This window comes from Paraglaciecola aestuariivivens, assembly GCF_052983255.1.
Map to the genome: position 1 here is coordinate 288,358 of NZ_JBRKBA010000004.1, position 98,815 is coordinate 387,172.

Annotated in this window: 89 protein-coding genes and 1 tRNA gene (1 of these 90 cut by a window edge); 61 read left to right on the forward strand and 29 right to left on the reverse strand. The window is 40.5% G+C overall.

The window, feature by feature from the left end:
• Nucleotides 1–684 carry the end of a phosphohexomutase domain-containing protein gene (locus ACVCDT_RS08215; RefSeq protein ID WP_447132282.1) on the forward strand. The gene continues 762 nt to the left of window position 1, outside the view, so the window shows 684 of its 1,446 coding nt (coding positions 763–1,446); its start codon lies beyond the left edge, outside the window; the stop codon is at nucleotides 682–684.
• A 70-nt stretch (nucleotides 685–754) separates the two neighbouring features.
• Here the strand turns inward: ACVCDT_RS08215 and lipA are convergent, their stop codons facing one another.
• The 14 genes from lipA to leuS all read right to left on the reverse strand — a co-directional run bounded on the left by lipA (nucleotide 755) and on the right by leuS (nucleotide 14,645).
• Nucleotides 755–1,717 carry a lipoyl synthase gene (gene lipA / locus ACVCDT_RS08220; RefSeq protein WP_447132283.1) on the reverse strand — a complete coding sequence of 321 codons (963 nt, stop codon included), beginning with the start codon at nucleotides 1,715–1,717 and terminating at the stop codon, nucleotides 755–757.
• A complete protein-coding gene (lipB, locus tag ACVCDT_RS08225; protein WP_447132284.1) occupies nucleotides 1,710–2,372 on the reverse strand; it encodes a lipoyl(octanoyl) transferase LipB in 663 nt (220 codons plus the stop codon). The genes lipA and lipB overlap by 8 nt, the downstream gene beginning before the upstream one ends.
• Nucleotides 2,373–2,375: 3 nt before the next feature.
• A complete protein-coding gene (gene ybeD / locus ACVCDT_RS08230; protein ID WP_447132285.1) occupies nucleotides 2,376–2,639 on the reverse strand; it encodes a DUF493 family protein YbeD in 264 nt (87 codons plus the stop codon).
• 25 nt (nucleotides 2,640–2,664) lie between these two features.
• The gene (locus ACVCDT_RS08235) at nucleotides 2,665–3,795 is read right to left on the reverse strand and encodes a serine hydrolase (protein WP_447132373.1); all 1,131 of its coding nucleotides are present in this window, start codon (nucleotides 3,793–3,795) and stop codon (nucleotides 2,665–2,667) included.
• A 229-nt stretch (nucleotides 3,796–4,024) separates the two neighbouring features.
• Nucleotides 4,025–4,831, reverse strand: coding sequence for a septal ring lytic transglycosylase RlpA family protein (locus ACVCDT_RS08240; RefSeq protein ID WP_447132286.1), 807 nt, complete (start codon nucleotides 4,829–4,831; stop codon nucleotides 4,025–4,027).
• 6 nt (nucleotides 4,832–4,837) lie between these two features.
• Entirely contained in the window at nucleotides 4,838–5,830 is a 993-nt protein-coding gene (gene mltB / locus ACVCDT_RS08245; RefSeq protein ID WP_447132287.1) for a lytic murein transglycosylase B, read from the reverse strand.
• A 36-nt stretch (nucleotides 5,831–5,866) separates the two neighbouring features.
• Nucleotides 5,867–6,985 (reverse strand): rod shape-determining protein RodA, encoded by a 1,119-nt coding sequence (rodA, locus tag ACVCDT_RS08250; RefSeq protein ID WP_447132288.1) that lies wholly within the window; start codon nucleotides 6,983–6,985, stop codon nucleotides 5,867–5,869.
• Entirely contained in the window at nucleotides 6,985–8,916 is a 1,932-nt protein-coding gene (gene mrdA, locus ACVCDT_RS08255) for a penicillin-binding protein 2 (RefSeq protein WP_447132289.1), read from the reverse strand. The genes rodA and mrdA overlap by 1 nt, the downstream gene beginning before the upstream one ends.
• A 2-nt stretch (nucleotides 8,917–8,918) precedes the next feature.
• Nucleotides 8,919–9,389, reverse strand: a complete 471-nt coding sequence (gene rlmH, locus ACVCDT_RS08260) for a 23S rRNA (pseudouridine(1915)-N(3))-methyltransferase RlmH (protein WP_447132290.1) — start codon at nucleotides 9,387–9,389, stop codon at nucleotides 8,919–8,921.
• A 31-nt stretch (nucleotides 9,390–9,420) separates the two neighbouring features.
• On the reverse strand, nucleotides 9,421–9,738 hold the full coding sequence (gene rsfS / locus ACVCDT_RS08265; protein WP_447132291.1) for a ribosome silencing factor: 318 nt from the start codon (nucleotides 9,736–9,738) through the stop codon (nucleotides 9,421–9,423).
• 61 nt (nucleotides 9,739–9,799) lie between these two features.
• Complete coding sequence (gene nadD, locus ACVCDT_RS08270; RefSeq protein ID WP_447132292.1) at nucleotides 9,800–10,477, reverse strand: nicotinate-nucleotide adenylyltransferase; 678 nt, start codon at nucleotides 10,475–10,477, stop codon at nucleotides 9,800–9,802.
• Nucleotides 10,470–11,507: a DNA polymerase III subunit delta gene (holA, locus tag ACVCDT_RS08275; RefSeq protein WP_447132293.1), complete on the reverse strand. Its 1,038-nt coding sequence runs from the start codon at nucleotides 11,505–11,507 to the stop codon at nucleotides 10,470–10,472. Before holA ends, nadD begins: the two co-directional genes overlap by 8 nt.
• Nucleotides 11,507–12,046 (reverse strand): LPS-assembly lipoprotein LptE, encoded by a 540-nt coding sequence (locus tag ACVCDT_RS08280; RefSeq protein WP_447132294.1) that lies wholly within the window; start codon nucleotides 12,044–12,046, stop codon nucleotides 11,507–11,509. Before ACVCDT_RS08280 ends, holA begins: the two co-directional genes overlap by 1 nt.
• A 1-nt stretch (nucleotide 12,047) precedes the next feature.
• Nucleotides 12,048–14,645 carry a leucine--tRNA ligase gene (gene leuS / locus ACVCDT_RS08285; RefSeq protein WP_447132295.1) on the reverse strand — a complete coding sequence of 866 codons (2,598 nt, stop codon included), beginning with the start codon at nucleotides 14,643–14,645 and terminating at the stop codon, nucleotides 12,048–12,050.
• A 271-nt stretch (nucleotides 14,646–14,916) separates the two neighbouring features.
• Here leuS and ACVCDT_RS08290 point away from each other — a divergent pair, with 271 nt between their 5' ends.
• Together ACVCDT_RS08290 and ACVCDT_RS08295 are read left to right on the forward strand one after the other, a co-directional pair.
• Nucleotides 14,917–17,304, forward strand: coding sequence for a Lon protease family protein (locus tag ACVCDT_RS08290; protein WP_447132296.1), 2,388 nt, complete (start codon nucleotides 14,917–14,919; stop codon nucleotides 17,302–17,304).
• Nucleotides 17,305–17,401: 97 nt separating this feature from the next.
• Nucleotides 17,402–17,893: an FKBP-type peptidyl-prolyl cis-trans isomerase gene (locus tag ACVCDT_RS08295; protein WP_447132297.1), complete on the forward strand. Its 492-nt coding sequence runs from the start codon at nucleotides 17,402–17,404 to the stop codon at nucleotides 17,891–17,893.
• Nucleotides 17,894–17,980: 87 nt separating this feature from the next.
• Here ACVCDT_RS08295 and yhbY read toward each other — a convergent pair whose 3' ends face one another.
• On the reverse strand, nucleotides 17,981–18,277 hold the full coding sequence (gene yhbY / locus ACVCDT_RS08300) for a ribosome assembly RNA-binding protein YhbY (protein ID WP_447132298.1): 297 nt from the start codon (nucleotides 18,275–18,277) through the stop codon (nucleotides 17,981–17,983).
• Nucleotides 18,278–18,675: 398 nt separating this feature from the next.
• Here yhbY and ftsH point away from each other — a divergent pair, with 398 nt between their 5' ends.
• The 17 genes from ftsH to ACVCDT_RS08385 all read left to right on the forward strand — a co-directional run bounded on the left by ftsH (nucleotide 18,676) and on the right by ACVCDT_RS08385 (nucleotide 32,023).
• The gene (gene ftsH, locus ACVCDT_RS08305; RefSeq protein ID WP_447132299.1) at nucleotides 18,676–20,613 is read left to right on the forward strand and encodes an ATP-dependent zinc metalloprotease FtsH; all 1,938 of its coding nucleotides are present in this window, start codon (nucleotides 18,676–18,678) and stop codon (nucleotides 20,611–20,613) included.
• Nucleotides 20,614–20,698: 85 nt separating this feature from the next.
• A complete protein-coding gene (folP, locus tag ACVCDT_RS08310; RefSeq protein WP_447132300.1) occupies nucleotides 20,699–21,535 on the forward strand; it encodes a dihydropteroate synthase in 837 nt (278 codons plus the stop codon).
• Nucleotides 21,532–22,872 (forward strand): phosphoglucosamine mutase, encoded by a 1,341-nt coding sequence (glmM, locus tag ACVCDT_RS08315; protein ID WP_447132301.1) that lies wholly within the window; start codon nucleotides 21,532–21,534, stop codon nucleotides 22,870–22,872. The genes folP and glmM overlap by 4 nt, the downstream gene beginning before the upstream one ends.
• Before the next feature lie 99 nt (nucleotides 22,873–22,971).
• The gene (tpiA, locus tag ACVCDT_RS08320; protein ID WP_447132302.1) at nucleotides 22,972–23,718 is read left to right on the forward strand and encodes a triose-phosphate isomerase; all 747 of its coding nucleotides are present in this window, start codon (nucleotides 22,972–22,974) and stop codon (nucleotides 23,716–23,718) included.
• Nucleotides 23,719–23,727: 9 nt separating this feature from the next.
• Nucleotides 23,728–24,108 (forward strand): preprotein translocase subunit SecG, encoded by a 381-nt coding sequence (gene secG / locus ACVCDT_RS08325; RefSeq protein ID WP_447132303.1) that lies wholly within the window; start codon nucleotides 23,728–23,730, stop codon nucleotides 24,106–24,108.
• A 13-nt stretch (nucleotides 24,109–24,121) separates the two neighbouring features.
• Nucleotides 24,122–24,206 (forward strand) — tRNA-Leu (locus tag ACVCDT_RS08330).
• 108 nt (nucleotides 24,207–24,314) lie between these two features.
• Nucleotides 24,315–25,394 (forward strand): metalloprotease, encoded by a 1,080-nt coding sequence (locus tag ACVCDT_RS08335; protein ID WP_447132304.1) that lies wholly within the window; start codon nucleotides 24,315–24,317, stop codon nucleotides 25,392–25,394.
• A gap of 88 nt (nucleotides 25,395–25,482) precedes the next feature.
• The gene (locus ACVCDT_RS08340; RefSeq protein ID WP_447132305.1) at nucleotides 25,483–25,866 is read left to right on the forward strand and encodes a hypothetical protein; all 384 of its coding nucleotides are present in this window, start codon (nucleotides 25,483–25,485) and stop codon (nucleotides 25,864–25,866) included.
• 187 nt (nucleotides 25,867–26,053) lie between these two features.
• The gene (gene rpsP, locus ACVCDT_RS08345) at nucleotides 26,054–26,305 is read left to right on the forward strand and encodes a 30S ribosomal protein S16 (protein WP_447132306.1); all 252 of its coding nucleotides are present in this window, start codon (nucleotides 26,054–26,056) and stop codon (nucleotides 26,303–26,305) included.
• Nucleotides 26,306–26,339: 34 nt separating this feature from the next.
• The gene (rimM, locus tag ACVCDT_RS08350; protein ID WP_447132307.1) at nucleotides 26,340–26,870 is read left to right on the forward strand and encodes a ribosome maturation factor RimM; all 531 of its coding nucleotides are present in this window, start codon (nucleotides 26,340–26,342) and stop codon (nucleotides 26,868–26,870) included.
• Complete coding sequence (gene trmD, locus ACVCDT_RS08355) at nucleotides 26,870–27,661, forward strand: tRNA (guanosine(37)-N1)-methyltransferase TrmD (RefSeq protein WP_447132308.1); 792 nt, start codon at nucleotides 26,870–26,872, stop codon at nucleotides 27,659–27,661. The genes rimM and trmD overlap by 1 nt, the downstream gene beginning before the upstream one ends.
• Nucleotides 27,662–27,680: 19 nt before the next feature.
• The gene (gene rplS, locus ACVCDT_RS08360) at nucleotides 27,681–28,040 is read left to right on the forward strand and encodes a 50S ribosomal protein L19 (protein ID WP_235310684.1); all 360 of its coding nucleotides are present in this window, start codon (nucleotides 27,681–27,683) and stop codon (nucleotides 28,038–28,040) included.
• 226 nt (nucleotides 28,041–28,266) lie between these two features.
• Complete coding sequence (gene apbC / locus ACVCDT_RS08365) at nucleotides 28,267–29,328, forward strand: iron-sulfur cluster carrier protein ApbC (RefSeq protein WP_447132309.1); 1,062 nt, start codon at nucleotides 28,267–28,269, stop codon at nucleotides 29,326–29,328.
• A 178-nt stretch (nucleotides 29,329–29,506) separates the two neighbouring features.
• On the forward strand, nucleotides 29,507–30,082 hold the full coding sequence (locus ACVCDT_RS08370; protein ID WP_447132310.1) for a hypothetical protein: 576 nt from the start codon (nucleotides 29,507–29,509) through the stop codon (nucleotides 30,080–30,082).
• A 1-nt stretch (nucleotide 30,083) separates the two neighbouring features.
• A complete protein-coding gene (locus ACVCDT_RS08375) occupies nucleotides 30,084–30,425 on the forward strand; it encodes a hypothetical protein (RefSeq protein WP_447132311.1) in 342 nt (113 codons plus the stop codon).
• Between the two features lie 116 nt (nucleotides 30,426–30,541).
• Nucleotides 30,542–31,252 (forward strand): metallophosphoesterase, encoded by a 711-nt coding sequence (locus ACVCDT_RS08380; protein ID WP_447132312.1) that lies wholly within the window; start codon nucleotides 30,542–30,544, stop codon nucleotides 31,250–31,252.
• A gap of 33 nt (nucleotides 31,253–31,285) precedes the next feature.
• A complete protein-coding gene (locus ACVCDT_RS08385) occupies nucleotides 31,286–32,023 on the forward strand; it encodes a hypothetical protein (RefSeq protein WP_447132313.1) in 738 nt (245 codons plus the stop codon).
• A 27-nt stretch (nucleotides 32,024–32,050) separates the two neighbouring features.
• Here the strand turns inward: ACVCDT_RS08385 and ACVCDT_RS08390 are convergent, their stop codons facing one another.
• Nucleotides 32,051–32,491, reverse strand: coding sequence for a hypothetical protein (locus tag ACVCDT_RS08390; RefSeq protein ID WP_447132314.1), 441 nt, complete (start codon nucleotides 32,489–32,491; stop codon nucleotides 32,051–32,053).
• A 536-nt stretch (nucleotides 32,492–33,027) separates the two neighbouring features.
• Here ACVCDT_RS08390 and ACVCDT_RS08395 point away from each other — a divergent pair.
• Complete coding sequence (locus ACVCDT_RS08395; protein ID WP_447132315.1) at nucleotides 33,028–33,927, forward strand: GumC domain-containing protein; 900 nt, start codon at nucleotides 33,028–33,030, stop codon at nucleotides 33,925–33,927.
• Nucleotides 33,928–34,135: 208 nt separating this feature from the next.
• Here the strand turns inward: ACVCDT_RS08395 and ACVCDT_RS08400 are convergent, their stop codons facing one another.
• Entirely contained in the window at nucleotides 34,136–35,650 is a 1,515-nt protein-coding gene (locus ACVCDT_RS08400; RefSeq protein ID WP_447132316.1) for a leucine-rich repeat domain-containing protein, read from the reverse strand.
• A gap of 256 nt (nucleotides 35,651–35,906) precedes the next feature.
• Entirely contained in the window at nucleotides 35,907–36,230 is a 324-nt protein-coding gene (fdxA, locus tag ACVCDT_RS08405; RefSeq protein ID WP_447132317.1) for a ferredoxin FdxA, read from the reverse strand.
• Nucleotides 36,231–36,403: 173 nt separating this feature from the next.
• On the opposite strand from fdxA, the gene ACVCDT_RS08410 reads away from it, so the two are divergent.
• The 5 genes from ACVCDT_RS08410 to tyrA all read left to right on the forward strand — a co-directional run bounded on the left by ACVCDT_RS08410 (nucleotide 36,404) and on the right by tyrA (nucleotide 41,987).
• The gene (locus ACVCDT_RS08410; protein ID WP_447132318.1) at nucleotides 36,404–38,014 is read left to right on the forward strand and encodes an NAD(P)/FAD-dependent oxidoreductase; all 1,611 of its coding nucleotides are present in this window, start codon (nucleotides 36,404–36,406) and stop codon (nucleotides 38,012–38,014) included.
• A 9-nt stretch (nucleotides 38,015–38,023) separates the two neighbouring features.
• Complete coding sequence (gene rlmF, locus ACVCDT_RS08415; RefSeq protein ID WP_447132319.1) at nucleotides 38,024–38,947, forward strand: 23S rRNA (adenine(1618)-N(6))-methyltransferase RlmF; 924 nt, start codon at nucleotides 38,024–38,026, stop codon at nucleotides 38,945–38,947.
• 2 nt (nucleotides 38,948–38,949) lie between these two features.
• Nucleotides 38,950–39,513, forward strand: coding sequence for a sugar O-acetyltransferase (locus tag ACVCDT_RS08420; RefSeq protein WP_447132320.1), 564 nt, complete (start codon nucleotides 38,950–38,952; stop codon nucleotides 39,511–39,513).
• Between the two features lie 237 nt (nucleotides 39,514–39,750).
• A complete protein-coding gene (locus tag ACVCDT_RS08425; protein WP_447132321.1) occupies nucleotides 39,751–40,845 on the forward strand; it encodes a 3-deoxy-7-phosphoheptulonate synthase in 1,095 nt (364 codons plus the stop codon).
• An 8-nt stretch (nucleotides 40,846–40,853) separates the two neighbouring features.
• A complete protein-coding gene (tyrA, locus tag ACVCDT_RS08430) occupies nucleotides 40,854–41,987 on the forward strand; it encodes a bifunctional chorismate mutase/prephenate dehydrogenase (protein WP_447132322.1) in 1,134 nt (377 codons plus the stop codon).
• 33 nt (nucleotides 41,988–42,020) lie between these two features.
• Here the strand turns inward: tyrA and pheA are convergent, their stop codons facing one another.
• From pheA to yciH, 3 genes are all read right to left on the reverse strand, one after another.
• A complete protein-coding gene (pheA, locus tag ACVCDT_RS08435) occupies nucleotides 42,021–43,202 on the reverse strand; it encodes a prephenate dehydratase (RefSeq protein WP_447132323.1) in 1,182 nt (393 codons plus the stop codon).
• A gap of 133 nt (nucleotides 43,203–43,335) precedes the next feature.
• Nucleotides 43,336–44,136 (reverse strand): response regulator, encoded by an 801-nt coding sequence (locus ACVCDT_RS08440; RefSeq protein ID WP_447132324.1) that lies wholly within the window; start codon nucleotides 44,134–44,136, stop codon nucleotides 43,336–43,338.
• A gap of 32 nt (nucleotides 44,137–44,168) precedes the next feature.
• Nucleotides 44,169–44,489, reverse strand: coding sequence for a stress response translation initiation inhibitor YciH (gene yciH, locus ACVCDT_RS08445; protein WP_447132325.1), 321 nt, complete (start codon nucleotides 44,487–44,489; stop codon nucleotides 44,169–44,171).
• A 149-nt stretch (nucleotides 44,490–44,638) separates the two neighbouring features.
• On the opposite strand from yciH, the gene ACVCDT_RS08450 reads away from it, so the two are divergent.
• From ACVCDT_RS08450 to purF, 17 genes are all read left to right on the forward strand, one after another.
• Entirely contained in the window at nucleotides 44,639–44,944 is a 306-nt protein-coding gene (locus ACVCDT_RS08450; RefSeq protein WP_447132326.1) for an STAS domain-containing protein, read from the forward strand.
• Nucleotides 44,945–44,959: 15 nt separating this feature from the next.
• Entirely contained in the window at nucleotides 44,960–46,624 is a 1,665-nt protein-coding gene (locus ACVCDT_RS08455) for an ATP-binding SpoIIE family protein phosphatase (RefSeq protein ID WP_447132327.1), read from the forward strand.
• An 11-nt stretch (nucleotides 46,625–46,635) separates the two neighbouring features.
• A complete protein-coding gene (locus tag ACVCDT_RS08460) occupies nucleotides 46,636–47,079 on the forward strand; it encodes a GNAT family N-acetyltransferase (protein WP_447132374.1) in 444 nt (147 codons plus the stop codon).
• 71 nt (nucleotides 47,080–47,150) lie between these two features.
• Nucleotides 47,151–48,161, forward strand: coding sequence for an extracellular solute-binding protein (locus tag ACVCDT_RS08465; RefSeq protein ID WP_447132328.1), 1,011 nt, complete (start codon nucleotides 47,151–47,153; stop codon nucleotides 48,159–48,161).
• 37 nt (nucleotides 48,162–48,198) lie between these two features.
• Nucleotides 48,199–49,836, forward strand: a complete 1,638-nt coding sequence (locus ACVCDT_RS08470; protein WP_447132329.1) for an ABC transporter permease — start codon at nucleotides 48,199–48,201, stop codon at nucleotides 49,834–49,836.
• 8 nt (nucleotides 49,837–49,844) lie between these two features.
• Entirely contained in the window at nucleotides 49,845–50,891 is a 1,047-nt protein-coding gene (locus ACVCDT_RS08475) for an ABC transporter ATP-binding protein (RefSeq protein ID WP_447132330.1), read from the forward strand.
• Between the two features lie 2 nt (nucleotides 50,892–50,893).
• Nucleotides 50,894–51,910, forward strand: a complete 1,017-nt coding sequence (locus ACVCDT_RS08480; RefSeq protein ID WP_447132331.1) for an NAD(P)/FAD-dependent oxidoreductase — start codon at nucleotides 50,894–50,896, stop codon at nucleotides 51,908–51,910.
• Between the two features lie 3 nt (nucleotides 51,911–51,913).
• Nucleotides 51,914–52,357 (forward strand): tellurite resistance TerB family protein, encoded by a 444-nt coding sequence (locus tag ACVCDT_RS08485; RefSeq protein WP_447132332.1) that lies wholly within the window; start codon nucleotides 51,914–51,916, stop codon nucleotides 52,355–52,357.
• A gap of 604 nt (nucleotides 52,358–52,961) precedes the next feature.
• Nucleotides 52,962–54,353, forward strand: a complete 1,392-nt coding sequence (locus tag ACVCDT_RS08490) for a sensor histidine kinase (protein ID WP_447132333.1) — start codon at nucleotides 52,962–52,964, stop codon at nucleotides 54,351–54,353.
• Nucleotides 54,350–54,910 (forward strand): hypothetical protein, encoded by a 561-nt coding sequence (locus ACVCDT_RS08495; protein WP_447132334.1) that lies wholly within the window; start codon nucleotides 54,350–54,352, stop codon nucleotides 54,908–54,910. The genes ACVCDT_RS08490 and ACVCDT_RS08495 overlap by 4 nt, the downstream gene beginning before the upstream one ends.
• Nucleotides 54,910–56,256 (forward strand): sigma 54-interacting transcriptional regulator, encoded by a 1,347-nt coding sequence (locus ACVCDT_RS08500; protein WP_447132335.1) that lies wholly within the window; start codon nucleotides 54,910–54,912, stop codon nucleotides 56,254–56,256. The genes ACVCDT_RS08495 and ACVCDT_RS08500 overlap by 1 nt, the downstream gene beginning before the upstream one ends.
• A 100-nt stretch (nucleotides 56,257–56,356) precedes the next feature.
• Entirely contained in the window at nucleotides 56,357–57,142 is a 786-nt protein-coding gene (gene truA / locus ACVCDT_RS08505; RefSeq protein WP_447132336.1) for a tRNA pseudouridine(38-40) synthase TruA, read from the forward strand.
• Between the two features lie 150 nt (nucleotides 57,143–57,292).
• A complete protein-coding gene (gene accD / locus ACVCDT_RS08510; protein WP_447132337.1) occupies nucleotides 57,293–58,141 on the forward strand; it encodes an acetyl-CoA carboxylase, carboxyltransferase subunit beta in 849 nt (282 codons plus the stop codon).
• 3 nt (nucleotides 58,142–58,144) lie between these two features.
• A complete protein-coding gene (gene folC / locus ACVCDT_RS08515; protein ID WP_447132338.1) occupies nucleotides 58,145–59,419 on the forward strand; it encodes a bifunctional tetrahydrofolate synthase/dihydrofolate synthase in 1,275 nt (424 codons plus the stop codon).
• Between the two features lie 16 nt (nucleotides 59,420–59,435).
• Nucleotides 59,436–60,092, forward strand: coding sequence for an SPOR domain-containing protein (locus tag ACVCDT_RS08520; protein ID WP_447132339.1), 657 nt, complete (start codon nucleotides 59,436–59,438; stop codon nucleotides 60,090–60,092).
• A 155-nt stretch (nucleotides 60,093–60,247) separates the two neighbouring features.
• Nucleotides 60,248–60,736, forward strand: a complete 489-nt coding sequence (locus tag ACVCDT_RS08525; protein ID WP_447132340.1) for a CvpA family protein — start codon at nucleotides 60,248–60,250, stop codon at nucleotides 60,734–60,736.
• 13 nt (nucleotides 60,737–60,749) lie between these two features.
• On the forward strand, nucleotides 60,750–62,267 hold the full coding sequence (purF, locus tag ACVCDT_RS08530) for an amidophosphoribosyltransferase (RefSeq protein WP_447132341.1): 1,518 nt from the start codon (nucleotides 60,750–60,752) through the stop codon (nucleotides 62,265–62,267).
• 59 nt (nucleotides 62,268–62,326) lie between these two features.
• On the opposite strand, the gene ACVCDT_RS08535 is transcribed toward purF, so the two are convergent.
• Nucleotides 62,327–62,926 carry a Yip1 family protein gene (locus ACVCDT_RS08535; RefSeq protein WP_447132342.1) on the reverse strand — a complete coding sequence of 200 codons (600 nt, stop codon included), beginning with the start codon at nucleotides 62,924–62,926 and terminating at the stop codon, nucleotides 62,327–62,329.
• A 304-nt stretch (nucleotides 62,927–63,230) separates the two neighbouring features.
• Nucleotides 63,231–65,705 carry a CehA/McbA family metallohydrolase gene (locus ACVCDT_RS08540; protein ID WP_447132343.1) on the reverse strand — a complete coding sequence of 825 codons (2,475 nt, stop codon included), beginning with the start codon at nucleotides 65,703–65,705 and terminating at the stop codon, nucleotides 63,231–63,233.
• 277 nt (nucleotides 65,706–65,982) lie between these two features.
• Between ACVCDT_RS08540 and ACVCDT_RS08545 the strand changes: the two genes are divergently transcribed.
• The 5 genes from ACVCDT_RS08545 (at nucleotide 65,983) to miaE (ending at nucleotide 73,714) form a co-directional block, all read left to right on the forward strand.
• Nucleotides 65,983–66,483 carry a GAF domain-containing protein gene (locus ACVCDT_RS08545; RefSeq protein WP_447132344.1) on the forward strand — a complete coding sequence of 167 codons (501 nt, stop codon included), beginning with the start codon at nucleotides 65,983–65,985 and terminating at the stop codon, nucleotides 66,481–66,483.
• 360 nt (nucleotides 66,484–66,843) lie between these two features.
• Nucleotides 66,844–68,973 (forward strand): family 16 glycosylhydrolase, encoded by a 2,130-nt coding sequence (locus ACVCDT_RS08550; protein ID WP_447132345.1) that lies wholly within the window; start codon nucleotides 66,844–66,846, stop codon nucleotides 68,971–68,973.
• A gap of 540 nt (nucleotides 68,974–69,513) precedes the next feature.
• Nucleotides 69,514–70,077, forward strand: coding sequence for a netrin-like domain-containing protein (locus ACVCDT_RS08555; protein ID WP_447132346.1), 564 nt, complete (start codon nucleotides 69,514–69,516; stop codon nucleotides 70,075–70,077).
• 10 nt (nucleotides 70,078–70,087) lie between these two features.
• Nucleotides 70,088–72,691 (forward strand): NIDO-like domain-containing protein, encoded by a 2,604-nt coding sequence (locus ACVCDT_RS08560; RefSeq protein ID WP_447132347.1) that lies wholly within the window; start codon nucleotides 70,088–70,090, stop codon nucleotides 72,689–72,691.
• A 273-nt stretch (nucleotides 72,692–72,964) separates the two neighbouring features.
• Nucleotides 72,965–73,714 (forward strand): tRNA isopentenyl-2-thiomethyl-A-37 hydroxylase MiaE, encoded by a 750-nt coding sequence (gene miaE / locus ACVCDT_RS08565; RefSeq protein WP_447132348.1) that lies wholly within the window; start codon nucleotides 72,965–72,967, stop codon nucleotides 73,712–73,714.
• A gap of 15 nt (nucleotides 73,715–73,729) precedes the next feature.
• On the opposite strand, the gene ACVCDT_RS08570 is transcribed toward miaE, so the two are convergent.
• Nucleotides 73,730–74,794: a LysM peptidoglycan-binding domain-containing protein gene (locus tag ACVCDT_RS08570; protein WP_447132349.1), complete on the reverse strand. Its 1,065-nt coding sequence runs from the start codon at nucleotides 74,792–74,794 to the stop codon at nucleotides 73,730–73,732.
• A gap of 299 nt (nucleotides 74,795–75,093) precedes the next feature.
• Between ACVCDT_RS08570 and ACVCDT_RS08575 the strand changes: the two genes are divergently transcribed.
• The 7 genes from ACVCDT_RS08575 to ACVCDT_RS08605 all read left to right on the forward strand — a co-directional run bounded on the left by ACVCDT_RS08575 (nucleotide 75,094) and on the right by ACVCDT_RS08605 (nucleotide 83,695).
• On the forward strand, nucleotides 75,094–75,657 hold the full coding sequence (locus ACVCDT_RS08575) for a FlgO family outer membrane protein (RefSeq protein WP_447132350.1): 564 nt from the start codon (nucleotides 75,094–75,096) through the stop codon (nucleotides 75,655–75,657).
• Nucleotides 75,658–76,052: 395 nt separating this feature from the next.
• On the forward strand, nucleotides 76,053–76,679 hold the full coding sequence (locus ACVCDT_RS08580) for a hypothetical protein (RefSeq protein ID WP_447132351.1): 627 nt from the start codon (nucleotides 76,053–76,055) through the stop codon (nucleotides 76,677–76,679).
• Between the two features lie 43 nt (nucleotides 76,680–76,722).
• Entirely contained in the window at nucleotides 76,723–77,361 is a 639-nt protein-coding gene (locus tag ACVCDT_RS08585) for a hypothetical protein (RefSeq protein ID WP_447132352.1), read from the forward strand.
• A 116-nt stretch (nucleotides 77,362–77,477) separates the two neighbouring features.
• Nucleotides 77,478–78,257 carry a fimbrial biogenesis chaperone gene (locus tag ACVCDT_RS08590; RefSeq protein ID WP_447132353.1) on the forward strand — a complete coding sequence of 260 codons (780 nt, stop codon included), beginning with the start codon at nucleotides 77,478–77,480 and terminating at the stop codon, nucleotides 78,255–78,257.
• A gap of 73 nt (nucleotides 78,258–78,330) precedes the next feature.
• Nucleotides 78,331–81,894 carry an SdrD B-like domain-containing protein gene (locus ACVCDT_RS08595; protein ID WP_447132354.1) on the forward strand — a complete coding sequence of 1,188 codons (3,564 nt, stop codon included), beginning with the start codon at nucleotides 78,331–78,333 and terminating at the stop codon, nucleotides 81,892–81,894.
• A 41-nt stretch (nucleotides 81,895–81,935) separates the two neighbouring features.
• Nucleotides 81,936–82,442, forward strand: coding sequence for a hypothetical protein (locus ACVCDT_RS08600; RefSeq protein WP_447132355.1), 507 nt, complete (start codon nucleotides 81,936–81,938; stop codon nucleotides 82,440–82,442).
• Nucleotides 82,442–83,695 (forward strand): hypothetical protein, encoded by a 1,254-nt coding sequence (locus ACVCDT_RS08605; RefSeq protein WP_447132356.1) that lies wholly within the window; start codon nucleotides 82,442–82,444, stop codon nucleotides 83,693–83,695. Before ACVCDT_RS08600 ends, ACVCDT_RS08605 begins: the two co-directional genes overlap by 1 nt.
• Before the next feature lie 79 nt (nucleotides 83,696–83,774).
• On the opposite strand, the gene ACVCDT_RS08610 is transcribed toward ACVCDT_RS08605, so the two are convergent.
• Both ACVCDT_RS08610 and ACVCDT_RS08615 read right to left on the reverse strand, forming a co-directional pair.
• Nucleotides 83,775–84,584 carry a FlgO family outer membrane protein gene (locus ACVCDT_RS08610; protein ID WP_447132357.1) on the reverse strand — a complete coding sequence of 270 codons (810 nt, stop codon included), beginning with the start codon at nucleotides 84,582–84,584 and terminating at the stop codon, nucleotides 83,775–83,777.
• Nucleotides 84,585–84,593: 9 nt separating this feature from the next.
• A complete protein-coding gene (locus ACVCDT_RS08615) occupies nucleotides 84,594–85,214 on the reverse strand; it encodes a FlgO family outer membrane protein (RefSeq protein WP_447132358.1) in 621 nt (206 codons plus the stop codon).
• 236 nt (nucleotides 85,215–85,450) lie between these two features.
• Between ACVCDT_RS08615 and ACVCDT_RS08620 the strand changes: the two genes are divergently transcribed.
• Together ACVCDT_RS08620 and ACVCDT_RS08625 are read left to right on the forward strand one after the other, a co-directional pair.
• Complete coding sequence (locus tag ACVCDT_RS08620; RefSeq protein WP_447132359.1) at nucleotides 85,451–86,074, forward strand: HvfX family Cu-binding RiPP maturation protein; 624 nt, start codon at nucleotides 85,451–85,453, stop codon at nucleotides 86,072–86,074.
• Nucleotides 86,075–86,133: 59 nt separating this feature from the next.
• Nucleotides 86,134–86,685: an NAD(P)H nitroreductase gene (locus ACVCDT_RS08625; RefSeq protein ID WP_447132360.1), complete on the forward strand. Its 552-nt coding sequence runs from the start codon at nucleotides 86,134–86,136 to the stop codon at nucleotides 86,683–86,685.
• Nucleotides 86,686–86,750: 65 nt separating this feature from the next.
• Here ACVCDT_RS08625 and ACVCDT_RS08630 read toward each other — a convergent pair whose 3' ends face one another.
• The gene (locus ACVCDT_RS08630) at nucleotides 86,751–88,124 is read right to left on the reverse strand and encodes a dicarboxylate/amino acid:cation symporter (protein WP_447132361.1); all 1,374 of its coding nucleotides are present in this window, start codon (nucleotides 88,122–88,124) and stop codon (nucleotides 86,751–86,753) included.
• 162 nt (nucleotides 88,125–88,286) lie between these two features.
• Here ACVCDT_RS08630 and ACVCDT_RS08635 point away from each other — a divergent pair, with 162 nt between their 5' ends.
• Nucleotides 88,287–90,575 (forward strand): Ig-like domain-containing protein, encoded by a 2,289-nt coding sequence (locus tag ACVCDT_RS08635; RefSeq protein WP_447132362.1) that lies wholly within the window; start codon nucleotides 88,287–88,289, stop codon nucleotides 90,573–90,575.
• Between the two features lie 52 nt (nucleotides 90,576–90,627).
• On the opposite strand, the gene astB is transcribed toward ACVCDT_RS08635, so the two are convergent.
• On the reverse strand, nucleotides 90,628–91,968 hold the full coding sequence (astB, locus tag ACVCDT_RS08640; protein ID WP_447132363.1) for an N-succinylarginine dihydrolase: 1,341 nt from the start codon (nucleotides 91,966–91,968) through the stop codon (nucleotides 90,628–90,630).
• A gap of 319 nt (nucleotides 91,969–92,287) precedes the next feature.
• Between astB and topA the strand changes: the two genes are divergently transcribed.
• Nucleotides 92,288–94,933 (forward strand): type I DNA topoisomerase, encoded by a 2,646-nt coding sequence (gene topA, locus ACVCDT_RS08645; protein ID WP_447132364.1) that lies wholly within the window; start codon nucleotides 92,288–92,290, stop codon nucleotides 94,931–94,933.
• 78 nt (nucleotides 94,934–95,011) lie between these two features.
• Nucleotides 95,012–95,581, forward strand: a complete 570-nt coding sequence (locus ACVCDT_RS08650) for a DUF2058 domain-containing protein (RefSeq protein WP_447132365.1) — start codon at nucleotides 95,012–95,014, stop codon at nucleotides 95,579–95,581.
• A 112-nt stretch (nucleotides 95,582–95,693) separates the two neighbouring features.
• On the opposite strand, the gene ACVCDT_RS08655 is transcribed toward ACVCDT_RS08650, so the two are convergent.
• On the reverse strand, nucleotides 95,694–96,185 hold the full coding sequence (locus ACVCDT_RS08655; RefSeq protein WP_447132366.1) for a hypothetical protein: 492 nt from the start codon (nucleotides 96,183–96,185) through the stop codon (nucleotides 95,694–95,696).
• Between the two features lie 260 nt (nucleotides 96,186–96,445).
• Here ACVCDT_RS08655 and ACVCDT_RS08660 point away from each other — a divergent pair, with 260 nt between their 5' ends.
• Complete coding sequence (locus ACVCDT_RS08660; RefSeq protein WP_447132367.1) at nucleotides 96,446–98,608, forward strand: exonuclease domain-containing protein; 2,163 nt, start codon at nucleotides 96,446–96,448, stop codon at nucleotides 98,606–98,608.
• The last annotated feature ends 207 nt before the right edge of the window (nucleotides 98,609–98,815 follow it).

A 98,815-nucleotide genomic window follows, 5' to 3' on the forward strand; every position in this document is an offset into this window, starting at 1 on the left:
ACCGCCAATGCTGTGATTAAGCATAAGGCCGATATGGGCATTGCTTGGGATGGGGATTTTGACCGCTGCTTTTTATTTGATGAAAACGGCGACTTTGTCGAAGGCTATTATATAGTGGGTTTACTAGCCAAAGCCTTTTTAGATAAAAAACCAGGCTCAAAGATCATTTACGACCCAAGAGTGTATTGGAATACCGAAGACATAGTAAACGAAGCGGGCGGGGTACCCATAAAAAGTAAAACCGGTCATGCGTTTATAAAAGAGCGGATGCGAGCCGACGACGCCATTTATGGGGGCGAAATGAGCGCTCATCATTACTTCCGCGATTTTGCTTATTGTGACTCAGGTATGATCCCTTGGTTATTGGTTGCTGAACTTTTATGTACAAGTCAAAAACCACTTTCTCAATTGGTCAAAGAGCGTATTGCTGCTTTCCCATCATCCGGTGAAATTAATCGTAAACTGGCCGATCCAGATGCCGCTATCAAGTCTATCTTAGCTAAATATCAAGAAAACGCGCTAAACATTGACTACACAGATGGCATAGGGGTGGAGTTTTCAGATTGGCGTTTTAATTTACGTAAGTCCAATACCGAACCTGTTATTAGGCTGAATGTAGAATCTCGCGCCAACATTGATTTAATGCAACAAAAAACCCAGGAATTGTTAGCTTTATTGAGCTAATACTCAGGCGCTAAGGTATAAAAAAACCAGTCTTTTTGACTGGTTTTTTTGTTTAGCTAATGGCTTATGTTTACTTAATTTCTTCACCAGCGGCTTGTTTATCAGCATGGTAGCTTGAACGAACCATAGGCCCACAAGCAGCATGGCTAAAGCCTAGCTGTTTGGCTATTTCACCCAGCTCGTCAAATTCACTCGGGTGTACATAACGTTTTAAAGGGAAGTGATGCTTACTAGGCTGAAGATATTGCCCTAGTGTTAACATCTCTACGTCATGGGCTCTAAGATCTTTTAATACTTCTGCAATCTCAAGTTTATCTTCGCCCATGCCCATCATTAACCCTGATTTAGTCGGAATATCTGGGTGTTGTTGTTTAAATTTTTTCAATAAGTCTAAGGACCATTGATAATTGGCACCTGGACGACACTCGCGGTACAAACGAGGGATAGTTTCAAGGTTGTGGTTAAACACGTCTGGTGGGCCTTTTTTGAGGATCTCAAGGGCTCTGTCCATGCGTCCTCTAAAGTCTGGCACTAGTACTTCAATCTTAGTGTTAGGGCTATGCTCACGAATGGCGTTGATGCAGTCCACAAAATGTTGGGCACCGCCATCACGTAAATCATCACGATCTACTGAAGTGATAACCACGTATTTTAGTTTCATTTCAGCAATGGTTTTTGCGAGTTTAATTGGCTCTTCAGCATTTGGTGGTAAGGGTTTACCATGGGCAACGTCACAAAATGGGCAGCGTCTGGTACAGATGTCGCCTAAAATCATAAAAGTCGCGGTGCCATGATTGAAGCATTCGGCAAGGTTAGGGCAACTGGCTTCTTCACAAACCGAATGTAAATTGTTTTTACGCAAAGTTTTTTTAATGTGATCAATTTTGTCGGTACTACGAGGCAACTTAATTTTGATCCATTCTGGCTTGCGCAACATTTCGGCCTTTTCTGTGGGCACAATAGTGATGGGAATATGTTTTAACTTTTCATCATCGCGGAGTTTTACTCCCGCTTGTTGGCGTGCGTTAGTCATTAAAGCCTTCTTTACTTTCTATATTATTGATACCCAAAAGGGTAGTTAAATGAGTTACCAGTGCATCACTAGCTTGCTGTAGCGTACTTGGACCTTTTAATTGTGCGCAATCTACCATTTCTAAACCAGCATAACCACAAGGGTTAATACGTTGAAACGGAGATAAATCCATATTTACATTTAAGGCTAGTCCATGAAATGAGCAGCCTTTTCTGATCCTTAAGCCAATAGAGCAGATTTTTTTCTGTTCTACATAAACACCAGGCGCATCAGCTTTAGGGTAGGCGGCAATAGCATAATCTTTTAACGTATTGACCACAGATTCTTCTAATGCTGTAACTAACTGGCGAACACCTAATTGATTGCGTTTTAAATTTAATAGCACATAGAGCATGAGTTGACCTGGGCCATGATAGGTAACTTGTCCGCCTCTATCTACTTTTACCACAGGTATATCCCCAGGCATTAACAAGTGTTCTTCTTTGCCCGCTTGGCCTTGTGTAAATACCGCTTGATGCTCAACTAACCAAATTTCGTCTGGGCTTTGCTCAGTGCGATTATCGGTAAAGTTTTGCATAGCTTGCCAAACCGGCAAATAAGGTTGTGAGCCTAATTGCCTAACGATCAGCTTATTGGGGTTAACGTCTTGGGTCACCCTTTACAATACCACTCTAACTAATTCTAATTTAGATAACTCTGTATACAGGGTTTCCATATGGGTTTTGCTGGTCACAGTGACACTTAAAGATAATGAATGATAGTTACCCTTAGAGCTGGGTTTAACTTTAGGCACATAATCACCAGGTGCATGTTCTTGTAAACAAGCTATCACATCTTGTGGCAGTCGCTCGTGAGCTAGGCCCATTATTTTAAAAGTTTGCTGGCATGGAAAGTCCAGCAATTGATCAAACTTAGTATCCATATAAATCTCTGAATTTGGTTTAAAACTAGCTATCAAAGCCAAGTTTTAGTTTTACGAAGTCGAGCATACGGTCAAACATACCGCCTTGCTTAACTTCTTGTAAGGCTACCAATGGGTAAACTGCAATGTCTTCGCCGTCAATTTGTAAGAATAATTTACCTACTACTTCGCCTTTAGCTAGCGGGGCTTCGAGTTTTTTGTCTAACTCAAAGTTTGCCTTTAGGTTTTTGCTTTGACCGCGCGGAATGTTAATGGGGGTATCTTGTAAAATACCAAGATCGACAGTTTCTTTGTCGCCCATAAATATGCGGTGCGATACAAAACTGTCACCTGCTTTGTATGGGGTAATGGTTTCATAAAAACGAAATCCATACTTAAGTAGTTTTTTGTTTTCGACTTTACGTGCTCTTTCACTATCTGTGCCCATAACCACAGAAATTAAACGCATGTCGCCTTGCGAGGCTGAGGTTATTAAGCTGTATCCGGCATCAGATGTATGGCCAGTTTTGATACCGTCTACATTTAAGCTTTTATCCCACAATAGGCCATTGCGGTTGTATTGTTTAATATCGTTAAAGGTAAACTCTTTTTCAGCGTAAATTGCATATTCTTCTGGCACATCACGAATTAACGCAGCAGATAGAATGGCCATGTCTCTAGGCGTTGTATAGTGGTCACCATCATGCAAGCCGTGGCTATTTACAAAATGGGTAGAGGTCATGCCAAGTCTTTGTGCATGCATATTCATCATACTCGCAAAGGCGTCTTCACTACCGGCGATGTGTTCGGCCATGGCCACACAAGCATCGTTACCCGATTGAATAATAATGCCGCGGTTTAGGTCTGCAACTGAGATTTTTTTGCCCACCTCAATAAACATTTTTGAAGAATCGGGAAAGTTTTTCGCCCAGGCATTTTCTGAAATAGTGACTAAATCGGTTTCTTTAATATTGCCGTTTTTGAGTTCCATTCCAATTACATAGCTGGTCATCATTTTGGTTAAACTAGCTGGAGGTAATTGAATATCCGCATTTTGTTCTGCAATCACATTTCCGGTTTGGAAATCCATCAAAATAAACCCTTTAGCGGATACGCTAGGCGCCGGAGGAATAACCACAGCAGCACTGACAGAAAAAACACTAAGACATAAAGCCATACTGGCTAACAAGGTTTTCAATAAAGATAAAGGTTTAAGCATTAAACTACCGTTTTATAAAAATGTGAAAATTGAAACTTTTAAAAAACTGAGCTTTCAAAAGTCGCGTCAAAATTTGCGCGTTAATATAGCACTTTGCGCGTTTGATTTCTGCAATGCAGTGGATTAAATCGCATTTAAAATCATGATTTTTCGAAGTTAAGACCTAATTAGGTGCTAAAAGTTTAACCTAAGTTGCATCAACATAAACTTTATAGGCATGCGGGTAGCCATTAGTGTGTAATTCTTCTAGTAAGTTTTTGGCTTGGGTTTCATTAGCTATTGGCCCTAGTTGTAATTTGTATAGATTATTTTGCCATTTAGTTTGAAAAGGTAACTCATACAAAATTTGCAATGCTTGTCCTAACTGGTTGATTTTATTTTTATTTTTTAATGCAGCAACTTGAACAAACAATTGTTTGTCAGCAGCTTTTTTAATTATTGGTTGATTGCCAACGGTTAAGTTTCCATTTTTATCTATATGCAGTACATCGACTTTTACCTCAGCCAGACCGGTTTTTAACATATCTAACTTAAGCGCAGCCGCATAAGATAAATCAATTAGGCGGCCTGCATGAAACGGCCCTCTATCATTAATTCTTACTACTACTTGTTTGCCATTGGCTAAGTTAGTTACCCGTGCAAATGAGGGGAGAGGCAAGGTTTTATGGGCGGCAGACATTTGATACATATCATAAATTTCGCCATTTGAGGTTTTATGCCCATGAAATTTTTGTCCATACCAACTGGCATAGCCTTGTTTACTGTACCCTTTGCCTGTATTCAGTGGGTGATACTTTACGCCTCTTATGGTGTAGGGGCGCATATTGGCTTTGGCATAAGGTAAATAAGTCACTACCGCATCTTCTGTGGTGACCTGGTTAGGAATAACATGGGGCGCAGAATCTTGCGCTTGATAATAGCGACCTGTGGGGGCACAAGCAGCTAAAGCCAAAAGCACAATAAGATAACTTAGGTTAAGATGTAACGCTTTCATCAGGGCTTAGCTATCTTGATTTTGTAAAGGCTTGAACTGTGCTTGCAGTTGTTGACTGAATTGATACACAGCCATAGCATAAAGAGGACTGTGATTATACCGAGTTATCACATAAAAATTATGTAAGCCCACCCAGTATTCTTGGTTGTTAGCTTGCTCAAATGCCAGTAATTTGACTTTGCTGCTCGGCTCAAGTGTGGCATCTATCAATTTAACTCCAGCTTGTTGTAAAGCTTGCCATTCGGTTTTTGGTTTGAGGGATTTTGACAACCACTTTTGCTGTTGATTGCCCGCTACTTGGGCTTTAAATGCAACTTGAGCATGCCTTTTCCAACCATTCTGTTTAAAATAATTGGCCACACTGCCAATGACATCAATGGGATTATTAAATAAGTCGCGTACGCCATCTTGATCATAATCTATGGCATAGTGCCTATAACTTGAAGGTATAAACTGCCCCCAACCCATAGCCCCGGCATAAGAGCCCTGTATAGCTGTGATATCAAACTGTTCTTGTTGGGCTAATAAAAATAGTTGAGTTAATTCACTTTTAAAAAAGCGTGAACGTTTAGGGTAGTGAAAACCTAAAGTAAATAACGCGTCTAACACTGAATATTTGCCTAGGTAGGTCCCGTAAAAGCTTTCTACCCCAATAATGGCCACAATTATCTGGGCTGGTACCCCAGTTTCTTGTTCAACCTTAGATAGGGTGTGTTGATGGGTTTGCCAAAACTCTAGTCCCTTAGATAAGCGTTTATCAGTGAGAAATATTGGATAGTATTGATGCCAGGGTTTGGCTTCCCATGGTTTAGAAATGGCCTTAAGTATGTCGGGATTTTTATTCGCCAGTGCTAAAGTTTGCTCGATATACTGAGCTTCAAAGCCATGTTGATTAACCATAAGTTCAATAAAGTCTTGTTTGGCATTAGCAGCTAATAGCTGACTTGAAAGACTGAAAAAGAGTAAAAAGGTAAGCAGCTTAGGTTGAACAAAGGTCATTTTTATTCCAAAAAATCAAGTCACAAGTCGACAGAGTTATTCACGAGACATAATACGTTTTTGGGTGCTTATAGCCATTAATATACCAAAGCCCGCTAACAAGGTAACCATAGAGGTACCTCCATAACTAACCAAAGGTAATGGCACACCAACCACAGGCAAAATGCCAGAAACCATGCCCATATTTACAAAAACATAAACAAAAAACGTCAGAGTGATACTACCGGCTAAAATTTTGCTGAAAGCGTCTTGCGCTTTTACTGCGATTAACATGCCGCGTATGACGATAAAACTGTAAATAGCTAATAAGCCTACCACGCCCCAAAACCCAAATTCTTCACTAAACACCGCAAAAATAAAGTCTGTGTGTCGTTCAGGTAAAAACTCTAATTGTGATTGGGTGCCTTGCAGCCAGCCTTTTCCTTCTGCGCCACCAGAGCCTATGGCTATTTTTGACTGAATAATGTGATAACCCGATCCTAAAGGGTCACTTTCAGGGTTTAGAAAGGTAAGTACCCTTTGTTTTTGATAATCCTGCATTAGGAATATCCACATAATAGGGGTAAATGCCGAAGCCGCTACTGCCACAAATGAGATAAAGCGCCAACTCATACCAGCTAAAAATAAGGCAAAAATTCCTGAACTGGCAATAAGTAAAGATGTGCCTAAATCAGGCTGGCGAGCAATCAGTAAAGTTGGCACAGCCACTAGGGCAAAACCGCATAAAATTTGCCAGGTTTTGGGTGGAAGATTAAAGCGACTAATGTACCAAGCCACCATCATAGGGACCGCAAGTTTCATTATTTCAGAAGGCTGAAAGCGCACTACACCAAGGTCTAGCCATCTTTGTGCGCCTTTGCTTGATACTCCCACAATTAGTACCGCCACTAACATGGCGATCCCTACAATGTAAAAGTAAACCGATAACTTGTGATAGGCCATAGGTGGAATTTGCGCAACGATAAACATTACCCCTATAGCTAAACCTAAACGGGTGAGTTGCCGGGTGATTAAATCTAGATCTTGGCCACCTGCAGAATAGATTGTGACTAAACCAACAGCCATTAAAACTAATAAACCTAAAAGCAATAAGCCATCGCAGTGCACTTTGTTTAACCAGGAACGTTGGTCGGCAATGAGTTTTGTTCTAAGCATTAAGGCCTACTCTCTATTTGGGCGAACTCTGCACTATTGCCTTCAAAAGTTAAGGCTTCTATTAACTGGTGTTCAGGAAAACTTTGATCTTTTAGGTAGTTATCCATCATTTTTCGTGCGATAGGGGCGGCTTGTGCGCCCCCATGTCCGGCATTTTCTAAAACCACAGTTACCGCAATTTGGGGTTTATCATAAGGCGCATAACCCACGTACATGGCATTATCGCGGTTTTTCTTAGACAGCTTTTCTGCGTCATATTTTTCATCTTGAGCAATACTGACAAGTTGTGCGGTGCCGGTTTTCCCGCCAGACACATAATGTGCTCCTTTAAAGGCTTTACGTGCAGTGCCATGCTCTCTGTTGACTGTTCCATACATAGCATCTAGCACAATATCCCAGTTTTGTTCATTCGTGATAGAGATAGGTCGGCGCTCGCGTACGTCTTGCTGTTGAAGTTGTTGATTGACCATATTCCCACGAATAATTTGTGGTATCACGCGTTTGCCTTTATTCACTAAAGTGGTAATTGACTGAGTTAACTGTACTGGAGTGGCAGTCCAATAACTTTGCCCTATACCAATATTGATGGTGTCACCTATATACCAAGGACGATTGTACAAGGCTTTAACTATACCGCGACTAGGCATAATACCATCGGCTTCTTCGTGTAAATCTATGCCAGTATATTCACCAAATCCAAACTCACTCATATGTTGACTAATTCTATCTATACCTAGCTTGTAAGCCATATCATAAAAAAAGATGTCGCAGCTAACTTCAATAGATTTAGTGACATTTACCCAGCCATGCCCATAAGGGTTATGATCGCGCCATATACGCTCAACATTCTTTAACTGATATTTGCCAATATCGTAAACCCGCGAATCATGGGTTATAACCTGTTCTTCTAGCCCAGCTAAGGCTAAATGAGGTTTAACAGTAGAAGCTGGAGGGTATTGTCCTTGAGTTGCTCGATTGAATAACGGCCTATCTGATGTGAGTAACTTTTTATAATTTTTACTACTAATGCCGTGCACAAATAAATTTGGGTCATAGCTTGGGCTGCTGTATAAAGCTAAAATTCCGCCATCTTCTGGATCCATGGCTACCACTGAGCCGCGCTCACCAGCAAAGGCTTTTTCGGCTTCGAGTTGTAAGTTTAAATCAATATTAAGAACAATATCTTGCCCAGGAATAGGGGGATTAAAGTCTAAGGTGCGAATGATGCGGCCTTGATTATTGACTTCTACCTCTTGGTAACCAACCTGACCATGTAATAATTCTTCATGATATTTCTCTACCCCTCGCTTACCAATATCATAGGTCGCCGCATAATTGGCCTCTAACCCCGCTTCGCTAAGTTTTTGTAGATCTTTTTTATTAATTTTAGCCACATAACCTAAAACATGGGTGAGGGCACTACCATAGGGATAAAAACGAGCTAAACGTGCTTCAATAGATACCCCGGCAAACTTATGTTGATTGGCCGAAAACAGCGCGACTTGTTTTTCTGATAATCGATTAATAAGAGTGACAGGTTTAAAGCGCCTATTGCCTTTTAATTCTTGATAAAAATCTTTTACATCTTCTGGATCAATGGTTAATAGTTTGGCCAGTTGATTAATGCTGGTTTCTAAGTCGGCTGATTCTTCTGGTACCACTTGTAAACTAAATACCGGCCGATTTTCTGCCAATAACACCCCGTTTCTGTCGTAAATTAACCCGCGGTTAGGGGCAACGGGTAAAACTTTAATTCGATTGCCGTTAGAGCGTGTTTGATAATCTTCAAAGCGACTAATTTGTAGATAGTATAAATTGGTGAGTAACATGCCTATCATTACAAATACCACTAACAAACCAATAAAGGTACGCCTAGCAAATAAATTTGCTTCAGCGGTGTGGTCTTTGATCATAATGCGAGGTCTAGGCAAAGTTACTCTCTATGATAAGGATGATTATTATTAATAGACCAAGCGCGATATAGGCTTTCGGCAACTATCACCCGTACTAAAGGGTGGGGTAAGGTTAGACTCGACAAGGACCATTTTTGTTCCGCTATCTTGATACAGTCTGGGGCCAGCCCTTCGGGTCCGCCAATCAACAAACTGACATCGCGTCCGTCCATTTGCCATTGTTGCATGGTTTTTGCCAGTTTGGGGGTATCCCATGGTGCTCCATTTACTTCTAAGGTAACCACTCTATTGCCTTTAGGAATAGCAGCTAAGGTGAGTTCCCCTTCTTTTTGTAAAATTCGCTTGATGTCGGCATTTTTACCGCGCTTTCCAGCCGCAATTTCGGTTAATTGCAAAGGCATATCTGCAGGAAAACGCCGACTATATTCTTTAAAGCCTTGTTCTACCCAAGCAGGCATTTTTATGCCTACTGCTATCATTTGTATACGCATTAAAAGTGACTGTATTTGAAAACTCTGTGCCTTAAGCCCAAAGTTTTTCCAGTTGATAAAACTCTCTGGCTTCGTCTTGCATAACGTGTAGCACTACATCCCCAAGATCAACCAATACCCAGTCGCCAGTTTCGCGGCCTTCGATACTAAGAGGTTGAGTTCCAGCTTGTTTGGCTTCTACTACTACATGTTCGGCAATTGATATTACGTGGCGTTTAGAGTTGCCCGTGCAAATAACCATGGTTTCTGTAATAGAGGATTTTTCTGAGACGTCTAATTCCACTATGTCTCTTGCTTTTAAGTCTTCAATTTTATCCGTAACAAAGGCTTTTAATTGTAGGTGATCCAAAGATTTTCCTTTTGATTGATTTTTAAACCAGTATTAATTGACTAGTTTATCAGAAATATGCCTATGGCTGATAGAGCTTATGTTGTTGAATGTAAGTTAAAACCTCACTTGGCAACAAGTTGGCCTCTAGCGAGTGGGTACCTAATTGCTGACGAATAGCGCTAGATGAAAGCGTTAAGGGTTGAGTATCGGCTAGATATATATGTCCATTAAGACGGGTGTGCAGATCTTGTGGATCTAGAGTTTGTTTATCTTTTAACAGTTTTTGTAGCTGTGTTTGCCGCTGCGGGTCTTGGCTTAAAGCATCTACCGCCTGACCTTTGCGGTGGCAAACGATAAAGTGGCAATAATCAAATAACGCCTCCCATTGGTACCAAGAGGTAAGAGTATAGAGAGAGTCTGTGCCAATAAAAAAACATAATGGGCTACGCGGGTGTTCAGCCCTTAACTCTTTGAGTGAATCAATGCTAACTGTAGGAATATTACGTTTAATGTCTCTTGGATCAGGGTAAAAAATTGGATGGTGTTGGCAGACTAACTCAAGCATTTTAAATCTGTGTTGGCTAGAGGCACTGGCAGCTGATTTATGACTTGGTATAAAACATGGCAACAAGGCAATTTTTTTTATGTGGGTAAGGGTAGCGGCTTCGAGAATAGGTTGTATATGCCCAAAGTGAATAGGATCAAAGGTGCCACCAAAAATGCCTAAAGCAGGAGCCAGTTGCATAGTTTTAGTCAAACAGGGCGTAATCTAAGGGTAAATTGTCCATGTTAAATGGCATAAACAATAAACATAAATGACACAACTCAATATAAGGCCTCACAATTTGTGATTGTTTAATTGCATGATCAAATTCGGCTAACTTGTGTTGTATTTGGGTTAAGTGTTGAGGGCTTAATCTGTGTAAGGCTTTTTGATAAAAAGCTTGACGATTTTTCCAGATCCTATGTTGGTTCCAGTTGATACTTTTTCCAAGTTGCTTGTCTTCAAGCAATGCGTTTAAGGTTTGCCACTCCCGGGTAAGTGCCCAAGCAATAATAGTAGGCTCAACTCCTTCAGACTCAAGTCGATACAACATTTTCACTGCTTTTTGCCCATCACCCGCTAATAATACGTCTATTAGATGAAAGACTGTAAATCTAGATTGGTCCACCACAGCTTGTTCAACTTCTTGCAAACTTGGATTGCCTTGAGGATAGAGTAACAATAATTTTTCAATTTCTTGTTTGGCAGCAAGTAAATTGCCTTCGCAATAATCAACTAAAAGTTGGGCAATTTGTGGATTGGCTTGCATGCCTGCCGTTTGCATTTGCTGGTTAATCCACTGATGCAAGGCATTGCCTTCAAGGGGATAACAAGGAACGTAAACCCCTTGCTTATCTAAAGCTTTAAACCATTTGGTATTTTGCACATCTTTGCCAATTTTACCGCCATGTAAAACTAACAATAAATCGGGGTTATCTTGTTGCGCTAACATAGCCAAAATCTTGCTGCCTTGCGCCCCTGGTTTACCCGTGGGTAACTCTAGCTCTATGTATTGTTTGCTAGAAAATAACGATAGACTTTGGGTGGCTTCAATCAGTAAATCCCAATTAAACTGGGCATCGGCGACTAAGGTTTGGCGCTCATCAAAGCCTTGAGCTAAAGCACAAGTGCGTAAGTTTTCTATGCAGGTTAGTTTTTGCTGTGGTTCGTCACCAAAAATGAGATAAAAACCTTTAAGCTGACTCTTATTATCCAAATTAAAACGATTGGGATATAGCTGCATTAGTTAGCCGTTGTCTGTTGCCAATTAACATAAGAGCTCGCCAATTGGCGAATAATTCGATTAGCGGCTTCCATACGCATTTCACTGTGAATTAAATCTAATTCCCGTGACTTAGCTAGCACCGCATTAGGATCGTCTTGATATTCACGGGTCACATCAAAAGACATAATTTGCGGTTCTTGTTCGGGAAATTGCATTTGATAATTCACCGTATACACCAATTCATACTCGGCCACCTGACCATTAGAAAACAGCGACAAAAGTCGCCTTTCTAATTTTTCAGATTGCAAATATATACTGGCATCGGGTTGTTTATCTAGGTTTGCTTGAAGGGCACTGTTTTCCCACAATTGAATATCAAAGCCTTGCAAGGCTTTAGTCAAAATGCGATGCAAGGGCGAGTTATTATGTGCCGCTTTTAGTTGCAAATATTCAATGCCACTGGGCAAACCATAGTCGCCGCGCAATTTAAATCCGCAGCCAAGCAAAGTGACACACACTAGGCTTAGTAACAGAGATGATTTGCCCCAAAGTCGCATATTAATTCGCTACTATGTTTAACAACTTACCAGGCACGTAAATTACCTTACGTATGGTTTTGCCTTGAGTATGTTGTTGTACATTATGTTCGTTTAATCCTAACTGCTCGATTTGTTCTTTTGAAATATCAGCAGCAACAGTGATTTTGGCGCGTACTTTACCATTCACTTGTACTATTACTAATTTTTCATCTTCCACTAGGGCAGCGGCATCAACTTGTGGCCAAGGGGCGGTTTCTACTCCACCTTGATGCCCTAAGTCTTGATACATAACATGACAAATATGCGGGGCAATAGGTGCTAACAATAGCACTAAAGTGTTAACCCCTTCGCGCATAATGGCAAGGTCTTGCGGAGTGTCAGTAGGGGCCTTTTGTAAATGATTTAACAATTCCATGGTGGCTGCAATAGCAGTGTTAAAGGTTTGACGGCGGCCAATATCATCACTGACTTTTTCAATGGTTTTGTGGATTACGCGTCTAAGATCTTTTTGTTTACTGCTCAGTGCACTTTTGTCTAAAGCTGGTACTTCACCTGCTTCAATATGCTCTTGCACTAAAGTCCATAGACGTTTAACAAAACGGTGTGCGCCTTCTACACCTGAGTCTATCCACTCTAAGGTTTGCTCTGGTGGCGCAGCAAACATAGTGAATACACGGATAGTGTCAGCCCCATACAAATCAATCACTTGCTGTGGATCTATGCCATTATTTTTAGACTTAGACATTTTAGTCATGCCGCCGTGAAAGACTTCTTGGCCATCACTGTTTAAAATTGCTTTAGTGATCCTACCTTTTTCATCTTTTTCACAGCTTACATCAGCAGGTGAGTACCAAGTTTGTTTGCCTTTTGCATCTTCTCGATAAAAAGAGTCGGCTAATACCATGCCTTGGCATAATAAACGCTTATAGGGCTCGTCTGATTCAACTAAACCTTCATCACGCAATAACTTATGGAAAAAGCGTGAGTACAACAAATGTAAAATTGCATGTTCAATGCCACCAACATATTGGTCTACAGGCAACCAATAATTGGCTTGGCTAGGGTCAAGCATTGCTTGATCGTTTTGGGCGCTACAATATCGAGCGTAATACCAAGACGACTCCATAAAAGTGTCAAAGGTATCAGTTTCACGCAGAGCCGGCTGGCCTTGGTATTCTGTTTTGGCCCACTCAGGGTCGGCTTTAATTGGCGACACCACACCGTTCATGACTACGTCTTCTGGTAACTCAACGGGTAGTTGATCACTAGGCACAGGCACTGATTCGCCATTTTCAAGATTTAACATAGGGATAGGGCTGCCCCAATATCGCTGTCTGGAGACTCCCCAATCACGCAATCGATAATTGACGGTTTTTTTGCCTTTTCCCAGTTCAACAAGTTTTTCGGCAATTTTTTCAAACGCCTCTTCAGAAGATAAACCATCAAATTCATTAGAATTAATTAGTTGACCTTTTTCAGTGAAAGCCCCTTGGCTTAAATCACACTCAGCTTCGTCTACTGGGCGAATCACTTGTTGTATATCTAGGCCATATTTAGTGGCAAATTCCCAATCTCTTTGATCGTGACCTGGAACCGACATGACCGCACCTGAGCCATATCCCATAAGTACAAAGTTAGCCACCCAAATTGGCACTTTGTTGCCAGTTAATGGATGAATGGCATATAAGCCTGTGGCACAGCCTTTCTTTTCCATGGTAGCCATGTCTGCCTCGGCTACCTTAGTGTTTTTGCACTCTTCGATAAACTGGGTTAAATCTGGATTGTTTTTGGCTGCGTCTAATGCGATAGGGTGTTGTGCTGCTACTGCCACATAAGTCACCCCTAGGAGTGTGTCTGGGCGAGTAGTGTAAACATCAAAGTTATTCAGCTCGGCAACGGGTTGCTCAAGATCAAAACAGATTTCTACCCCTTCAGAACGTCCTATCCAGTTTTTTTGCATGGCACGAACTTGATCGGGCCATTCTTCAAGTTGCTCTAAATCTTTTACTAATTCTTCAGCGTAATCAGTAATTTTAATAAACCATTGAGGAATTTCTTTTTGCTCAACCAAAGCCCCTGAACGCCAACCTCTGCCGTCTATTACTTGTTCATTGGCTAAAACCGTATGATCCACCGGATCCCAATTCACTGTGGCATTCTTTTTATACACTAAGCCTTTTTCGTACAAGCGTGTGAAGAACCATTGTTCCCAGCGGTAATAGTCTTTTTTGCAGGTGGCAACTTCTCTATCCCAATCGTAACCAAAGCCTAACGACTTTAATTGGGTTTTCATGTACTCAATGTTGGAATAGGTCCACTTAGCCGGGGCGGTATTATTATTAATTGCCGCATTTTCTGCAGGTAAACCAAATGCGTCCCAACCCATAGGTTGTAAGACGTTTTTACCTAACATTCTTTGGTAACGACTAATTACATCACCAATAGTGTAATTACGTACGTGCCCCATGTGTAAACGGCCACTAGGATAAGGGAACATAGAAAGACAATAGAATTTTTCTTTATCTTCTTGCTCGGTGGCTTTAAAGGTCTGTTGGGTTTCCCAATAGGCTTGAACCTCTTTTTCTATTGCTTGAGGTTGATATTGTTTTTCGGCCATTAACAAAGATTTCCGTGACTATGGGATAGGATCAGTAGGATCCTAAACATTGATATAAAAATTAGCTAGTTAGAATACCTTAGCGTATCCCTTGCAAACAATAGCTAAGTGCCGATTTATGCCGCTTTATTATGAGTTTTTGATTTGCAAGGCTAAATTGTATGTAAAGTAGTCAGTTGTTTATAATCTTTCGCTATCTGTTTGACACCTTTGTCATTACAGGTTTCACTAAATAACGATTTCCTTAACCTGTGACTAACGAAGCTACACTATGCAAAGCAAATATGCATTAGAACTACAGCAGCTTACTGCTAAACCTAGCAGGCGCTTAATTAACCAAGCTCTTAAAGATGATCTTGCTTTAACTTCAACCTTTATTGGGCAAGATAGGGCGCGTGATGCTTTATCTTTTGGCTTGGGTATTAAAGCTCGAGGTTACAATTTATATGTTATGGGCGAGCAAGCCACAGGGCGTTTTACTTTAGTTCATGAGTTCATCAACAAATATGTAAGTAAAACGGTTACACCAGACGATTGGTGTTACATCAACAATTTTGAAGACGAACGCGAACCTTTTGCTTTGCGCTTACCTGCCGGAGAAAGTAAAAAGTTAGTCAAAGACATGCAAAGTTTAGTGGACGAATTATTAGACACTTTTCCAGCTGCGTTTGACAACCCAGGTTATCAACGAAAAAAAGCCGCCATTACGCGCGAATTTGATCAAGGTTACGACCAAGCTATTGCGGCTGTAGAACAATTGGCTTTTAAGCAAGGAGTGGCCTTATTCGAAGAGAATGGCAGTATTTCTTTTTCGCCGTTAATTAAGGGTAAACCCATTGAAGATGCTGAGTTTGCCAAAGAGTCTGAAGAAACTAGGCAGCATTATTATCAGGTTATTAATCAATTAGAAGATAAGCTTAGCGAAGCCTTAATTGAACTGCCTAATTGGAAGCGCAATACCGCTGAAAAACTGCGTGAATTAAAAAAACATACAGCCGAGCTAGGCATTCGACCTTTGCTAAAAGATTTAGAACATAAATATGCTGCCGATTTAGCCATTTTAAAATTTTTACGTCAGTTAAAGCCGCATTTAGTGGAAACCGTTGTTGAGGTATTAGCTGATGATAAAAAAGACGATAAACACGATGAATATGACAAGCGTTCTATTTTAGAAGAACAGTATTTGCCCAATGTTTTAGTGGCTCATCAAATTAATAGCGGTTCGCCAGTTATATATGAGCCTAACCCCACCCATCAAAATTTATTTGGGCGAGTGGAGTACACCAATATTCAGGGCTCTGTATTTACTAATTATCGAATGATCCGCCCCGGTGCTGTGCATAAAGCTAATGGCGGCTACTTATTGTTAGATATGGATAAATTGGTGGATCAACCCTATGTGTGGGAAACCTTAAAATTGGTGTTGAAATTTGGTTCGTTAAAAATGGACTTACCCCAAGCAGATGTAGGCATGGTAAATTCTATTACCTTAAATCCACAACAAATCCCAATCGATCTAAAGGTGATTTTACTTGGCTCTCGCGACTTGTATTACACCTTACAAGACTACGATGATGAGTTTTATGAACTGTTTAGAGTGTTGGTAGATTTTGATCACGAAATAGCCCTAGATAAAAAGACCTTATTTGATTTTGTTGGCAGAGTGCGAGTGCAGGTTCAGGCGCTAGGATTGCAAGGTATTTCGGCTAAGGCCATGTATCGATTAGTTGAGTACAGCTTACGTTTGGCCGAACATCAGCAACGTTTGTCAGCACGCTTTTCAGATGTGATTGAATTATTGCATGAAGCCGAATATTTTTGCCAACAACAACTGAGCAGAGAATTAGATGTCACCCATATAGAGCTAGCACTGGCCGCCAAAACGCATCGCACAGGCAGGGTCAGTGAAGCCGTACTTGACGATATCAAACAAGGTCAAATTTTAATTGCTACCCAAGGCTTAGATGTTGGTAAAGTGAATGGCTTAACCGTATTGGAGGTAGGTGACAGTATGTTTGGTACGCCAGCGCGTATCACTTCCACTGTGTATGCTGGTGCCAATGGGGTAGTGGATATAGAGCGCGAAGTGGAGCTGGGTCAACCTATTCACTCTAAAGGTGTCATGCTGCTAACAGGTTATTTAGGTTATAAGTATGCCCAACTATTTCCGTTAACCTTAAGTGCCAATATTGCCATTGAGCAATCTTACGGACATATTGATGGCGATAGCGCTTCGTTAGCCGAGTTAGTGGCACTCATTTCGGCCCTAACAAAAATGCCAGTACGTCAAGATTTAGCTATCACGGGCTCGATTAACCAGTATGGTCAAGTTCAGTCTGTCGGTGGAGTAAACGAAAAAATCGAAGGTTTTTTTAAATTATGCCAGCATAGAGGCTTAACAGGTCAGCAAGGTGTAGTTATCCCCCGCTCAAATCAGGTCAACTTAGTGTTAGATAAAGACGTATTAGCGGCAGTCAAAGCTAATACCTTTCATATTTGTGTAGTGGATACAGTGGATCAAGCGCTAGAATTATTAATGGACAAAGAAGTTGGGGTACTAAATAGCAAAGGGCGATACCCCAAAGGTTCGATTAATTATATGGCAGTAACTAGCCTGCTAAATATTGCCAATATAGTGGCAGGTGCCGACGACGAATAATTAGATAGGTTCCACAAAGCTAGCCAGACGTAACACCTGCGGGCTTATTCTGCTATGCTTTGCGGCTATTTTTAACTAAATAAAAGAAGTATTTAACATGCAAATCTCTAAAGGCACAGTAGTGCAATTTCACTATAAAATAAAAGACTTAGACGGCAAAGTGTTGGAGTCTAACTTTGGTCAACAAGCCGTGGCCTATTTACACGGTTACAACAATATGATGCCAGGGGTAGAAAAATCTTTGGAGTCTATGAAAAAAAGCGACCTAATTGAAGTTGAACTAGAGGCCAAGGAAACCTATGGTGAAATTCAAGCAGATAGCGAACAACGGATTTCAGTAAAACACCTTCACAGTGCTGAGAAAAAGCCTAAATGGAAAGCAGGCATGACAGCAGTGGTAAACACTGAACAAGGTCAAAGAGAAGTGACAATAGTAAAAGTAGGTAAGTTTATGGTGACTATAGACACCAACCACCCATTAGCGGGTAAAACGCTGCAATTTGAATTACAAGTAGAAGATGTACGTGCAGCTACTGATGAAGAAATTGAGCATGGCCATGCCCATGGTGTAGGCGGTCATCAGCACTAAGGCTTAACATGCCATGACTATTATTTTAGTCATGGCATATTTATATTTAGCCTTGCCTATTTAATGCGGGCAAAACTTTTAAATATATTACTTTCTTGGGATCTCGATTTTTTTCTCGTCACTTTGTTTAAACATTACTAAAGTGTGGCCGATGGTTTGTAATTTTTCAGCACCGGTTTCGCGAATGATCGCATCCATGATCAATTTTTTTTCTTCTTTATCATCAGTCGGGACTTTTACTTTGATGAGTTCGTGATGATTTAGCGCATTGTCTATTTCCGCTAACACGCCTTCTGTTAAGCCGTTATTGCCCAATTGCACAACAGGTTTTAACGAATGGGCTAAGCCCTTGAGGTGCTGTTTTTGTTTGTTTGATAAAGTCATTAGTTAGGATTTCTTACAAATTTATTAAAGATGAATGGTTGAAAAGCGCTATTCTAACGCCATCTTTGAGTTATTCCTAATTTGAATGTCTTTTTTTAATCAAATCTAAATCTAAAAATTACGATTAAACGTACCAATAGGGTGAGGTAAATGCACATTTTGCGAGTAAATTTGTGCAGATAAGGAAATTGTATGGTCGAAGTAGAGGTCTGGGTTTAGATATAGCATCTAAAGCAAATAAATTACCTCAACCAAAATCAATAAATTCAAGTATTTTAGCGGTTTATCTGGTGGCGACGAGATACAAATTATAGTAGTCTGCAGCTTACTTATTTTTAAGGCGCAAGACGCAAATCATAGAGTCGATAAGATTCTAGTAACAACAGAGGTTTAACAACTTGAGCGACATGGCAAAAAATTTAATCTTATGGCTGGTTATCGCTGTCGTATTGATGTCGGTTTTCCAAAATTTTTCGGGTAACGAATCAAAAGCAACCAATACTGATTACACTATGTTTTTACGTGATGTCAGTAATGGCGTAGTTAGCAGTGCCACCATCGACAGAAATACTGGGCAAATTAAGGGTGTTAAGCGTAACGGTGAATCATTCACCACTATCATCCCTTACACTGACCTAGCCTTGATGGATGAGTTAATTGAAAACAATGTAGCGGTGTTTGGTAAAGAGCCAGAAGAGCCGTCTATTTTAACCTCTATATTTATTTCTTGGTTCCCTATGTTGTTGCTTATTGGGGTGTGGATTTTCTTCATGCGTCAAATGCAAGGCGGTGGCGGCAAAGGAGCCATGTCTTTTGGTAAGAGCAAGGCGCGTTTGTTGGGCGAAGATCAAATCAAAACCACTTTTGCCGATGTTGCGGGTTGTGATGAAGCCAAAGAAGACGTATCTGAACTAGTTGACTTTTTACGTGACCCTAGCAAGTTCCAAAAGCTAGGAGGCAAAATTCCTAAAGGCGTATTAATGGTGGGTCCTCCTGGTACAGGTAAAACCCTATTAGCCAAAGCCATAGCGGGTGAAGCTAAAGTACCCTTCTTTACCATTTCGGGTTCAGACTTTGTAGAAATGTTTGTTGGTGTAGGTGCATCACGTGTGCGTGACATGTTTGACCAAGCTAAAAAGTCGGCACCTTGCATAATCTTCATTGATGAAATCGATGCTGTAGGTCGTCAGCGTGGCGCTGGATTAGGCGGCGGACATGATGAAAGAGAGCAAACCTTAAACCAAATGTTGGTTGAAATGGACGGCTTTGAAGGTCATGAAGGCATCATAGTTATAGCCGCGACTAACCGTCCTGACGTACTAGATCCTGCATTACTTCGTCCTGGTCGCTTTGACCGTCAAGTGACAGTAGGTCTACCTGATATTCGTGGGCGTGAACAAATTCTTAAAGTTCATATGCGTAAGGTACCCCTTGGCGAAAATGTTGAAGCCAGCTTAATTGCTAGAGGTACGCCAGGATTCTCTGGTGCTGATTTAGCTAACTTAGTTAACGAGGCTGCGTTATTTGCTGCTCGCTCAGGTAAAAAAGTGGTGTCGATGGAAGAATTCGACAAGGCTAAAGATAAGATCATGATGGGCTCAGAGCGTAAGACCATGGTGATGTCTGAAGAAGAAAAAACCAACACAGCTTATCACGAAGCCGGTCATGCCATAGTGGGTCGTTTAGTACCAGAGCACGATCCTGTGTATAAAGTTTCTATTATTCCTCGTGGTCGAGCATTGGGGGTAACTATGTACCTTCCGGAGCAAGATAGGTATAGCCACAGCAAACAACATTTAGAGAGCATGATTTCAAGTTTGTTTGGTGGACGTATTGCTGAAGCCATGACCTTAGGAGAAGACGGTGTCACCACTGGGGCTTCAAACGATATTGAGCGTGCCACTGATATTGCGCGTAAAATGGTTACCCAATGGGGCTTGTCATCAAAAATGGGCCCAATGTTATATGCTGAAGAAGAAGGCGAAGTCTTTTTAGGGCGCAGCATGTCTAAAGCGAAAAACATGTCAGATGATACCGCTCGTGCTATAGATGCTGAAATTAAGTCTATTATCGACCGTAATTACGAACGTGCAGAAAAAATCCTCACAGAAAACCGTGATATTTTAGAAGCCATGAAAGACTGCTTAATGAAGTACGAAACCATTGACGCAAAACAAATTGACGATTTGATGGCACGTAAAGAGCCTAGACCTCCAGCAGATTGGGAGCGTGATAACAAAGGCGACAATGACAAACCAACAGGTGGGGCTAAAGTGACAGATTCAGAAAAGCCCAACCAAAGCAATGTAGGAAAGCCGGGTGACGCAACCAGCTAACTAAGGCGCAATCCATAAAACGCTTTGTTGTAAAAACAGCAAAGCGTTTTTTTTCGACTTAATTTTATTTACAGGTGTACAGGGTATGCAGTTTGGTCAGGTTAATTTAGATTTAAACACCCCCAAGATAATGGGCATTTTAAATGTTACTCCAGATTCTTTTTCAGATGGTGGTACCTTTAACCAATTAAACCAAGCACTGGATCACGCCAACTTAATGTTATCTGAAGGGGCCAACATTATAGACGTAGGGGGAGAGTCAACTCGCCCTGGGGCAAAAGAAGTGCCAGTGCAGCAAGAACTAGACAGGGTGATCCCGATAATTGAAGGGATCAGTGAGCGTTTTGATACCATTGTCTCAATAGATACCAGCAAAGCCATAGTGATGAAAGAGGCGGTTGCAGCAGGTGCAAGATTAATCAATGACGTGCGCGCGTTACAAGAGCCTGGAGCCTTAGCCCAAGCAGTACAATGCCAAGTGCCAGTGTGTATTATGCACATGCAAGGTCAGCCTAGAGTGATGCAACACAATCCAGTTTATGCCAATGTGGTGCAAGAGGTGTTTGAGTTTTTGCAACAACGCATAAAAGAATGTACCCAAGCTGGAATTAATAAAGATCAGATTATTGTTGATCCTGGCTTTGGCTTTGGTAAATCTTTAGAACATAATTACGCATTATTAGCTGAGTTAGACAAATTTCATGCTCTACAAGTCCCCATTTTGGCCGGCATGTCTCGAAAGTCTATGTTGGGTAAACTGTTAAACAGAGAAGTAGATCAACGTTTAGCTGGTAATATTGCGGTGGCCACAATTGCAGCGCAAAAGGGTGCACAAATAATTCGTGTACATGATGTGAAAGAGAGCTTAGATGCTGTTAAAGTAGTGAATAAAGTTAAAGCTTGCAGGAATAATAATAAATGAGCGAAAGAAAGTATTTTGGAACCGATGGTATTCGCGGAAAAGTGGGTGAAAACTTAATTAACCCAGAGTTTGTGATGAAGTTAGGCTGGGCAGCTGGAAAAGTCTTGGCTGGTCAAGGCACCAATAAAGTGTTGATAGGTAAAGACACCCGAATTTCTGGCTATATGTTGGAATCCGCACTTGAAGCCGGCCTATCAGCAGCGGGGATCAATATTGGTTTACTAGGCCCAATGCCAACTCCAGCCATTGCCTATTTAACAAAAACCTTTCGTTCAGAAGCCGGCATAGTGATCAGTGCTTCACATAACCCTTATTACGACAATGGTATTAAGTTCTTTTCTGCTGATGGCATGAAGTTAGATGATGACATCGAAACAGCCATTGAAGCTCAACTAGACAAACCTATGGAATGTGTAGCCTCAGATAAATTGGGTAAAGCGGTACGCATTGGTGATGCTGCTGGGCGTTATATAGAATTTTGTAAAGGCAATTTTCCGTCTTCTCTATCTTTAACTGGCTTAAAGATAGTTGTTGATTGTGCCCATGGAGCTACATACCACATTGCGCCAAATGTTTTGAGCGAGTTAGGTGCAGAAGTGATTGAAATTGGAACTGAGCCTAACGGTTTAAATATCAATCAAAAAGTTGGCGCAACATCAATGAAAGCCGTAACTGAAAGTGTGCTTGCCAATAAAGCAGATCTTGGTTTTGCCTTAGACGGTGATGGCGACCGAATCATGCTAGTTGACCACAAAGGCAATGTGATTGATGGTGACCAAATTGTGTATATTATTGCCAGAGATGCGCTTAAAAATGGTGTGTTAAAAGGTGGAGTAGTAGGCACAGTGATGAGTAATCTTGGCTTAGAAGTGGCACTAGGTACCTTAGGTGTGCCTTTTGTTCGCAGTAAAGTTGGAGACCGTTATGTGATGGAATTGCTTAAGAAAAAAGGCTGGTCTATTGGTGGAGAGGGGTCTGGCCATGTGCTTAATCTTAATGCCGCATCTACTGGAGATGGCATAGTTGCCGGCCTACAAGTATTAGCGGCTATGTTAAATGCTGACTTAACCTTAAATGAGTTAAGTCGAGGCATGATCAAATACCCGCAAACCTTAATTAATGTGCGTTTTACCTCTGGTACTGCGCTATTAGAAAATCCAGCAGTAAAAAAAGCGGTAATTGAAGCTGAGACTGCTCTCGAAGATAGAGGCCGGGTATTGTTACGTAAGAGTGGCACCGAACCATTAATTCGTGTCATGGTTGAGGCCAATGAAGAGCAAGAATCAAAAAACTGGGCTGAGCATATAGCTGAAGCTGTGCGTAAAGTGACCAAATAATTAATCTTACCACTAATATTCCCTACCACTACTTGTATAATGTGGTGGGGTTGGTTAATATCTCGCGCGCTTTTTTATTGGCGCTACATGGAGCAAATTGTGCAAATAAATAAACGTAGGAAGCTAGTCGCAGGGAATTGGAAAATGAACGGCGATCTTAATCTGGTTAAGCACATGCAAACTCAGATTAAACAAGCAGAGTTAAACAATATGGATGTGGTCATTTGTCCACCTTTTCCGTACTTAGCTTTGTTTGATAAGGATATGTGTTTAGGTGCGCAAAATGTTAGTCAGTTTGATGCAGGCGCACATACAGGTGAAGTGTCTGTAGCCATGCTAGCCGAATTAAATTGCCAATATGTGATTGTGGGGCATTCTGAAAGAAGAACCGACAATGACGAATCTAACCAAGTAGTGGCGAGTAAAGTAGCACAGGTTTTAAACGCGGGTTTAACCCCAATATTATGTGTGGGTGAGCCAGAAGAAGTACGTGATAATGGTAACTTGTTTAGTTTTTTAGCTGAACAGTTAGATGCAGTACTTACAGCAGTAGGCATTACCAACTTTGCCAAATTAGTCTTGGCTTACGAGCCTATATGGGCTATTGGTACAGGCAAAACCGCAAGCCCAGAGCAAGCGCAAGAGGTACATGCATTTATTCGTGCTCACCTCGCAAAACAAGATCCCAATATTGCTGCCAATGTAAGTATTTTGTATGGCGGTAGTGTTAAAGCAAATAACGCCGAGGAATTGTTTTCTCAGGCAGACGTAGATGGTGGATTAATTGGCGGTGCCAGTTTAAATTCGGACGATTTTTTAAGCATTTGCCAAGCGGCAAATCAGTAGAGGCTACACATGTTTTACGAAGTATTAATAGTTGTTTATTTAATTGTTGCGGTAATGTTGATTGGTTTTGTACTTATTCAACAGGGTAAAGGTGCCGATATGGGCGCATCTTTTGGTAGTGGTGGATCTAATACAGTATTTGGTTCAACCGGCTCTGGCAACTTTTTAACCAGAACTACCGCCATTCTAGCGACTTTGTTTTTTGTCATTAGCTTGATTTTAGGTAATCAAACTGCCGACAAAGAAAAAGCGGTTGATGAGTGGCAAAACCTAGAAGTACCAGTAGTTGAAGCGGTAGACTCAGATGTGCCAGTTTCTCAACAAGCAGTGCAAGCTGAATCAGACGTACCTGCAGTAGACGAGCCAAAAGCAGAAGACGTACCTAACTAAAACTTCCTCTTTAGCGGATGTGGTGGAATTGGTAGACACGCAGCCTTGAGGGGGCTGTGGCTTAGGCCGTGAGAGTTCGAGTCTCTCCATCCGCACCAAATTATTAAAAAGGTCTTAGTTTATTCTAAGACCTTTTTTTGTAGGTTAGGTTTAACCTAAGTTTCTATTTGAATTATCCCCTAGGTTTTATTTACAGAGAGTATTAAGTGCAATTATTAGCAATAGCCTGTTTAGGCAAAACACTGAGATTAGAAGGCTCTATGGCTGGTTGGCAACAGCTGTTTTGGGGGGGTGACTGCGTTTCGCAAATAAATGCTAGTGCGGATACTGAACATTTTTCCCATCAATTTAATATTCAGAGCGAGCAGGGAGAATTGCGGGTAGAGCTTAAGGGGAGGCTACAATGGCAACCTTTTCAGCTGCAGTATGAGTTATTCATAAATGATGAAGTGCTAGAACAAAATACCCTAGTGGAAAAAGATATTGAACAAAGGCAAGTGATCCTGGGGCCTAAACAAGGGTTAAAATTTAGTTTCATTGGTATGGCAGGATTAGGCTTAAAACTGTTTAAAAGTGCCAAAGTGATTAAAGTGTTATTTGCCGCAGGAAGCTTAGCGGCTTATAGCTGGTTGTTTTCTATTGAGTTTGCCATTGCCCTAATACTTTGCCTGGTCTTCCATGAATATGGTCACATTAAAGCGATGAAGTACTTTGGCTTAAAAACTAAAGGTATTTACCTTATCCCCTTTGTAGGCGGCTTAGCGCTTAGCGACGATAAAATTAATACTCGTTGGCAAGATGTTGTGATTTCAATTATGGGGCCATTTTTTGGCTTGATATTGTCTGTAGTGTGTTTAGTGGGCTATTGGCTTACCGATATTGAAATTCTCGCTGGTTTAGCCGTTTTTAACGCTTTGCTGAATTTATTTAATATGTTGCCAGTGTTGCCTTTAGATGGTGGTCATATATTAAAAAGTATCGCTTTTTCAATAAATTCTAAAGTGGGTCTGGTTGCTTGTATATTAGGCGCAGCCTTAGGGGTTTATGTGAGTTATCACTTTGGTTTAGCTTTGTTAGGATTTTTACTGGCTATTGGTAGTGTTGAAATATTTTTTGAATACAAACGCCGCCACCTAAGTGAATTACTGCCGTTAAATCGTTATGCGCAATGGGTGTCCATTTTATGGTATGTGCTTACCTTAGGTGGTTTGAGTGCCATTATTTGGCTGTTAGGGCAATCTGATAATGGTGCCTTGTCTTTACCGTTAAAAATATTAAGTAGTTAATTAAAGTTTTAAGTACTTATCTAGCCTGTCAGTTTAAGAGGTACTGTGCTAAAACTTTAAAAACAAATAAAAAAGGTCGGTTTGCATAATGAGCTATAAGGTAGCTGTGGAAGAAGATCATGTCTATGTAAAGTATCTAGGGCTCATAGATGGTTTAGACATTATCAGAATGGCTGCAGATAATGATTTTGTAAATCAGGTTAGGCGTTTGCAAACTGTTGTTCATGATTTTTCTTTTTGTGATGATGTGCAATTAAAGTTTGAAGACTTACATGAGGTGACAGTGCTGGCCAATGTTGAGTCGAATTTTGCCGAAAAGCTGTTTGCCATTATTATCCCAAAAACCGCAGAGGGTTATGATCGGGTCGCCACTTTAACTCAAGGGATAAAATCACCCGATTGGACAGTGATGGTTGCACAAAATTACCCCCAAGCCTTAATTAAAATCCAAACAAGCAAAGAAGTTAAATAACACACCCCTCACTCCACTCTTATGCCAGATTTCAAAATAAAAATGAATTAACTTGACTGTATAGTTAATTAAACTTGCATAAGTGTGTCAAATCCGTACAATACCGCGGCCTTTTATCTAGCTAATTCTTGTTAGATTTAGAGGTACATTAAGTTAACGTTAACGCTACAACGAGTTTGAGGCATATATGGTTACTATTCGTTTACAGCGTGGTGGCGCTAAAAAGCGTCCATTTTATCAAGTAGTGGTTGCAGACAGTCGTCGTTCACGCGATGGCCGTTTTATTGAAAACATTGGTTTTTTCAATCCAACTGCACAAGGTCAAGAAGAGCGTTTACGCTTAGATCTAGACCGTGTTGAGCATTGGGTTGGGGTAGGCGCAGGCTTATCTGACCGTGTTGCACGCTTGGTAAAAGATGCACAAAAAGCAGCTGCTTAATTGCAGATGTTAAAAAGTATAAAGGTATAAAACAATGAGTCTGACGTCTGACACATTAGTGATTGGCAAAATCGGCGCACCTTATGGTGTTAAAGGTTGGGTCAAAATCACCTCTTATACCCATGATTTAAACGGCGTGTTTGCCTACACTCCTTGGCTTTTGGGTCAAGTGCAAGAAGGCAATGAGTATGTCGTAGACCAATGGCGAACCCACAATAAAGGTTTGGTTGCCAAGTTAGTTGGGGTAGAAACTAGAGACGATGCAGAGCGCATTAAAAATCTCGAAATTTCTATAAAAGCAGAATTGCTACCTGAACTAGCAGACAACGATGTTTATTGGCGTGAGTTAGTCGGCATGCAAGTGATAACTGATAAAGGTTACAACTTGGGTGTCATAAAAGAGTTATTTGAAACCGGCGCTAATGACGTAATGTTAGTCAAAGCCAACCTCAATGACGCTTTTGGTCAAAAAGAACGCATGGTTCCTTATTTGCTTGACCAAGTAGTGAAGCAAATAGACCGGCAGGCAAAAACGATCACAGTGGATTGGGATCCTGCATTTTAATGCAAGAACCTAAACAGGGTAAAAATCGTTGGTTTGGTGTTGTGAGTCTGTTTCCAGAAATGTTTCAGACCTTCACCCAACAGGGCGTAGTAGGACGAGCCGTTAAAAATGGCTTATTGCAAGTTGAGTGTTTTAATCCACGAGACTTTACGCACGACAAACATCGTACAGTCGATGACCGACCTTACGGTGGTGGCCCTGGTATGCTGATGATGGTTCAGCCATTAACAGACGCTATTCTGGCAGCTAAACAAGCTGCCGGAAGAAAAACAAAAGTGATTTACCTTTCTCCCCAAGGGAAAAAGCTAGATCAAGCAGGGGTGAAGCAGCTTTCTGAAAATGAAAGTTTGATCCTAGTTGCTGGTCGTTACGAGGGTATCGACGAACGGGTAATACAAACACAGGTTGACGAGGAATGGTCGATTGGTGATTACGTGTTAAGTGGTGGCGAACTTCCTGCGATGATCTTAATGGATGCAGTGTCAAGATTTGTACCCGGTGTGTTAGGGCATACACAATCTGCTGAGCAAGACTCTTTTAGTCATGGCTTGTTAGATTGTCCGCACTATACACGCCCAGAAAACTTGGACGGCGAGCTGGTTCCTAAGGTGTTGTTAAGTGGTGATCACGAAAAAATCAGGCAGTGGCGGTTACAACAGTCGTTAGGTAGAACCTGGCAACGACGCCCTGAATTATTAAACGATCTAGCTCTGACTGAGGAGCAGCAAAACTTGTTAGATGAATATCAGCAAAGTTTGTTGCAGCATGAGAATACTCAAAAAGACAGTTAATCTAGAATGAGAGGATATGATGAGAAAAGTCAATCAAGATATCATCAAGAAAATTGAAGAAGCGCAGCTAAAAACTGACGTTCCAGCATTCGGTGCTGGTGACACAGTTGTTGTGCAAGTACGCGTTAAAGAAGGCGAAAAAGAACGTCTTCAGGCCTACGAAGGCGTAGTAATCGCTAAACGTAACCGTGGCCTACACTCTGCTTTTACAGTTCGTAAGATTTCTAACGGCGAAGGTGTTGAGCGTATATTCCAAACACATAGCCCGGCAATCAGTTCTATTGAAGTGAAACGTCGTGGTGCTGTTCGTCGTGCTAAACTTTACTACTTGCGTGAACGCTCTGGTCGTTCTGCACGTATTAAAGAGAAGCTAGGTTAATTTAATTTTTTGCGTTACCGTTAACTTATAAAAAACCCGCCTTATGGCGGGTTTTTACTTTTTAGCTCTGCTAAAGCTAAATTAATTGAATCATTAAAAATGTTTATTTACCTTGCTTAGTGTAGATATCAGAAAACAGGCTAATTTATTCTGGGTTAAAAACAAAATAGACCACGAATTGAGGTAAGATCAACATAGGTTTTTGGTCTTGCAAGTAAGAGTTAAGATGACAGATATTCAAGCAAAATTAAGTGCTTTATTACGCAGTATACTTCCCAGCTTTTTTCAGAATGTTCAGCAAAGTGCAAAATATATTCAGGTCGAAAACAATCAGCTTCACCTTAGTTTACCTTTTGTTTGTAATAGTTTGTTAGGTGAGCAGGGCAAGTTTAGACAGCAATTAGAAGATTTTGCAAAAGAGCAGCAACTCGAGTTCAATTTGAGTTATGCCTTACCATCAATAAAAGGCCAAGATCCTAAAAAAGTGAAAAATGTGATAGCTGTGGCATCGGGTAAAGGCGGAGTAGGTAAGTCAACAACCGCACTTAATTTAGCCGAAGCATTACAGTTAGAAGGTGCCAAAGTAGGCATTCTTGATGCAGATATTTATGGCCCGTCTTTACCTACATTATTGGGCACTAAAAACGCACAACCACAATCCCCAGACAATAAAAATATGAACCCCATAGTGGTCAATGAAATACAAAGCATGTCTATTGGATACTTGGTGGATGCAGATGCGGCAACTATATGGCGAGGGCCTATGGCCAGTCGCGCATTTCAACAATTGTACAATGAGACCCTTTGGCAAGAATTAGATTACTTGATAGTGGATATGCCTCCAGGCACTGGCGACATTCAATTAACCTTAGCGCAAAACCTGCCAGTGACAGCGGCTTTAATAGTCACTACTCCACAAGATTTAGCCCTTGTCGATGCCATCAAAGGCATAGCTATGTTTAACAAAGTGGAAATTGAGGTGCTAGGCATAGTGGAAAATATGAGTTACCACACTTGCACCAAGTGCGGCCATAAAGAACATATTTTTGGTGATGATGGTGGCAAGCGCATTGCAAGTAAATATCAAACCGAAATGTTAGCGCAACTACCTTTGGATATACAAATAAGGGAAATAGGCGATAGCGGTGGACATTTAATGTTTCATCAAAAGGCCAAGCGCGATATTCAAAAAATTTATTCAGATTTAGCCTGCAAGGTATCTTTTAAGTTAAGTCAGCAAAAAACAGATCCACAACAGATTTCAATAGAAACCATAAGTAGAGGGTAATGTGGGCACCGGTAAAGAATTTCGTGATATTTTCAAAAATACCTTAACCCAAGCTCTCTCCCCACTGAAAAATTGAATATCACATAAGCTATTGATTATATTTATGAAGTATTTTAATTTATCGATTAGTTAAAATCAGAGTAGGGAACAATAAGTGTTTAATGCAATAAAGAGCTTCATGAATACAGTGACGCTTATTATCTTTGGTTTGGGTTTTATCATTGTTGTTATTTATATTCCAATTCAAGCTTGGTACAACTATGGGCAACTCAAAGACGCATTACCCCAAAGCATATATACCGAAGACAACTGGAAAACGTTTGATTTATCTAAAACAAATACTTACAACTATTATCCAATAGAAGAATGCATAGCTGACTCTAATGATTATTTTGGCATGTGTGACGGTTATTTAGATTTTGTGCCAAAAGATTTTGATTTTAATAAATATGATGAGACCTTTAATTGGAATGGTGACGAGATAACCGTTGAACTATCAAAGTCCTTCATTGAATTAGATAAAATAATTCCGGTTGAGATGACTTTTGAATTTACAAAAAACCAATGTGATGACAATGAGTCAGACTCCCAAATTGATCTTATCTTAACAAAGCAGTTTCAACGAGATGAGCTTTCAATATCTTTTTCTGATCAAAGAATTAAAAATTATCAATGTGTTTACCGCTCTGCAAGAGCCATTAAAAGAGAAGTTAACCCTAATGATTTTTATCGTTTTAGAGTAAAGGACAATTGATATGGGAACTTTTTATGCATGGATAATTATTGGTATTGCTGCTGTTGCATTGGTGTTATCTAATTCTGAATACGACTTTGAGTATTATGACGGCACTGTTTTTGTTTATGAAGGAGAAACAAAGCGCGATGTTAGGTTACATACATTAGGCGAAAAAGCCGATCCTTTTGATAAGCAGTATATTTGGTGCAATGTAAGCCAATATCAGATGTCGCAATTTAGCAAGTCACCTGGTAAATATTCAGTTAGTTACACCTACACTCGAGAGTTATTGGGCGAAAAAGCAGAGAGTTATACCTGTCGGGTAAACGAAATTTTAGACTTTAAACCTCATAATAATTAGCCTTAATACGCACTAGCAAAATAAAAAGGGCCACAGACAATGAAATTTCTACTGAAAAAGCAAAGTGTATATTCGTCTGTGCGTCCATTGCTTTTTCTAGTACTAAGAAAACGCTCATGAATTTTCAATCATTTAGTCAAAATAGCAAAGGGCGCGATTTTGTTTGTGCTGATATTCATGGGCACTTTAGCCTGCTTGAGCGTCAACTTAGTGAGGTTAATTTTGAGCCGAGTGAAGATAGACTTTTTAGCTTAGGCGACTTGATTGACCGAGGTGATGGTTCTGCTCAAGTACTAAAATGGTTAGCTTACCCTTGGTTTAATGCCATTCAAGGTAACCACGAGCGAATGCTGATATACGCCGCTGAGTCGGGCAGTGAAGAAGATCGTCTTAACTGGCATTATGCAGGTGGCCAATGGGCGCAGCATCTTACGCAACAACAATTGGTTAGTTACTATGAAGCTGTTGTTGCTTTACCTGTTGCTATTGAAGTGGAAATGTCAGATGGCCAATACTTTGGCTTAGTTCACGCTGACTTGCCTGAACAATGTGATTGGCAGAAAATTAAACAGAGGCTGCTTAACGCACCTAAAGACTTAGAAAGTGATCCGGTCATCAGCGATATGTTTTGGCAACGCCAACAAGCATATTCGTCTGGTGAGCGTGAAAAAAGCATACAGGCTGTCAAGAATATCCATCATGTGTTTCATGGCCACTCAATTATTGAAGAATATCGCACTATAACCAATCGAAGTTTTCTTGATCTCGGTAGTTATCGTACCGGTCGCATAGGGTTAATTGAGCCTGCATTATTTATCGGTAATTAAGGGTATACATCTATCCATGGCAAAGTATTTTAAATGAGTGATGATGTAAAGTTTGGCTGGCACAGTTGGCATGAGGCTGAAGTGGATGCAGAGCAACCACATTTGAAACTCACATATTGTGCTAACGACCAATCTAAGCAAATTGAGGCCGCCATTGTGGGTGAATGGGATACAGGTAAACAGTGTTTTCCTTTTCAACTCACCACAGATGATCCTGAAGCCATAGCACATGCAGTAGAATCTACTAATACTGCGTTTAATCAATACTTAAATTTTGATACCCAAAAGCAGCCGGCTAAAGCATGGGCATATTTTTGCTTTAAGTCACAACAAGATTTTTTTATTGGAAATGTGCAATGGCAATTCATTATCCCAAAGGCGCAAAGTTTTTCTTACCAACTTAACGAAGTGATCCAAGACGACGGTCAAAATTTTGGTTACATCAATTGGTGTGAAGTAAATGAACTAGATACACATAGAGAGCATTTTAAATTGTTTTATGCTGTTGACGGTTCACAATATCAACATGTCGCCACTCTAGGTTACTGGGACTGGAAACTAGAGACATTTCCTGTTCTATTTTTAAGTTCACAACATTGTGTGGTTGCCAAGGTCAAGGAAAACCTAGATTACTACTTAAATACTTTGCCAAGCGAGCGAAACGAAAAGGCCGATACAGACTTTGCTAAAATTTGGATGGAGCTAAAAAAACACAGTGGCTCAACGGCAATTTGGTACCAACAAATATTATGGCGACATTATAAAAAGTAGGCCAAGCATAGCCCCCCTTAATACAGTCTAAGGTGACTGACTGAGCAGCCCCAACGCATTTTTAATGGCTTGCTGATATTGCACCCGGCTAAAGGTTAAGGCTGGAAAGTCTTTGTAACTCCAATACAGACCTTGTTCTTTTTGACTACGATCGTTTCGATATGGGTTACACCAATTCCCCCAACATACATAATCATCAACCAACATCACCTGCCCGGTAACATACCAGCACTCCCATTCACCGCAAGGGCACGCCAGAGGAATAAAATAATTGCCGTTAGCGGTTAAATTTTTCTCAATTGACTTTACATTTAATGCAGGTATGTACGCACCGTTGATACTAGATGAGAATTGCTTCTCGTATTCTACAAACCAATCCAGCAATGGCTTTTGGTCGATTTTCACATCAAAAATTTCACCAAGGGTTGCATGAGGTGTGGTTAATTCTAAAGTTAAAGTGTTTAACATATTATCATTCTAATTATTGTTGAGAGGCTAACTTGGTCAGAGTTTGGCATATTCCTGATGGCGAATAAAAATGCCGCACAAATACCAAACTTAATCAATTAACCAGTTTTCATTGATTAACAAACCTCTAATGTATCCAAATTCAGCCACAACTTAATGTTTTAGCATCGCTAATATTCCAAAATATCTTATTCAAAGGGGCTTTAGCAAGACTTAAAGCAGATGAGAAACATACCAGCTTAAAATTCCATATCGAGAGGGTGTTGCACAGATTTTATTCTGTTTCATGGCTCAGTTCGGCAAGCTCGCCACCACTAGAGATATGCAAAAGTTATTATCACACCTAGGTAAACAGGCATCATCTACATTCCTACAAGATCCTTACCACTTAATTTCAGCGCAGCTTGGTGCGCATTGATTACAACGGGGTTAGCGTTTATTCTGCATAAATTTAATTCAAATAACAGACAACTATTAATCTCGGTATTTAATGTTATTAGTCAATGTATTTACTGATTTGAAAAAGTGTTGGCAAAGTGAATGCAGGGAAAAGTGCAGAGATGTCGGGAGCAACTGAAGTGGCTAATAAAGATGGTTTATTTATAAATATACGTTGGCGCAAATACAAAATAGGCGCAATAGCATACTTAATCATTATGATCCTAATTATGCTGAGCGCGTCCTTTTTTCCCCAGCGATATATATCTAGCACTAGCATTGATGTCAGGGATAATCATACGCTCAAGGCACTAATAGGGTCGCCTATGCTAGATAAATCAACAGAGAGCACTCTAATCATGTTGCAAAGTGCTATTTTGTCTCCCTATATTTTGCGTAAAGTGTTGTTCAACAACGAGTTGTTGTCTGAGGACAGTATGACCCATGAAGTTGATACTATGCTGGCAAAAGTAAAAGAACGAGTCCGTGTTACTGTGGTTGAGGAAAACTTATATCAGCTTGAATATAGTGACTCGCTGCCTAATCGAGCGCAATCTATCTTATCTGACATGACTCATCAGCTTATTAACATTATCAACAAGGATCGAATCAAGGAAGCTAAAGTTGCAGTTGATTCTATTGAAAAAATGATACGAGAAGAACAAGTAATCGCTGATAATCAAAAACAAGCACCTAGTTCACTTAGTGAGGAAAAAGCCACGGCAATCGAGATAGCTAATGAACGTGGCCACCAAATACGCTTGGCTAGAGACAATCTTTTGCTAAATAGCCATAAGGAAGCCTTAATTGCGTTAGTCAAAGCACAGGATCCTGAGCAAGCAATTTTGCGTTTGAACAAGCCCGCAAACTTACCTCAAAAACCGACAGGATTAAGTCATAAGAAAATCTATTTTGCGGCGCCATTGATATCAGCCTTTTTGGTATTAATCGCTTGGGTAAGCTTGAGAATAGTCAGAAGAAATAAACCCCGAGATTAAAGCTTAGTCGCCCATGTTATTCGATTTTTTATGGTCAATAACAATTAGACCTGAGTGTTGTTTAGCAATGAATTAAGTAAAAAAAAGCTCGGTGTTTCAGTCAGTTTGTGCAAAATAAACACGCTAAAACTGGGGCGAAAACCTCAATTCAAAAATTTGTTAATGAGCCCAAAGGATAAAACTTAGGTAACACCAAGTGATGATAGGACTAATTTAAATCGTGTCTCGTCCCGTTACCTGGCACTACCTCATCCTCATCCATTTCACGTAACAAGAGCTGTATACGGAAAACACTATCGAAATATTGTGGAGGAATATCGAGAATGGGGTTGTTTCGACAGTCCAACTCACGTAAATCGTCTAGGTTTTTGATGGGAGCTAGCGTAGACACTTGGTTATGGGCACAATTGAGTATTTCTAAGTAAGGTAAATGCGCAATAGCCTCGAGTGAATCTATTGCGTTATAGGCACAATTGAGTACTTCCAAAAAACTCAAATCGGCTATTGATTTTAGTGATGTGACTTGATTGTGCGCGCAATCCAATGCATGTAGTTTAGTCAGGTAATGAACACCATCTAAAGAGGTGAGAAGATTATTTGCGCAATACAAGTCCGATAGTTGAGATAAATTTTCAATACCTTGGAGCGTGGTTAATTGATTGGCAGAACAAAACAATACTTCAAGATTGGTCAGTTTTTCGATGCCTTGCAGTGTGGTTAGCTGATTATCCGTACAATACAAACCTCGCAAGAGGGATAAGCCTTGAATACCTTGCAATGTGGTCAATTGGTTTTGACTGCAATCTAAATTGCGAAGCTCATGAAAGTTTTCAATACCGTCCAGAGTGAACAATTTGTTGTTGGCACAAGAAAGATAATTAAGTTGCTTGAGTGTCTCTGTGCCGGCCAATGAGGTTAATTGGTTGTGATTGCACTCTAAAAACACCAGTGCGGTTAAATCGTGCAGGCCTTCAAGCTTAGATAGAGGGTTATTCGAACAATTAAGTGTCCTTAATTGAGTGAGCCCAGCAATGCCAATAAGGGAAGTCAGTTGATTGTTCGAGCAATTCAACCTCAGCAACTCACTAAGGCTTTGCAAATCTTGCAAGCTGGTTAATTCGTTACCAGAACAATTGAGCTCAGTAAGATTAATGAGGTTTGTAATGCCCTTTAATGTCGCTAAGCGGTTGCTTGAGCAGTCAAGGTTTTTCAACATCAATAAATCGCCAATAACTGATAATGATTCCAGCTGGATATTGGCGCAATTTAGACGTAAAAGTTCGTTGAGTGAAACAAGGCTGTCAATATTGACTATTTTATTCTCTGCGCAGTTAAGCACGCGCATTTGATTGCAGTTTTCGATGCCATCAAGAGACTCAATTTGGTTATGAGAACAATCCAAAATCATAAGCTGGGGTAAATTTTGGATGCCGTCTAGTGTTGTGAGTTGGTTTTTAGAACAATCTAATGCCCCTAGTTTGACCTGTTTTTTCAACTCACTGAGAGAAGTCAATTGATTGCCAGAACAATTTAAATTAGTCAACTTAGTCAGGTTTTCGATACCTTTAAGAGACTTCAACTGATTGTCCGAACAGTTCAGTAGCCACAGTTGAGACAGCTGATTTATTTCCTCTGGTAGCTTAGAAAGACCTAACCCCTCTAGATCGAGCTCGCTGTCACCATCTCGTTTACAGATGGCAATCCTACTGATGGCTTCTTCCATGTGCATACTGGAATTCCTAGGTATTAATTTTTTGGATTATCATAGCGTCAGGTGATCGCAAATTCTAGTAAAAGCCGATGCCACCTGTTTTGCAATTAGGCTTTTTTACAAACAAAAGCGCTCAAGGTAATGGTCTAGTATAGTCGGTACGATATATCTTCCTTTCAGTGAAAGGCTCTTTACTATCAAAGCTAAGACAATGAATGGCCCAAAGTGGTTTTTGCTCTTTAACCTAGAGAATCCCAGAGTTTCTATTTTATTTAATGAGTAAAGGTAATTTGTTCTCAACCCCCAGCCATTCATCAGCATCGGTTGGGGCGGGTTTTAACTCAGTAATATTGGGCCAAACTTCGGCTAATTCAGCGTTAATTTGTAAATAGTGCTGCTGATTTTTGGGCAGTTGAGTGTCTTGATAGATAGCTTCAGCGGGGCATTCTGGAACACACAAGCCACAATCGATGCAAATATCAGGATGGATGACTAAAAAGTTTTCTCCTTCGTAAAAGGCATCGACTGGGCACACAGGTACGCAGTCGGTAAATTTACATTTGATGCAATTATCGCCAACAACAAAGGTCATAGCTTAAGAGCCTATTTAAAAGAATGATTGAAGGCAGGATCATAATCTAGCAGCACAAAAAAACAAGCCAAATCCCCTGACTTATTTACCTATGCTAATGGAGCCAACTAACATAAAATACGCAGCTCAGCCTATTATTGGTGCTTTAAATTGGTTCGATCTTTGGAAACTATATGTTGCGTATAAACGAAATTAAATTGCCGCTTAATCACGAAGAGCAAGCGTTATCTCAGGCTATTTTACAAAAGCTACAAATACCTGCCTCACAATTGCAGTCTTTTAAGGTATTTAAACGCGCTTATGACGCTCGCAACAAAGCCGATATTTTGTTGATTTATACCCTAGATGTTGAGGTGCTCGAGCCTGAATTATTATTAACTAAGTTTGCCAAAGATCCCCATGTGCGTAAAACCCCCGACATGACCTATAAATTTGTGGCGAAGGCACCAGACAATCTCACGCAGCGCCCTGTGGTAGTTGGGCTCGGGCCTTGTGGTTTATTTGCTGCATTAATATTGGCACAAATGGGTTTCAAACCTATAGTGCTTGAGCGCGGTAAAGCTGTGCGTGAACGCACCAAAGACGTATTTGGATTTTGGCGTAAACAACCATTAAATACCGAATCTAACGTGCAATTTGGTGAAGGGGGAGCCGGCACCTTTTCTGACGGTAAACTCTATAGTCAAATCAAAGATCGTAAACATTATGGGCGTAAGGTATTGCAAGAATTTGTAGATGCGGGCGCCCCAGAAGAAATTTTATACGTTAGTAAACCTCATATTGGTACCTTTAAACTGGTGAATATGGTGGAAAAAATGCGTGCGCAAATTATCCAGCTTGGGGGCGAAATACGTTTTAGTACTAAAGTTGAAAATTTGGCCATTGAAGAAGGGCAACTTCAAGGTTTGCATTTGAACGATGGGCAATTTCTTCCCTGTCAGCATGCTATTTTAGCTGTCGGGCACAGTGCCAGAGATACCTTTGAAATGCTGTATGAACAAGGCGTTTATGTAGAAGCCAAACCATTCTCCATAGGGTTTAGAATAGAGCACGAACAATCCATGATAGATGCCTGTCGATTTGGCGAAAACGCCGGTCACCCCATATTAGGGGCCGCCGACTATAAACTGGTTCATCACTGTAAAAACGGGCGCTCTGTGTATAGTTTTTGTATGTGCCCAGGTGGCACAGTGGTAGCCGCAGCGTCTGAAAGTGGGAGAGTGGTAACTAATGGTATGAGTCAATACTCTAGGCACGAGCGTAATGCCAATAGTGCCATAGTGGTAGGCATCACCCCTGAACAAGATTATCCAGAGCATCCTTTAGCAGGTATCGCCTTACAGCGTCAACTTGAAGAGCTGGCGTTTAAAATAGGTGGCGAAAACTACCATGCACCAGCTCAATTAATTGGTGATTTTTTACAAGGTAAGTCAAGTGAAGAGCTTGGTGAAGTTAAACCCTCTTATACGCCAGGCGTGACCCTGACAGATTTAGCCAAAGTGGTGCCAGATTATGTTACTCAAGCTATTCGTGAAGCCATTCCAGCTTTTGATAGACAAATAAAAGGCTTTGCCAAAAAAGACGGATTATTAACTGGGGTCGAAACTCGTACCTCGTCGCCTGTTTGTATTAAACGCGGAAAAGACTTCAACAGTATTAATACCAGAGGTTTATATCCTGCCGGAGAAGGTGCCGGATATGCAGGGGGAATATGGTCGGCAGGCATTGACGGTATTAAAGTCGCCGAGGCATTGGCCTTAGACATGCTTGCAAGCACTCAGTAGGGTGGGATTTTGAATTTAAAACATCCTAGAAACTTACATCAGCAGCGTTACCCGATAAATGAGTTAATAAAGAGTTATGCGCCTTTACGGCCTTTTGTGGTGGTTAAGCCTGATGGTGAAGCCACTATTAACTTTGCCGAGCCACAAGCAGTTAAAGCCTTAAATGCAGCTTTGTTAGCGCATTATTACCAAATAAAGATGTGGGATATTCCCCCAGGCTATCTTTGCCCTCCAGTGCCAGGTAGAGCGGATTATGTGCATCACTTAGCAGATTTATTGGCATCTGAGCATCAAGGGCAAATTCCAACAGGCAAAAGCATAAAAGGATTAGATATTGGGGTAGGGGCCAATATGATTTACCCCATCATTGCCAACCGCAGTTATGGTTGGAGAATGATAGGCACTGACATTGATCCTATTGCAGTTAATACTGCTAAGCAGATCATTAAAAGAAATGCGGTATTAGATGGGCAGATTAATATTAGGCTGCAAAGCAATAAGTCGGATATATTTACCGGAGTAATACAAGACAACGAACAATTCGATTTTTGTATGTGTAATCCACCTTTTCATCAATCGGCTCAAGATGCTCAACAAGGAACCGCTCGAAAACATCACAACCTAAAGCGTAATAAAATAAAAAGAGGCGCACATAGCCCTAACCACAAACAAGATACAGGGTTAAATTTTGCTGGAAAAAATAATGAGTTGTGGTGTGATGGCGGCGAGCTTAAATTTATTCAAACTATGATCCAGCAAAGCGCTCAGTATGCTAAGCAAGTAGGTTGGTTTACTAGCTTAGTCTCTAAAAAAGCCCACTTAGCGCAAATCTATCTAGCATTAAAGCAGCAACCTGTTACCCAAGTAAAAACCATAGACATGGGTCAAGGCCAAAAAATTAGCCGATTTGTGGCATGGCGATATGAAAGATAAAAATGAACAATTTAACTGAAAAACAAAAAATGTTAGCTGGCCAAGCGTTTTTTCCTAGTGACAAAACCTTGCAGCAAGAACGGGCGCATGCCAAACGTTTATGTCAAGCCTTTAACCGAACAGATATTGACGATCGAAAAGCCGCACGAAAAATTATCAAGGCCTTGTTTGGGCGATGTGCTGGAGCATGGATAGAGCCAGATTTTTATTGTGATTATGGTTACAACATTCAAGTCGGTAAAAACTTCTATGCTAATCACGGAGTGGTTATATTAGATGCAGCGCCAGTAATATTTGGGCAAAACGTGATGTTAGCGCCAGGGGTACTTATCTCTACCTCCAGTCATCCTTTAGATTCCTTACTCAGGCAAAAAGGCTTAGAAACAGCCAAGCCTATCACTGTGGGTGACAACGTATGGATTGGTATGGGAGCAAAAGTGTTAGACGGAGTCGTTATAGGCAATAACGCTGTGATAGCCGCAGGTGCAGTGGTCAATAAAGACGTTCCTGCCAATACTGTTGTGGCTGGGGTGCCAGCTAAAGTAATTAAACACCTAGATGTGTGAGGCCATTTACAAAAGCAACTGTTGTTTGAAAAACCACCAAGTGGCTGAATATTGAAAATTAACACTTGTTGTTAATTTTGAATGCTGTTAAAAAGTCAAGCTTGCTTCTAGTGTTAGGCTTAGTGCTGGTGTAATAAATTCGTTACATTATGTTGGGGTTAATGGGAGAACGACAAGTTAGGGATCAAGTGAAATTCAGATTCGAGGCTATTTTAAATTAAAACTAAGAGTTAAATCATGTTACGCGACAGTATCAACAACATTAATATTTCTTCAGAAAAAGTATTAGTTACCCCACAGGCGTTAAAAGAAGAGTTACCCGTAAGTGAATCAGCATTAAAAATCATTCAGACTTCTCGGCAGGTTATCAGTGATATTTTACAGCGCAAAGATCACAGGTTTTTAGTGATATGTGGGCCTTGTTCTATTCATGATATAGACGCAGCTAAAGAATATGCGTTAAAACTTAAAGAGTTACATGAAAGCTGCAAAGACACCCTTTACATTGTGATGCGAGTTTATTTCGAAAAACCACGTACCACAGTAGGCTGGAAAGGCTTAATTAACGATCCTCATCTAAACGATACCTTTGATATAGAAACAGGCTTGCGCAAAGCGCGCGAGCTGCTTATTTGGTTAGCTGAGCTGGAAATACCGGTAGCAACCGAAGCCTTAGATCCTATTAGCCCGCAGTATCTAGCCGAATTATTTAGTTGGTCTGCAATTGGTGCGCGTACCTCAGAATCACAAACCCATCGTGAGATGGCGAGTGGTTTGTCTATGCCTGTTGGTTTTAAAAATGGCACAGATGGCAGTTTAGATATTGCCATAAATGCTTTGCAATCGGCAGCTTCTGGGCATAGTTTTATGGGAATAAACAGCGATGGTCAGGTGAGCGTGATCACCACTCAAGGCAACCCAGATGGGCATATTATTTTACGTGGTGGCAAACAACCAAACTACGACTCGGTGTGTGTATCCGATTGTGAGACTGAATTACAAAATGCAGGCTTAACGCCAAATTTAGTGATTGATTGTAGCCATGCTAATTCTAGTAAAGACTTTCGTCGTCAACCTCTGGTGGCGCAAAATGTGGTCAATCAAATTCTAGAAGGCAATCAATCTATTATTGGCATAATGTTAGAAAGCCATTTAAAAGACGGCAATCAATCTAACAAAGGTAAAACCCCAGCTGAGTTGCAATATGGGGTATCAATTACAGATGGCTGTATAGATTGGAAAACCACAGATGACCTAATTAATCATATGCGGGACAAACTAATCACTGTGCTTCCCATGCGTTTAAATAAAAGAAATGATCCAGAAAATTAGGACAGCTCATGGCTTTAAGAACTGAACAACTGGCGCAGCTAAGGACGCAAATTGACGATATTGATAGTCAGTTGGTAACTTTGTTAGCAAAACGCGCAGAAGTTACTGCGAAAGTTGGCCAGTATAAAAGTCAGGTAGGTATGCCTATTTATGTGCCAGAAAGAGAAGCGGAATTGATCGCTAAAAAGCGATCTGAAGCAGAAGCCCAAAAGGTTTCTCCCGCTTTAATTGAGGACTTGTTGCGGCGTATTATGCGTGAGTCTTATCATACCCAAAATGTTAAATACCTATGTACCAACCCACAAATTAAAAAAGTGGTTGTAGTAGGGGGCGCGGGGGCCTTAGGTCGAGTATTTGTAGATATGTTTAGCCGCAGTGGTTATCAAGTGGCCATACTAGAACAAAACGATTGGCCTCAAGCTCAAGCTATATTGGCGGATGCAGGCTTAGTTTTAGTGGCGGTTCCTATAGCTTTAACAGAGCAGATCATTGCGCAGTTAAACCAATTGCCAGAAGATTGTATCTTAGCTGATATTACTAGTACTAAACAAAAGCCATTAGCTTCTATGCTGGCGGTACATTCAGGTGCAGTGGTTGGATTACACCCCATGTTTGGTCCAGATGTGCCAAGTTTAGTTAAGCAAGTTGTTGTTGTATGTCATGGTAGGCAAGCTGAAAAGTATCAATGGTTGCTTGAGCAAATGCGAATTTGGGGGGCAGTGCTAGAGCAGTCTGACGCCAAAGAACATGATGATGCCATGGTATTTATTCAAGTCATGCGGCATTTTTGTAGTTTTGTATTTGGTGCCCATTTAGCCAATGAAAACCCAGATTTAAGCCAACTTATTTCGTTAAGTTCGCCTATCTATCGCTTAGAGCTGGCTATGGTAGGTAGGTTGTTTGCTCAAGATCCTAAACTTTACGCAGACATAATTTTCGACAATAAAGACAGTTTGGCTATGTTAAAGGCGTTTCAACTCAATTTTAATCAAGCACTTAAGATGCTTGAACAAAATAATAAAACTGAATTTATTCAGGCGTTTAATAATATTGCGGCTTGGTTTGGTGACTATGCTCAAGAATCTTTGTTAAGCAGTAAACAATTATTATTAAAAGCTGATGATGATCGTATTTTGCGTTAAATAAATTGGGGATAAGTTAGTATCCCCAATATTCTATTCTGTTAAGGCACTTACAGCGGCAACTTTGGTTGGATTAATATCTTCACTCGGGTAACAACCTAACACTTTAAAATATTTGGTCATAGCGCGTAATGTGTCTAGGGTATTTTGCATTGGTCCATCTTGCACATTGCCTTCAACATCTAAATAAAACATCTCTTCCCAAGGATTACCATTAATAGGTCGAGACTCCAGCTTAGTCATATTTATATTGTTGTCTCTAAGCACCATTAAAGCTTCAACTAAGGCTCCAGGTTTTTGAACAGTAGACATCACTAAAGTGGTTTTAGCTGGCACTTGTAAAGGCACCCGTGCGCTATCCCGAGCTACCACTAAAAAGCGGCTGTGGTTTTCTTTTTGATTAGCTAGATTAGATTGGATGGCGTGTAAACCATAAAGTTTACCTCCACTTTCACTACCCATAGCCGCCACACTATCTGATTTTAATTCAGCCACTTTTAACATTGCCGCAGACGTACTATCGCAGGGTTTAACCTCAACATTGCCTAGTTCCGCCAAAAAGTGGCTGCACTGGGCAAATACTTGGGGGTGGGCGTACAAGGTTTTTATTTTGCGTAATTCGGTTTCGGCAGCCACCAAAAGTGCATGTTTAATAGGGTGGGTCAGTTCACCTACTATAGATAAATGGGTATGCTGTAATTGGTCATATACTTCGTTAATACTACCAGATGAGGTGTTCTCTATTGGTAGCACAGCGTAATCGGCTTCGTTGGTTTCGACTTTTTTAATGATTTCAGCAAAACTCTGACAACCAATTTCAAACACTTCGCCTGGCCTACGAGAAAAGTATTTTTGTGTGGCTAAGTAGCTGTAAGAGCCTTTATCCCCTAAAAAGGCCACTCGATTTAATGGCAAGTTACTATCAGGGTTGGCTCTGGCAGCCAGTAAAGCTTGCTGATTTAACACTGAATCTTCAATGATAACGTGAAAAAGCTGAGTAACATAATGTGGATCTAATCCAAGCTTTTGCCCTTCTTTAATTAAACGAATTAACAGTTGTTCTTCACGTTTTTGGTCGCGTACGGGAATTTTATTTTTAATTTTAGTTTCAGCTACCTGATTGGTAAAACTTTGTCTTTGCGCTAATAAAGCCAACAACTGAGTATCTAACTCAGTTATTTTGACTCTCAACTCGGATAATTCTGGTACTGACATTATGCCTCACTTTTGCTGGTTCAAATGGCTAGCTCCATAGCGCTAGTAGCCTAACTTTAGTCGGCAACTTTGAAACTGTGAAATAATCTTTCTGACTTTTATTGAGCAATATCGCCTAATAAAGGTTTTTGGCTTATTCACCTAACAAGGAGACTAATAATTTTCGTACTTCTTTGACTTCAAAGGGTTTATCACAAAGCGCATTGACACCTGTTTGATGTATATTGGCCATGTGCAAACTTGAAGAAGATTCACTGGTTACCATAATTATAGGAATATGGGCTGTTTCAGGATTAAAACGAATAAACTCGGATAATTCTCTGCCGTCCATCTCTGGCATATTGTAATCTGTGACCACCAGATCAAAAGTATTATCTTTTAAAAGTGTAAGGGCTTGAGCGCCGTTTTCAGCCTCAAGAATTTTTTGTAAGCCTAAGCCTTTTAATACTCGACCTATGTGATTACGAGCCAAAGTGCTGTCGTCCACTAATAGAACTCTTACCTCTTCAATATCAAATAACTCTAACTCCACTTCATCGTTATTAATTAGATCAAGTGTGGCTTTTAACGCGCTAGATAAACTGTCTGGAGTAAAGGGCTTAGGCAAAATGGCGGCTACCCCTGATTGTTTAAACTCTTCTAGTTTGCATATACGGTTTTCACTAGATACCAACATAAATGGAATGGCAGCCAAGGCAGCCTGATGTTTCATTTTTTTGATCAGGTCTAGCCCGGTTCCATCCTCAAAATACATAGCGCTGACAACTAAGTCAGGGGTGTTTTTGGCTATAGCGACTAATGCCTGTTCCACATTACCTACTGCTTCAACTTGTTTGATGTCTGCAGCTTCCAGTTGCTTGGTAATGATTTTACGTTGAGTATCTGAAGGTTCGACTAATATAATACTTACTTCAGATAGTGTGATGTGCTGCATGCTTGTTCCTCGGTAAAATTGGCTACAGGCTGTTAACCGCCCGCCAATTTCACATTATGGCCTAGTTGTTCAAGAGTTGCTTTGATTTTATCTCTGTTATCACCTTGGATTTCAATAATGCCGTCTTTTACTGCACCACCTGTTCCACACATCTTTTTTAGTTTGCTGCATAGTGCTTTTAGCTCTTGATCTGCTAACTCTAACCCGCTTATGGTCGTCATACCTTTGCCTTTTCTGCCTTTAGTCTCTCGACGAATTCGGACTATTCCATCTGATTTAGTTAGAGTTTTAGGGGCAGGTTCCGGACGAATTCGCCCCAAATCTGTGCTGTACACTAGTTTATCGTTGCTCATATATTTACTATTCTTAATGCTAACTCGATAGAACTGGTATTCTATTAAAAAAAAAACATTGTGAGTAGGCAAAAACACTAAACTGTTATTTAATATCGATATGTGTCAACAAAGTGCTAGACTAGCTACTTGTTAATAGGGAGAAACCCGTGAGTTTAGAAAGACAGTTTTCTGAAGATGGTTCACAATTAACCATTTACCTCGAAGAAAAATTCGACTTTGGCAAAGTTCAAGACTTTAGACTTGCATATACAGAAGGCACAGATAGTGTCACCTCTATAATTATTGACCTACGTAAAACCGAATACATGGATAGTTCTGCACTAGGTATGTTACTTAACATGCATAAAAGCATGAGTGATAAAGTGACTAAATTTACAATTAGTCATTGCCGCCCGCAAGTGCTTAAGATTTTACAGATTGCGCGTTTTGGCAAAAAATTCGACATTGAATAACTAGTCGTACTCATCATGCGAATTCTGGTAGTTGATGACGATACCCTCAATCGCTTTTTGCTTATTCATATGCTCGAACAACAGGGCTACCTGGATACCTTTGAGGCAGAAAATGGCGCAGAAGCAATAGAGTTAGTTAAGCGAATTAAACCTGATTTGATTTTGCTCGATATTGTTATGCCAGAAGTCAATGGTTTTGAAGTGGCCAGTGCAGTGAAAAAAATAGCAGGTAGCATTTATTTACCTATTATTTTTATGACTGCATTTGAAGAAGAAGAAACCCTGGCAAGGTGTTTAGAGGTAGGGGGCGACGACTTTGTTGCTAAGCCTTTTGATAAAGTCATTTTAGCCGCAAAAATTCGAGCGCACGCAAGAACCCGTTTATTAAGTAAAAAAGCCCACGAACAAAACAAACAATTATCTTTTTATCGTAATTCTATTGAGCGCGAGCATAAAATTGTTGAGCACATTTTTGCTAACGCCCTTTCTATTAATCAATCTTATACCCAATACCTAGATTATTGCCTCAACCCCGCCAGTGATTTTAACGGCGATTTGTTTTTGGCTAATGCTAGCCCCACTGGCGGACTGTATTTTTTAATAGGTGACTTTACTGGTCATGGTTTAGCTTCTGCCATAGGCGCATTGCCAGTTTCGCAAACCTTTTTAACTATGTCTAAAAAAGGCCTTTCTTTGATGGAAATGGCCGAAACCATTAATCAAACATTACTGATGCTACTGCCAGACGATATGTTTTTTGCTGCAGCTTTAGTGGAAATTAATTCCGCGGGAAACAAAATTGATGTGTGGAATGGGGGGATGCCAAACCTATTAATTCAAAATCAACAAGGCCAAATTGTTAAACGTTTTATTTCGCGGCATATGTCTCTAGGTATTTTAGAAAAACATGAGTTTGAAGCTGAAGTTGAACGTTACGAAATGCGCAAAGGCGAACGTTTAATAGCCTTTAGCGACGGTTTAGTAGAAATTGAAAATCCCGAAAATCAGATGTTAGGCGAGCATGGGGTAGAGCAATGGTTAAATCAACAACCTGAAATCAACGTTGAAGGGGTCATTAAAAAAACTGAAGAGTTTTTGGCGGGCCGAGAGCGTAAAGATGATGTGACTATGGTGATCTTCAATAGTCAGGAATTAGGCACTATAGCTAATACTAATACCATTTCAAAAGTGCCTTTTAAAATAGTATTAGATTTAGATGCCGAACAAATTAAGTCTTCTGACCCTATAGTAGAGCTAGTTAAACTTATTACTAATCATTTAGGTATATATGGTAGTCATTCAGAGCTGTTTACTGTTTTGGGTGAGTTATACAATAATGCATTGGAACATGGGGTGTTAAAATTAGATTCTGAGCTTAAACAATCTGATGAAGGCTTTTTTGCCTACTTTACTCAAAGAGAAAAAAGGCTAGCAGAATTAGAAGATGCACAAATAGTGATTAGCACAGAATTTAGTCCTAATAGTCCAATGTTAAAAATTCAAGTGAAAGATTCAGGTGCTGGATTTAAACAATTACAAGTGGATAAACTCGAAAATAATATTGAAAAGTGTTACGGCCGAGGGATTTCACTGGTTCAGGAGTTATGTCAGTCAGTGCAGTACAGTCACAATGGCAATACAGTTGATGTAGAATTTGATATTCAGTCTAGGAGTAAGTAGTAACAATGAATATTGCAATTAGAGTGGCACAAGAACAAGATTTGGCGTCTTTGGTGTCTTTTAACCAATTAATGGCGCAAGAAACCGAAAATAAAAGCTTAGATGAGAGCATTCTGTCACAAGGGGTGGCCAGTTTAATTAAAGACAAAAGCAAAGGCTATTATTTAGTCGCCGAAGTCAATGGCCAGGTAGTAGGCAGTTTAATGGTCACCACAGAGTGGAGTGATTGGCGAAATGCGGTTTTTTGGTGGATCCAAAGCGTTTATGTGGTACCTGAGTATCGAAGGAAAGGCGTATACGCCAAACTTTATACTCAAGTTAAGGCCTTGGCTGAGCAACAAAAAGACGTGTGCGGCTTTCGCTTGTACGTAGAAAAAGACAACCTAATCGCACAAAAAACTTATCATTCTCTTGGTATGCACGAAAGTCACTATTTAATGTTTGAAGAAGAATAATTGCTATTGAGAATAATTCTCAATTAGATTAAGATTCTTTCCTTATTAATTTCTTTCTTTAGGAAGGCCACGTGAAAAATATCATGTATTGCTTGATTGTAGTGGGCACTTTGTTGTCTTCTACAGTAAGTGCTGAGCAAGTTAATTTATATTCTGCTCGCAAAGAAGTGTTAATCAAACCTCTGCTTGATAAGTTTACTCAGCAAACCGGCATAAGCGTAAACTTAGTAACAGGCAAAGCTGACAATTTAATTACTCGCCTTAAGAGTGAGGGTAAATTTAGTCCAGCTGATTTATTGCTAACCACAGATGTTGGGCGTTTATATCGTGCTAAAACCTTAGGATTAACTCAAGCCGTTGAGTTAACTTCAAGCATTCAAACTGTGCCAAGCAATTATAGAGATGAGCAAGGGCATTGGGTAGGGCTGTCATTAAGAGCTAGACCTCTAATGGTCAATGCAAGCAATCCAGCCGCGCTTGCTATTACAGATTTAGAGCAATTAACCCAGCCACAATGGCAAGGAAAAATCTGCATTCGTAGCTCGAGTAATATATACAATCAATCATTGGTGGCATCTTTAATTGCGCAAGTAGGTGAAGCACAAACCCAAGCTTGGTTAAATGGCTTAGTGGCTAATTTTGCCCGCTCTCCTCAAGGAGGCGATCGCGATCAAATAAAAGCGGTAGCGGCAGGTCAATGTGAAATCGCCATTGCCAATACCTATTATTTAGCTGGTATGTTAACCGCTGACGAAACCAGTCAAAAACAAGCGCAAAAAGTTAAAGTCATTTGGCCAAATCAAGCCGACCGTGGCAGCCATGTCAACGTATCTGGCGTTGCACTGGCAAAAAATGCACCTAATAAAGACGCAGCTATTAAGTTAATAAACTTTTTATTAAGCCAAGAATCTCAACAGTGGTATGCCAAAACAAACCATGAATATCCTGTGATTGATGGGGTAGCTTGGAGTGAGTTGTTGCAATCTTTTGGTCAGTTTAAAGCAGAGCAAGTGGCCCTAAGCCAATTGGGTGAGTTAAACGCCAAAGCTGTGCAATTGATGGATTTAGCAGGTTGGAAATAACCCTTAAAAAATATCCTCACAAGGAAGTGGATTATTTATGAGTCGCCATGATTGGTTTAATCCATGGTTTGCCATAATAGTGTTAGCTTGTTTGATATTAGTCACACCTATGGGGCTAGTGTTTTCAAGCTTAGCTTTTCCACAAATTGAAGTTTGGCAACACTTATACAACACGGTGTTGTCAGATTATGTTTTAAATTCTCTCGGCCTAGCATTTGGTGTTGGCTTTTTAGTCATATTGATAGGCACGCCTTTAGCTTGGTGTATTGCCAAGTATGAATTTTTTGCCAGAAAACAATTGCAATGGTTAGTGTTGTTACCTATGGCTATGCCAGCCTACATAATTGCTTACACCTATACTGGCTTATTAGATTTTGCCGGCCCCATTCAGAGTCAACTAAGAGTCATCTTCGGCTGGCAATATGGAGATTATTATTTCCCCGAAATTCGTTCACTTGCTGGAGCAATTATTATGCTGGCTCTGGTACTGTATCCCTATGTGTATATGTTGGCACGCACCGCATTTCGCGAACAACCTGCCAGTCTTGAAGAAGTCTCCCGTAGTTTAGGCGTGTCAAACCGTACCTATCTTTTGAAAGTTTTATTACCTTTAGCTCGACCCGCCATTTTGATGGGGGCAGCCTTAGCTATGATGGAAGCTTTTGCAGACTACGGTACAGTGCAATATTTTGGTTTAAGTACCTTTACTACTGGAATTTTTAGAACTTGGTTTGGCCTTGGCAATGGCATGGCCGCGGCGCAGTTAGCGGCGCTATTAACTAGTTTTGTGATAATTTTGCTGCTTATTGAATTTATCTCTAGACGAAAAATTCGATACTATTATCAAGGTCAGCAAAAGCGCCAGCCTGAACGAATCAAGCTGGTAGGAGCCAAGGCCATTTGGGTACCGGTTGTGTGTTTTATTCCGGTATTGTTAGGCTTTATTTTGCCGGTAGCCCAACTAGCGGTTTGGGCTAGCCAAACCTTAACCGAGCATCTGAATCTCGACTTTGCTTTGTTATTATGGAACAGTTTTTATTTGGCCATTTTGGCGTCGTTAACGGCAGTGTGTTTAGCCTTATTTTTTGCCTATAGTAAACGATTGCTAAATATGCAATCGGTTCGCGTATTAGTAGGGGCGGTAAGTTTAGGTTATGCCATTCCTGGTACTGTCATGGCAATAGGGGCGCTAATATCCCTTAGTTGGTTTGATTTGTGGGTCAATTCCATTACAGATAAATGGTTCAATTTCACCCCTGGTTTAATTTTTTCAGGTACTTTGTTTGCCTTAGTTTTGGTCTATGCCTGTCGCTTTTTAGCGGTTGCCTTACATAATATTGATACAGGATTAGCTAGGATCAAACCTAGTATGGATGATGCAGCGCGCTCACTTGGATTAAGACCAAGGCAAATCCTAAGCAAAATTCATATTCCATTGATGAAAACCAGTGTGCTTAGTGCCATTTTATTAGTATTTGTTGATGTATTAAAAGAATTGCCTGCCACCCTTATTTTACGCCCATTTAATTTTAATACTTTGGCGGTTAGAACCTTTGAGTTAGCCTCAGATGAAAGGTTAATGGATGCGGCATTGCCAGCTTTGGCCATAGTTGGGGTAGGGCTCATACCAGTGGTCCTGCTGACCAAACTCATTGATAATCAAGCACAGCACTAAGGAGCTTAATGTTAAGTATCAAGCAGTTATCTGTTGCCTATCAAAAAAAGGTAGTAGTGAAAAATGTTAGCTTTGAGCTAAAAGCAGGGCAAATAGGTTGTTTGCTAGGCCCCTCTGGGTGTGGCAAAACGTCTTTGTTGCGGGCAATTGCTGGTTTCGAAAAAAGTGCAAAAGGTGAAATTTGTTTAAGAGGGGAAACCGTTAGCAGTGATAGCAAACATTTAGCTGCCGAAAAACGCCATGTCGCTGTGGTATTTCAAGATTACGCCTTGTTTCCACATATGACAGTAGCTGAAAATATCGCGTTTGGCCTACACAAAAAATCGGCTTCACAAAAGCGCGATCGGGTAACCGAGCTATTGGCCCTAATTGGACTGATTGGTTATGAAAATCGTTACCCTCATGCCTTGTCGGGAGGTGAACAGCAGCGGGTATCGTTGGCGCGTGCTATGGCCAACAAGCCAGATTTGTTGTTATTAGATGAGCCTTTTTCAAGTTTAGATGCAGAATTGAGGTATGGTTTAGCTAAGGATTTAAGAGCCATTTTAAAGCACGAAAATACTACCGCATTAATGGTTACCCACGATCAAGACGAGGCCTTTGCTATGGCTGATGTGATAGGGGTGATGTTTAAAGGTCAGCTACTTCAATGGTCTAGCGCCTATGAGCTTTATCATCGACCTAACGACCGTTTTGTTGCAAGTTTTGTTGGTGATGGGGTGTTTTTACCAGGCACAGTAGACAACGGAAAAATTATCAGTGGCTTAGGCAATTTCCCTTTAGATCCTAAAAGCCCCTTCAAACATGGAGACAAGGTGGTCTTTTTAGTTCGTCCCGATGATATTGTACATGATGATTCTAGTCCGACCTTTGCCAAAGTTATCGATCGCTCATTTCAAGGATCACACATTTTATATGATTTGCAATTGCAGCAAATTGGCCAAGACCGAGTGTTATGTTTAGCCTTAAGTCATCACGACCATGCAGTGAGCGAGCTAATTGGTATTCGTCTCGATCTTGAACATTTAATCGTTTTTGCAGATCAGAGTCGTTAATCATGAAGATTGCAGTGATTGGTGCTGGGATCACAGGCAGTCTATTCGCTTATTTACTCAAGGAAAGCGGCCATAGCATCACTGTTTTCGAAAAGGCACGGGGATGTGGAGGCCGTGTTAGTACCAAGCGTGGAGACTGGGGGCAAGCCGACATTGGTGCTACTATAGTGCCTTGCAAAAGCCAAGAATTCAGAGGTTTTATGCAATCTCAATGCGACAATGCTTTAGCCATCAACTGGCCCCAAAAAATCGCTCGATATTCACAGCTCACGCAAGAAATGCAAACTACAGACTCTGCCGATAGTTTTTTTGTTTTTCAGGATAAAATGAATTCGGCCTGCCATACCTGGCTTGCCCACGCTGATTGTCAATTTAATAGTGCAGTAACCAAATTAGCCTTTAGTTCGCAATTAGGTTGGCAACTCAAAGTTGCAGATAAGTGGCTAGAAAATACCTTTGATAAATTGGTAGTTACCGCTCCCTGGCCGCAAGTGCAAAAACTGATCAGCAACTCTAGTTTGCCTTTTAGTCTCGCCAATTTGCAACAAAACTGGAGCAGTTGTTGGTCGGTAGTGTTGAAAGTAGATACTCAACTAGAGCAAGATTTAGACTTAGTGTATTTAAAACACCACCAGTTACAAACTTTAGTCTGTGATAGCGCTAAGCCAAATCGACCATTGTCTGAAAAGGGGGAAGGGCAGATATGGGTCGCGCAATTGGCTCATGAACTATCTGAGCAACTAACAGACCAAGGAAAAGAAGCGGCTATGCAAGCGGCGAGTCGAGGCTTTAGCCAGATCTTTAATCATGCCAAGCCTAAAGTAAGGGCAGTTTACGCACACTATTGGCGTTTTGCTAGGCCTGAATTTGGCCAACCCGCTTTAGGCATTGTGGCCCCTAGTCATTTAGGATTCTATGCAGGGGGGGATTGGAGTCATGGTGCATCTGTTGAAGCAGCCTTTCAAACGGCAAAGGCGTTAGCCGGAAGGATTTTAGCTAACGCGGTTAATGAGGAGTAAGTAATGTTATCAAGTATTCAAGATTGGTTTGCTCGTCAATTTGAGCAAACAGAAGTATCAACACAGCACAGCATTGAATTAGCAACGGCTGTACTTTTGTACGAAGTCATGCGCTCAGACCATAAACTTGAAGAAACCGAGCATCAAAGTTATTTACAACAATTAACTCAACATTTTCAGTTAACTCAACAAGAGCTTAACGAGTTAACCGAGCTCACTCAAAATCAATCAGACACTGCTGCCGATTACCAACAATTTACCCGGGTAATTAATGAGTTGTACGGGCCTGCAGAAAAACGAGCCGTGCTTGATTCGCTTTGGGCTGTGGCTTATGCCGATCATACACTTAGCCCAGAAGAAGAATATACAATTCGTAAAATTGCTGACTTATTGTACATACCTCATAGCCAATTTATTCAAAGCAAACTGTCGGTTAAGCCAGACTAAAATCTAGATGTCTCTAATTTGCGACTTCTTAACCTACTGATTTAAAGATAAATTATCTAACCAAATGATTAGGTGTCGCTTTTTGCAGACATTTATGGGTGATTTTCAAACTTTAAAAGTTCAATCTAGCTTCATGCATCAGTTAACTCATTGATATACCTATAAATAATTTTATTGGCATAGTCTTTGTAATAACTTGATATTAGGTGTTTTATGACTGGTCTAGGGTTTTAAAACATTATCTATTATGTCGTTAGTGGCAGGGATGCCACTTTTTTTATTGAGAGTTATTGAAAACTGCAGCCCAATTTTAAAGGATGAATTCATGAAAAGGTCTAAATACTTACTCCCATTGTTGCTGGTACTGGCTATAGTTTATACTTTTATTTCCTTGGTCACTCAGGCCAACACCTTCTCGGTTGCTCAACTTGATGATACTTGCCAAGATAGGATTCTGATAATCTCTGCCAAGGGTTGCAAGGGTGAATAGTAAGGTGTAGCACAGAATTTTAACGGCATAGAATAGGGGGACTGACCTATTCATTACATGGAATAAACAAAATATTTGAAACCTCTACCGCGCTTTAATATACAACTGGCTTCTTTGCGACAACTCACTTTAGTGAGTTTTGTAGTAGTGTTGGTGCCTTTGATGTTATTGGTGGGTTATAGTCAAATTAAGCTGGAGGACATTGCTCAAATTGCCCGAAGTGAAGCGCAAAATGCTGTCACTATAGTGCGCCAAGTCAGTAAGTTAGAAAGCCTAGCTGTAGACATAGAGAGACAGGTTCGACAGTATCAAGTGATCCAAAATGAGGCCTTAAAACAACTAATAGTTAAATCTACCCAAGGGTTCAAAGGCTATCAATTTCAAGTATGTGAACAATTACCTAATCAACAGCATTGTGGTAGTTTGCAGGAACGAGTTGAATGGATAGAAAACTTCACTGGTAAAGAAGATGATATGCTGATGGAAGCTCAATTAGCAGACTTTCAACAAAACCTAAAGGATGTATCGGAGCAAATCTCTGCTCGACTAGATAGCCGTATTCAGGCCCAACAAATTTATGTCATGTCTGTGCAGCAAACTCAGTTTTGGTTGACCGCCATGCTGCTCGGCATGTGTTTTGTATTGTTAGTTGTTGGCTCTAAAGCCATTTTAAAACCCGTTTCTAAGTTAGAGCAGGTTATTCGTGCCATTTCCAGACAAGATAAGAGCCTGCCTACAATTTCTAAGCAAGGACCTAAAGAGTTAATTGAACTCGAACACAAATTGCACCGTTTAGCAGCGCGCCTGATGCAGCTTGAAAGTATGCGACATGCGCTGCTTAGGCATGCTTCTCATGAATTAAAAACGCCTTTAGCTAGTATTAAAGAAGGCTGTTCTTTGTTAACTGAGCAGGTTTTAGGGTCAATGAATGAAGACCAGCAAGAAGTGTTAACTTTGCTTAATTCTAGTACCGACAGACTAAATTTATTGATTATGCAGTTATTGGATTACAACCTATTGTTACAACAAGCTAAACCCGTGTTTTCAAATATTGATAGCCAGCCGCTATTTGAACAATTTATCACTGAAAATAGTTTGGCCATTAATCGTTATCAACATCAAGTGGATCTGAATATTGAATTAGCCAGCATTTACGCAGATGAAAAGCTGTTTCGACGCATATTAGATAACTTATTGTCTAATGCACTAGCCCATGGCAGCAAACACACCCCCATCATTATTAAGTTATATCAACGCGATAATATGCAGGTATTAGACTTTGCAAACCACGGACAACATATTTCACCAGCCCAGTCAGAAATCTTATTTCAGCCTTTTCATCGCGGAGAAGGGCAAAGAAATGATCGCATAACTGGCTCTGGATTGGGGTTATCTATTGTCGCAGATTGCGCAAGAATGATGTTTGGGCAAGCAGAATTTGTTTCTGTAGATTATGCTGAAGTATGTATTCGAGTTCAGATCCCTTGCCAAGAAGCGAATCTATGAAAACGTTACTAATTATAAGCTTTTCACTTGTTAGTTTACTTAGTGGTTGTACTTTGCTTGAACGGGCGAATATAAAGAGCGACAGACAATCAGCAAATAAAGCATTTTGTGTGTGGGCTAAAGCTAGTAATTCTGAGTCCTGCGAACTAGACAGTTGGCTACGCTTCTGGGGCGCAAGTGAAGAGTTAAGCTGGTCAGAAAGAAAACAAAAAATTGATGCTCTAGGCAGTAGCAAAGCCGATTTATTAAAAAAAGTCTTATTAAGCCAAGGCAAAACAACCCCTTATCAAAATCGTTTGCGCTCCCAGAGTTGGTTAGAAACTCTGTTGCCTAAGTTTAGTCCTGATATGCGACGATTTGTACTGGTTGGCATTTATCACCCTAGTCAAGATATTTTAGAGTTACAGTCGGCTTTAGCTACAGCAAAAAGGTTAAACCAAGAACAAAGCAACATTATTCAAGCATTACAACAGCAATTAGATAAACAACAGATTCAAATCGAACAGTTGTTAAATATTGAAGCCTCTATTATGCAAAACATCAATAAGGAGAAATGATGACTCAAACTCACACCTCTGCACCTAATGTGTTGCTAGTGGATGACGACGAAAGTTTGTTGCGTTTAATGACCTTAAGATTGAAGAGTGAAGGTTACAGTGTACAAGGGGTAACTGGAGGCAAAGAAGCTCTGAAACTCATGGCTTCGCAAAACTTTGATGTGGTACTAAGTGATTTACGAATGCCAGGCCTAGATGGTTTGAGTTTGTTTGAAGAAATCATGGCGCTGCGTAAAGATGTGCCAGTTATTTTAATGACAGCTCACGGCACTATACAAGATGCGGTAGATGCAACCCAAAGAGGGGTGTTTGGTTTTTTGGCAAAACCAATAGATCATGATGAATTACGTCGCCTGTTAACCGAAGCCGTTGGACAAAAACAAAGGGCACAACGAGGCTTGTGGTGTGAAGATATTATTACCCGCTCACTCTCTATGCAGCAATTGTTAGATCAGTCATACCGTGTTGCTCAGCGCGATGTCAGTGTGTTAATTAGTGGAGCTAGCGGTACAGGTAAAGAACTGTTAGCTAAAGCTATTCATAAAGCTAGCAAACGTTCAGATAAACCCTTTGTAGCCATTAACTGTGGGGCTTTGCCAGAAAACTTACTAGAGTCAGAACTGTTCGGGCATGCCAAAGGCGCCTTTACAGGAGCGGTGCATGAACACCAAGGATTATTTAGAGAAGCCAATGGCGGAACCTTATTTTTAGATGAAATTGGCGATATGCCGGTCACTTTGCAAGTTAAACTGCTTAGAGCGCTGCAAGAGCATATGATTCGACCTGTAGGCAGCAGTAAACAAATTGGCATAGATGTGCGAATTATCTCTGCCACCCATAAAGATCTTAATAAAGAGATGCAAGAGGGAAACTTTAGGGAAGACTTATATTACCGACTTAACGTGGTAAATATCACACTACCCAGTTTACGTGAACGCTCAGAAGACATTCCTTTATTAGCGCGTTATTTATTAAAAAACAGTGCTGAACGCCATCAGGTTAAAGCCAGTCGATTTTCAGATGATGCTATGCAACTGCTTACCACTTGTTTATGGCCAGGCAATGTTAGGCAATTAGTTAATGTGGTAGAGCAGTGCGTAGCGCTTACTCATACTCCTGTTATTGCCACTCATTTAGTCGAGCAAGCCTTATCTTCCTCAGAACAAAAGTGGCCAACCTTAACCGAGGCAAGAGAAGGCTTTGAGCAACAGTATTTGCTTAAGCTATTAAAAATGACCGATGGAAATGTCACTAGGGCTGCAGAGTTAGCCGGTCGCAACCGTACCGACATGCATAAGTTGATGAAAAAGCACGATTTACACTCCATAGACTTTAAACCCCATTAAGGTAAACACAGATATACCTAAAAACTTAGGGTAAAACCTGTTATTTCCGCTCAACTTGCTTACAATACCGCGAATTTTTACGATGGGTTAAAGTGGATAAATGCGATTAGCTTTAGGTATTGAATATAATGGTGCACCATTTCACGGTTGGCAAAGACAACAATCAGTAGTAAGTGTGCAACAACATGTTGAAGAAGCATTAAGCGAAATTGCCAATGAGCCGATTAAAGTGGTGTGTGCAGGGCGCACTGATGCTGGCGTACATGCTACCTGTCAAGTCGTGCACTTTGATACTCAAAGCCACAGACCCGATCGCGCTTGGACAATAGGCATTAATCGATATTTACCCGATTCTGTTGCGGTGAAATGGGTAAAACCCATGAGCGACGATTTTCACGCAAGATTTTCAGCAACAGCGCGTCGTTATCGCTATGTGATATATAATCACAGATTACGCAATGCTATTTTGGCTAAAGGTGTTACCCATGTGCATAGTGAACTTGATCACGAGCTAATGCATCAAGCCGCCCAGCATTTAGTGGGTCGCCATGACTTTAGTGCGTTTCGTGCAGTGAATTGCCAAGCAAATACACCAGTGCGTGAATTAACGCATATACAAGTAACACGAACAGGCGACTACATAGTGATAGATGTGCAGGCCAATGCCTTTTTACACCATATGGTGCGTAATATCACAGGTTCACTGATTACCATAGGCAACCAAGAGCAGCCTACCCATTGGATGAAAACATTATTAGCAGGAAAAGACCGAACTAAAGCCGCAGCGACGGCTAAACCCAATGGGTTATACTTAGTGCATGTTAGCTATCCAGACACTTTTAGTTTGCCTAGCAGCGCATTGGGTCCGTTGTTTTTACCTAATTAGTACTTCTAAGACCAGTTTTGTTTTCGCGAAACACTGGTGATGTGATTTAATAGCCCCACTTTTTAGCCTACGGGCCTAAAACGGGGTTAAAATAAACCGTTTAATATTGCCAATTTGTTGATTTGCACAAATTGCAGAACAGGATTTGATATGAGTTGGATTGAAAAAATATTACCGCGAACAAAGTCTTCAACTAAAAGTAATGTACCTGAAGGCATTTGGACTAAGTGTACTGAATGTACAGCTGTGTTGTACAAAACCGAATTAGAAAAACAGTTAGGCGTCTGTCCTAAGTGTGATCATCACATGCGTATATCGGCCAGAGCACGTGTAAATCACTTTTTAGATCAAGGTGATAGAGTGGAACTAGGTGCAGACTTAGTACCACAAGATATTCTTAAATTTAAGGATTCCAAAAAATATAAAGATAGACTTATCAGTGCGCAAAAAGCCACAAATGAGAAAGATGCCTTAGTGGTAATGAAAGGTAAACTTAATGGTATGCCTGTTGCTGTAGCGGCTTTTGAATTTGCTTTTATGGGCGGTTCAATGGCGTCTGTGGTTGGGGCTAGGTTTGTCAAAGCAGTAGAAGCCTGTTTAGAACACAACATGCCTTTAGTGTGTTTCTCTACTAGTGGTGGCGCACGTATGCAAGAAGCTCTTTTGTCGTTAATGCAAATGGCCAAAACCAGTGCGGCTTTAGCTAAAATGAGTGAAAAAGGCTTACCTTATATTTCTGTATTAACCGACCCTACTATGGGTGGGGTGTCAGCCAGTTTAGCTATGTTAGGTGATGTGAATGTGGCAGAGCCTAAAGCGTTAATTGGTTTTGCTGGCCCTAGAGTAATAGAACAAACCGTTCGTGAAACTTTACCTGAAGGTTTTCAACGTAGTGAGTTTTTACTAGAAAAAGGTGCCATCGACCTAATAGTAGATCGCCGTCAAATGCGCGATAAAATATACAGCTTGCTGTCTAAATTACATCATCAACATCACTAGTTAATGATTGAATTATCATCTGTACCAGCCTCTGTAAAAGAGGCTTGGTCGCTTGACCAATGGTTAAGCTATTTAGAAAAAATCCATCCACAAAACATTGAGTTAGGCTTAGAGCGGGTCGCAAAAGTTTACGCTAAGCTGGCTTTAGACTTATCTTCTAAAACCCTTATCACAGTCGCTGGTACTAATGGAAAGGGCACCACCTGTGCGTTAATCGAGCAAGCCCTGCTGAGCGCAAATCAATCTGTGGCAGTATTTAGTTCTCCACATATTCTCGATTATCGTGAAAGAGTTCGAGTTGCTGGGCAATTGTTGAGTGAACAAGCCCATTGCCAGGCGTTTATGCAGGTAGACCAAGCCCGCGCTGATATTTCGTTAACCTACTTTGAGTTTGGGACTTTGGCTGCATTACAACTTATGGCCAGCAGTGATGCGCAATATTTATTATTAGAAGTGGGTTTAGGTGGACGTTTAGATGCGGTAAATATTGTTGATCCAAATATTGCGGTTATAACCAGTATTGATTTAGACCATCAAGATTGGTTAGGCGACAGCAAAGAAAAAATAGCTAAGGAAAAAGCCGGTATTTTTAGAGCCAATATTCCAGCGGTAATAGGGGAGCCAGAACCTCCTGCTAGTCTAATACAGGCGGCCAAAGACTATAAAGTTCAAGCCTACTGGCAAGGTGAAAATTTTAACTATCACTTAGACCAAACTGGATTCCATTGGCAAAACTCAAGTTATCAGTTTGAGCACTTACCCATTCCTAATATTCCCGCACAAAATGTGTCTACCGCCTTGCAAGTATTAAGTCTGTTAGATTTAGACTTCTCACAAGAGCAATTGATCAAGGTTATTCAAAACACTCAATTACCAGGTAGAAGGCAAGTCATACAGCAACAGCCCACTGTTATGTTAGATGTTGCCCATAACCCTCAGGCCACAGGTTTATTAGCCGCTGATTTAATGGCTCGCACAGAAAAACGTATTGTGGCTGTGGTGGCTATGCTGGCAGATAAAGATATTGCGGCTAGCCTTGCTCCTTTGATGCCAATTATCAAGCATTGGCACTGCGCCACTTTAGATGTGCCTAGAGGGGCTAAAGCACAAAGTTTAGAATCGGTATTAAGCCAAGATAAAAAAGTGTTATGCTTTGACTCAGTTGAACATGCTTATCAGCTAGCCATTGAAAACGCTTACGAAGATGATTTAATAGTGGTATTCGGATCCTTTTTCACTGTGGCAAAAGTATTAGCATTAACAAGCTTAAAGTCTTAACAGAAGGTGTAGTAGAGTGTCATCCGCATTACAAAATCGTTTAGTTGGAACTATTATTTTGGTGGCCATTGCGGTCATTTTTTTGCCTGACTTGTTAGACGGTAAAAAAGAATCAACACGCAATTTGTTTGTTGAGCTTCCTAAAAAGCCACCTATTCAAGAGGTGCGAACGCCTGAGAACTTTAATACGCAACAAGTAAAAGAAGCGGCCACCCGTAAGGTCGAAGTTTTGTCAGAAACGCCTATAGATCAGCAATTCGAACAACCTACTAGCACTAACACCACAGAATCCAGCCAAGGGCAAACGCCAGAGCAAGCGAAAGAACAAGAGCTGGCGGTTCAAGAGACACCCAAACAAGCACCAGAAAAATCTACCAGCAGTTTGGCGCAGCAAACCATAGTTGAGCAAGATCCAGAAAAATTATTGGCCAGTGCGGGTTGGGTAGTGCAGTTAGGTAGCTTTAGACATCAAAGAAATGTACAAGAATTGCTGAACCGATTAGATAAAGCCGGTTATCGCGCTTTTAGTCGGCCAGTTAAAACTAAGTCTGGTACCTTAACTAAAGTGTTTGTGGGGCCAGATTTAGATAAAGAAAACTTAGAACAAGCCTTATCACACTTAAAAGAGTTAACCAAATTACAGGGCCGTGTCACGCCTTTTACCGTGCAATAATATCTCTGAGGCTTAGATTGTTTCATTGCAAATGGGGGCAAAAATTTATGGGATTTTCATTAACCCTTTTGATAGAATGCGCGCGAATTAAACTCTGTGCTGATAGAAAAGTTCGAAACCTCTATTAAGCCACTAAAGCAGTATACACAAATCTTATGAATTGGATTGACTACACTATACTCGGAGTTATTTTACTCTCTGCCCTAATTAGCTTAATCAGAGGCTTTGTTAAAGAAGCCATCTCATTAGCCATTTGGATTGGCGCTTTTTTTGTCGCTAGCCAGTTTTATGCTGATCTAGCCACTTTTCTGACTAATTTTAATGATCCTATGATCCGTAATGGCGTGGCCATTGCCATTTTATTTATTGCCACTTTAGTACTAGGTGGCTTGATAAATTATCTCATTGCCCAATTGGTTGAATTTACTGGCCTGTCTGGCACCGACCGCGCCTTAGGCTTAGTGTTTGGGGTATTAAGAGGGGTGTTAATTGTTAGCGCCTTATTGTTTTTCTTAGATACTTTCACTCCTTTGGCTTCTTCAGACTGGTGGGGTAGTTCGGTGCTTATTCCTGAATTTAGTTTAATTATCGAGTGGTTTTTTGAATACATTCAAAACAACTCAAGTTTTATAAAGACCGTTTAAAAAGGTAAATCGCATGTGTGGCATTGTCGGAATTGTGGGTAAAAGTGCGGTCAATCAAGCTTTGTATGATGGCTTAACTGTGCTTCAACATCGAGGTCAAGACGCGGCAGGGATAGTCACTGTTGATCAAGGTAAGTTTAATTTAAGAAAGGACAATGGCTTAGTTAGAGATGTATTTCATACTCGCCATATGAAACGCTTAACTGGCCAGTTTGGCATTGGTCATGTGCGTTACCCCACAGCCGGTAGTTCAAGTTCGGCCGAAGCCCAACCTTTTTATGTAAATTCACCTTTTGGTATTGCCTTTGCACACAATGGTAATTTAACCAATGCCCACGAGCTAATAGACGATGTGTCTAAAATCGCTCGCAGGCATATTAATACCACCTCTGATTCAGAGTTGTTGCTTAATATAGTGGCGCATGAATTACAAAGTTGTGAAGGATTACATCTTACCCCAGAAGAAGTATTCTCAGCGGTATCTAAAGTGCACAATAAAATCCGCGGCGCCTATGCAGTTGTGGCGGCTATTATTGGCAATGGCATGTTAGCCTTTAGAGACCCTTTTGGTATTCGACCTTTGGCATTAGGTAAACGTAAAACTGAATTTGGTGATGAATACATGGTGGCCTCTGAAAGCGTTGCTTTAGATGCAGTAGGATTTACTTTTATTCGTGACGTTGCGCCAGGTGAAGCTATTTATGTGACCGAAAGTGGCGAATTGCATACACAACAATGTGCGCATAATCCTAGCCATGCACCTTGTATTTTTGAGTTTGTTTATTTTGCTCGTCCTGATTCTTTTATTGACGGTATTTCGGTGTACGCATCGCGAGTCAATATGGGACGTAGGCTTGGACAAAAGATTGCCAGAGAATGGGCCGATTTAGACATTGATGTGGTTATTCCTATTCCTGAAACCTCTATGGACGTTGCCTTGCAAATTGCCATAGAGCTAGACAAACCTTACCGTCAAGGTTTTGTTAAAAACCGTTATATTGGCCGTACTTTTATTATGCCAGGCCAAACTCTAAGACGTAAATCTGTACGCCGTAAGCTCAATGCCATATCCTCAGAATTTAAAGATAAAAGTGTATTGTTAGTGGATGACTCTATAGTACGAGGCACTACCTCAGAACAAATTATAGAAATGGCCAGAGAGTCAGGGGCGAAAAAAGTATACTTTGCTTCAGCCGCACCTGAAATTCGTTTTCCTAATGTATATGGTATAGATATGCCTTCGGCTAATGAGCTAATCGCCTATGGTCGCGAGATAGAACAAATAAGCGAATTGATCCGTGCCGACGGGTTAATTTTTCAAGATATCAGTGATTTAGTTGAAGCGGTAAGAGAAGAAAACCCAACAATAGAGCGATTTGAAACCTCAGTGTTTGATGGCAACTACATCACAGGAGACGTGGATAACGACTATTTACAACATATTGATAATTTACGGAATGAAGGCAGTAAAAATAAAGGCATTCAAACTGAATTAAGTAATTTAGAAATGCACAATATGAGTCAAGATTAAGTCATTTGCACAAACAAAAAAGCCACGCTAAGCGTGGCTTTTTTGTTTAGTCACCTTTGTTAACCTGTATAGACAGGGCCCATGCCCATACTCCATAAAATCACTGATGCGGCCATTAAAATAGCTAATAACACTAAACCGCAGGTCACCACTGAGCTTGCGTAAATAAAGCCTTTTTCTTCAGGAATATGCATTAAAATTGGGGTGCCAGAATAAAGTAAATAAATTGAATAAGACAAGCCTATTAGTCCAATCATCATCACAAACCATAAGACTGGATAAAAGGCGGCAAAACCTACCATAAACAAGGGAGTAGCAGTATAAGCGGCTAATTCAAGTGATTGAGTATAGGTTGGAGTCGCATCAAAGGCTTTGGCCAATTCATGGATTAAAATTGCTAAACCAATCACCCCAGTCATTAAACCAAAATACATTCCAATGCTCATAAACATTGCACTATTATGAGTAAGCTTAATGATATCCCCTACACCAATACTCCAACCTAAATGTGCGGCTGAGTAATAACTCATGATGGCGGGAATAAGAGAGATGATGGCAATATGGCTTAAGCTATAAAAATAACTCTCGTGACGTTCATCAATGCTATGCCACTCTTCTTTTGGGTGAGTATACAAACCCCATAAATGATTCAATATCATGCTAACAACTCTCTTTGACTAATACAGGTAAGTACAACTTATTAAATTAAAATAAACATACTGTTAACATTTATTGTCTGTGACTAAAATCTGAGCGTCAACACTTTTATTATTAAACTTGATTATTTTTGACTGTGGATTTATTAAACTTATTTTGCAGGAAGTAATCATTGATTTAAGTTGGCCTTAAAAAAACATAACTACGCCTCATCACAATATGTGCAAAAGGCAATAAGGTAATAGAAATACACTATTACCTTTATCCCTTTATTTTAAATTGAATATTGCAATCCTATTCTGTTGGTTACAGCATTTTTTCTAGTGTCGATTTAGCTTCTGAAAAACGTTTATATAATCTTGGCATAGGGCGCTGACCATAAGCGTGCTGCGCGCGTTTTTCTGCATTGTCTATGGCGCGGATCATATCTGCCGCCGCTGCTGCGCGACTGGCTTTATCAATGCTGCCTTTTTGGTTTATCCAAATTGGAGAAGAGTGGGCGAAAGGTCTGGCATGCATAGTTGGCCAACTGTCGGCTCTTTGCTGTTCAGAATAAGCTCTAGCTGCCAGCCAGCCACCTTCAGGTAGTTGAACTTTGCCTTGGTAGCTTTTTGTTTTGCCGGCTTTAACTCCTTCTAGGCTATGCACCACTTTACCGTTAACTACTATTTCCACCTTTTCTAGTGACACAGTACTGGTCACTTTCAAGCTGTATTTTTGTTCACCACCAATTATTGTGTCTCCCGGTTGAATATTATCGCCTACCGAAAAAGTTAAAATTGGACCTGTGGTAACAAAGCTTCTACCTGCTAAAGCCCCTGCAATTACTGGTTCGGTAACACCAGAATTTTCTAAAGGGCGAATATAGGCGCGACCCGTTCCCATAGCTGGAGTGCGATAAAAGTCTACCCATCCATCAGTACCAGACATAGCTGCCACAGGGCGGCCAATATTTAAAAATCGATACCATAAATTTGCGTTGCCAAGCGGGCTAGTCCAAGCACATACCAACTCTAAACCCATGGCTTCTTCTAGTACTCCGTCTGACACTAATTCAAGAGGGATGCCTGCAATGGCATCAGTTGCAAAGGGGTCTCCATCAGTGGCAATCGGATGCACATAAGTAGCAAATGCGCCTACTTTATTGGCATAGGCGAACACATCCGCGTTGGTAAGATCAGGATCCCCTAATACTGGATTTGAAGGACCAAAAAACCACGGCGCAAACGGTTCATTAAGGTTTAATAAGCCTATGTGGCCATGAAAATGTGATCGGACTTCTTGGCCTTGAATCACTTGATAGTGGTTCTGAGTATTGGTGGTTTTACCTGTACGTTTTCCTATTATTTGACTGTCTATTCGGCGCTCCCAGCGATTCCAAGACATGGGAGAAAGGGTGTGTAAATCTTCACCTTGCATAAGCAATAACGCGTCTTCATGAGTGGCGCGATTGTGACCATCACCGTTTAAATGCACATGAAAGTCTGCAGATACATAGCCTTCATCAACGCTATCCCATAAAGGAGAAAGTGCAATATTCAGTCTTTGTTTTTTATTGGGTTTGATGGTGAATTGAGTTGAATATATGGGGGTCGCCGGACCTCGGGCTGCAATTAGCTGATATTTTCCCGCAGGTAAGCTAAGGTCAAGTAATGCATCTAGGTAAAAATAACTACGTCCCGTTTGAGGATCCATATAAGTGGCGCCTTTAGGATTAGCTACAGGGTGGCCACTTTCAGTCTCTATTGATATTCGTGCTGCTATAGGTTGGTTATTTTTATCTTTTACAGCTAAATTTAGCGTGCCGGTTTTTTTAGCGTAATCCCAACGTTTAATTGCAACTTCTGAGGCTTTGCCCCCATAAGTGTTGATCTTCATCAAACGGAACTGGCGGTTGTCAGTCAGCTCGATAAAATAAATGTGGTTTCCGTTAGCACTAAAAGCGGGGGTGAGTGCAAAGCTGTTGCCTGTGGTGAGTCTATGTTTAGCTTTTTTGTCTGTCATATCCATAGTCCATAAATGATAATCATTGTCTATGGGAGCGCTGTAAACAATTAACGGTAAACTAGGGTGAGTATCACTTGATAAATGATAAGTCAGGGTTTGTGCCTGAATAATTTGGTCGGTACCCGCTAGTAAGTTTCGATGCCTTAATACACGGTGAGCACCGTTGCCATGCAGGTATACTAAGCCTTGATTATTAGCCACGCGTCTTGTATTGCGCACCACTTGTCGCAAGTTTGTGATGACTTGCTGTGTTCCACTATCAATATGCCTCTGATAGAGCTCCAATGAGCCAGACAAACCACTGGTATAATACAAAGACTGACTATCTGCAGAGAACTCTGGATCTAAATCTATGGCAGAACTATTAATGACTGATTCTTTGCCTGTTTCAAGATGCTTAATCACAACGGCGGTATCGTCACCAAAGTCCCGAACAAAAGTGAGCTGTTTACCATCTGGCGACCAGCGAGGTCTTGAGTCTATACCTTTGGCATAGGTAAGCTGAGTTGCAACTTGGCTTTTTAAATCAAGCAACCAAAGCCAACCTATAGATGCGAATGCAATACTTTCTCCGTTTGGAGAAGGAGCAGGGTCGGTAATACCATAAGCAAAAATGGGTAACTCATGTTGTTCTAAGTAAACGTGGTGACCAAAATCATCTAATTTAGGATATTGATTAACCCATTGAGCAACTGCATGCATTGAGCAGGTCAGTACAATTATTTTAAACGATATTAAAAAAATACTATTCATTAAACGAGTTACATTTTTCATCTGGTCAACTGCCTTGCAAAGGTCTGGTTAGGCAAACATACAAGTATTAGTGAATGCACTCAAGTTAGGTCTCAATGTTGTAATAAAGCTTTAGTCAATCTAATGAATCTAGCCAATTACAATAAATGAAAAGCGCATTTCACTTGTGCTAGGGTGAATTCTCAAAATGCAAGCACTCTAAAAGCATACATCTCGGTCAGTTTTTGTTGAGAATTTACACATTAACAGATAGCATTCCACTATATTTTCTCCCGTCGCTGGTATCTTAAAGGAAGCTATGGACGCATTTATTAGACTCACAACCTGTTTAACTAATCCAGCTTTAACTATAGATAGAAAGTTAAAGATGATTTGTGAAGTGACTGCAGAGCTTATTTCTGGGGCAGATAGGATCAGTCTATGGCGTTTTGAAGATGACTATTCAAAAATTGTGTCTAGTGTCAGCTATGATAGCAGTAAAAATAAGTTTGAAGACAGCTCAGAACTACATCGTAAAGATTTTACCCCTTACTTTGACGCTATTATTAATCAAAACGTTATCAAAGCCAGTGACGCCAGAAATCATCCCGCAACCGAGTGTTTTACCGAGTTGTACTTTGAGCCTAATAACATCTACTCTTTGCTAGATTTTATCCTGCACGAAGACTTTAATCCCATAGGTGTGATTTGTTGTGAAAGCTTAGGTAATATTTACGAGTGGAGTGAAAAAGACGTACAGTCTTTACGCCGTATTGCTAGGGCTAGCTCTTTGTATTTCCGTTTAGATTCAGAATCTTAATTAAACCTCAGCCATCAAAAATAACAGTTAGATTGATAGACTAACTAACATTGTACTTTTTGGTATCTCATTGCTAAAAATTGCAGTCCTAAGGACTGCAAACAAATCTCAAATCCGCTTTATCTCTTTAAAAAACCGTATTAACGCATTGTGTTTGCCAAAACATAAGTGGTTTATGCATTGTAAACAAAATGTTAATAACTGGTTGCCCAGTTAGCAAAGACTTTGAATTGAACTTTACCTTTGCCAAGCATTTTGACTTTTCACGTTGCTAAAAATGATTTTTACAACCTTTGCAATCTAACTTAGTTGATGTACGGACGAGTTATCAAAACACGCATCGGCAAAAAGAGAAAAACAATGTCTAATAAAATAACAAATATAAATTTAGGGATCTCTGCTTTGCTATCGATTTCTACTTTAGTTTCTAGCAGTTTAATAGCGCAAGAATGTCAGCCTTTGGTGTGGAGTGATGAGTTTGATGGCGCTAGTTTAAACACATCTAATTGGGATATTCAGTTAGGTGATGGTTGTGATCAAGGGCCAGGAATGTGTGGCTGGGGAAACAGTGAATTACAATCTTATCAGGCAGCTAATTTAACGGTTGCCAATGGAATACTGTCAATTACAGCCAAAAAAGAGCGCATAAAAGGCACAAAATATACCTCTGGCCGAATTCGCACGGCAAATATGCCAAATAGTGGAGAGTGGAGTTTTGGCCGATTTGAAGCGCGCATAAAAATTCCAAACGGACAAGGTATGTGGCCAGCATTTTGGATGTTACCCACAGATCCTGTGGAAACCTGGCCTACTAGTGGCGAAATAGATGTGATGGAGTCAACGGGCCAATCATCAATGATGGCCTATGGCACCATTCATTTTGGCCAAGCTTATCCCTATAATCGTCACACTGGCGCTGGCATTCCTAAGCAGCCTGATAAATGGTCTGATGATTTTCATGTGTATGCTATTGAATGGGAGCAAAACGAAATTCGTTGGTATGTAGATAATATTCTTTACTCTACTAAAACCCCTGCTGATTTAACGCCCGAAGCTTGGCCTTTTGATGGAACAGAGCCTTTTCATCTGTTGTTGAACTTAGCTGTTGGCGGTACTTGGGGTGGAGATGTGGATGAAACCGCTTTGCCGCAATCTATGGATGTAGATTACGTGAGAGTGTATGCCGGTAACCAAGCCACTTTAGAAGGCGAACATTTATCTGCACCTAACAAGATAGACAGTTATTCTTTGCACAACGCTGGCAGTAATGTTACTTGGATTGTGAGCGGTGGAACTGTACTAAGTGCATCAAGTACACAAGCACAAATTCAATGGGATTTAGCCAGTGCCGGTAGCACGCAAAATATTTCGGTAGATTTAGGCAACTGTATTGTAACTGCACCAGTTTATGTATCTGAGGTCCTGACCACTGAAACTGTACTAGAAGATTATAACGGTACAACAAATATGGATTTGGTTTTGGCAACAGGTGAATATAATGTGTCTGGAGGTCTGTTAACTTATACGCGAGACGGGTTAAGCCAATATGATGTCATAGCTACTTCAACCACTGCTATTCCTGATGCGGGGGCTTTTGTTACAGGTAAAAAAGCTTTTAGACTAGAGGTAGATAATCAAAATCCTGCATTAATTGGTAAGCAGATTTTAGTGCAATTAGAAAATAGCGCAGTAGCAACACCAGACAACTTTCCAGGTGGTAGACACAGTGTTTATACCGCCAATATTGAACATGCTAATGGTATTCAATCCCTTGAATTCAAAATGAATGATCGACTTGATACTAATACAAGCGATAACTCTGTTGATTCCATCATTTTTTTAATCGACCCTAATTCGTTTAACTCAGATGTGTATGTATTAGATAATATTGAAATTATTGGAGCAACAGGTGGCCAAAGTAATCAAGCTCCAGTGGCGGTTTTAAATTATTCATGTACCGATTTAACTTGCGATTTTGATGGTTCAACTAGCAGTGATGCCGATGGCAATATTGTTAGTCATCAATGGGATTTTGGTGATGGTAATACTGGCAGTGGAGCGGTGATCAATCATTCGTATGCAGTAGATGGTGTATACCAAGTTACATTAACTGTAACTGATGACTTATCTGCGCAAAATCAATCGCAAAGCGCAATTAGTGTGACTTCTGGGGGAGCAGAGCAAGCAACATCAACTGTTATTTCTTCAGTTACCACTGGTACACAAGGCGCAGGGAAAGGGCAGAAGTCTGGCACCGCCCATGTGTTAGTGTTAGACGATCTTGGCAATGCAGTGAAAGGGGTAACAGTAACAGGAAACTTTACTGGTACCTTTAATGAAACCTCAAGTGCAGTGACAGATGCCAGTGGAAACGCAGAATTTATCACTAGTGGTACAGCAGCTGGAGCAGTAACAGTGAACTTTTGTGTGTCACAGGTCAGTGGTGGTTTGCCCCTTGACCCATCAGCCAGTAATGGCTTATGTCAGTAATCTAGCTTTGCCATTAAGCCCTAAAGTGATTAGTTAGGGCTTAATGGCCATTTCATTGGTTAAAATCTAAGTTTGATATTAAATAGAATAATGGTCTACAACCGAGCTTCAATCAGATAAAATGCGGTTAAGATTTTAAAAACAGTTTTATCCAGTGACCAACACAGCCAATCTCAATTCTTTACTTCTACCTATTCAGCAATTTTTATCCTGTTCTACACCTTCAAATTGGATAGATTTCGAAAGAAAAGAAAATCAAAAAATTCTCTAAATTAGTGAAAACCGCTCTCTTAATTTGCGAATAAAAATATTTTATATTAATTCACTATAAGTCGTTTCTCTACTATATTTCTTCGGGTAAACGGTTTATCCGTTGTCCCTCAAATTCCTTTGTTTTAAGTTTTGGTGTCGTATTGTCGCAATGGATTACCTAAACGCATACATGGCCTTAAAGCCAGTCTTATTCGGTCAACAGACTAAAACGGAATTAAGCGTCCTACTTAAGAACGTGTAAATCCAAAACTTTTAGAAGGAATTATCATGTATTACACAAAATTCAAATGGTTATTATCACTCACGTTAATAATCGTAACAGCATCTTGGTCGACACATGCCGCCTTAGTTAAAAAAATGAGTTTATCGGAAATGGTGGGCAATGCAGACAAAGTGTTTCGCGCTACTGTGCTAAGCAAAGAGCCTAGTTCGGTGCACGCCGGAGGTGGTGAATTATCGACTATCGTTTATACACTGCGTATCGATGATGCAATAAAAGGTGACTTTGGCTCAGGCAAGGAGGCGCAAGTACTGCAATTAACCATGCTTGGCAGCATGAAGTCGTCGCTTGTTGTGGGCAACCAAAAGCGTTTAATCAACTTACAAATTAATCCAGATCTGGAATTAGGCAGTGACTATGTACTCTTTACCACTGCTCGCAGTCCGGCCGGTTTATCCACTACTGTGGGTCTTGGTCAAGGCTTATTTCGCCTAAGTAACGACGGGAGTGGTCCAGATATGGCAGTCAATGGTTTAGATAATAAGGGCATTTTTTCTGGTCCAGTGAGCTACGATGAACTCAAAGCCGCCATTTTTAACAACATAAATTAAGGAGCGCAGCATGAAAACTATCAACTGTTTTGGCTTGCGAGCCATATCATTATCATTGACCCTAATGGCTAGTTTCTCCGTCTTAGCTGGTGGTCCTATTGTCGGTTGTCAGCCAAATCAGCCTTTTGTCTGGGGCAATGGTGGTAGCAATATTCCCTTTAACCCAGATCAGGGTGATCTGGGGCCACTAAGCAATGTGGCAGCTGTTACTGCTGTCAACGATGCCTTTGCTGTTTGGCAGGCTACAGCAAGTTCGTCAGCAACATATAGTAACAATGGATTGTTGCCAGTGGATGTAGATATCACAAATTTTACCCCCTACTTAGAAGCCGCAAGCCCTGATGGATTGTCGGCAATTGTATTTGACGATAGCGGTGAAATATTTGATCTGCTGTTTGGCCCAAACTCCGGCATTTTAGGTTTCGCCGGCCCTGAATGGGGGGATACCACCACTTGTACTATCACCGAAGGACTATCCTTTCTCAATGGTCCGTCATTTGTTGATCCCACTGCAGCGCTGGATGTAATGGTGCATGAGTTTGGGCATTATTCTGGATTAGGCCATACTGTGGTCAATGGTCAGTTGTTTATCGGCGCGGGTGACACTTCGGGTGCAGGAACCGACGATCCCTATGGTCAGCCTGATCTCTTTGCTGACTCTATTGAAACCATGTATCCCTTTTATTTTGGGCCTTCTGTAGGCACTCAAACTTTGCATGCAGACGATATGGCTTCATTATCGACTCTGTATCCAGCCCCTAGTTTTGCCACTACTGGTAACATCAGTGGTAAGATTTTTCTGGCCAATGGTGTAACCCCAGTAACTGGGGTTAATGTTATTGCGCGAAACGATGCCGACCCTTTCAATGATGCAATTTCTGCGATTTCTGGTGATTTTGGTGTTGATGGAGAGTATTGGATTGAAGGCCTAACGCCCGGTGCCAATTATCGGGTTTATATAGACGAAATCCTTGCTGGAGGATTCTCAACTGCACTTAGCGGTCCGTTCCCCGGGCCTGAGGAATATTACAATTTGACAGAATCCAATAATCTCGATGGTGCCGATCCTGTGACTGCATTCGATTTTGTGCAGCCCAATAGTAGCAATGTCGATATTATTTTTAACGCGCCGGCACCGGGTGACCCTTTGCTAGTCGGCGATGATGGTTCGGTCAATCTGGCATTGCCATTTAGCTTTGAACTTTGTGGTATGGCATTCTCATCCGTCTCGGTCAACGCTAATGGTAATCTAACCTTTGGTGCACCAAATGACGACTGGTCTGAGAGCAGTACCGAAATGCTCAGCGGTCCTCCCCGTATCGCCGCGTGGTGGGATGATCTTAACCCTTCCACTGGTGGTAAGGTCAGTTATCAACAAAGTAAAAATAGCTTTACCGTAAATTGGGATGCTGTACCTGAATGGCAATCATCTGGTGCTAATAGCTTCAGCATTACCTTACGCCGAGCCAACAATAGTATTGACATTGAATACGGTGACATGAGCTCAAAAGACGGTTTAGTTGGGGTTTCATGTGGTGTGAGCGTTACCTCCGGGATGGAAAATGCATCAGATCTCAGCGAGTATGAAGGTCGTATTAATCTACATAATAACCCAGCAACATATGAGTTGTTTAACGCCGCCAATGGTAACGATTTGGCCAATAGTCAGTTGCGCTTTAACGGCACTACTACTTTCAACGATAACTGGGCCGGAAAGAACAACAGCTTCAATAAGGCTCGTAGCCTTAACCTCCCCTTTAGCAGTGCCGATGTGGGTCGCTTTACCGAAATAGAACCTATTGGTAATGATATTGACTGGTACCGATTTGAAACCACGGGGGCGTTAGCACTCATTATAGAAATTAGTGCAGGGCCGCTTGACTCACTTATTGGACTGTTTGATGACAGTGGCAATCTGATTGCCCAGGATGATGATGGTGGAGCCGGTAATTTGTCAAAACTAGTCGCGATAAGCTTGCCTGCGGGCCGTTATTATCTAGCCGTGACGACCTTTGCCGATTTCGCCTTAACAGGTGCCGGAAGCAGCGGTGGCAGATACGTACTGCAAATTGACGAAAGTAACAATGCACCGCTATCTATGGAAGATGACGATTCGATTGAAATATCATTGGGGTTTACCTTTCCCTTTAACGGTGTTGATTATTCCAGTGCCTTTGTAAACTCAAATGGTAATGTGACTTTTGGTTCCGAGGATTTGGATTGGAGTGAAAGTATAGCTGAACTGCTTAACAATCAACCGCGAATTGCGCCTTTGTGGGATGACCTGTCGCCAAATAATGGTGGCAACGTCAGCTATGCGCTGGAGGCCGGTAGTTTCATACTGGTGTATGATAACGTGCCTGAATTTCCTAATACAGGTGCGAATAGCTTTAAGCTGACACTTCGCGATGATGGCAGCTATACCATTGAATATGGTGTCATTTCTGCTGTTGATGGGCTGGTAGGCAGTACACAAGGTGGGGGAGTAGCAGATCCTGGTGGAAGTGACCTCAGCGTTTTGGGGAGTTTATTCTCTAGCGGTACCCAATATGAATTGTTTAACGCTGGTAATCCGAATGATCTTAGTGGAGCTGTTCTGGAGTTTACTCCTTAATTATTAATTAATGCCAGCTACGGTAGTTTATTCTGCCGTTTGCTGGCTTTTATAAAAGAGCCTAATGCACAATCAAATTGAAGTAATTAGCATCACTTCTGAGCATTCTCGAAGAACCGCAAATTGATGTAAATTCTATATTCTTTAAATCATTTGCCTTGAATAGTATGAATCAGTAGAGTTGACAGATACGCTTCTGTAATTTATCTACCAAGGAGCTGGAGGCCATATTATAGTGTTTTTAAATAAAAGTAGTGTACAGAGAACTAACCCTTGGACAACTTATTAACCCCAATCAACCAATTCCTTCAATGCTCAACCCCTCAAAGTTGGATAGATAAGGCTATTAAGCCAGAGAATCTGGCAAACTTGCTAGTAGACCATGCAAATTGTGAATTAAAAGCCGCACAAACTGCCATGCTGCTATTACGCCGTTATGCCGTTGACCAGCCAAGTGGCGAAGCCTTATTAGCCTGGTTGAAGCCCTATGAAGATTTTGTCTATCGTAAAATAGGCGAGGGGGATTTTAGCCAACAACAAAGCTTATCTAAAAAGCTGATCAGTAAATCTGATTTTGAACACGGTGACGAGCTGATCAGTAAAATGGTGATGCTAATTAAAGAAGAGTTACATCATTTTCAGCAAGTTTGGCAAATCATGCAAAACAGAAGCATAGTTTACAACAACCTTACCGCATCGCGGTATGCTAGGGGGTTAATGAAGCATGTTCGCACCCACGAACCCGCAAAATTAACCGATACCTTAATTTGTGGCGCGTATATAGAAGCACGATCTTGCGAAAGGTTTGCCAAATTAGCCCCATATTTAGACGCAGAGCTTCAGGCTTTTTATATTTCATTGTTAAGAAGTGAAGCCAGACATTTTGAAGACTATTTAAGTTTAGCTAAAACAATTTCCGCTCAACCTATAGAAGATAGGGTAGAGCTATTTAAACAAAAAGAAGCCAAACTGATCCTTAGCCCAGACTCTGAATTTCGCTTCCACAGTGGTGTACCACAATAGCAATAAGCCTAATCCTTAGCGATTAGGTACTACTCGAATTTGGGTGCCAATAGGAATATCGTTTACGTCTAACTCTGGGTTCCAAGCCTGTAGCTCAGCGGTAGTTAAACCATAAAGTTTAGATAAACGGTACAAGGTTTCGCCTTTTTGAATGGTATGAACCGTATTAAAAGGCAGTGCAGGTGTAGATGCTGATACAGCGTCAGTGGCACTAGGCTCTTGTTGCGCTTCGGGCGGTAGTGTTTGACTTGAGTTGCTGGTGGGCCTATCAAGCATCCCTCTTTTAGTTAACAGAATGTATTGACGACTATATTCATTGTAGTGAAACAAACTTCGCAAGGTTTCGCCCAAAGCTTTAGCTTGCTCTTGCTGGCCCAAGGCTAAATGCACCTCTATTGCTGCCCAAAGGCTAGGGGCATCGACTTTCTTTTTATATTGCTGATAGTGAGAAATAAGTTGTTGTGCTTTGACTAGATCTTGTTGTTCTATGCTGGCTCTCGCTAAGGCCAAGTATACTAAAGGGTCAACCTCAGAACTCAGTTCCAACTGGTTTAACCAAGTACTAGTTTGTTGCCACTTTTGCTGGCTAAAAAAGCATAAGCCTATTTGAGTTAATACCTTTTGTTTAATTGGTTGATTTTCATTAAGGCTATCAGAAGCATTGCTGATATCTGCAACAATAGTTTTGGCATAACCTTCTAATGCAGGCCATTTTTTCTCATCACAAAAATAATCTAATAAATTTACTGGTACTTGGGTGTTTGCCCAAGCTTGATTGGCCTGCATGTCGGCAATGGCAGATAAAAAGCTTTGCTGCGCCTCTACGCTATTGCCTTTAGCCGCATGCAACTCGGCTAACAGCACCTTAGCCTTAGGGGGTAATTGTGTGCTGTCTAATTGATTAAGTAATTGCTCTGCTTTAGTTGTATTGCCAATTAATAGATAAGCTTGAATGTGTGACAGTGTGGTATCTGTTGCAGATAGATTTTTCTCAGCCTGAGATAAGGGCGCTTGGTTTGCCGAACGACCACTGCAACCTACTAAGATAAAAAGACTAATTACTAATATCAGGCGCTTCAACAACTCAACTTGTCCTTAAAAAATAAAAACTAACCTTAACGAGTTTGCCCCTAGTCAGTCAATTTTTAATATGAAGGAAATTCACCTCCTCATTTGTTAGATTACATGGCAATAGCTTGCCACATTTTGCTTAGTTTGACTGTATTTAAAACTGATTTTGGGTATGTGCCTATTGATTCTAATTGGCTTACATTTTGCTTTGATAAAATCAGATTTTTTATTAGTAGGGTTTATTTATGGCATCCGTTTCAAAATTTGGATTGATGTTAATCGTCATATTAGTCAATAGTGCTTGCTCAATGTTTGAGTTTGAAACCAGCGGTCGAATCTGTGCTGATGATGAAGGTAACTTTAGTGCCTGTGTTGATGAACCTTTAAAAAGGCAGAACACTCAACAGGTGGATTTGTCTCCAGCAGGAAGTGCTCAACATTTTGTACAAATTAATGATTATACCAAACAGCTGGCACTAGAACTTAAGTCCAACATGTCAGGCCTGTCCTTAACTGGCAGTATAATCGTTTTGCCCTTTGCTTATAGTGGTAGCAATACAGCTGACTTTTCCCAATTAGAAAATGATTTAGCCTTTGGAATGCAAAACGATCTTACCGACTTTGGAATCATCACCGCAGATTCAAGTCTGGCTGAATATTTTCAACAGGCCGGTTCAAAACAAATTGAATTTTCCAATGAGCAGCAAAAAGTAATGAATAAATTTAATGTGTCTTACGTTTTGATTGGCAATATTTCACCAAGAAGCAATGGGTTAGCATTAAACGCTAGAGTGCTAGAGCTGAAAAGTGGTAAAGTTATAGCGTCTGGAACAAAACTACTGCCGAGTCATCTTTTAGCTGCTTTGATCTAACCAATTCACCCTAACTTATTGATTTTTTCTGCCGATAAATTTGTTGTATCCACTAATTAATATCTGTTGTTAAAAGATTTTTTAAAAAAAAACTTAATTTAACTGATTAGTTGTCGATACATAGATGTAAGTCAATTTTTATAAGCTTTTAAAAAGTTAGCTAAATTAATTTTATCAGGTTTTTAAATAGCAGTTGTTTACTAACGATAAACAAAAATTGATAGAAAAAATACAGGGATTATTGGTGCTAAAGGAAGAGCATTTTGTTGGCGTATAGTGCTTTATACCACCTTATAGAAAACTATACATTAGCAGTCAAACCGTTAATTGATTGATGTAAACAGATAGTTTACCGTCTAGTCATAAAACATAACTTGATAACTAGGAGTGTTGCTATGCAACCAAATAAAACAAAACTGGCGCTTCAAATCGGGGCTGTTGTATTGGGAGCACTGTGCGCTTCTAATTCGTATGCTGATACCTTCTCAGTCACTGTTAATACATTAAGTGATGTAACCATTGATACAGTACAACCCTTAGATTTTGGTGAAAATATTACCACTGATGCTAATGGTACATGTGCGATGAGTGCGACATCACCTGCAGGTGCAACAGTATTAGCAGATGATAATATTACCGTTTCTGGCTTTGGTGTAATTACCGGCTCAAGTTGTATAGGTTCAGGCACAACTGTTGCCACTCCCGGTATCTACAGTATTGAAGGTGTGGGCGGGTTGGATGTTTCACTTACATTAAGCTCACTTACTCAATCCGGTGACTTTACTTTTACCCCGACTGGCTGTGGAGTTGTACACGACAATGCAGGTACTGATGGGGATGTTTGTACCACTTATACAGCAGGTACTCCTTTAACCATGACGTTAGCAAACGGTACTGACAACGGCGCTTCTGTTGCCAACTTCGCCCACTTTACTGTTGGTGGAACTTTGGATGTGGGCGCTACTGCTTTAGATTCAGATACTAGCTATACCGTTACTTTCAACGTAGATGTAGTTTACTAGAACTCTTGTTGCAAAAAACGATTATTAGATTTTGGAGAATATTATGAAAATTACTCGCATTGCTGCTGGATTAGTTCTACTACCTTTATGTACTAGCGTATGGGCAGCAAACCAGGACCTATCAGGTTCATTTAAAACAATTAAAAATGTAACTATTGTAGAAAGTACCCCAATGGTTATTAACGGGCTTTATTTAGCCTCAGGTAGTTCATGTGTTATGACTACACCAACCTTGACCGATAATTTCCCTGGTGAAACAGTGATGAAATTATCAGCGGCAACTTCTTCGCCAGCTGCAAGTGCTGATTATGGCGAAACAACAGGAGCAACCTGTTCAGGCGATGATGGTGTACCTGGTGTGTATGAAATAGAAGGTTCTGCTGGCGCAGATGTGACTATATCACTAACAAATGGATCAGGCAGTGGTTTAACTTTTGCACCAGTTGGTTGTGCTGGAGACTATGATGGTAATCCCGATGGGGATGTTTGCTTAAACGTTCCAAACAGTGGGTCAGCAACTATTACTTTAGCTGCGTCAGGTGACGAAACTGTTAGTGCCGGTAATGGTGTACCTGCTGCTGGGTTTTCATATCTTGCATTGGGCGGAACGGTAACTAGTTCTGTTGGCCTTGCAGCTGCAACTGCTTACTCAGTAGATTTTGATATTAGTGTGACTTACTAATCTTTTTAATTCTAAACGCATGATGTAGCATAAAGCTATTGTAGTCAGCAGATTACAATAGCTTTTTTTATGAGGTAAAAAACACCGTGAATCTAAACAAAAAGAAACTAAAATCTATGCCTAGAACCAGTATAAAAATAGCGGCATTGTTACTAGGATTAATAAGTGCAAGTGCTCAAGCTATTAGTTTGTCTACTTACAGAATTTATTTAGACACAGAGAATAATTCAGCATCTTTTATTATGTTTAATAAGTCTGCGGTTACAGAAACCTGTGCTTTGTCTTTGGTTCACAATGACTTTACAAAAGATGGCAAATTAGTCCCTTACCAAGGAGCTGGATTACCTGAAAACTCAGCAGAGCCTTGGATGCGATACTCTCCTAGAAATTTTGTGGTGGCGCCACAAAATCCACAAACCATTAGATTTACTATGAGACGTAAGTCAAATATGCAAGCTGCCGAATATCGTTCTTATTTGCGAGTATCTTGTGATGAAGTGGCACCTAAAGTTGATACAACTACGTCTGGCGCCGACAATGTGGCTAAACTCAGCATTAAACCTAAAATTGTACAAAATATTCCTATTATTGTACGCACAGGCAAGTTAGATGCGTCTTTAGAATTCGGCGACTTTGCACTTAATGAAGAAAAGTTAGAATTCACTATTGCTAGAAAGGGAGACCGCTCGGTTTATGGAACCCTTGAACTTATCAATAAAAATAACGGTGATGTGGTTGTGTTTAGACGTAATATCTCTATTTATACCGAAGTAGAAAAAGTCAGTTATTCGTTAGTAACTGCTGGGCTTCCAACTGAGCAATTAATGCTTAGATTTACCGAAGACTCAGCGTACGGCGGGACCATCACTCATACCCAAGATGTTGTAATTAAATAGTTTAATTTTTATGGTGCGATTTTTGCTTGCCTAAGAAAAGTGTCAATAATTTTTCTTAGGTGAGCAAAACTCTATGTTAAGACAGCTGAAAAGTTGGGTCTTATTAATTCTTTTAATGCCTTGTTCTATTGCGGCAGCAGAAGTATTAATAAAATCAACAATCGACCAAGACAATTATGTGTTGGTTGATATTGTACTTAACAACAAAACTATAGTGCGCTCAATCGACATGTACTTTGTCGAAGATCGTCAATTTATTGCCATAGAGCCTTTATTAGATGCGTTAAAAGTTAGGTATCAACTATCTGATACGCGCTTGGTAATATGGCAAAAAAATACCCCTCATGAATATCAATTAACTGAGAATCAATCGAATACTAAGGCAGAAAACTCCTTAGGCTGGGCTACTGATAACTTTTATATGTTTGTTGAGTTAGCAGTATTTGAGTCAATTTTTGCAGTTGAATTAAAGTACAAATCTCGCCAGTTAAAGTTAGAGATGTTTGTTCCCCGAGACCAACCTATATTTCCGGTGCAGATATTAGCCGAACAAGAAGAAAAAAGATTATTAGAAAGGTTAACTTCGCGCAGTAAAGCCCGGTCTCGGGACCAGCAGTTACCTATCACTATCCAAGATCAATATCGAGCTTTTACAATTCCTCATGGTAGAGTCAATTTTGCCGCAGAGCAAAGTGATGACGGAGCAGGGTTTAACTCCTCTATACAACTCACCTCTGATTTACTTTATCATTCTGCCCAATTAACCTTAACAAAATCAAAAGATGCCGACCTTGTTAGTCGCCTAATACTTAGCCGGTATAAAAGCAGCCCTGACGATTACATTTTAGGTTTATATGATCAATATCAATTTGGTGATATCAGTAGTCGCAACAATAACTTAACAACTAGAACTACTTCAGGTGTTGGGGCGATATTTGAGCGTAGATCTCAAAACTTTCGCGATACCAATCAATTTATTACATTAAAAGAATCGGCTCCACCTGGTTGGGAAGCTGAGTTGTTTCGCAATCAAGTATTTCTAGGCGCAACTACAGTACCAGATAATGGACTATTAATTTTTGATGAAGTAGAAGTTACCTATGGTCAGAACAACTACACCATAAAATTGTATGGCCCATATGGTGAGACAGATGTTATTACTAAACAATATGAATTAACCCAAAATGCCTTATCTAAAGGCCAGTCTGCCCATTCTGTCTATGCCTTTGACAGAAACAAACAGTTATTAAACGACAATAGTATTCAAGATTATTCAATAACGGATTTTGGGGGCACCTTTGATTATGGAGTGACAGATAATTGGCAAGTAGGCGTAGGTTTCGCCGGCTTAGAAGGTGATCAACAATTAGTTAGTTTAAGCAACGCTTTATCTTTACCTGGAATGTTACTTGAAAACGATTTTTCAATTGACCAAGATGGTAACTACGCGCAAATAACCTCTTTGCGGGGTAGCGCTTTTAGTAAAGATAAATATAACATCAATTTTGAGTCTGGAAACAACTATCAAAATCAACATATAGATCAAACCGGAAAGCGTTACCTTTTAGATGCCTCTTACTTTCTTAATACATCTTTAATGGGGGTGACATTTGGTACTAACTATCTAAATGATGACATAGTAGAAAGTTATGGCATTAGCAATAGGTTATCAGGCAACATTGGTCGTTTGCTGGTCAGGCATAATCTAGCCTATACAGAGCGAAAATTTAAATCAGGCATTCTCACCGATTCATCTAATATCTTGGGTTCATTGGGCATTAGTGGAACCTTGCCTTACAAGTTTAGGGTGAGTGCTAATATTAATTATGATCCCCAAGCCAGTGATGTAATTTTAGATTCATCTTCTGTGGTAATTCAGAAAAATATCGAAGACCCTTGGGGGACTCGTCATTATTTAACCTTTAACTATTTACCTATTGCTCAAGAGTTTCGAGATAAATGGCGCTTAACTCATCGCGTTTCATGGCGTACAGGCGATTACCAACTTAATTTAGCTAATGAGATTGGTGACAATGACTCTTGGAGCATTCAGTTGGGTCTACAATTTTTCCTTGGTTATGATTATCGAAATAATCGACTGACCTTAAGCCATCGATTATTACCTAATACCGCTTCATTAGATGTGCATGCCTACCTTGATCGCCAGATTAATGGGATCCCAGATCCTCTTGACTACAATTTAGAAGGTGTCAGTTTTTCTGGTAACCCCGAATGGGAAGGTATAGAGACTGGCGAAGAGGGAAGAGCAGTATTACCTGGCGTTTATGCCAATCATCCTTTTAGATTTTCGGCAAAATGGAAAGATGGTAGCAACACCATTAATAACGATTATGTGGTCTTTACTCATCCAGGGGCTTATATTCAGGCAAATATGCCTTTTGTTCTATCCACAGAATTAATTGGTTTTGTTTTAAGAGAAAACAATAACCAAGAAATTGGTCTGCAAAATATGACAGTTGAGTTATACGACGAAAAAAATAATCTAATTCAAGTTAAAGACACAGATCTAGACGGCTACTATGAATTTTTGGGTTTAAGCCCAGGCAAGTATAGGGTGAGTCTAAAAACTCAAGGCCTTCGTGAAAAAGGCTATACCAGTGATACTGTAGGTTTTGATGTCACTACAGGTGGAAATGGTGGTTATGCTGAATTGCCTGCCATTGTGTTACGCCGAGTGGGTGACAGTGGAAATATTGGAGCTGAACAATTTGAACCTTATCGCTTAGATAGTAGCAATACTGAGCCTAGTGTATGGGATAATGATGCAGAAGTAAGAAAAAACTACTTCACCTTACCCACTAAAAATGAAGTAAAAGCTGTTCACAGTTTAGATGAAGACGAATTAGCAACTGTAATAAAAGCTGTGGATAGCGTCACTGCTGAAAAAGATAGTGAGACTCAATCAGAAGTTAATAAACAGCAAAAACGGAAACCAAATCAAGATACATTACCTGTAGTAAAACTTGGCTGGCCAGAATTTACAAGTCATAGCCTAAAAGACGACCAACTTAGTATCGAACCATTAGCTAAACCAGATAAAACTGACGTTAAGCAAGTTCATTCAGACGAAAGTAAGGGTATAACCTATGTCATTCAATTGGGCATTTATAAAGACGTAAGACACGCTCACAAAGTTGTAGACGAATTAAGCCAATACGCTTTGGAAAAAGATGCTTTCAGTTTTATCCAGAGCGATGAGGGTGAAACTACAAGATTAGTTTATGGACGATTCGCCAATAAATTAGCAGGGTTAAGTTTTGCCAATAAGCATATTCCTAAAGGCCGCGCATTTTTTATTAGGCCAATGAAAAGCAATGAATTGTCAAAAGTCAGAAAAAACACCACTGCTAAAGGTGAGTGGGTCATTCAGTGGTATGCATCTAAATCACCACTAACAAAGGCGATAATTAAACAAAAGTTCCCTCAACTATCGCAACTGTATATGGCGCAAAAAAATACTGACTCGGGGCAAGTTTATTGTGTGATTAGTCAAGCGTTTAAATCTAAACGAGAGGCCCAATTGTTACTAAGCAGTTTAGGTTATTCGGGCTGGGTAGTTAATAGAGCTAGTTTTGAGAAAACTTCGCCCTTTGAATCTGTCTCACTTGGCTTTTGATTAACATGCGTGCTAAACACATTATTTTACAGGTACTAACTATGGTTAGGTTAACAAAATTACATCTTAGTTTAGGTTTAATTTTGATCTTGATTTGCAAAGCGGGTATGGCTATCACTCCCACTTTTAATATTGTTCAAGAAATTGAATTTGGTACTGTCCTGCCTACTACAGGTAGTTGCTTGATGCATCCTGAGACTGGCGAGTTATTCGCTTTTAGCGGAGAGTTTATTTGTGCAATTAGTGAAAACTCTCAAATTGGCATCTACACCATAATTGCTAATCCTAACAAAGAGATTCAGGTTAAATTCCCACCTAATTTAGACGATGGAACAGGCACAATATTTAACCCTCGGGTGCAAATGGAGAGTGATACCGAGCGCAAATACATAGTGAACAATAACAACTTTGTCTCTATTGATAGTGGTGCTTCTGGTGTAGTGAACCTTTATTTGGGCGGCGAGTTAACGATTTCAACCATTTATCCTTTTGAGCAAACAATAAATTTTAACTTTGTTGGCGCAATTGAGTGGGAAGAAATTGAATAATGAATAAGCTAAATCACGTTAATTTTACCTTTGTTCAACACGCCTTTGGTTCTGTTTTAAGAGGTTTAATAGTTTTGGCTACACTTTTGGCTATAGGTTGTACCTCAAATATAGAAAAAGTAGGGGAGAAGCACAAAACAGCAGCGCAGAAGTGGAAAGCAATGGCTGAGTATGCTGACAGTGAATTACCTTCTTATGGCTACACTATTACAGCTGAAATTAAGTTAGGTGAAAGCGGTAATCAGCCTAGGTTTGAGTTAGACAAGTTTAAATTTGACCTTGCTGAACAAGCCTCAACTGTAGACTTATTGCGTCCTGAGTTTGATTTTAAATTTGTGTGTAAAAAGACCTGTATACAATTGACCGAATATATAAAAACCCAAAAATCCGATGATGCACAAGCTATCGACAACATTGAAGAAGGAAGCTTTCTAGCCAAACAACTTAAACAATATGAGTTTCAGTTATTCGATTTTTACGCAAAACTCTTTTTATTAAATGAAAATATTCAATCTTTAGCCAATTCGCAGCCTGAACAGTTTAGTGATTATCTTTATTACCTAGTCGAACAAAAGACGCAAAAATCTACCCCACAAGATTTTGTTAGTTATGCCACCCGTGTATTGTCTAAATCTGCATTTGAGGCTTTTCTTACTGATCCGGTGGCTCAGCAGGTAAGTCGTTATAACCGAGCCTTTTTAGATCAAAAATTTGGTCGCTCAACTATTGCCAGTAAACATGCCGTCACTCCTAGTTTAGGCTGGATATCTAAAGAGCAGGTTCTTAATGACGGTATTGTCAGTACAGATAGTGATGTACCGGCAGAGATCGCTGATATTGATATGCAACCATCGCACAATGATGGAATTTTATTAATGACGGCTAAAACTCAAGATGAAATGTTTATCGAAAGCCTAAATTTTTCAGCTCCCAATCCAGAAAGTAGATACTGGCAAGGTTTAACTTCGAGCAGAAGTACAACATCATTTTGGGACAAAGTAAGAGATTTACCTATTTCTAGCGGAAGTTCAGTTTGTAGTTATAACGAAAATTATTTTGGCGTAGTTAAGTTGCTTGAAAAATCCTCAGTGTTAGTGCAAGTAAATGGTAAAGCTAAACAATATACTGATGGGGTACTAAAAGATATTGCGCCAGGTAGTTTATTTAGAAGTGGTAGTGACATTGAGTTTCTACCTATGTCTGAAGAAATTTATTTAGATAGGCACAGTTTAGCGCCTTGTAAAATTTTATAAATTTAAAATACCAAATAAAGCAATGCTAAGCTGTATCGAAACATTGCTTAAAAGCTGATGGATTAGGGGGCAAAGTCACTTAATGCATTAAAGATATGTTGTGTTCAGCATGCAATGTAGTTTGTCTATTGTCGCTTGAAGTTAACTTGGTATTTTGCTGAGTTGGTACACTTGTAAGTAATTTGTCAGCAATATTATTAGGAATAAAACTTTGTGCAGAGGCAACCACAGCTTTAGATTTTAGGCCAATTATTCTGGCATTCACTAAGTAGCCTTCGGCATGCTGGGTTAAGGTTCCGCCTAAAACATAGCGAGCGGCTAATGAGCTTCCTAACTCTTCATGATCTTTACTAAAAGCAAAGTCGCCATTAGGGGTAACTCTTATAAAACCAGTAGTTTTATAATCAATCACAGGGATCCCAAATTTATGAATTTCATGCATTAAGCTTTCGGCCATTTGATTGCCAAGCAGGTTAGACTGGTTAAAGTCGCTATCTAACATTACAAAACTAACCACAGCTAAAGGCGTAGTATTATTGACATATTGTAAATTCGACATTAGGTCTTGCATTAGGCCCTGGGCAAAATGATTGATATTTAGTTTTGCCGCAGGAACTTTAGCTTGTTGCTCTAATTGATGAGTTTTAGAGCTAGTTAAAAGATTGTTAGGTGCAGTATGAAAAGAGGGATCTTGCATGTCATTCTGAGTTTGATAGCTGGCTATCTTATTTTTATATTCATAATGAAACGCTGCGCTTGAAGAAAGGGGTTCTTTTACATTGTTTGCTTGATTGGAAGGTGCATCAATAATTTGACTGTGTTCTTCATTAAAAATATTACAACCAGTAAAACTTGCACAAATGATCACACTTAATAATGTCATTTTCATCATGATTTCCTAATTCGCTTTACGGTAGATGTAATTGTTTTGTAGGGTTACTTTAGCCCCGCGCCACATTACATCGTTTGGTACGTAATCGGTGGCAGCAGCTAACACTATATTGTCGGGTACTTGTATAAGCCTAAGGTTCACTAAGGTGCTGTTCTCTTGCAAGGTATAGGTACCGGTTAAAAAATAGTGGGCAGCAATATTGGTGTTTAGCTCGTCTATATTGCGGCTTAACATGGCATCGCCTTGTTGATTAATTTTAATCGAAGGCATGGTTTTATATTCAATTACCTTTAAGCCAGCTTGAGTGGCAAAAGTCATCAGGCTTTGTTGAATTTGACTGCCAAGGGCTAAGTGTTGTGGCAAGGGTTCGCCGTCCATGGGGTGAGACGGTAATATTGTGCCGACAGCCACAGGCCTTGCCGTATTAAAAGTGGCAGAGGTGTTTAATAGTTGTCGGGTTAGTTTTTCAACATGCCAATGTAAACTGTTTGAGTTGTAGTAGGGCGCAGGTTCTTGGGCAGACAGCACTTGAGTGTCATCTTCCCAGTCCGATGTTTGACTGCAACTTAGGCTAAATAGGCTAAGGCAAGCCAGGCCCAGATATTTTTTACAATCGATGTTCAGCATTTAATCCACATTGCGGCAAGTTGTATTATTACTGGGTTTAGCAAGTAAAATGCCAGCTTGCGGTTTAGGTCAAACATTCATCAGCTTAGTCTAGCGACCAAAAAGCAAGTTTGGTGCTAGGTGCGAATTCATTAAAAATATATCTGCTTAGGCAAATAAACATTGGTCTTTCCTATCTGAAACTTTTTGCTAACATAGGCGTTCTTAATTAGCAGTTTGTTAAATATGGATAACGCATGAAACTGGTTAATTGTTATTTACCTTTTCACCAAGCATTAAACAAAAGCGCAGTTTTTGAAGGTATGGCGCCTTTGCTCATTAGGTTGTATCTCGCCCCCGTTATGTTGCAAGCAGGCTGGAATAAATACCAAAATTTTGCAGGCATAGTGGATTGGTTTGGCAACAGTGATTATGGATTAGGCTTGCCTTTTCCTTACGTTATGGCGTTGTTAGCAACCTCGGTTGAGTTAATAGGTGGGGCGTTATTAATAGTGGGCCTAGCTACCCGTTGGATCGCTATGCCGTTAATGTTCACTATGTTAGTGGCAGCGTTTACTGTGCATTGGCATAATGGTTGGGCAGCCATAGCCGATGCCAATAGTTGGTTATCTAACGGCACCATTATGTTGAATCAGTCTGTAATGAGCGCCCCAGATAAATTAGCGGCGGCTAAAGGGCTACTGCAAGAACATGGCAATTACGAATGGCTAACTTCTAGTGGACAATTTGTTGTTCTAAATAATGGTATTGAATTTGCCATTACCTATTTTATTATGCTGTTAGCACTATTTTTTAGTGGCGGTGGAAAATTCACTAGTGTGGATTATTTCTTAGCCAAAAAATTTATCGACAAAAATTAACACAGGGCGCGTTCGCGCCATTTTATCAACTTTTTTAAATTCTAATGCTAGGAGACCCTATGCAGGCTCTTGATTTATTACTTAATCGTAGCTCTCAACCGCGACTCGAAGCCCCAGCCCCAGAAGGTGAGGCCCTTGAAAACATTATGCAAGCGGCACTGCGGGCCCCAGACCATGCTTGTTTAACCCCATGGAAGTTTGTTGTATGTCAAAAAAATGGCTTAAAACGTTTAGGCGATATTTACGAACAAGCCGCCATTGCCAGTGATAAAAGTGAAAAAGAAATAGAGCGGGCACCTAATTTACCTTTACGGGCGCCTATGGTGATAGTGGTGATTAGTCGATATGTTGAACATGAAAAGGTACCTTGGGTTGAGCAAGTTGCCTCTGCTTCCTGTGCGGTACACGCTATGCAAATGGCGGCTCAAGCCCAAGGTTTTGCGGGTATTTGGCGTACTGGTAGTTATGCGCAAGATCCTGTGGTTAAACAGGCCTTTGATTTGGCTGAGCAAGATGAAATTGTTGGCTTTTTATATTTGGGCAGTTCGTCGCTTAAACCTTTGCCAAAGCCTAAACGCGATACCAGTGAGTTTTTTGAGTTTTGGCAATAACTGCTGCCAAGAGGTTTATACCTAAAAGACAATCCGCAGCTAGAGCAGCTGCGGATTGTTTGGATTTAACTGTTTTTATCTAAGTGAGCAAAGTCTACTTCTTCATCTTTTATTCCGGCTTCGGGATTATTAAATACCGCTTCATCTAATTCGTTTTCACTTTTTCCAACTATGCAAGCTACCATACAGTCGCCTGTTACATTGACCGCGGTGCGGGTCATATCTAACAATCTGTCAACACCTATGATCAAGGCTATGCCTTCTACTGGTAAGTTAACTTGTTGCAATACCATGGCTAGCATAATTAAGCCTACGCCAGGAACTCCAGCTGTACCTATAGAAGCAAGGGTAGCGGTAAGTATTACCATCATATAATCGCTTAAACTTAAATCTACCGCATAAACCTGCGCAATAAATACTGTGGCTACACCTTGCATAATGGCTGTGCCATCCATGTTAATGGTTGAACCTAAAGGCACAGTAAAAGAGGCGACCGAACGTTTTACCCCTAGTTTTTTAATAGCGGTTTCCATGGTAACAGGCAAAGTCGCGCTACTGCTTGAGGTGCTAAAAGCAAAAATCGCCGCGTCTCGCATTTTTCTAATTAAGGTTAGCGGGTTCAAACCACTTAAGGTTTTTAGAATAATGGGGTAAGACACAAAGGCATGTACAAGTAAAACAAACACCACCAATAAAAAGTATTTAATCAAGCTGGCGATAGTGTCAAAACCAATAGTGGCAAAAAGTTTAGCCATAAGCACAAACACCCCGTATGGGGCCAGGTTCATTAATATGGTCACTAACTTCATGATTACAGTATTAATGTCTTCAAACACTGCGCTAAGGCGTTTGCCTGTATCACCCGTCATAGACATGGCAATGCCAAAAAACACCGCAAAGACTATGATTTGCAACATATTACCCTGAGCCATGGCATTAATTGGGTTAGTTGGCATCATATTGATGATCACTTGGCCTAGTGAAGGGGCTTCTTTTGCCGCATAGGTGGCTTCTGTTGCTAGGTTTAAGCCTTCACCAGGGGCCACCATTAGGGCAAAACTCACTGCCAAGGTAATGGCAATGGCAGTGGTAAATACATACAATAAAATCGATTTTCCGCCTAAGCGCCCTAATTTAGACGGATCAGACAAACTCGAGGTACCACATACCAAAGAAACAAATACGAGGGGGACAACCAACATCTTTAAGCTGGCTATAAAGATGCTTCCTATTACATTAAATATACCATCGACTAAAACTCCATACGTTGAAACTTGCAAGCCGAATACACTAAACGAAAAATCTCCGCTATCATCAAATAACCATTGCAGAATTGCTCCTATCACTATTCCGGCAATCATGCCGATAAAGATACGAGCGGTGAGCCCGAGTTTTTTAGGGGTAGGGTTTTGTGATAACGCTGAAGTTGAGTTAGTCATGGAATTCCTAAGCTTTATTGTTGTTTAAAAGCACCGAGTTAGGGTGCAATTGATTTTTAGTGAGTTAGCTTTTCGGGCGATAGATTAACAAGTTTGTTAACTAAGCTAAACTCTTATGTGAATTTGCCGCATTTTTTTGGCTGCTGTGTATAGGAAATATCTATGATTTTACGTGTTAAAACACTTTTGATTTGGTTAGCGGTTTTAAGCCTTTTTGCCTGTGGCGGAGGGGGCAGCATTAGCCGTGACCAAAGTCCCACTGCGGGCGGCGATCCCGATCCTGTGACTATTAGCATGCAATTGGTCTTTACCGATGCCAACGGCCAGCCTTCGACCGACCTAAGTGCTGAAAATCCGCTGACGTTAACCACCACTGTGACCGATTCCGATGGCAACCCAGTAGCTTCAACCTTAGTAACTTATTCCTTTACACCAGCAGATGTAGCGGTATTTGGTAACGACACTGGTACCGCATCAACCAATAGCGACGGGGTGGCGACTATAGAAGTGTTAGTAGGAGAAAAATCTGGAGCAGGGCAGATCACCGCAAGCCTTAACTCAGGCGAGTCTGCGTCTACTACTTTTAATTCTGCCGGTACAGAGGCTGTGGGCGAAAAGCCCGCGTCTTTAGACCTCTTTGGTAGTTCAACTCAACTCGCCTCTAGTGGCTCAGACCAAGTTGAATTAATCGCCCTAATCAAAGACGCGAATAATGTGTTATTAGAAGGAGTAGAGGTAACCTTTTCGGCCGATTCAGGGGCCAGTTTACAAGTTACTCAAAACTTTACCGCCGCCGATGGTATAGCGCGAGCGCTATTATCCACCCAAAATAATGCAGAAAATCGAGTGATCGAAGTGACAGCCCGCACTGGAACTTTTGCCCAAACTTTACAAGTGGCAGTGGTAGGCACCAGTATAGCCATCAACGGACCACCCAGTGTTATTTTAGGTGCCAATGCAGAGTTAACCCTGTTTTTATCTGACTCAGATGGAAAAGGCATAGCCAATCAAGAGGTACAAATTAGCTCTTTGAATAATAACGCCTTTGATGCAACAGAAGTGGTAACCGATAGCGAAGGCCAAGCCACAGTTAATTATACTGCCAACAACTCTGGTATAGATGTATTAACAGCCTCGGCGTTAAATGCCAGCGGTAGTTTTAATATTAGTGTACAACAAGACCAATTTAGCTTTTCTAGCGTACCAACAGCAGACATTCCAATTAATCAAAACAGTACTTTAACTCTGACTTGGTTAAAAGAAAATCAACCACTGGCCAATGGTGAAGTGACTCTTACTACCACCAGAGGGCAGCTTTCAGCGGCTAAAGTTAATACCAACGCTGAAGGCACCGCTAGTTTTCAAGTCTCTTCAACCAATGCTGGCAAAGCAGTGATTTCTGCGCAGGGCAAAGACGCCAATGGCAATATAGTCAACGCCCGTACTGAGGTAGAGTTTATTGCCACCTCTGTTGATAATATTATTATTGCCGCAAGTCCTAATTCTATTGGGCCATCAGGGCAAAAGAGTACTATTACTGCGGTGTTACGCGATATTGACGGCAACTTAGTAAAAGGTAAAACCGTAAACTTTAATGCCGACGATGTGAGTGGTGGAGAGATTTCGCCAGCCTCAGCGGTAACAGACAGTAATGGCTTAGCTTCTACTGTGTATACCTCACGTAACTTAACTTCAGAAAACGCCATTAAAATTACTGCAACTGAGACTGAATCTGGAGTAAATGCTGTTACTCATTTAACTGTGGCAGATAGAGCGCAATTTATTTCAATAGGAACAGGCAATACCATTGAGTCTCCAGATCCTGCTACTTACCTTAAAAGATTCACGGTTTTTGTTACCGATGCTAATTCTAACCCCGTGGATAATGTTGAATTAACGGTAACAGGTACGCCTATCAAATACTCTGAGTTACTTGAGCCTAACGCTGTCCCTGGTGATGCTAATTATCAAAAAATCCGTCCGGCCTTTTATAAAGGTTACTGGACGCCATTTCCTAATGCCGAAGAGTTTAAATACTGGGTGTCGGTGCGTACATTAGGTTGCGAAAATGAAGATAAAGACGGTGATGGCATTGAAGATCCCAATGAAGATATCAATGGCGACAACGCACTTACACCAGTTAATTTAGTGTCTATTGATGGCAATGTAGTAACCGACGAAAATGGTCAAGCCATCATTGAGTTACGCTATGCTAAGTCTTATGCGGCATGGGGTGAGGTTAAAATTACTGTAAGTACCCCAGTATCGGGCAGTGAATCACAAACTAGTCAGTTTTATAGCTTATCGGCTTCTGCTGAAGATCTCGCCTTAGACTCTACGCCACCAAATACCAATCCTTTTGGCTCTGGTGTGAATTGGGTTGAAGATCCTGACAACCCAGGACAATTAATTGACGATGGGGCAAATCGAACCTGTACTAACAGCCTATAAATAAAAACTGCCAGTTCAGTGATGAACTGGCTTTTTTTTATCCCTTTAAGTTTTACCCTTGTTGAAAGGGGTAAACCGAGCCTAAGTCCAATAACTGAGTTAACTCGTCTAAAGCAGTACGCGATTCAATTAATAACTGTGGATCGCTTAAATCATTAACATGTAATGTGTCGCGATAATGTTTATCTACCCAAGTATTTAATTGCGCAAATTTATGCTCACTCATTAATGTCTGTTGATTTACCGCAGCAAATTCTTGTTCGTTCATGGCCACACGCAAACGTAAGCAAGCAGGTCCGCCGCCGTTTCTCATGCTTTGTTTAACATCGTGATAAAACACCTTTTTAATCGGGGTGTTTTGTTGCACTAAATTATCTAAATAAGCTGAAACCGCTGAATTCTCTTGGCAATCTGTAGGGGCAATAATGGCCATCTCACCATTGGCTAAAGTTATGATTTGGGTATTAAATAAGTAACTCTTAACGGCATCTTGCACACTTACATCACTAGTGTTGACACAAATAAAATGTAGGTCATCTGAGCCAAACTTTTGTTTGATTTCTTGCAAGGCTTGTTCTGATTGGTAAAAGGCTTGCTCGTGATAAAACAACACATTTTGATTGCCCACCGATATCACATCATTGTGAAACACCCCTTGGTCAATAAGGTCGGGGTTTTGCTGGACATAAACCACTTTGTCTTGGCTTAAACCGTGCAATCTAGCAATGGCTTGGCTGGCTTCATAAGTTTGCCTTGCAGGGAATTTTTTAGGTGCCGGTTTGCTAGTGTCAAAGGCATGTCGGCCGTATACAAAAATCTCTAATCCCGATTGCCCATAGTCTTGGCATAAACGGGTGTGGTTGGCCGCACCTTCGTCACCAAAATGTTCGTTGTCTGGCAAATGAGTGTGATGGGCAAAATATTGCTGATCAGCAAAAGTGGCTTTTAATATATTGCCCGTGACTTGAGGTTCGAGGGAACGATGAAATTTATTGGTTAAATTAGCCGGGGTAAAATGCACTTTGCCATCTGCAGTATCGGCACTGGGTGAAACCGTAGCCGCATTTGCCGTCCACATGCTAGAAGCCGAGCAACAGGCTTGAAAAATCGCTGGGGCTTGTTTAGCGGCTGCGGCTAAAACCGCTTGATCTGTGCCAGAAAACCCAAGTCTACGCAAAGAAGCCACGTCAGGACGCTCCTGTGGCGCCAAGACACCCTGAACCATACCAAGGTCAGCAAGGGCCTTCATTTTCTTTAAACCTTGTTTAGCGGCCTGTTTAGGGCTGCTAGAGGCACTAGCATTACTAAGGGATGCAACATTACCATAAGACAAACCCGCGTAATTATGAGTCGGGCCGACTAATCCATCAAAATTGGCTTCAAATTGTTTCATGTACACCTCGCATAGTTAAAATCGATGTTCTTTAGCCAAAATTGTAGGCTAAGCTTGGCCAAATACAGGTCTAAAAAACACCCCGGCCAAATGAATTGCTGGGCATTATACTGCTTTTATTGGTTATGCCAATCGAGCTGGTTAAAAAGTAAACGCTTATACATGGGGGAAATAAAAGAAAAGTAGATAAGTATGAAGAAGAACTTGTTTTCTATTCATTTTGTCGATATATGTTAAAAAGCAATTTTGATGAGGCCTAGTAGCTTAAACTTCACCAAATCATTAAAAACCTAATAAAATCAAAGGTTAATACCAACTTATGGCAAAATCTCTAGTCATTGTCGAATCACCGGCAAAGGCAAAAACTATTAATAAATATCTCGGCAAAGATTTTATTGTAAAATCTAGCGTGGGTCATGTTCGCGATCTTCCCCATAAGGCAGTAGGCAAAGTTCCGCCTAAAAAACCAGCAAAAGAGTTAAAGCTACTGTCTGAAAAACAGCGTGAAAAATATTTACGCGAACACGAATATAAAAAACTGGTTGATCGCATGGGGATAGACCCCAAAAACGACTGGCAAGCACATTACGATGTGCTTGAAGGCAAAGAAAAAGTCGTTAACGAATTAAAAAAATTAGCCAAAAACGCCGACACTGTCTATCTCGCAACCGATTTGGATAGAGAAGGAGAGGCCATAGCATGGCATTTGCGCGAGCTTATCGACGAGCCCGGCAAAGAGTTTCAACGTGTGGTGTTTAACGAAATCACAAAAAATGCCATTCAAGAAGCTTTTTCACACCCAGGCCAACTAAATATTGAGCGTGTCAATGCTCAGCAAGCGCGACGTTTTTTAGACCGAGTTGTGGGTTTTATGGTGTCGCCTTTATTGTGGAAAAAAGTCGCCAGGGGGCTATCGGCAGGGCGCGTACAATCAGTGGCTGTGCGTTTAGTTGTAGAGCGTGAACGTGAAATTAAAGCTTTTGTGCCTGAAGAGTTTTGGGATGTGCATGCCGAGCTAAATACCGCTAAAAATGTTGCTTTGCGTATGCAAGTGGCAAAACAACAAGGTAAAGCCTTTAAACCTAGCAATAAAGCTCAAGCCCAAGAAGCCGTATCTGTATTAGAAAAAGCTGACTACACTGTTGTTAGCCGCGAGTCTCGCCCTACTCAAAGTAAGCCTTCGGCACCTTTTATTACCTCAACATTACAGCAAGCTGCTAGCACTCGTTTAGGCTTTGGAGTGAAGAAAACCATGATGATGGCTCAGCGCTTATATGAGGCCGGACATATCACTTACATGCGTACCGATTCAACCAATTTAAGCCAAGATGCAGTCGACAGTTGCCGAGCTTATATTAGCGATAATTTTGGGGCCAATTACCTACCAGATAATCCACTTAAATACGGAAGCAAAGAGGGCGCACAAGAAGCGCACGAAGCTATTAGGCCATCAAATGTGTTGGTGAAATCTGAGTCATTAACTGAAGTTGAACGAGATGCCCAGCGCTTGTACGAACTAATTTGGCGTCAATTTGTAGCCTGTCAAATGACCCCAGCTAAGTACGATGCCAGCACAATTAGGGTCAAAGCCGATGAGTTTGAGTTAACCGCCAAAGGGCGCGTATTAAAGTTTGACGGTTGGACAAAAGTACAAAATCCTCAGCGTAAAAAAGGCGATGAAGATCTGTTGTTGCCTGATGTGAAAGAGGGCGACAAACTGTCTTTAAATGGCTTAGATCCCAAACAACACTTTACTAAACCTGTGGCTCGTTTTAACGAAGCTTCGTTAGTGAAAGAATTAGAAAAACGCGGTATTGGTCGTCCGTCAACTTACGCCAGCATCATATCAACCATTCAAGATCGTGGTTATGCACGTATCGAAAATAAGCGTTTTTATGCTGAAAAAATGGGTGAAATTGTCAACGACCGCCTAATGGAAAACTTTGACGATTTAATTGGTTATGATTTTACTGCCAATATGGAACAACAGTTAGATGAAATAGCCGATGGCAAAGTGTCGTGGAAAGACGTATTAAACGTTTTTTATGAAGACTTCGAGCAGAAGTTAATTGTGGCCGAAAAGCCACCCGAAGAAGGAGGCATGCGCCTCAATCAAGCGGTACCTACAGACATTTCATGTACTAAGTGTGAGCGTCCAATGAACGTACGTACTGCCAGTACCGGGGTGTTTTTAGGTTGTTCGGGCTACAGTTTACCGCCTAAAGAAAGATGCACAGGCACCATGAATTTAACCTCGGGTGACGAAGTCATTAAGGTAGACGACGAGGAAGAGTTAGAAACCGAAGTGTTACGTTCTAAACGCCGTTGCCAGGTTTGTGGTACTGCCATGGACAGCTATTTAGTAGACGAAACCCGCAAGTTGCATGTATGTGGTAATACCCCAACTTGTGAAGGGGTGTACGTTGAAAAAGGCACCTTTAAAATTAAAGGTTACGAAGGGCCAATTTTAGAATGTGATAAGTGCCAATCGAACATGGAGTTAAAAAGCGGTCGCTTTGGTAAATACTTTGGTTGTACTAACGAAGAATGTAAAAACACTCGTAAGTTATTACGCAACGGCGAAGCCGCGCCACCTAAAGAAGATCCTACCGATTTGCCAGAATTAGCTTGTACTAAATCTGACGCCCATTTTGTGTTAAGAGATGGCGCATCGGGGATATTTTTGGCCGCGCATAATTTCCCTAAATCACGCGAAACTCGCGCCCCGCAAGTGGCAGAGCTAGCCAGATTTAGAAACAGAATTTCGCCTAAGTTTTATTATTTAGCCGACGCCCCAGCCGAAGATCCAGATGGCAACCCTACAATAGTAAGATATAGCCGCAAAACTAAGCAGCAATATGTGATGTCTGAAAACGAAGAAGGCAAAGCAACAGGCTGGTCTGCTTGGTACAAAGATGGCCAATGGGTAGCAGAAGATAAAAGGAAAAAAGCTAAAAAGTCTTAACTTTAGGTGTAAAATATTCAAACTAGCGGCAGCGATTTACGCTGCCGTATTTTTTTAATTTTCAGATGGCAATGAATTATGGCCCTTTCACTACAAGAACAACTTCTAAAAGCTGGTTTAGCCGATAAGAAAAAAGCTAAACAAGTCAGACAACAAAAACACAAACAAGCCAAGGCGCAAAAAAATCACAATATCGTGCAAACAAACGAAGCTAAACTTGCTGCCGAAAAACTCATTGAAGAAAAAAAACAAAAAGATCGCGAGCTTAACCAGCAAGCCAAACAACAGGCCGAAAAAAAGGCCATTGTTGCCCAAATCAAGCAGTTAATTGAAGTCAACAAACAGCCTAAATTTGCTGGTAAACGCAATGAAGAAGAAAAGGTGTGCAACTTTACCGACGGCACTTTAATTAAACGTATGTATGTGAGCCAAACCACACATAAACAAATTACCCAGGGCAAATTAGCCATAGTAAAATTTAACGATGGTTATGAATTAGTCCCTATGCCAGTAGCCAATAAAATTGCCGAGCGTGACCAAGCATCTGTGGTCTATCGCGCTGATAACATTAGCGAAGCCGATCAAAAAAGCAGCGAAGAAGATGATTGGTATGCCGACTATGATATTCCAGATGATTTAAGTTGGTAAACGAATAATATAACTCAAATAGTTGAAAGAAGATGGAAGGAAATTGATATAACTAACCTTTAGCGGTCACAAAGAAAAGCAAAGTGATAAATGACACTTTGCTTTTTACCACTTACTTAATACTCACTTGACCTTTAGGCATATCAAATAAAGGCAAGTCGGGTTGGCTATAACAACTAAACTCATCGTTAACCAGATACGAGAAGCTTATTTGATCATAAGGTGATTTATTATTTTTGCCATTATCCACGACCATAGTCGTTACTCTCATGCCGGCGATATCTAAATCTGAATAAGTCCCTTTTTTTACCACAGCACTTATCCAAGCCTGATTATCAATGATACTGACACAATCTACTCTGGCGCTGAAGCCTTTTGATTCGCCCGCAAACCTGTCAACATAATTACCTTTTATTCTGCCATCTGATAAGACTAATCCGGTAAGTGAGAAGTTTTTATCGCACGTATTATCTCCTTCAACACAAAGGCTAGTGGCATCTGGACCACCTACGTGAACTTGCTGCTCAACTCTTGAGCCAGCATTTGCTGTGCCTATTAACGTAATGGCCGTTCCTAAAAAGACTACTATTTTTGCAACCTTCATAAATTTCTTCCTTTAAAATTTAAATGTTAAATGATGGCTAACTTTTTACATCAACACCTAAATCATAGCTTCCTAACAACATCTAAAGTTGTTTAAAAATTAACCAGATTAAATTTAGATTACAAAAGGTTGATTAGCAATGTATTGGATAATTAAGCAAAGCAATTTTGTACGAGTGACTTTATGGTGTGGCTAATCACACTTGAGATTATCCATGATAAGGTTAGAATGCTGTATAAAATAACAGTGGTGGCAGTGTTGTGCGAAAACCTCAAAAAGTTTTACCTGAGAAATATTACCTCGATCACTTTAACGAGATCATCAGCTTCAATCAGCAGTATTGTGCGGATCTTCTATTTACCGAACAAAAGCAGTTTATTCAGACCTACCAAGCGTTAAGTCACGACAGCCAATGTATGTTGGTTAGGGTAGTGAATCGCACGGGTGATTTTATTCAGTCAGATAAAATGCGTTACCAAGAAATTGATGACTGTGAAAAGCAACTGTTGCTGCTGACTCAAGCAGGTTTGTTACGCACATTAACCTCAGATGACATTGCTGTGTGGCTTGAGCTATTAACCAAGCCGCAGCTAATGGATATAGCCTATCAATGCCAAATTTATGCGATCAAAAAAAGTGCTTCTAAAGAGGAAGTTTTTCAACAGGTTAAAGCTCAATGTAGCGTGCAAGATTGCTTGGCTAGTGATTTGGCACAAAGTTTTTTGGTTAAATGTTTTCAATCTAATTTAGCGTATTTGTTATTTTTATTTTTTGGCAACTCCAACAGCAAATTAGATAAATTTTCAATGCGTGATTTGGAGGTGTTAAAAACCCGAGATAAAAATGCTCAAGCTAGCGCCCGCTTTGATAATAAACAGCAGTCTTATTGCTGTTTTTACTACAGTGACAAAATTGCTCAGATAAAACGTAATGATATGGATTTAGCTGAGTTAGCCCAGCGTTCAGAGCAGATAAATTGTCATCCGCAAGTGCCGGCAAACAGTGAATACGCACAACAATTAAAAGATCAATATTTTTACTTGTTAGGTAAACAGCTGTTAACTTTTCTTCCAGAGTTAGGTATGAAATACCTGCAAGCTTCAACAGCCGCGGCGCAAGAAAAGTGGCTAAGAGAGCGTTACAGACAAGGCCACAAAGAGCAGGTTAAAAGTCAGTTAGAGCAGATCATAGAGCAATCGTTAGATGAACGTTTGTTATTGTTTGCAGAAGATTTTTATCAAAGAAAATATCATCAAGTAAAGTTAAGCAAGCTAACGGCTACTCTGCGTCAAGATAGTTACACTCTTGCCATTGACGAAATACATAAAGAGCAGGTAGAAAAAGGCGTAAAACAGTACTATCAAAACCAAGGGTTAAAGGTGTATCGTACTGAAAACCGCTTATTTACAAGCCTATTTGGGCTAGCATTTTGGCAAGAGCTTTTTGATCCTCAACTTAAAGCTGCTAGCTCTGAGTTTGACCGGCGTCCTAAAGTTGTTAAAGAAAACACCATTTACCAAAGATTAGAGGCGCAAATAGAACAGCGCTTAAGCATGTTTAAACAGCCTAAAAAAGCCATAGCCTATTTAACTAAAATAGCCACTCAATATTATGGCCAGCCTAATGGTATGTTTCGCTGGAGTAGCAAAATAATGCAAGTGATATCCAGCTTTTTGCAAGTCGCCGATCCTCAAGCTGTCATCAGCCATTTACGCACTATGGCCAAAAATTATCATGGTTTTAATGATGGTTACCCAGACTTGATGATTATTCAAAACAAGCAACTCAGGTTTGAAGAAGTTAAAGCCCCAGGTGATGTGATTCGAGCAAATCAGTTTGTGACAATAAACGCCTTACAGTTATCGGGATTTGAGGTACAGCTGTGTAAAGTAGAATGGTTTGTTGATCCTATGCAAGCATATGTGGTGATAGATGTTGAAACCACAGGGGGTAAACAACCTTATCACCGGGTGACAGAGATAGGTGCGGTAAAAGTGGTGAACGGTGAAGTGGTAGATAGCTTTAGCTGTTTAGTTAACCCACAAAGGCATATACCAGCTTTTATTACTAAGTTAACTGGTATTAGCAACGATATGGTCAAAGATGCCCCCTTATTTTGTGAGGTTGCAGATACCCTAGAAAAGTTTCTGCAAAACGCCGTATTTGTCGCCCACAATGTGAATTTTGATTACGCTTTTATCAAACAAGAGTTTGCCCGACTTGAACGGCCTTTTGTTATGCCAAAACTTTGTACGGTAAGAGAAAGCAGAAAATGCTTTACTGGTTTAAAATCTTATTCGTTAAGTAATTTATGCCAGCACTTCAACATTCCGCTGACCACCCATCACAGAGCACTCTGTGACGCCCAAGCCACAGCTGAATTACTAAAACTAATTCAACGCCAACAAGAACAAGTGGAATAGCGAAATCTTTCTTACAAAATTAGTGGCGAGAGGAGGGGGGATTTTATTTTTTTGCTGTTTAGTGTTGGTAGTTTTGGGGCGTTATTAGCAGATAGCGGTCATTGGGCTTGGCTTAAATTTAAAAGCACGCTTCGCGCATCATCCTTGATGTTTTTCACACAGAATCCCTTCTGTGTGACTTACTTTTTGTCTACAGCCACAAAAACT

What these genes read in the sequence shown, in the direction of transcription:
- ACVCDT_RS08585 (WP_447132352.1), top strand. Translation starts at nt 76,723, where the DNA reads ATGAAAATTACTCGCATTGCTGCTGGATTAGTTCTACTACCTTTATGT.
- ACVCDT_RS08600 (WP_447132355.1), top strand. Translation starts at nt 81,936, where the DNA reads ATGGTTAGGTTAACAAAATTACATCTTAGTTTAGGTTTAATTTTGATC.
- truA (WP_447132336.1), top strand. Translation starts at nt 56,357, where the DNA reads ATGCGATTAGCTTTAGGTATTGAATATAATGGTGCACCATTTCACGGT.
- ACVCDT_RS08410 (WP_447132318.1), top strand. Translation starts at nt 36,404, where the DNA reads ATGTTGCGTATAAACGAAATTAAATTGCCGCTTAATCACGAAGAGCAA.
- ACVCDT_RS08535 (WP_447132342.1), bottom strand. Translation starts at nt 62,926, where the DNA reads ATGATATTGAATCATTTATGGGGTTTGTATACTCACCCAAAAGAAGAG.
- ACVCDT_RS08575 (WP_447132350.1), top strand. Translation starts at nt 75,094, where the DNA reads ATGTTTGAGTTTGAAACCAGCGGTCGAATCTGTGCTGATGATGAAGGT.
- rodA (WP_447132288.1), bottom strand. Translation starts at nt 6,985, where the DNA reads ATGCTTAGAACAAAACTCATTGCCGACCAACGTTCCTGGTTAAACAAA.
- apbC (WP_447132309.1), top strand. Translation starts at nt 28,267, where the DNA reads ATGACAGATATTCAAGCAAAATTAAGTGCTTTATTACGCAGTATACTT.
- trmD (WP_447132308.1), top strand. Translation starts at nt 26,870, where the DNA reads ATGCAAGAACCTAAACAGGGTAAAAATCGTTGGTTTGGTGTTGTGAGT.
- ACVCDT_RS08375 (WP_447132311.1), top strand. Translation starts at nt 30,084, where the DNA reads ATGGGAACTTTTTATGCATGGATAATTATTGGTATTGCTGCTGTTGCA.
- ACVCDT_RS08420 (WP_447132320.1), top strand. Translation starts at nt 38,950, where the DNA reads ATGAACAATTTAACTGAAAAACAAAAAATGTTAGCTGGCCAAGCGTTT.
- rlmH (WP_447132290.1), bottom strand. Translation starts at nt 9,389, where the DNA reads ATGCGTATACAAATGATAGCAGTAGGCATAAAAATGCCTGCTTGGGTA.
- ACVCDT_RS08560 (WP_447132347.1), top strand. Translation starts at nt 70,088, where the DNA reads ATGAAAACTATCAACTGTTTTGGCTTGCGAGCCATATCATTATCATTG.
- ACVCDT_RS08390 (WP_447132314.1), bottom strand. Translation starts at nt 32,491, where the DNA reads ATGTTAAACACTTTAACTTTAGAATTAACCACACCTCATGCAACCCTT.
- holA (WP_447132293.1), bottom strand. Translation starts at nt 11,507, where the DNA reads ATGCAGCTATATCCCAATCGTTTTAATTTGGATAATAAGAGTCAGCTT.
- rimM (WP_447132307.1), top strand. Translation starts at nt 26,340, where the DNA reads ATGAGTCTGACGTCTGACACATTAGTGATTGGCAAAATCGGCGCACCT.
- folP (WP_447132300.1), top strand. Translation starts at nt 20,699, where the DNA reads ATGCAGTTTGGTCAGGTTAATTTAGATTTAAACACCCCCAAGATAATG.
- ACVCDT_RS08655 (WP_447132366.1), bottom strand. Translation starts at nt 96,185, where the DNA reads ATGAAGGTTGCAAAAATAGTAGTCTTTTTAGGAACGGCCATTACGTTA.
- ACVCDT_RS08525 (WP_447132340.1), top strand. Translation starts at nt 60,248, where the DNA reads ATGAATTGGATTGACTACACTATACTCGGAGTTATTTTACTCTCTGCC.
- yciH (WP_447132325.1), bottom strand. Translation starts at nt 44,489, where the DNA reads ATGAGCAACGATAAACTAGTGTACAGCACAGATTTGGGGCGAATTCGT.
- ACVCDT_RS08425 (WP_447132321.1), top strand. Translation starts at nt 39,751, where the DNA reads ATGTTACGCGACAGTATCAACAACATTAATATTTCTTCAGAAAAAGTA.
- ACVCDT_RS08280 (WP_447132294.1), bottom strand. Translation starts at nt 12,046, where the DNA reads ATGCGACTTTGGGGCAAATCATCTCTGTTACTAAGCCTAGTGTGTGTC.
- ACVCDT_RS08500 (WP_447132335.1), top strand. Translation starts at nt 54,910, where the DNA reads ATGACTCAAACTCACACCTCTGCACCTAATGTGTTGCTAGTGGATGAC.
- ACVCDT_RS08455 (WP_447132327.1), top strand. Translation starts at nt 44,960, where the DNA reads ATGCGAATTCTGGTAGTTGATGACGATACCCTCAATCGCTTTTTGCTT.
- secG (WP_447132303.1), top strand. Translation starts at nt 23,728, where the DNA reads ATGTTTTACGAAGTATTAATAGTTGTTTATTTAATTGTTGCGGTAATG.
- ACVCDT_RS08235 (WP_447132373.1), bottom strand. Translation starts at nt 3,795, where the DNA reads ATGGCTTTATGTCTTAGTGTTTTTTCTGTCAGTGCTGCTGTGGTTATT.
- ACVCDT_RS08650 (WP_447132365.1), top strand. Translation starts at nt 95,012, where the DNA reads ATGGCCCTTTCACTACAAGAACAACTTCTAAAAGCTGGTTTAGCCGAT.
- ACVCDT_RS08240 (WP_447132286.1), bottom strand. Translation starts at nt 4,831, where the DNA reads ATGAAAGCGTTACATCTTAACCTAAGTTATCTTATTGTGCTTTTGGCT.
- ACVCDT_RS08590 (WP_447132353.1), top strand. Translation starts at nt 77,478, where the DNA reads ATGCCTAGAACCAGTATAAAAATAGCGGCATTGTTACTAGGATTAATA.
- ACVCDT_RS08615 (WP_447132358.1), bottom strand. Translation starts at nt 85,214, where the DNA reads ATGCTGAACATCGATTGTAAAAAATATCTGGGCCTGGCTTGCCTTAGC.
- ACVCDT_RS08610 (WP_447132357.1), bottom strand. Translation starts at nt 84,584, where the DNA reads ATGAAAATGACATTATTAAGTGTGATCATTTGTGCAAGTTTTACTGGT.
- glmM (WP_447132301.1), top strand. Translation starts at nt 21,532, where the DNA reads ATGAGCGAAAGAAAGTATTTTGGAACCGATGGTATTCGCGGAAAAGTG.
- lipA (WP_447132283.1), bottom strand. Translation starts at nt 1,717, where the DNA reads ATGACTAACGCACGCCAACAAGCGGGAGTAAAACTCCGCGATGATGAA.
- ybeD (WP_447132285.1), bottom strand. Translation starts at nt 2,639, where the DNA reads ATGGATACTAAGTTTGATCAATTGCTGGACTTTCCATGCCAGCAAACT.
- rpsP (WP_447132306.1), top strand. Translation starts at nt 26,054, where the DNA reads ATGGTTACTATTCGTTTACAGCGTGGTGGCGCTAAAAAGCGTCCATTT.
- ACVCDT_RS08295 (WP_447132297.1), top strand. Translation starts at nt 17,402, where the DNA reads ATGCAAATCTCTAAAGGCACAGTAGTGCAATTTCACTATAAAATAAAA.
- ACVCDT_RS08635 (WP_447132362.1), top strand. Translation starts at nt 88,287, where the DNA reads ATGATTTTACGTGTTAAAACACTTTTGATTTGGTTAGCGGTTTTAAGC.
- ACVCDT_RS08380 (WP_447132312.1), top strand. Translation starts at nt 30,542, where the DNA reads ATGAATTTTCAATCATTTAGTCAAAATAGCAAAGGGCGCGATTTTGTT.
- ACVCDT_RS08545 (WP_447132344.1), top strand. Translation starts at nt 65,983, where the DNA reads ATGGACGCATTTATTAGACTCACAACCTGTTTAACTAATCCAGCTTTA.
- ACVCDT_RS08620 (WP_447132359.1), top strand. Translation starts at nt 85,451, where the DNA reads ATGAAACTGGTTAATTGTTATTTACCTTTTCACCAAGCATTAAACAAA.
- pheA (WP_447132323.1), bottom strand. Translation starts at nt 43,202, where the DNA reads ATGTCAGTACCAGAATTATCCGAGTTGAGAGTCAAAATAACTGAGTTA.
- ACVCDT_RS08470 (WP_447132329.1), top strand. Translation starts at nt 48,199, where the DNA reads ATGAGTCGCCATGATTGGTTTAATCCATGGTTTGCCATAATAGTGTTA.
- purF (WP_447132341.1), top strand. Translation starts at nt 60,750, where the DNA reads ATGTGTGGCATTGTCGGAATTGTGGGTAAAAGTGCGGTCAATCAAGCT.
- ACVCDT_RS08625 (WP_447132360.1), top strand. Translation starts at nt 86,134, where the DNA reads ATGCAGGCTCTTGATTTATTACTTAATCGTAGCTCTCAACCGCGACTC.
- ACVCDT_RS08480 (WP_447132331.1), top strand. Translation starts at nt 50,894, where the DNA reads ATGAAGATTGCAGTGATTGGTGCTGGGATCACAGGCAGTCTATTCGCT.
- accD (WP_447132337.1), top strand. Translation starts at nt 57,293, where the DNA reads ATGAGTTGGATTGAAAAAATATTACCGCGAACAAAGTCTTCAACTAAA.
- mltB (WP_447132287.1), bottom strand. Translation starts at nt 5,830, where the DNA reads ATGACCTTTGTTCAACCTAAGCTGCTTACCTTTTTACTCTTTTTCAGT.
- ACVCDT_RS08630 (WP_447132361.1), bottom strand. Translation starts at nt 88,124, where the DNA reads ATGACTAACTCAACTTCAGCGTTATCACAAAACCCTACCCCTAAAAAA.
- tyrA (WP_447132322.1), top strand. Translation starts at nt 40,854, where the DNA reads ATGGCTTTAAGAACTGAACAACTGGCGCAGCTAAGGACGCAAATTGAC.
- ACVCDT_RS08400 (WP_447132316.1), bottom strand. Translation starts at nt 35,650, where the DNA reads ATGGAAGAAGCCATCAGTAGGATTGCCATCTGTAAACGAGATGGTGAC.
- ACVCDT_RS08340 (WP_447132305.1), top strand. Translation starts at nt 25,483, where the DNA reads ATGAGCTATAAGGTAGCTGTGGAAGAAGATCATGTCTATGTAAAGTAT.
- ACVCDT_RS08475 (WP_447132330.1), top strand. Translation starts at nt 49,845, where the DNA reads ATGTTAAGTATCAAGCAGTTATCTGTTGCCTATCAAAAAAAGGTAGTA.
- ACVCDT_RS08385 (WP_447132313.1), top strand. Translation starts at nt 31,286, where the DNA reads ATGAGTGATGATGTAAAGTTTGGCTGGCACAGTTGGCATGAGGCTGAA.
- ACVCDT_RS08540 (WP_447132343.1), bottom strand. Translation starts at nt 65,705, where the DNA reads ATGAAAAATGTAACTCGTTTAATGAATAGTATTTTTTTAATATCGTTT.
- rplS (WP_235310684.1), top strand. Translation starts at nt 27,681, where the DNA reads ATGAGAAAAGTCAATCAAGATATCATCAAGAAAATTGAAGAAGCGCAG.
- leuS (WP_447132295.1), bottom strand. Translation starts at nt 14,645, where the DNA reads ATGGCCGAAAAACAATATCAACCTCAAGCAATAGAAAAAGAGGTTCAA.
- ACVCDT_RS08495 (WP_447132334.1), top strand. Translation starts at nt 54,350, where the DNA reads ATGAAAACGTTACTAATTATAAGCTTTTCACTTGTTAGTTTACTTAGT.
- ACVCDT_RS08555 (WP_447132346.1), top strand. Translation starts at nt 69,514, where the DNA reads ATGTATTACACAAAATTCAAATGGTTATTATCACTCACGTTAATAATC.
- topA (WP_447132364.1), top strand. Translation starts at nt 92,288, where the DNA reads ATGGCAAAATCTCTAGTCATTGTCGAATCACCGGCAAAGGCAAAAACT.
- ACVCDT_RS08595 (WP_447132354.1), top strand. Translation starts at nt 78,331, where the DNA reads ATGTTAAGACAGCTGAAAAGTTGGGTCTTATTAATTCTTTTAATGCCT.
- ACVCDT_RS08580 (WP_447132351.1), top strand. Translation starts at nt 76,053, where the DNA reads ATGCAACCAAATAAAACAAAACTGGCGCTTCAAATCGGGGCTGTTGTA.
- yhbY (WP_447132298.1), bottom strand. Translation starts at nt 18,277, where the DNA reads ATGACTTTATCAAACAAACAAAAACAGCACCTCAAGGGCTTAGCCCAT.
- ACVCDT_RS08605 (WP_447132356.1), top strand. Translation starts at nt 82,442, where the DNA reads ATGAATAAGCTAAATCACGTTAATTTTACCTTTGTTCAACACGCCTTT.
- ACVCDT_RS08440 (WP_447132324.1), bottom strand. Translation starts at nt 44,136, where the DNA reads ATGCAGCACATCACACTATCTGAAGTAAGTATTATATTAGTCGAACCT.
- ACVCDT_RS08290 (WP_447132296.1), top strand. Translation starts at nt 14,917, where the DNA reads ATGCAAAGCAAATATGCATTAGAACTACAGCAGCTTACTGCTAAACCT.
- fdxA (WP_447132317.1), bottom strand. Translation starts at nt 36,230, where the DNA reads ATGACCTTTGTTGTTGGCGATAATTGCATCAAATGTAAATTTACCGAC.
- ACVCDT_RS08485 (WP_447132332.1), top strand. Translation starts at nt 51,914, where the DNA reads ATGTTATCAAGTATTCAAGATTGGTTTGCTCGTCAATTTGAGCAAACA.
- ACVCDT_RS08370 (WP_447132310.1), top strand. Translation starts at nt 29,507, where the DNA reads ATGAATACAGTGACGCTTATTATCTTTGGTTTGGGTTTTATCATTGTT.
- astB (WP_447132363.1), bottom strand. Translation starts at nt 91,968, where the DNA reads ATGAAACAATTTGAAGCCAATTTTGATGGATTAGTCGGCCCGACTCAT.
- ACVCDT_RS08550 (WP_447132345.1), top strand. Translation starts at nt 66,844, where the DNA reads ATGTCTAATAAAATAACAAATATAAATTTAGGGATCTCTGCTTTGCTA.
- folC (WP_447132338.1), top strand. Translation starts at nt 58,145, where the DNA reads ATGATTGAATTATCATCTGTACCAGCCTCTGTAAAAGAGGCTTGGTCG.